At 43.8% G+C, this 115,343-nt stretch carries 88 protein-coding genes, 1 tRNA gene and 2 other RNA genes (2 of these 91 cut by a window edge); 28 read left to right on the top strand and 63 right to left on the bottom strand.

Features of this window, described 5'->3' with window-relative positions; genetic code table 11:
• The 10 genes from RH96_RS13705 to coaD all read right to left on the bottom strand — a co-directional run.
• Positions 1–590 carry the 5' end (the start) of a polysaccharide biosynthesis/export family protein gene (locus tag RH96_RS13705; RefSeq protein WP_010201788.1) on the bottom strand. It extends 1,192 nt beyond the left edge of the window, so the window shows 590 of its 1,782 coding nt (coding positions 1–590); its start codon is at positions 588–590; its stop codon lies beyond the left edge, outside the window.
• Between the two features lie 70 nt (positions 591–660).
• Positions 661–1,776 carry a capsule polysaccharide export inner-membrane protein gene (locus RH96_RS13710; protein ID WP_010201789.1) on the bottom strand — a complete coding sequence of 372 codons (1,116 nt, stop codon included), beginning with the start codon at positions 1,774–1,776 and terminating at the stop codon, positions 661–663.
• The gene (locus RH96_RS13715) at positions 1,745–2,416 is read right to left on the bottom strand and encodes an ABC transporter ATP-binding protein (RefSeq protein WP_026037383.1); all 672 of its coding nucleotides are present in this window, start codon (positions 2,414–2,416) and stop codon (positions 1,745–1,747) included. Before RH96_RS13715 ends, RH96_RS13710 begins: the two co-directional genes overlap by 32 nt.
• Before the next feature lie 35 nt (positions 2,417–2,451).
• Positions 2,452–3,264, bottom strand: a complete 813-nt coding sequence (locus RH96_RS13720; protein WP_010201791.1) for an ABC transporter permease — start codon at positions 3,262–3,264, stop codon at positions 2,452–2,454.
• A gap of 237 nt (positions 3,265–3,501) precedes the next feature.
• Positions 3,502–3,578 (bottom strand) — tRNA-Met (locus RH96_RS13725).
• 144 nt (positions 3,579–3,722) lie between these two features.
• Positions 3,723–4,105: RNase P RNA component class A (gene rnpB, locus RH96_RS14665), an RNA gene on the bottom strand.
• Positions 4,106–4,190: 85 nt separating this feature from the next.
• Positions 4,191–4,931, bottom strand: a complete 741-nt coding sequence (gene bioD / locus RH96_RS13730) for a dethiobiotin synthase (protein ID WP_010201792.1) — start codon at positions 4,929–4,931, stop codon at positions 4,191–4,193.
• A complete protein-coding gene (bioA, locus tag RH96_RS13735) occupies positions 4,928–6,253 on the bottom strand; it encodes an adenosylmethionine--8-amino-7-oxononanoate transaminase (protein WP_010201793.1) in 1,326 nt (441 codons plus the stop codon). The genes bioD and bioA overlap by 4 nt, the downstream gene beginning before the upstream one ends.
• Before the next feature lie 55 nt (positions 6,254–6,308).
• Positions 6,309–6,557 (bottom strand): YfhL family 4Fe-4S dicluster ferredoxin, encoded by a 249-nt coding sequence (locus RH96_RS13740; protein WP_010201794.1) that lies wholly within the window; start codon positions 6,555–6,557, stop codon positions 6,309–6,311.
• Positions 6,558–6,617: 60 nt separating this feature from the next.
• A complete protein-coding gene (gene coaD / locus RH96_RS13745) occupies positions 6,618–7,142 on the bottom strand; it encodes a pantetheine-phosphate adenylyltransferase (RefSeq protein ID WP_010201795.1) in 525 nt (174 codons plus the stop codon).
• 252 nt (positions 7,143–7,394) lie between these two features.
• Here coaD and smpB point away from each other — a divergent pair, with 252 nt between their 5' ends.
• Complete coding sequence (smpB, locus tag RH96_RS13750; protein WP_010201796.1) at positions 7,395–7,871, top strand: SsrA-binding protein SmpB; 477 nt, start codon at positions 7,395–7,397, stop codon at positions 7,869–7,871.
• Positions 7,872–7,981: 110 nt separating this feature from the next.
• Here the strand turns inward: smpB and rarD are convergent, their stop codons facing one another.
• Positions 7,982–8,995 (bottom strand): EamA family transporter RarD, encoded by a 1,014-nt coding sequence (gene rarD, locus RH96_RS13755; protein WP_010201797.1) that lies wholly within the window; start codon positions 8,993–8,995, stop codon positions 7,982–7,984.
• 299 nt (positions 8,996–9,294) lie between these two features.
• Here rarD and RH96_RS13760 point away from each other — a divergent pair, with 299 nt between their 5' ends.
• Positions 9,295–9,753, top strand: coding sequence for an Lrp/AsnC family transcriptional regulator (locus tag RH96_RS13760; RefSeq protein WP_037033766.1), 459 nt, complete (start codon positions 9,295–9,297; stop codon positions 9,751–9,753).
• A 117-nt stretch (positions 9,754–9,870) separates the two neighbouring features.
• Here RH96_RS13760 and RH96_RS13765 read toward each other — a convergent pair whose 3' ends face one another.
• Together RH96_RS13765 and RH96_RS13770 are read right to left on the bottom strand one after the other, a co-directional pair.
• Positions 9,871–10,494 (bottom strand): hypothetical protein, encoded by a 624-nt coding sequence (locus tag RH96_RS13765; RefSeq protein ID WP_010201799.1) that lies wholly within the window; start codon positions 10,492–10,494, stop codon positions 9,871–9,873.
• A 10-nt stretch (positions 10,495–10,504) separates the two neighbouring features.
• Positions 10,505–11,812: an ammonium transporter gene (locus tag RH96_RS13770; protein ID WP_010201800.1), complete on the bottom strand. Its 1,308-nt coding sequence runs from the start codon at positions 11,810–11,812 to the stop codon at positions 10,505–10,507.
• Between the two features lie 653 nt (positions 11,813–12,465).
• On the opposite strand from RH96_RS13770, the gene RH96_RS13775 reads away from it, so the two are divergent.
• From RH96_RS13775 to RH96_RS13790, 4 genes are all read left to right on the top strand, one after another.
• Positions 12,466–13,224 carry a hypothetical protein gene (locus RH96_RS13775; RefSeq protein ID WP_010201801.1) on the top strand — a complete coding sequence of 253 codons (759 nt, stop codon included), beginning with the start codon at positions 12,466–12,468 and terminating at the stop codon, positions 13,222–13,224.
• 273 nt (positions 13,225–13,497) lie between these two features.
• Entirely contained in the window at positions 13,498–15,927 is a 2,430-nt protein-coding gene (locus RH96_RS13780) for a YgiQ family radical SAM protein (RefSeq protein ID WP_010201802.1), read from the top strand.
• A 483-nt stretch (positions 15,928–16,410) separates the two neighbouring features.
• Positions 16,411–16,821, top strand: coding sequence for a hypothetical protein (locus RH96_RS13785; RefSeq protein WP_026037386.1), 411 nt, complete (start codon positions 16,411–16,413; stop codon positions 16,819–16,821).
• 235 nt (positions 16,822–17,056) lie between these two features.
• The gene (locus RH96_RS13790; protein ID WP_010201805.1) at positions 17,057–17,593 is read left to right on the top strand and encodes a hypothetical protein; all 537 of its coding nucleotides are present in this window, start codon (positions 17,057–17,059) and stop codon (positions 17,591–17,593) included.
• Positions 17,594–17,643: 50 nt separating this feature from the next.
• Here the strand turns inward: RH96_RS13790 and RH96_RS13795 are convergent, their stop codons facing one another.
• From RH96_RS13795 to RH96_RS13820, 6 genes are all read right to left on the bottom strand, one after another.
• Positions 17,644–19,074 carry a DUF2971 domain-containing protein gene (locus tag RH96_RS13795; protein WP_010201806.1) on the bottom strand — a complete coding sequence of 477 codons (1,431 nt, stop codon included), beginning with the start codon at positions 19,072–19,074 and terminating at the stop codon, positions 17,644–17,646.
• Positions 19,075–19,077: 3 nt separating this feature from the next.
• Positions 19,078–21,156: an NAD-dependent DNA ligase LigA gene (gene ligA, locus RH96_RS13800; protein WP_010201807.1), complete on the bottom strand. Its 2,079-nt coding sequence runs from the start codon at positions 21,154–21,156 to the stop codon at positions 19,078–19,080.
• A gap of 281 nt (positions 21,157–21,437) precedes the next feature.
• The gene (locus tag RH96_RS13805) at positions 21,438–22,454 is read right to left on the bottom strand and encodes a cell division protein ZipA C-terminal FtsZ-binding domain-containing protein (RefSeq protein WP_010201808.1); all 1,017 of its coding nucleotides are present in this window, start codon (positions 22,452–22,454) and stop codon (positions 21,438–21,440) included.
• 215 nt (positions 22,455–22,669) lie between these two features.
• On the bottom strand, positions 22,670–26,665 hold the full coding sequence (locus RH96_RS13810; protein WP_010201810.1) for an AAA family ATPase: 3,996 nt from the start codon (positions 26,663–26,665) through the stop codon (positions 22,670–22,672).
• Between the two features lie 206 nt (positions 26,666–26,871).
• Complete coding sequence (locus tag RH96_RS13815; protein WP_010201811.1) at positions 26,872–28,824, bottom strand: alkaline phosphatase D family protein; 1,953 nt, start codon at positions 28,822–28,824, stop codon at positions 26,872–26,874.
• 372 nt (positions 28,825–29,196) lie between these two features.
• Positions 29,197–30,000, bottom strand: a complete 804-nt coding sequence (locus RH96_RS13820) for a sulfite exporter TauE/SafE family protein (RefSeq protein ID WP_026037389.1) — start codon at positions 29,998–30,000, stop codon at positions 29,197–29,199.
• A gap of 195 nt (positions 30,001–30,195) precedes the next feature.
• Here RH96_RS13820 and RH96_RS13825 point away from each other — a divergent pair, with 195 nt between their 5' ends.
• Positions 30,196–31,191 (top strand): biotin--[acetyl-CoA-carboxylase] ligase, encoded by a 996-nt coding sequence (locus RH96_RS13825; protein ID WP_010201814.1) that lies wholly within the window; start codon positions 30,196–30,198, stop codon positions 31,189–31,191.
• Between the two features lie 81 nt (positions 31,192–31,272).
• Positions 31,273–31,995, top strand: coding sequence for a pantothenate kinase (locus RH96_RS13830; RefSeq protein ID WP_026037390.1), 723 nt, complete (start codon positions 31,273–31,275; stop codon positions 31,993–31,995).
• Positions 31,996–32,028: 33 nt separating this feature from the next.
• Here the strand turns inward: RH96_RS13830 and RH96_RS13835 are convergent, their stop codons facing one another.
• From RH96_RS13835 to RH96_RS13895, 14 genes are all read right to left on the bottom strand, one after another.
• Positions 32,029–32,559, bottom strand: coding sequence for an energy transducer TonB (locus tag RH96_RS13835; protein WP_010201816.1), 531 nt, complete (start codon positions 32,557–32,559; stop codon positions 32,029–32,031).
• Positions 32,560–32,682: 123 nt separating this feature from the next.
• Complete coding sequence (locus tag RH96_RS13840) at positions 32,683–33,870, bottom strand: isovaleryl-CoA dehydrogenase (RefSeq protein WP_010201817.1); 1,188 nt, start codon at positions 33,868–33,870, stop codon at positions 32,683–32,685.
• 192 nt (positions 33,871–34,062) lie between these two features.
• Positions 34,063–34,998 (bottom strand): hydroxymethylglutaryl-CoA lyase, encoded by a 936-nt coding sequence (locus RH96_RS13845; protein ID WP_010201818.1) that lies wholly within the window; start codon positions 34,996–34,998, stop codon positions 34,063–34,065.
• A 45-nt stretch (positions 34,999–35,043) separates the two neighbouring features.
• A complete protein-coding gene (locus RH96_RS13850) occupies positions 35,044–37,161 on the bottom strand; it encodes an acetyl/propionyl/methylcrotonyl-CoA carboxylase subunit alpha (protein WP_010201819.1) in 2,118 nt (705 codons plus the stop codon).
• Between the two features lie 132 nt (positions 37,162–37,293).
• Positions 37,294–37,722, bottom strand: coding sequence for a GFA family protein (locus RH96_RS14875; protein WP_010201820.1), 429 nt, complete (start codon positions 37,720–37,722; stop codon positions 37,294–37,296).
• A gap of 123 nt (positions 37,723–37,845) precedes the next feature.
• On the bottom strand, positions 37,846–38,658 hold the full coding sequence (locus RH96_RS13855) for an enoyl-CoA hydratase/isomerase family protein (protein WP_010201822.1): 813 nt from the start codon (positions 38,656–38,658) through the stop codon (positions 37,846–37,848).
• A 174-nt stretch (positions 38,659–38,832) separates the two neighbouring features.
• Positions 38,833–40,443: a carboxyl transferase domain-containing protein gene (locus tag RH96_RS13860; protein WP_010201824.1), complete on the bottom strand. Its 1,611-nt coding sequence runs from the start codon at positions 40,441–40,443 to the stop codon at positions 38,833–38,835.
• A gap of 114 nt (positions 40,444–40,557) precedes the next feature.
• A complete protein-coding gene (locus RH96_RS13865) occupies positions 40,558–42,333 on the bottom strand; it encodes an AMP-binding protein (protein ID WP_010201827.1) in 1,776 nt (591 codons plus the stop codon).
• Positions 42,334–42,714: 381 nt separating this feature from the next.
• A complete protein-coding gene (locus RH96_RS13870; RefSeq protein WP_010201829.1) occupies positions 42,715–43,947 on the bottom strand; it encodes an FAD-dependent oxidoreductase in 1,233 nt (410 codons plus the stop codon).
• Between the two features lie 99 nt (positions 43,948–44,046).
• On the bottom strand, positions 44,047–44,646 hold the full coding sequence (locus RH96_RS13875; RefSeq protein ID WP_037033744.1) for a DJ-1/PfpI family protein: 600 nt from the start codon (positions 44,644–44,646) through the stop codon (positions 44,047–44,049).
• Positions 44,647–45,005: 359 nt separating this feature from the next.
• A complete protein-coding gene (locus RH96_RS13880; RefSeq protein WP_037033768.1) occupies positions 45,006–45,737 on the bottom strand; it encodes an amino acid ABC transporter ATP-binding protein in 732 nt (243 codons plus the stop codon).
• Between the two features lie 330 nt (positions 45,738–46,067).
• The gene (locus RH96_RS13885; RefSeq protein WP_010201838.1) at positions 46,068–46,739 is read right to left on the bottom strand and encodes an ABC transporter permease subunit; all 672 of its coding nucleotides are present in this window, start codon (positions 46,737–46,739) and stop codon (positions 46,068–46,070) included.
• Positions 46,736–47,482 (bottom strand): amino acid ABC transporter permease, encoded by a 747-nt coding sequence (locus RH96_RS13890; protein ID WP_010201841.1) that lies wholly within the window; start codon positions 47,480–47,482, stop codon positions 46,736–46,738. Before RH96_RS13890 ends, RH96_RS13885 begins: the two co-directional genes overlap by 4 nt.
• 95 nt (positions 47,483–47,577) lie before the next feature.
• A complete protein-coding gene (locus RH96_RS13895; protein WP_010201843.1) occupies positions 47,578–48,549 on the bottom strand; it encodes a glutamate/aspartate ABC transporter substrate-binding protein in 972 nt (323 codons plus the stop codon).
• A gap of 376 nt (positions 48,550–48,925) precedes the next feature.
• Here RH96_RS13895 and RH96_RS13900 point away from each other — a divergent pair, with 376 nt between their 5' ends.
• Positions 48,926–49,906: an Hsp33 family molecular chaperone HslO gene (locus RH96_RS13900; RefSeq protein ID WP_010201844.1), complete on the top strand. Its 981-nt coding sequence runs from the start codon at positions 48,926–48,928 to the stop codon at positions 49,904–49,906.
• Positions 49,907–50,063: 157 nt separating this feature from the next.
• Positions 50,064–50,933, top strand: coding sequence for a hypothetical protein (locus tag RH96_RS13905; protein WP_010201846.1), 870 nt, complete (start codon positions 50,064–50,066; stop codon positions 50,931–50,933).
• A 47-nt stretch (positions 50,934–50,980) separates the two neighbouring features.
• Here RH96_RS13905 and RH96_RS13910 read toward each other — a convergent pair whose 3' ends face one another.
• The 10 genes from RH96_RS13910 to RH96_RS13955 form a co-directional block, all read right to left on the bottom strand.
• Positions 50,981–52,465, bottom strand: coding sequence for an esterase/lipase family protein (locus RH96_RS13910; RefSeq protein ID WP_010201849.1), 1,485 nt, complete (start codon positions 52,463–52,465; stop codon positions 50,981–50,983).
• A 235-nt stretch (positions 52,466–52,700) separates the two neighbouring features.
• The gene (locus RH96_RS13915) at positions 52,701–54,905 is read right to left on the bottom strand and encodes a PhoX family protein (protein ID WP_010201850.1); all 2,205 of its coding nucleotides are present in this window, start codon (positions 54,903–54,905) and stop codon (positions 52,701–52,703) included.
• Between the two features lie 268 nt (positions 54,906–55,173).
• Entirely contained in the window at positions 55,174–55,890 is a 717-nt protein-coding gene (locus tag RH96_RS13920) for a fumarylacetoacetate hydrolase family protein (protein WP_010201851.1), read from the bottom strand.
• 277 nt (positions 55,891–56,167) lie between these two features.
• Positions 56,168–56,893 carry an ABC transporter permease gene (locus RH96_RS13925; protein WP_010201852.1) on the bottom strand — a complete coding sequence of 242 codons (726 nt, stop codon included), beginning with the start codon at positions 56,891–56,893 and terminating at the stop codon, positions 56,168–56,170.
• 12 nt (positions 56,894–56,905) lie between these two features.
• Positions 56,906–57,640, bottom strand: a complete 735-nt coding sequence (locus tag RH96_RS13930; protein WP_010201853.1) for an ABC transporter permease — start codon at positions 57,638–57,640, stop codon at positions 56,906–56,908.
• Positions 57,641–58,102: 462 nt separating this feature from the next.
• A complete protein-coding gene (locus RH96_RS13935; protein WP_010201854.1) occupies positions 58,103–59,035 on the bottom strand; it encodes an ABC transporter substrate-binding protein in 933 nt (310 codons plus the stop codon).
• Between the two features lie 73 nt (positions 59,036–59,108).
• Positions 59,109–60,047, bottom strand: coding sequence for a transporter substrate-binding domain-containing protein (locus RH96_RS13940; protein ID WP_010201857.1), 939 nt, complete (start codon positions 60,045–60,047; stop codon positions 59,109–59,111).
• Between the two features lie 103 nt (positions 60,048–60,150).
• Positions 60,151–60,951 carry a transporter substrate-binding domain-containing protein gene (locus RH96_RS13945; protein ID WP_192811760.1) on the bottom strand — a complete coding sequence of 267 codons (801 nt, stop codon included), beginning with the start codon at positions 60,949–60,951 and terminating at the stop codon, positions 60,151–60,153.
• 273 nt (positions 60,952–61,224) lie between these two features.
• Positions 61,225–62,025: an ABC transporter ATP-binding protein gene (locus RH96_RS13950; protein WP_010201862.1), complete on the bottom strand. Its 801-nt coding sequence runs from the start codon at positions 62,023–62,025 to the stop codon at positions 61,225–61,227.
• A gap of 363 nt (positions 62,026–62,388) precedes the next feature.
• Positions 62,389–62,685: a hypothetical protein gene (locus RH96_RS13955; protein WP_010201863.1), complete on the bottom strand. Its 297-nt coding sequence runs from the start codon at positions 62,683–62,685 to the stop codon at positions 62,389–62,391.
• Positions 62,686–63,076: 391 nt separating this feature from the next.
• On the opposite strand from RH96_RS13955, the gene RH96_RS13960 reads away from it, so the two are divergent.
• From RH96_RS13960 to gltS, 4 genes are all read left to right on the top strand, one after another.
• Entirely contained in the window at positions 63,077–64,378 is a 1,302-nt protein-coding gene (locus RH96_RS13960) for a glutamate-5-semialdehyde dehydrogenase (RefSeq protein ID WP_010201865.1), read from the top strand.
• A gap of 156 nt (positions 64,379–64,534) precedes the next feature.
• Positions 64,535–65,293 (top strand): ribonuclease domain-containing protein, encoded by a 759-nt coding sequence (locus RH96_RS15325; protein WP_010201866.1) that lies wholly within the window; start codon positions 64,535–64,537, stop codon positions 65,291–65,293.
• 1 nt (position 65,294) lies between these two features.
• Positions 65,295–65,654: a barstar family protein gene (locus tag RH96_RS13970; RefSeq protein ID WP_010201876.1), complete on the top strand. Its 360-nt coding sequence runs from the start codon at positions 65,295–65,297 to the stop codon at positions 65,652–65,654.
• A gap of 118 nt (positions 65,655–65,772) precedes the next feature.
• Entirely contained in the window at positions 65,773–67,047 is a 1,275-nt protein-coding gene (gene gltS / locus RH96_RS13975) for a sodium/glutamate symporter (RefSeq protein WP_010201877.1), read from the top strand.
• Between the two features lie 145 nt (positions 67,048–67,192).
• On the opposite strand, the gene RH96_RS13980 is transcribed toward gltS, so the two are convergent.
• From RH96_RS13980 to RH96_RS14005, 6 genes are all read right to left on the bottom strand, one after another.
• On the bottom strand, positions 67,193–68,731 hold the full coding sequence (locus RH96_RS13980) for an alanine/glycine:cation symporter family protein (protein ID WP_010201879.1): 1,539 nt from the start codon (positions 68,729–68,731) through the stop codon (positions 67,193–67,195).
• 597 nt (positions 68,732–69,328) lie between these two features.
• On the bottom strand, positions 69,329–70,075 hold the full coding sequence (locus RH96_RS13985; RefSeq protein ID WP_010201883.1) for a type 1 glutamine amidotransferase: 747 nt from the start codon (positions 70,073–70,075) through the stop codon (positions 69,329–69,331).
• Positions 70,076–70,154: 79 nt separating this feature from the next.
• Positions 70,155–71,411: a serine hydroxymethyltransferase gene (gene glyA, locus RH96_RS13990; protein ID WP_010201884.1), complete on the bottom strand. Its 1,257-nt coding sequence runs from the start codon at positions 71,409–71,411 to the stop codon at positions 70,155–70,157.
• 592 nt (positions 71,412–72,003) lie between these two features.
• Complete coding sequence (locus RH96_RS13995) at positions 72,004–72,462, bottom strand: SH3 domain-containing protein (protein WP_010201886.1); 459 nt, start codon at positions 72,460–72,462, stop codon at positions 72,004–72,006.
• Between the two features lie 117 nt (positions 72,463–72,579).
• Positions 72,580–73,083 (bottom strand): chorismate--pyruvate lyase family protein, encoded by a 504-nt coding sequence (locus RH96_RS14000; protein ID WP_010201888.1) that lies wholly within the window; start codon positions 73,081–73,083, stop codon positions 72,580–72,582.
• A 103-nt stretch (positions 73,084–73,186) separates the two neighbouring features.
• On the bottom strand, positions 73,187–74,539 hold the full coding sequence (locus RH96_RS14005; protein WP_010201889.1) for a GNAT family N-acetyltransferase: 1,353 nt from the start codon (positions 74,537–74,539) through the stop codon (positions 73,187–73,189).
• Between the two features lie 670 nt (positions 74,540–75,209).
• On the opposite strand from RH96_RS14005, the gene RH96_RS14010 reads away from it, so the two are divergent.
• Positions 75,210–77,429, top strand: a complete 2,220-nt coding sequence (locus tag RH96_RS14010; protein ID WP_010201890.1) for an NADP-dependent isocitrate dehydrogenase — start codon at positions 75,210–75,212, stop codon at positions 77,427–77,429.
• 617 nt (positions 77,430–78,046) lie between these two features.
• Here the strand turns inward: RH96_RS14010 and icd are convergent.
• The gene (gene icd, locus RH96_RS14015; protein ID WP_010201891.1) at positions 78,047–79,306 is read right to left on the bottom strand and encodes an NADP-dependent isocitrate dehydrogenase; all 1,260 of its coding nucleotides are present in this window, start codon (positions 79,304–79,306) and stop codon (positions 78,047–78,049) included.
• A gap of 676 nt (positions 79,307–79,982) precedes the next feature.
• Here icd and RH96_RS14020 point away from each other — a divergent pair.
• Complete coding sequence (locus RH96_RS14020; protein WP_010201894.1) at positions 79,983–80,597, top strand: pseudouridine synthase; 615 nt, start codon at positions 79,983–79,985, stop codon at positions 80,595–80,597.
• 357 nt (positions 80,598–80,954) lie between these two features.
• Positions 80,955–81,806 carry a DUF305 domain-containing protein gene (locus tag RH96_RS14025; protein ID WP_010201896.1) on the top strand — a complete coding sequence of 284 codons (852 nt, stop codon included), beginning with the start codon at positions 80,955–80,957 and terminating at the stop codon, positions 81,804–81,806.
• Between the two features lie 124 nt (positions 81,807–81,930).
• Here the strand turns inward: RH96_RS14025 and RH96_RS14030 are convergent, their stop codons facing one another.
• Positions 81,931–83,970: a M61 family metallopeptidase gene (locus tag RH96_RS14030; protein ID WP_010201897.1), complete on the bottom strand. Its 2,040-nt coding sequence runs from the start codon at positions 83,968–83,970 to the stop codon at positions 81,931–81,933.
• 326 nt (positions 83,971–84,296) lie between these two features.
• Here RH96_RS14030 and RH96_RS14035 point away from each other — a divergent pair, with 326 nt between their 5' ends.
• Entirely contained in the window at positions 84,297–84,782 is a 486-nt protein-coding gene (locus tag RH96_RS14035) for an FKBP-type peptidyl-prolyl cis-trans isomerase (protein WP_010201899.1), read from the top strand.
• Positions 84,783–85,264: 482 nt separating this feature from the next.
• Here RH96_RS14035 and RH96_RS14040 read toward each other — a convergent pair whose 3' ends face one another.
• Entirely contained in the window at positions 85,265–87,475 is a 2,211-nt protein-coding gene (locus tag RH96_RS14040) for a carboxy terminal-processing peptidase (RefSeq protein ID WP_010201902.1), read from the bottom strand.
• A gap of 553 nt (positions 87,476–88,028) precedes the next feature.
• On the opposite strand from RH96_RS14040, the gene nagZ reads away from it, so the two are divergent.
• Complete coding sequence (gene nagZ / locus RH96_RS14045; RefSeq protein WP_010201903.1) at positions 88,029–89,111, top strand: beta-N-acetylhexosaminidase; 1,083 nt, start codon at positions 88,029–88,031, stop codon at positions 89,109–89,111.
• A gap of 112 nt (positions 89,112–89,223) precedes the next feature.
• On the opposite strand, the gene RH96_RS14050 is transcribed toward nagZ, so the two are convergent.
• Entirely contained in the window at positions 89,224–90,822 is a 1,599-nt protein-coding gene (locus RH96_RS14050; RefSeq protein ID WP_010201904.1) for an OmpA family protein, read from the bottom strand.
• A gap of 647 nt (positions 90,823–91,469) precedes the next feature.
• Entirely contained in the window at positions 91,470–93,122 is a 1,653-nt protein-coding gene (locus tag RH96_RS14055; RefSeq protein ID WP_010201908.1) for a hypothetical protein, read from the bottom strand.
• 696 nt (positions 93,123–93,818) lie between these two features.
• Between RH96_RS14055 and RH96_RS14060 the strand changes: the two genes are divergently transcribed.
• The 3 genes from RH96_RS14060 (at position 93,819) to purE (ending at position 96,222) form a co-directional block, all read left to right on the top strand.
• Positions 93,819–94,427, top strand: coding sequence for a rhomboid family intramembrane serine protease (locus tag RH96_RS14060; protein WP_010201910.1), 609 nt, complete (start codon positions 93,819–93,821; stop codon positions 94,425–94,427).
• Positions 94,428–94,596: 169 nt separating this feature from the next.
• A complete protein-coding gene (locus tag RH96_RS14065) occupies positions 94,597–95,562 on the top strand; it encodes a metallophosphoesterase (protein WP_010201916.1) in 966 nt (321 codons plus the stop codon).
• 99 nt (positions 95,563–95,661) lie between these two features.
• A complete protein-coding gene (gene purE, locus RH96_RS14070) occupies positions 95,662–96,222 on the top strand; it encodes a 5-(carboxyamino)imidazole ribonucleotide mutase (RefSeq protein WP_010201919.1) in 561 nt (186 codons plus the stop codon).
• A 468-nt stretch (positions 96,223–96,690) separates the two neighbouring features.
• Here purE and RH96_RS14075 read toward each other — a convergent pair whose 3' ends face one another.
• The 6 genes from RH96_RS14075 to ffs all read right to left on the bottom strand — a co-directional run bounded on the left by RH96_RS14075 (position 96,691) and on the right by ffs (position 104,853).
• A complete protein-coding gene (locus tag RH96_RS14075) occupies positions 96,691–98,523 on the bottom strand; it encodes an extracellular solute-binding protein (protein WP_010201922.1) in 1,833 nt (610 codons plus the stop codon).
• A gap of 271 nt (positions 98,524–98,794) precedes the next feature.
• Positions 98,795–99,904 carry a 3-phosphoserine/phosphohydroxythreonine transaminase gene (serC, locus tag RH96_RS14080; RefSeq protein ID WP_010201924.1) on the bottom strand — a complete coding sequence of 370 codons (1,110 nt, stop codon included), beginning with the start codon at positions 99,902–99,904 and terminating at the stop codon, positions 98,795–98,797.
• Positions 99,905–100,067: 163 nt separating this feature from the next.
• Positions 100,068–100,934 (bottom strand): hypothetical protein, encoded by an 867-nt coding sequence (locus tag RH96_RS14085; protein WP_010201925.1) that lies wholly within the window; start codon positions 100,932–100,934, stop codon positions 100,068–100,070.
• Between the two features lie 132 nt (positions 100,935–101,066).
• The gene (locus RH96_RS14090) at positions 101,067–103,898 is read right to left on the bottom strand and encodes a M48 family metalloprotease (RefSeq protein ID WP_010201927.1); all 2,832 of its coding nucleotides are present in this window, start codon (positions 103,896–103,898) and stop codon (positions 101,067–101,069) included.
• 40 nt (positions 103,899–103,938) lie between these two features.
• Complete coding sequence (locus tag RH96_RS14095) at positions 103,939–104,535, bottom strand: LemA family protein (RefSeq protein ID WP_010201928.1); 597 nt, start codon at positions 104,533–104,535, stop codon at positions 103,939–103,941.
• A 221-nt stretch (positions 104,536–104,756) separates the two neighbouring features.
• Positions 104,757–104,853, bottom strand: an RNA gene (gene ffs, locus RH96_RS14880) — signal recognition particle sRNA small type.
• Positions 104,854–105,147: 294 nt separating this feature from the next.
• Between ffs and RH96_RS14100 the strand changes: the two genes are divergently transcribed.
• Positions 105,148–105,864 carry an SIMPL domain-containing protein gene (locus tag RH96_RS14100; RefSeq protein ID WP_010201930.1) on the top strand — a complete coding sequence of 239 codons (717 nt, stop codon included), beginning with the start codon at positions 105,148–105,150 and terminating at the stop codon, positions 105,862–105,864.
• Positions 105,865–105,995: 131 nt separating this feature from the next.
• Here the strand turns inward: RH96_RS14100 and RH96_RS14105 are convergent, their stop codons facing one another.
• Complete coding sequence (locus tag RH96_RS14105; RefSeq protein WP_010201932.1) at positions 105,996–106,760, bottom strand: DUF4124 domain-containing protein; 765 nt, start codon at positions 106,758–106,760, stop codon at positions 105,996–105,998.
• 203 nt (positions 106,761–106,963) lie between these two features.
• Positions 106,964–108,373, bottom strand: coding sequence for a type I glutamate--ammonia ligase (gene glnA / locus RH96_RS14110; RefSeq protein ID WP_010201934.1), 1,410 nt, complete (start codon positions 108,371–108,373; stop codon positions 106,964–106,966).
• A 798-nt stretch (positions 108,374–109,171) separates the two neighbouring features.
• On the opposite strand from glnA, the gene RH96_RS14115 reads away from it, so the two are divergent.
• The 5 genes from RH96_RS14115 (at position 109,172) to RH96_RS14135 (ending at position 113,690) form a co-directional block, all read left to right on the top strand.
• A complete protein-coding gene (locus RH96_RS14115; protein WP_026037396.1) occupies positions 109,172–109,795 on the top strand; it encodes an anthranilate synthase component II in 624 nt (207 codons plus the stop codon).
• A gap of 83 nt (positions 109,796–109,878) precedes the next feature.
• The gene (trpD, locus tag RH96_RS14120; RefSeq protein WP_010201937.1) at positions 109,879–111,000 is read left to right on the top strand and encodes an anthranilate phosphoribosyltransferase; all 1,122 of its coding nucleotides are present in this window, start codon (positions 109,879–109,881) and stop codon (positions 110,998–111,000) included.
• Between the two features lie 72 nt (positions 111,001–111,072).
• The gene (trpC, locus tag RH96_RS14125) at positions 111,073–111,948 is read left to right on the top strand and encodes an indole-3-glycerol phosphate synthase TrpC (RefSeq protein ID WP_010201939.1); all 876 of its coding nucleotides are present in this window, start codon (positions 111,073–111,075) and stop codon (positions 111,946–111,948) included.
• Positions 111,949–112,056: 108 nt separating this feature from the next.
• The gene (locus RH96_RS14130; RefSeq protein WP_010201940.1) at positions 112,057–112,788 is read left to right on the top strand and encodes a Smr/MutS family protein; all 732 of its coding nucleotides are present in this window, start codon (positions 112,057–112,059) and stop codon (positions 112,786–112,788) included.
• Between the two features lie 269 nt (positions 112,789–113,057).
• Entirely contained in the window at positions 113,058–113,690 is a 633-nt protein-coding gene (locus RH96_RS14135) for a DNA-3-methyladenine glycosylase family protein (RefSeq protein ID WP_010201945.1), read from the top strand.
• Positions 113,691–113,745: 55 nt separating this feature from the next.
• Here RH96_RS14135 and RH96_RS14140 read toward each other — a convergent pair whose 3' ends face one another.
• Positions 113,746–115,343, bottom strand: the 3' portion of a protein-coding gene (locus RH96_RS14140; RefSeq protein WP_413540234.1) for a mechanosensitive ion channel family protein. It continues 295 nt past the right edge of the window; only the last 1,598 of its 1,893 coding nucleotides appear in the window; its start codon lies off the right edge, out of view; its stop codon occupies positions 113,746–113,748.

Here is a 115,343-nt window from a genome sequence, read left to right on the forward strand (position 1 = left end):
TCTAAAGATGCATAAACACCAACGTTCGAGCGGTAAATACGACTGACTGCACTCTTGACGACGTTTTGTAGACTGCCATTTTGCACACCAGAAATACGGACTGGACCCACATTTGGCAAAAAGATATTGCCTTGCGGATCAACAGTTGTCGTTGCCGCATATTGATACGCACCCCACATCCGCACCTGTACATTATCGCCAGGGTTGATCACATAGCTATCGTTAAAAGTAGAGCCAGAAGTCGTCGAGAACGCACCACGAAATAACTGTTCGCCAAACATCAAATCTTGGGTATTGATGTCTTGATAAGGTCGTGTGGTGTTAATAACCGACTGACTCGGTAAACTTGCTGCATCGACTGCTTCTTGAGTCGTTGCTTGAGCTGGCACACCGCCAGCAAAAGCTTGCGTTGAGACATTGATATTGCTGCGGTTTTGGTCTTGACTCATGCTATTGCTACTAGTGCCAAAGCTAGATCCTGATATTTGATCCGCATAACTGGTCGCTGCGAGTGCTGAGATGCTGGTCGCAGCCATCGTCAAGCTCATTACCTTAATCATCGTCACGATAGGACGTGGTTTCATGTTCATGCGTTGTCTTCCTTTGCAGATCTGTCGATCATTACTGGTATCTGGTTTTTCAAAACTGCCTTGATCAAATCTAGCTACGATGGTCACGAACCACTGCCATCACTAAACGTACGAAGCCATAAAGCATCAAAAGCAATGCAAGCGATGTCCAAATGATATAAATGTGACGTGGATATGAGGCTTCTTCAGCTTCATAAGGGGTGGAAATCACAATCAAGTTTTTCATCTTTTTAAAGGCTTCTAAACGTGCCTTTTCAAGCGATGATAGTGACAACTTATATAGTTCAGTGGCAAACTCAACGTCGGCTTTAATCGTCTCAAATTGTACCGCTTGACGGTTCAATTTGGTGGTGTTTGGTGACGTCAATTTGGTTTGCTCTTGATTGATTTGTTCTTCAACCGCTTTTATCTGACTTCTTAACGACACCACTTGCGGGGCATCTGGATTGAGATAGCTGAGCAGTTGTCGCTCTTCTGTGCGCAATGAGCTAAGCTGCGCTTGTAAGCTACCAATCAGCTGATTAACAATTTGCGCATTGGCTTGCGGATCATAAATTTCGTTTTCATTTTGATAGTTGAGTAGCTGTTCTTTGGCATCATTCAAGCGATCTTGTGATTCATCTAATTGTGTCTCTGCAAACACTAGCTGATCACGCGCGACCTCTTGTGAAATACGGTTTACAAACTGCTCAGACTCACTCAAAATCGCTTTATTAAGCTCAAAAGCATAGTCCGAATCAAAGGCTTCTGTCGATACCGAAAGCACATAGCTTTGCTCGTCAAGATTAATATGGACACGACTTTTGAAATATTCGAGTAAATCTTCTTGCGAGGCGTCAGGATCAATTTCATTGAGCGGATCTGAGCCATCGACATGGTAAGCTTCTCGGAACTTGAACTTGTTATCGAGGCGCTTCACCATATCGTTAGACAAGATATATTCAGTCAGATAGGTTGCATCTTCTTTACTGGTGCTATTGACACCCAGTAAGGCCGATAAACCGCCACCAGATGGCACGCTAGATTCGCTCACTTGTTTTACGACCACATCAGCCGTCGAAATAAACCGGGGATGTGCAAGGGTCATGACATAAAATATCACTAGCACCCAAGGAATGATTACTAAGCCGATAAATAACGAGATGTTAACTATCTTACTTTTTTGCTTTGTGGATATGCTTTTCATAAACCTCAATCGCTTCTGTTGTATCGTCAAACACGTGTGCTGTCTGATCCATTAAAACAATGCCAATATCGCAATTACGTTTAATATCACCAATATTGTGTGACACTATTAAAAACCCTGCTTGTGCGCGTCGCGCTGCCAAAATCTCTTCACTACGCTTACGAAAAGCCGCATCACCAACCGCACCTGCCTCATCGAGCATATAGTAATCAAAATCAAACGCTAAGCTTAAGCCGAACGTTAGGCGTGACTTCATTCCTGACGAATAACTCTTAACTGGCATATCAAAATAGCTGCCAATATCAGCAAACTCTTCTACGAAACGAATTTTTTCGTCAATATAGGGACCGCTTGAATAAAGACGACAAACGAAACGGACGTTTTGACGACCCGTCAAACTACCTTGAAAACCGCCGGCGACCCCTACTGGCCAAGAGATCGTCGAATCGGTAATAATCTCTCCATGATCTGGCTCATCAAGTCCACATATAATACGCAGCAAAGTCGATTTACCCGCACCGTTGCGACCGAGCAATCCGACATTCTGTTTATCACCAATAGTCAGGGTCAAATCTTTAAATAGATAATGCCGACCTTGCTTGGTCATAAATGACTTGGAAACATTCTTAATTTCAATCACTTATTTACCTTTTCTTCTGTCTTACATAGCCATATTTAACGCGAACGAATCATGTCACGCTCAGCATACTTATAGAGCAACAATCCTAAAAAATTCACCGCAAACATCCATTTCAAAAAATACCCTATATCAATATGATCTGCTGGATAATTAGGCGCGAATGCATGTCTTATTAGCTCAATGTTATGAATAAAGGGATTATAGAGCAGATAGCTAAAATATGGCTCTGGAATAATATGAATGGGATAAATAATACCAGAAGTAAAATATAGTATCGTAAAAAATATAGTTATTACCTTGCTAATTTCGCCGCCGTAGAACCCAACAACCATCATGATTAAAGCAACACCAAAGCTAAATATAAACAGCGTAATCCAGCAAAATAGTACAATATGTAAATTTTCTAAACTGGCATAAATGTCAAAGAAAGCTAAGCCAAGCAATAATAATATTGACGTAAAAAAATAAATAACCAACTCTAAAAATGAGCGCGCAATAATCACATCGACGTGCTTGATTGAACGATACATCAACAAGCCTTTATTGGCCTCAACAGCCCCTAATGCTCTCGTCGCTATTTTCTGAAACATGCGAAAGGGAACCATCCCAGCTATTAAGAACAAGGAGAAATCCATTCCAGGCACTAAACGCTCACGAATAGCACCAAAAATTACTAAAAATATCAGTACTTGAAATAGAACTTCAAGCGGTGCCCACAGATAACCCAAACGATAGCCGCCAAAGCGTGTTTGCAGCTCACGCATGAGTAATGCATGAAACGCGGCACCCATGACTTTAAGGCCACTGCGATGCTTAATTGGACGATAAGGAGGTAATTGTACAGACATGGCGTTACAGGACTTTACTGAAAACAGCCCCTATGATAAGTAAGCGCGACATAAGTTACAAGAATTAATCTGTGTCTAGACAGATAAACCTATGATTTAGCAAGAAAACAGTAAGTAAATATAATTAAGCATTCTATTTACATTCGTGCAAATTACCGTTTTCACTGATTTATTTTAGGCAAAAAAAAACCAATCACAAAGGATTGGCTTTTTTAATGTTACTAGTCTTGCTATAAATGGTGGCGATGAAGAGACTTGAACTCTTGACCTCACGATTATGAGTCATGCGCTCTAACCAGCTGAGCTACATCGCCATTTTAGGCTCGGTATTATGCCCAAGTTGACTAACCTCGTCAACCCCAAAAAGGCATTTTTTCGAAAAAACATGGCGTTTTCTGCAAATAAATACTCACCAACACACAGTAAGCATTTTATAAATACAATTTCAGCCATTAAAAAGGTTTGGTAAACCGATAAGCCGGGTTCTGTCGTGGACAATCATTCCTCTAGGCGTACAATCGCTCGTACGCTCAAGCAACCTACCCGCATCGAACGCGGGCCGCGCCATGCCGATGCCTATTTGGTCTTGCTACGCGTGGAGTTTACCATGCCGTGAACTGTTGCCAGCCACGCGGTGCGCTCTTACCGCACCCTTTCACCCTTACCGATGACATGAATATCTTGCGATACCCATATAAGCCAAAGGCGGTCTACTCTCTGCTGCACTGGTCGTCAAGTTACCCTGCCCAGCCGTTAGCTGGCACGCTGCCCTATGTAGCCCGGACTTTCCTCCCCTGCTCATCTGTTGCCAGTGTGCAGCGGCGATTGCCTAGTCTACCAAGCGCGCTAGTATAGCAAATCTAATCGCCGTCTAGGAATATCTTTTACGCTTATTTGCATTCACAAGAATATTATTCATAAACCACTCAAATAAAGTCCTTTGGCAAAGACCATGTCTGATGCTTAAACGCTGTTTTAGTATCAGACATTGCATGGTTTTCTAATTGGGGTAACTGTAGCCAGTGTGTCGTTGGATAATGTTGCTGTAGATGGTTCTGTAAAAACTCAATCGTGCTATCAGCTATCTCGACGTCAGTATTATCGGTATCGTCATGGATATGATTATAGACAACACTATGAACCTGTAAGCCTCGCTGGGTAATAGCTTCGAGACTAAGCAAGGTATGATTAATGCTACCCAAGCGACCCGAAGTAACTAAAATAATCGGATAGCCTTGAGTAGCAATGTAGTCTAAAACGAATAACTGCTCAGTAATGGGCACTAGTAGCCCGCCTGCGCCTTCTAATAGCACTACTTCATAATCAGCTTGCAAGCTTTTTGTAGCGCTCGTAATAACCTCAGGATCGAGTGTTTGTTTGGATAGTCGACTCGCAAGATGCGGTGAAGCAGGCTTTTGATAACGATAAGGACACGTAGTAAAATTCAAATCACACGGCTGTAGCGGTATGTCCATTAACGCGCGGTGCGTGATAATATCATCAGCAATACCCATTTTACCGGTCATTGGATTGACACTAACGCCCGTTTGGACTAACTTTTGAGTGATAACGTTTGTGCCTTGCTGCATTAAGGCTTTTGCAAGCATACCTGTGGCATAGGTTTTGCCAATATCGGTATCGATACCAGAGATGAATAGCACGCTCATAGCAGAACTCTATCGGTCGTAGAAATTTGACCCAAGTAAGAAGTGACAACGGTTAGTAATGACTGGCATAACGTTACTAGCTCATCATCAGTGATGATGTAAGGCGGCATAATATAGACCAACTTACCAAAGGGTCTGACCCAAATACCATTTTCAATCAGCAATGTTTGAAAGGTCGGCATATCAACGGCTTCTTGCAGCTCAATCACTGCTACCGCACCCAAACAACGCACCTCAGCAACACCATTTAAACTCGCAGCTGGTGCAAGTTGCTGCTCCATGACAGATTGCATATTGGCTGTACGCGCTTCAATATCATAGGACAGTATTAAATCAATTGAGGCACAAGCAACAGCACATGCCAACGGATTACCCATAAAGGTTGGGCCATGCATCAGAGCTGGATAATCGCTTTGGCTAATGGTATCAGCAATATGGCGCGTACATAAAGTCGCGGCAAAGGTCATATAGCCGCCAGTCAATGCCTTACCAATCGTCATGATATCAGGACTAATATAAGCATGCTCGCAAGCAAACAGCTTGCCACTACGCCCAAAACCAGTGGCGATTTCATCAGCAATCAGCAGCACCTCATGCTCATCACATAGCTGACGTAATAGTTGCAGATATTCAGGGCTATAAAAACGCATACCGCCAGCGCCTTGGATAATCGGCTCGATAATAAAGCCTGCCAGCTTATCGCTATGCTCATCAAAAAACGTTGTCAGTGAAGTGCGTTCTTCTTCCACTAAAACACGCTCAAACCCTAATGGCGGGGCAGGAACGAAATGCTGCATCGGTAACTGTTTACCATACAAGCTGTGCATACCATTGATAGGGTCGCAAACACTCATCGCGTGCCACGTGTCGCCATAATAACCAGAGTGCGTTGAAGCAAACTGGCATTTTTGTGGACGCTTGGCGGCAATCTGGTACTGCAATGCCATCTTAAGTGCAACTTCTACCGCAATACTGCCACTGTCCGCATAAAAAATAGCCTCTAAACCAGTAGGCACAATATCGAGCAGCTTTTTGCCTAAATCTATCGCTGGCTGGTGGGTCAAACCACCAAACATGACATGCGCCATTTTGCCTAACTGCTCAATCATCGCCGCATTCAGTTTGGGATGATTATAGCCATGTGCACTCGCCCACCACGACGACATGCCATCGATCAGGCGCGTACCATCTTGGGTAATGATATAAATGCCCTCAGCACGATCAATAACGATGTTGGGATAAGTCGGTGGTAGGCTGGCATACGGGTGCCAAAGGTGCTGCTGGTCAAAATCGCTCATTATCTGGCTTGCATTTATCGTCATTACATTGTCCCTAAAGCGCTTTAAATCCAGATGTTATCAATAGTATATGAGTCACTTATTGACCAGTAATGCGTTTGTATTTAGACATCAAATCACTTTCAGTTTCGACATAGTTAGGATCATGAGGAATACAGTCAACCGGACAAATAACCACGCATTGCGGCTCATCGAAATGACCGACGCATTCCGTGCATAAATCAGGATCGATAACATAAATATCATCGCCTTCTGAGATGGCTTCGTTTGGGCAGGCAGGCTCGCACACATCACAATTGATGCATTCATCAGTAATTAATAGCGCCATAAACTGCTCCTTATTGTTTATTCTTAGCCTATATGCTGTAGCTATGAGCTTATTAAAGGGCTAGCTGTCTTTAATAGCCAGTTTTTTTGTAAAAGCCTGTGCCACACATGGAGGGACGAATTTATTGACATCGCCGCCAAGTCTGGCAATTTCGCGAATCATCGTCGACGAGATAAATGAATAGTTCTGAGAAGGGGTCAAAAACACCGCTTCAAAGTTTTCATCGAGCTCGCGATTCATATTAGCGAGCTGAAACTCATATTCAAAATCCGACATCGCCCGTAGACCACGCAATACCGCAGTGGCGTTTTTTTCACGCATAAAATCTACTAGCAAGCCTTCGAAACCAATGACCGAGACTTGCGGTAAATCTTCAAACACGGTCTCTACTAAAGTGACGCGTTCTTCGAAATTAAATAACGGTTTTTTATGATGTCCTGATGCAACGGCGATGACGACCTCATCAAACAGCTTGGTTGCGCGCTTGACCAAGTCCACATGACCATTGGTAATCGGGTCAAAGGTGCCAGGATATAAAATTTTGGTGTGCAGCTTTGAAGAATTGGAAGTAATAGAGTGGCTCATAACATGGCTAATATAGTCGGTAATATTACGCCATATGCTAGCAAATTTTGCCCGAACTTAATACTTATCTGCTACATTTGTCCTAACAGCTGACTTACATTTTTGTGAGGTGCTTTGCTACAATAGGCGGTTCGACTCATCCGTCTTATTATTCGAATGTAAGATAATCCAATTAAACGGGTTAGGGTGAGGAATTAGTAGGACTGGTCAGATAAGAACACGATATTTTTAAGTGATTCTTATGGAGAAATTATGTCAAAAAAATCAAAAAAACCGGAAAATCAAATTTGTGCGAACAAAAAAGCTCGACACGAGTACTTCATTGAAGAAACGTTTGAGGCAGGATTGTCGTTACAAGGTTGGGAAGTAAAAGCCATTCGCGCGGGCAAAATGACCATTACCGAAGCTTATATCATCTTCCGTAATAACGAGGCTTTCATATTTGGCGCGCATATTCAGCCGCTACTATCCAGCTCGACGCATGTCAGCCCTGATAGTATCCGTACCCGTAAACTGCTGCTCAATCGCCGCGAAATCGAAAAATTGATGGGTGCAGTCAACCAAAAAGGCTATGCCTGCGTGCCATTATCCTGCTATTGGAAAAACTCGCTGGTGAAATGTCAAATTGGCTTGGCACTGGGTAAAAAGCAGCACGACAAACGCAAAACGCTGAAAGATCGTGATTGGGAACGTGATAAACAACGTGGTTTTAAACAGCATTTAGATTAATGGACGAATGAAATGATTCACTTTAATCTAACGTAAAAAGGACGGCTCGATTAATTGAGCCGTCCCTTTTTATCGCTTATCCATATTGTCAATCGTAGCTCCTACGCAACTTATTTTTTGACCGAAGATGATAAGTTTTTGTGAGCGCGGCGCAGTTGGCGAATGCCATGAGTGACCAAACAAGCAATACCGAGCCAAATTAAACCATAGCTATAAATCATCGCTGATTCAAATGGATTACCCAAGACGGTGATTGCCAATATGAATAATAATGCAGGCTCCAAATAACTCATCATACCGTAGACATTTACCGGCAGCATTTGGCTGGCATCCACGTTGGTTTTCATGGCTAACACACTCATGACACCCAGTCCCGCCAGCATCATGATAAAAAACCCAGAGCCGCTAACAAGCATTAAACTACTAGGTGCTATCAAAAACAAATAAGCCAAAGCAAATGGCGCGAATATCGTTAAATCAACCAATAATCCAGTCACAGCACCGATTCCTTGCAGACGACGCAAGATATAATAAATAGGATACGTACCGCAGACCCAAAGCGTTGCCCAAGAGATACTTTGCGTACGGATAATTTCACTGCCGACCCCTAATGCGGCAAAGCCAACCGCCAACCATTGCAAACGGCTCAACTTTTCGCCAAAAAAGACACAGCCAAATATAACCATCATTAGTGGGAATAAGAAATAACCCATCGCGGTTTGTACACCTTGCCCATTCACGGGTGCCCACATAAATAACCAAAACTGGCTTAAGAATATCGGCGTTGGTAATAACAACCAAACCCACTGCTTTGCTGTGCGCAACGCTTTTAATTTATCCATGTGCAAACCCAAGCGCCCACTAATCAGCAAATATCCTATCAGTGCCGCCCACATCGCTAGCATACGCCAGATAAAGACTTGTGTACCTGACAATGGCGCTAAAAAGCTGCTGTAAGCATAAAGTACACCAAATAACAAATTCGACAGCACGGCTAACGCTACGCCTAACATTAATGTGCGCTGCTGTGCGCTACCTGCTGTCCAAATAGTAGGCAGTGGTAAGCGCGAAACAGTCGTTGCGAGCGTATTTGCAAAGACAGTAGAAAGGATTGAAGTAGACATAAAAGCACCGTACATTTAAATAGATATTAGGAAACCAACTATTAGCTTTGACTTGTCATGACTAAGCTTTTTTGACCTCTAGGCTCTGATTGCTGAGCTTTGATTATTGACCTTGATTGACAGCATCTATTTTACGAAGTAACGATGAGATATTATTGCTATAATAACCCATTTATAAATAAATTTATCTTCTTTACCACTTAAAACTGAATATTTTCTTATATTTTAATTTATAGTGATAATAATGATAAAAACAGATAATGAAAGCATTTCATAGAAGGGAGAACATAGTGAGCCAAATGTTAGATGATATCGATAAAGCGATTTTAAATTTGCTACAGGACGATGCGACCTTGCCATTAAAAACGGTGGCAGAACAAGTGCATGTGTCTATCGCTACTGCCCAGCGCCGTATCCAAGCATTAATCAGCAACGGCGTGATTACTAAGCAGGTCGCTATTGTAGACCCAAATAAAGTGGGCTACGGACTGACTGCCGTGGTGATGATAGAGATGGCGCGCTCAAATACTTCAATGCAACATCGATTTGAGCGCTTAATGAATACACAGCCACAGGTCATGAGCTGCTATGAAGTATCAGGTGACGCGGATTTTATGTTGATGGTCAATGCCAAAAATATGAGTGATTACCATCGATTCACGACAGGTTTGCTCACTTATGAGAATAATGTACGTAATTTTAAGAGTCAGTTTGTGATGAATTTCACTAAAAGTGGTACAAAGATTTTATTGGATTGACGCTAGCATGATGATTTGTTTGCGATGAATAGAACTTTTATGAAACCTTAGAATTGAACGTTAGAGCGTGTCATGAACTAGCATAGGAACTCCTTCATAACGCGCCCCAGCACTAGATCAAAACAGCTTTTCGACCACTGCTTTTGGATGACGTTGTTTGGCAATCTCTGCCACCTGAAATAAGATGTCATCGGCCTCAACGGGCCCTGCAATATCGCACAGGCAGACGTAAGCCAGTTGAACTACATTGTTTAAAATATACATGTCATCGGGTACTACAGGACGACCACCATCTAAAAACTGACTAATGTTAAGCGTATGCCCTTTGAAGGTGCGTTCTTTCGAAACAGTTTGGTGCAAGGTTTGAAACAGACTGCGATTATCTGGTGCGGTCAATTGATTGCTAAACGCTTCCATTACCGTATAAAATACTTGAACCGCTTCGGATTCAGACTTTTGTCCATTAACCGTCTTAGCCTCAGTAGCTGCCTCAGTCGATTGCTGACTGTCTGCTTGCATCGTATCCCAAAAACCTTTACGGATATCAGACTTATAGGCTTTTAGCTCAGGATAGCGTCTCGTTGCCTCCAAAACGCACTGCTGCATCATTTTTACGGAAACCGTAGGATACTGTCGCCATTGAGCCGTGAGAAGCAAGACTTCCTCAGGATTTAAATATTTTGCCAGTACTATCGCCATCGCGGACACGGTTCGTTCTACTGATTGAGTTTTAATAGTCATCAGTTTTCTCCTATAAATGCCGCTCTGTTAAACTTTTAGAATCAAACATCTGCTTTTGAAACTCGGGATAGCCTATCTCTGCATGCTCGGTATAGTCAAGACCACGTTGCTCGTGGAGGCGACTGGCTTTTAAGCCGAAAGTCATATCAATGAGTTTATACATAACCAAACCTAAGCCCAAGGCCCAAACGAGCGCCACACCCACACCTAGGGCTTGCACACCCAAGCGTGATAAGTTGAACAAATCCCCTGAATAGAACAATCCGGCCGCCAGTGTGCCCCATGCCCCGCCAAAGCCATGAACCGCAACTGCTGATACCACATCGTCGATTTTTAGCTTCAATAAAGCTTGGGTCGCTAGGATATAGACCACTGAGGCGATCGCACCAATGATAATGGCAAACACAGGCGTCGTCGTTGCACACCCTGCAGTAATGGATACTAGACCGATTAAACTGGCGTTGACACTATCGCTGAGCAAGATAGCTTTGTTTAGAGCCCTCGATATGATCATATAGCTCACCACAGCACTGACAGCTGCGACGAAAGTATTGACTGCTATCAACCCAATATTGCCAGTAATTGATAATGTCGAACCGGCATTGAACCCGAACCAACCGAACCACAATATAAAGCCGCCAAGAGCCAGTAACGTCATGTTATGTCCTGCTATCAATCTAGGCGTGCCATCAGGTGCAAAACGTCCCAATCTCGGGCCAATGACCAAAATACCAGCCAGCGCCAACCAACCGCCAATAGAATGCACAACGGTAGAACCCGCAAAATCAATAAAACCAAGCTCGGTAAGCCAGCCTGTACCACCAAAATAACCACCCCAAACCCAACTGGCGAACACCGGATAGATAAGTAGGCAAATAAGACAGGCGGCTACCGCGTACCCAATAAATGACACGCGCTCCGCCATAGCGCCACTAGCAATCGTAACGGCTGTCGCTGCAAACATCATCTGAAAGAACATCAGCGCCCAATCAAGGTTAGACAGCTCTACTGGCATAAAATGATCAGTACCAAAAAACCCAGAGTCATTGGTGCCCATCATTAGCCCAAAACCTACCAGATAAAACGCCAGACCACCGATGCACATATCGGTGTAGTTTTTCATCATCACATTCACAGCATTCTTCGCCCGTACTGAGCCACTCTCTAGCAAGGCAAATCCTGCCTGCATAAAGAACACCAATACTCCGCCCCATATAATCCAAGCAATGTTTTGATATTCGAGCAATTGCGTCACCGTTAATGTGGCCTCCTCAGCAGCATTGGCACTATTGGTTGCCCCAGCCAGTAAACCGATCATCAACAGGATCTTGAATAATAACAACTTAAATAAAACAGATATTGCATCCAGCCTAAAAGATAATTTCCTCACACACTTCTCTCCAAACAATTATTCAGCAAATCAACATCTATTAATGCTCTACTCTTGCTAATCCATATAGACAAGTAGGCTCTAATAAAGAGAGAGCAAAACGTATGCCAAAATGCACTTTTTTCGTGAGGGAAATCACACTGCAATACCAAAATAGAAGCCCCCAGTATAAAGACCGTCTTTAGACCTACCGTCACCCCTAATACTAAATCTGGATTAGAATTAATCAACTATCCCATTTTGAATCATATTTATGAGAATAATGTGCGCAACTTTAAAAGCCAATTTGTGATGAATTTCACTAAAAGTGGTACAAAGATTTTATTGGACTAGCAATCTCGACAAGCATTGGTTTATTGAGTTAATTAAAAGTAGCTAAGTCGCGCTCAAACAAGGTACGATACCAACGAAAGTTTGGCAAAAAACAATAGATACCAAATCAATAGTCCGTCGGTATAGTCGATTCAATTTAAAAGTAGTACAAGGCAACCGAGTGTAGATGTATATGTGATACTTCAAGCGAGGTTAACGCTGTAATACTTTTATAGTGGAATGACTATAGTAGACAAGGAAGCCTTAGCATGACTAAAAATACCCGTGCCATTAAAAAAGAAGAAAGTAATAATCCAGCATTAAAAGCATTAAGCTTCAAAACAGTGATAACAGGGGCGTCACTTGCGGCATTGCTCGCCAGCTCAGGCTGTGCCACCAGTTCATTGTTAGAAAGCAACAAACATGTCAGCACTATAACGACTAAGAGTGTGTTGTCTGAAGATCAAATTGTGGCTTTTGGTCGTCCTGCACAGGCATTACCAAAAACGCCAAATGCGACAATGGTAATCGTCGGTGAAAAGAACAGCTATGTGCTGACCCAAGGCGGGACGGAAATGGTCAATTTACTCACCAATCTGACGCCAAAGAACATTCAAGTCGACAACGATATGAGCTTTTCTGTGCCCAATAATGACGGCTACTTTCAGGGAGAAATGAAGCTTTCTTACGCCAAACTAAAAGACGAGTTTAAACGTTCTGATTACCAGTTCTTTTTACAAAACAATGGTCGCGAATGCACCTCCGCCAGTGATCAGCGTATCCAAGCTCAGCGCTTTTGCTTTAGCGTTCCTGTCAAAGGTGCTATCTATCCGCAGGTCAGTAATTTAAGCCTGATACAGTCGAACTATCGCGCCTTGACCAAGCCTTATATGGTTAGCTTTCATACAAAGACACAGCAAGATCAAATCACTCGTAGTGGCGCAAATACGGCGCAAAAACTGGTATTACTACCCTTTGCCCTAGCTTTTGATGTTGTGACTTTCCCATTGCAGTTGTTAGACAATTAAAGAACTTTTCAGCCAATGCATTGATCACTTTCTGACTCATACTGACTCATAATCTAAAGCAAGAATGGTTCTGCATTTCCCAAAACCATTCTTGTTGATAGGCTGATAGATTGTCTTACACTATCAATAACTTATCGCCAATCGCCCCTCATAGAATAGGTCGCATAGTGAAGGCAATTCATGTTAAAATGAGCGCTTTTAAATTCGCCTTTATTATCAGTGAGTAATAAGGGGCGTATTTTTAGTGCCATTTTCTAATTAACAGGTCCGCCCATGTCTGCCGATACCATTGCCCGCACTGCCTTTAAGCAAGGCACCAAGCCACTTTATGATTATGACAAACATTGGGCGAGCTGCTACGAGCCTGCGCCTTATCTGCCGATGAGCCGTAAAGAGATGGACGATCTGGGCTGGGATGCTTGTGATGTCATCATCATCTCAGGTGATGCGTATGTCGATCATCCAAGCTTTGGCATGGCGATCATCGGTCGCTTGCTTGAGTCGCAAGGTTTTCGTGTTGGTATCATCGCTCAGCCAGATTGGAAGAGCAAAGACGCCTTTATGGAACTGGGCAAACCTGTTTATGCTTATGGCGTGACGGCGGGCAACATGGATAGCATGATCAACCGCTATACCGCTGATCGCAAGATTCGTAGCGATGACGCTTACTCACCAGGTAATGTCGCTAATAAACGTCCCGACCGTGCTGCTATCGTTTATAGCCAGCGCTGCCGCGAAGCTTATCCTGATGTGCCGATTATTCTAGGCGGTATTGAAGGCAGCTTACGCCGTATCGCGCATTATGACTATTGGTCAGACAAAGTCCGTCGTAGTATTTTGCTGGATGCCCGTGCTGACGTCTTATTGTATGGTAATGCTGAACGCGCTATCGTCGATGTGGTGCATGGCTTATCAAAAGGCTATAGTTTTGAGCAAATGAGTAAATTGCGTGGTACGTCATATCTATTGACGCCAACACGCCGCCATTGGCAAGCTGGCATGACCGAAGTTGCCAGTAATGATGTCGATACCGTCGGCCGTGTCGATCCTATTATTAATCCATATGTGATGACTGAAGATATCGATAGCTGCTCAATCGAGCAAGACAAACCAAGCGACTCACCCGTTGGTCAAGCCATGACTGGAATGTCTGCTCAGTATCAAGGCTTTGTCGCAGAACCTGTCACCAATAAAGTCATCAACGCTGAACAAGTCGATGAAGAAACGCAAGTGGTACAAATGCGTGGCTTTAATAAGCCCATGACGGCGCGTAAACATAAACTCAAAATGCCACCGCGTGAGCAAACGGTGATTCGACTGCCTGATTATGAGCACGTCAAATCTGACCCTGTGCTTTATGCCCATGCCAGCCGTATTTTGCATCTGGAAACCAATCCAGGGAACGCTCGTGCGCTGGTACAGCGTCATAGTAGCGGTGCTGGTAACTCGCATACCTCGATTGACGTTTGGCTGAATCCACCACCGATTCCACTCTCAACCGAAGAGATGGATTACGTGTTTGATTTGCCGTATGCCCGCCTGCCACATCCAAGCTATGGCGATGCGCGTATCCCTGCTTATGACATGATTAAGTTTTCGGTCAATATCATGCGCGGCTGTTTTGGTGGTTGTACATTCTGCTCGATCACTGAGCACGAAGGCCGCATTATTCAAAGCCGCTCAGAAGACTCTATCTTGCGCGAAGTGGAAGCGATTCGTGATACTGCACCCAACTTTACTGGCGTGATATCTGATCTTGGTGGCCCAACGGCTAATATGTATCGTCTCAGCTGTAAAGATGAAACGATTGAAAAGAACTGCCGCAAGCCTTCTTGCGTCTATCCTGATGTCTGCGAAAACTTGATTACCGATCACAGTAATTTAACCAAGCTATATCGCAAAGCGCGTGATATCAAAGGCGTGAAAAAAATCCTTATTGCCTCAGGTCTGCGTTATGACTTGGCAGTAAAAGACCCTGAATACGTTAAAGAATTGGTCAGCCATCATGTCGGTGGTTATCTAAAAATTGCCCCTGAGCACTCTGAAGAAGGTGTGCTATCGAAGATGATGAAGCCGGGCATGGGCAGCTATGACAAATTCAAAGCCATGTTTGAGCAGTACAGTCAAGAAGCGGGTAAAGAGCAATATCTGATTCCTTACTTTATTGCCGCGCATCCGGGCACGAAAGATGAAGATATGATGAACCTTGCGCTTTGGCTAAAAAGTCATGGCTACCGTGCTGACCAAGTGCAAGCATTTTATCCAAGCCCGATGGCGACAGCGACCACCATGTATCACACCCATAAAGATCCGCTACATAAGGTCAGTCGTGATGAAGGTGACATGGATATCGTTAAGTCTGGCAAGCAGCGTAAATTGCACAAAGCCTTTTTGCGCTTCCATGACCCAAAAAACTGGGTGATGTTGCGTAAAGCATTGCAAGATATGGGTCGTAGCGATTTGATTGGTAAAAATCGTGGTTGCTTAATCCCACCATTTAACGCCAGTTTAGAAGGTCGCGATGCCGCACAAGACAGTTACCAATCGGCGCGCAAAAAGAACAGCCGCTTAGGTAATGATTCGGTGAAGCGCAGCAATGGCTCAACCAATAACAATGTCGTTAGTAAGAATACCAAAAAGAAAGTAAGCAAAGGTAATTTCCAGACACAGCATACGGGTCTGCCACCACGCAAAACTAAGTAACTAATTCCGCTGACCAAACTTATAAAGTGAGCTTGGTCAGCGACAGCTTAGGTATCCTTATCAATAAAAATCGCCCATCGGCTCTCAAGCTGATGGGCGATTTTTATTTGCCTAGCCAACTGTGAGTATCTATATTCAGTGAAAAAGTCAGTGAAAAGTAATATCGATACATGACGCACTGGTGATATCAATTTTTCTTGCTTGCTGTACCTGTGCAGACAGAGGCTAAAAAAAATTAGTGTCAGCAGTATAGTCGCGTTTTTGGGGTATTTTTACTATGGGGCGTCCCCTAAATGAATTATTACCCGAATAAAGTCCCACTTAAATTAGAAATTACATTAGTCATCGGTTAAGTAAGAAAGCTAATAGGTAACAAACAATTTCTAACATCGCTCTGACTATATTTTCGCTACTATGGCGCCATATGCTTAACGCATTATTAAGAACAGTTAAATGAATCAAGTTAATACTTTGGAGAAAACGATGGAAACGATAACTAAAATTGTCACTGCCCTACCAGCCCTTGCCCTACTGAGTGCTTGCGCCACTACCGCACCGACTACCCCAGATGCCACTGATACACCTGTTCCAGAAAAAGTGACAGCCGCTTATGATCGTATGGCATCAGCGCCTTATACGTGTACTGACGACAGCAAAATCATGGCAAAGCAATCTATCAATAAAGAACAAGTGATGCTAAACGCGACATTGCCTAAAGTAAATTGGGCAGAGCAAGCACTCATCTTAAATGGTAAAGTACAAGGCGATGTAGCAAGTTACGTCAACGAATCAAACCCAGAAGCTGTCTATGCATGGCACATGAAAGGCGACAAAGGTATTTTTGCCATCAAATGGGCAAATGGTAAAGAATACCAAGTAAACTGCCAAATATAATCAGTAGCCACGAGCAAAATTTATCATAAATAGTGAACAAAAAAACAGTCATCCTATGGTGGCTGTTTTTTTGTGCGCATTTTTTAAAAATATGCCGATTACTTCGGTATTTTCATATTCAATATTTTTACAACAGGCGCTTGTTTCCTCCATTTCGCTAGAGAACCGTAAAGAAAGCTGTCAAACTAGCAGGTAGAGTACATTAATCATGACCAATAATAAAAAGGATAACTCGATGGCTAAGCGTCTGATAAGTATGATGGTAATTGCAACGGCAAGTATGTGGGCGCTGACAGGCTGCGATAACGCTACCGATTCTGTCGATGCCACTGAGCAAACTGCGGAGACAGCAGAAGATCCATCTGCACCAGCAGCCGACACCATCGACTGGTCATTGGTAGACAGTGGTGAAAAGCCTGCTGACCCCACCAACTATCAGTATCCGTTTGCACTCGATAGTCAAAACGTCCGTGATTATGCGGATTATTTCAAGGTGGACGCTGCGACCGCACAGCACAATCTAACCATCAGCATGGCCAGTAACGAGGCACTATCGAAAGCCTTGGATCAGTTGAGTGAGACCTATGTATCACATGAGGTAACCGATGGCAATGAAATGACGCTTATCATTCATACCACGCCCGATGTCGCTGCCAGCAGCTACGATTATGTGCTGTCTGATGACTTTGCTAAAGGATTGGTATTACCTATCGTGATACAGCCAGATGGTAAGAAAGGTGATGCGAAGGCGCATAGTGAGATGGTGGAGTAGAAGTTAATAGCGTGTGTTTTTATTTATATGACACACGCTATTAAAGAAGATTAAGTCTGACGATATGGATTGTTTGAGAGTTCAATTTTTATATTGGTATCGCATAACAGCTTTGCTAAATAAGGTTGATACTGAGTAGCTGCTGGGGCAATATAGATTTTATCAAGATGTAACTTTACATCTGCTTCATATTCAACGTATAGAAACCTACCAAACTCCATTTTAACTTCAGGTCTATCAAGTGAAGTAATATAAATCATTCGACACTCTTGCTCCTCCTGAAAAGCTATATGCTTAATTAAATACTTTATTGGTAGTAATATCCTATCTAGTAAAATATTTATTTCTGAAGTTTTCGATTGATCTAGCTTACTTACAATGTCCATAGCTTTCTGATACGTACCTTTCAAACACTCAAACCATATCAAAAACTCATTTGTCTTTTTATCAATATACTTTTTATACTTTATCCATTTTATATCAGCTTCAACACGGTCACTAAATTCTCTATAAAAAGTAATCTGATTGCGTTGTGCTAAATGTATAAATTGAGAACTAGGATCTATATAAACACAACGTATTACTGGCTGTTGACTAATTTTTTCCTTAGATACTTCTTCATCCAAGCTTCTTTCAGTTGCGATAAATGACACTTGATCAGGGTGATCATTTTCTTTAAAGAAATCTTTATTGAATATCAAACTAACACCAGAAGCTTCCTTATAGTCTTGCTTACCATAAAGTCTGAACTGGTTTAAACTATCATGATTAAAAGTAAAGCATCCAATAAATGTCTGATATTCACCATCAAACCTTACTCCACTATCTCCATCTTTACTCTCGTTCTTTAGATAACCCTCAAGTAACTTACCTTCACTAGGGTCATTAACATTATGAATAGTGTTTAGTCGAAAAGAATTAGTATTTGGATTATGTAGTAAAATGTTGGCCACTTCAGTTGAAGTATAATGTGCAAGCTTACGCTCTGCATGCAACTGTTTCTTTCCTATACTATTGATATCAATCTTTAATATAGATAATATCTTATATACAAGATTAGATATTTCAAAGATATTTCTACCCAGTTCCTCAAAACTTCTATCTAAAATTAAATTGCATATATCTATTTTATTTTTTGCTTCGTAAGGGAACTTGTTTTTTACGAAGACGAAACTGCTCTTAGCATGTTCTATATCTACTAAGCTATCACTTTCTAAAAGTATATCTCCTATAAAGAACTGAGCATTCTCATAAATACTTTTATTCTCTTCAAGTCTGATACTATTGAACACCTCTAGTGCTTCTTCCTTGTAATTTTTATTCAACAAAATAGTAGCTATGAGAAATTTCGCATTCGCTATACTTATTTTATTTCCATCACCGCTTATTATTATTCTTGCTAATTTCTTAATTATTCCACGAGTATATTCATCTGGAATTTCTTTTAACTTATCAATGATTTTTCTATCACTTTCAGTCATACCCTACTCCCCAACCATCGCCAAAAACTCTTCCTCACCCACGATTTTCACATCCAGTTTCTCTGCTTTGGTCAGTTTAGAGCCAGCCTTATCCCCTGCTAGTAGCGCAGTCGTTTTTGCCGAGATGCTGCCTGATACCTTCGCGCCTAACGCTTGCAGTTTAGCCTTGGCTTCATCACGTGCCATTTTTTCAAGTGCACCCGTAATCACCCACGTCTGCCCATCAAGTGGCAAGTCTTCAGCAGCTTTTTGCTCAACCTTATCCCAATGCACACCCGCTTCAAGCAGCGAATTGATCACTTCGATATTGTGTGGCGCACGGAAGAACTCGTAAGCCAGCTCGGCAGTGATGGTACCAACGTCAGGGGTTTTAATCAGAGTTTCGATACTGGCTGCCATCAGGCTATCGAGGTCACCAAATTGCTGTGCAAAGTTTTGCGCCGTGCCCTCACCCACACCGCGAATACCAAGTGCATAAATGAATCGTGCTAGCGTGGTATGTTTGCTGGCTTCGATAGCACTGATGATATTTTGTACCGATTTTTCACCCAATTTTTCTAGCGTAATTAGCTCGTCTTGATGATTGTGCAATTGGTAAATGTCTGCCACTGTCTTAACCAAACCATGCTCAAAGAAGCTAATGAGCCAACTCGCGCCAAGTCCATCGATATCCATTGCACGACGCGAGACAAAGTGAATCAACGCTTCTTGCTGCTGTGCGGGACAAAAGAGGCCGCCCGTACAGCGTGCCAAAGCCTCATCCTTTGGCAGGACGACAGGAGAGTCGCAGACAGGACAGGTAGACGGCAGCGTCACTGGTTTTGAGTCTGCTGAGCGCTGGTCATGCCACACGCGAGTGACTTTGGGGATGACATCCCCTGCACGGTGGACGCTGACCATATCGCCTGCACGCACGTCTAAACGCTGAATCTCACCAAAGTTATGTAGAGTGACATTACTGACGGTGACGCCGCCGACTTTGACAGGTTCAAGCTTACCCACTGGGGTAATCGCGCCGGTGCGTCCGACTTGCCATTCGATATCGTTTAGACGCGTCATCACAGTCTCGGCAGGGAATTTATAAGCGGTAGCCCAGCGTGGCTCACGTGATAGAAACCCAAGCTGCTGCTGCAATGACAGGTTATTTACCTTAATCACCATGCCATCGATTTCAAACGGCAAACTGGCACGGCTCTCAATCACAGACTCATAGTAAGTCTGTGCCGCGCGTGGATTTGCGACCACTTCTACTGCACTGACAGTAAAGCCAATGGTTTTTAGCCACGCCAAGCCTGCTGACTGCGTTTCGATGGTCTCAGGCAATCCCTGATTGATAGAATAAGCATAGAATGCGAGTGGACGACTGGCTGCTATAGCTGGATCCAACTGACGTAAGCTACCCGCAGCAGCATTACGTGGATTGGCAAAGGTTTTATTTTCACTCTCTTCTGCTAGGCGATTGAGACGATCAAAACCTGCCTTGGGCATCAGCACTTCACCGCGCACTTCTAGCAACTCGATATCAGCAGCATCGGCAAGCCAAAGTGGCAAGTTACGAATGGTCTTGGTGTTTTGCGTAATATCCTCGCCCGTTTGCCCATCACCGCGCGTGACGGCTTGGACAAATTTGCCATGCTCATATTTTAACGACACAGCCAATCCATCAAGCTTTAGCTCCATTTCATACTCAGGATTTTTCTGTGCGTCATTTAGACGGTCATTGACGCGGCGCATAAAGGCATGTAATTCGTCATAGTCAAAAACATTGCCCAGTGACAGCATGGGGATGTCATGAGTGACTTGAGTAAAAGCTGATAGCGGCATGTCACCGACTTGATTGATTGGACTATCAGGCTGCACCAAATCTGGATATTCTTCTTCAAGCTCCAATAAAGAGCGGCGCAATTGGTCGTATTCGCTGTCTTCTAAGATGGGATTGTCGAGCACATAATAGGCATAATTGTGCTGCTTAAGGGCATCGATAAACGTGCGCATTTGGATGACGATATTATCGCCAGTATCATGAGCCGCATTTTTATTGGTTTCAGTTTGAGCAGCGCTCGGTAAGATAGGGTCAGTCATAGTCGGCGTCTTTTATTTGCAATTCAAGATGTCGATATAATAACAAGTTTGCAGGATACTCGGTATAGCCAATCCTATATAAATCAGATACTGTGTCAGGCTCGCTCAGTCTACTATGTGTAGTACTTTCACTCACCTTCCTTGTATCTAAATTATCTTGAAGCGACTCTAGCATTTTGCAGAAACTAAAGCCCATTAAAAAAGGCAAATAACGTTAATCGCTATTTGCCTTTTTTAATGCTACTCATTTAATGCTACTCACTCATTGTATAAAATGGCGTTTAGCCCTCATAATCGCGGACTTGGTTGCGTAGTTGCTGCTTGTATTCAGAGGTGATTGGTTCGTTCTCTTCATCCAGCATAATGGCATCCAAATCGCTTGCCATCATATAAGCAATGCTCATCATACTATCGAAGCTGCGCAATGCTTGTGGGTGTGGCAACGATAAAAACACCACCACACCAGTATAGGTATTGGTCGCGACACTATGCGGGTCAAATGGTGCGATACCACTATCGGTGATACCCATCATGCTAAACCACAGCATGCCAGTGCCATCTTTTTGCTCGTAGCGATGGAACATATTCATCGCGCCATAGCGCAGACCATATTTATCAATCAGCGCCAATAAATCACGGCCACGGATAGTCGCCGTTGGACGGTCACGATATTGGTGCGGCAAGATGGTGATATTGATATTGTCTTTGGCATTGATCAATGGACCGTTTTGCGCATCATCGCCTGACTCTGATAGATGCTGATCCAGTATCGGGCTGTTGTCATCGAAGCTAGGCTCTTCTGCCGTGTCGATCGATGGCATCAGATTATCCGTTGCCGACATGAGGCTTGAAAACGCATCAGGCTCTTGTTCGATATGCATCTGATCAGCGGCTTCTACAAATTCAGCACTATCGGCACGGCGTTGCTCATCTTGCCAGCGCGCATAGTCAGCTTCATCGATGACGTCATGGTCGTCAGTTACGGTACTGCTATGCTCGGCTGTTAGCTGGGCGTCAACGTTGGTATGTGTCTGCGTCAAAGGCTCTTCTTCAACGACGGCATCCAAGTAGCTACGATCTGGACCGATGCTCGTCTCGCCAGCGACCGTATCATCAAGGTCTGGCTGATCGACGATATTACGCTCGTGACGCGGTATGATGGGAATACCATTTTTGTCATAATTGACCGCAGCAGCTTCGGTAGCAGCGCGGCGCTTAAAGCTACGAATGACCATAAACAGCCCTGCGAGCACGATAAACGCGGCAATGGCAATCAATATAAACTGAATAACGGTCATGATAAATACATCCTAGTATATATAACAAAAGGGAATACACAAACGAGCATAAATGGCAATATTCTAGCATGGCTGACCTATGTCGTCACCACATTGTGTACTTTATAACCAGTAAGCTTGGCTGAGGTCAAGCTTATTTGCATTTATGCCAATTGATTGATTATATTTGCATCTCGCTGATTCTCATAGCACTTTTAGTATCAGATTCTTAAGTCTTAGCTCTCTACATAACGCGCGGCTTCATCTAGCGAGACGCTGACTAATGTAGAAACACCTGCGCTTGGCATAGTAATGCCTTTTAGCTCGTCAGCAATCTGCATCGTCAGTTTGTTATGACTGATAAAAATAAACTGTAAATCATCGGCCAGCTCATGAATCAAACTGGTAAAGCGTTCGACGTTGGCATCATCAAGTGGCGCATCGACTTCATCAAGCACACAGAACGGTGCGGGATGCTGCTTAAATATCGCAAAAATCAAGCTCAGCGCGGTGAGGGTTTTTTCGCCACCCGACAGCACAGCTAGGCGACTATTACGCTTGCCCTTTGGCTGTGCCATTAAAGTAAGCCCTGCTCGCCACTGCTCTGACTTGTATTTGTCAGCGGGGATGTTGGCTGGCATATCGTCTGTGTTCAATGTCAAACTGGCTTGACCACCACCGAAGACTTTGGCAAATAAATTGGCAAGCTCAGTATTGACGGCATCTAGCGTTTGCATAAACAACGTCTTAGTGGTCTCATCAATAGACTCAATCGCTGCCGTCAACGTCTGCATACTAGCCGCAATATCTGCTGTCTGCTGCGCCAATGGCTCTAGGCGCTCATTGACCTCAGCCAACTCTGCCACTGCGGCGAGATTGACTGGACCGATTTTACCAAGCTGCTGCTCAAGCGTGGCACGTTCAGACTCTAATTCAGCGATTTTATCTGGACGCACACGGCGATCATGCGCGATAAAATCCGCGAGCAAGTTTGAGACACTCATCATTTGTTGCTGCGGGTGCTGTGTTGAATGCGATTCCGATTTATATTTGTGGCTTACCTTATAATACGCTTCTAAGGCATCATGAGTATGAGTGCTCGCATCGTCCAAACGTGCCATGCTTAGTGCCAACTCGGTGGCATGATTCGCAAGCTTACCCTGCTGAACTTGTAACGTATTTTGCACGCTATCCAACGCTGTCTGCTGCTGAGCATAGTCTTGCTTTAGCGCAGCCAATGCGGTATCACGTTCGGTCAATAGCACCTGCTGCTTATCTCGTGCTGTCTGCGCCATTTGTAATGCTGCTTGCAAGTCTGGTAACTTATTCTGCTGCTTCTGATGACTTGCTTTTAGCTGCTGCTCGCTCTGTAGCGATTGGTCATATTGCACAGTCGCCCGAGTTAGGCTGCTAACGCTATGCTCTAGGCGCATCTCGCTCTGTTGAATGCGTAGTTGCAATGCTTGCCATGCATCATCATCGGCTTGGCGTGTGCGATTTAGCTCACTGCGCTCAGCCTGTAACTGCTGACTGGTCGCACGGGCATCGGATATTTGCGGTGTTAACGCTACTATCTGGCTTTGAATATCTTGCTGCTCATGAGTGAGCACTTGTCCCTCTTGAGCTAACTCTTGTTGCTCTTGCTCAAGGGCAGATTTGTCCGCCATGAGACGCTGGCTGTCTGCTTGCAGGCGCTCAGCATTGGCACGCTGAGTCGTTAGCTGCTGCTGATATTTATGTTTATCACGGGTGAGCTGATCCGCTTGTCCGCGAGTTTCTTCTAGATTAATCGTTAATGCATCATAATCACGTTGGTTCTTTGCAATGGTGTTTTGCGTCTCTTGTATTTTGGTTTCAAACTCATCTAGCAAATCTTCTAGTGCTTGCAAACGGCTACGCTGCTGCAAACGCTGTGTTAAAAACTGGCTGTTGCTCTCACCTTGACTATCTTGCTCACCTGTAAGCTTACTCAGATTAATCGTTCCCTGACGACTGATGAGCCAACCGTCTGCGGTTAACAAAATAGCTGACGATGGCAACGCTTTTAAGATATTGGCAACGTCTTCAAGAGTCTGCTGATTGCTCGCTTCTGATTGCGCAATATATACATAGCACTGCTGCCAGAGCGCCAATGCAGGCTGCTTAATCAGTTGTGATAATGGCAAGACTGTATCAGCTAAGCTATCTGGTAAATGGTTGATGAGTGGCTTTGTAGCTCCTTGATTCTTAGTAGGTAACCACAAGCTATGACCACTCTCTATTGAAGGTTTTCCTTCTGCATTAGCCTGCTCATTTTGTGCTGTCTGATAAGTAACGATATCCGTTAGATCATGCTCAAGCACATGCCATAAGCTGTTCGCTTCCTCAATATCACTGCTCACATCATCAACGTTTAATTGATTAGATTGGTTAGAGATTAGTACATGACTATCTAGCCATAACGCCAAGACGCTATCGAGTAGCACGGCGTGCTGTTGCCCTTTTTCACTCAGCTCAATCTGCTCACGCAAAGTAGTAATGGCCAATTCGTTATAGCGATTGACGACATTGCTTTCCGAGCTATCATCTAGATTATCCGCTGTAGAGACAGAGGCTTGCTGTTGATTTTGCGGTGTAGGTTTTGGATGCAATATCTGATGCAGGGTATCATACTCACTGGCCAATACCGCGTGACGCTTCTCATGCTCACTCAACTCACGCTGCTGCGTATTCAAGCGCTGCTGTAAATCATGCGCTTGCGGTTGTAGTTCCGACAGACGCTCATCGATGCTGTCTTGTTGACGCTCAATCTGCTGCAACTGTTTATTCAGCTCTGCAACTTGCGTCTCTAACGTCTGCTGTAGGTTTTGTCCATCCGTTGGCGCTTGTTCATCAGAGCCCTTATCAGAGTCCTTATCAAAGCCCTTATTATTGCTAGAGGCTGATAGCGACTGTTGTAATTGCTGCCATAGATTTTGCCAGTTTTGCTGGCGGCGCTGCCATTTGTCATGGTTCTGCTGATGGCGTTTTTGCGCTTGGCTATTAATGGCTTGCTGCTGCTCAAGCATGCGCGCATTATCTTGTAGACGTGAAAGCTGGTTTTGCGCGTCATGCCATGCGCGCTGCAATGGTTGCTCGTTGCGTTTATGCGTGTCACGTTTACTCATCAACTCACTGAGCTGTGGACGCAAATCTGCCAAGATAGCCTGCTGCTCGGCTTGCTCGGCTTTTAATCGATCAATCTCATCCACTGCTTGCGCGCGCTGCTGATTCAAGCTTGCGAGTTGCTGCTCTATCACGGTCAATTGTGACTTGGCATCGCTCAGCGCGTGCTCAGCTTGTTGATAGCCTAGCTGCTGCTGATAGTGAGCGCTTTGGGCATCGTCCTTGAGCCATTGCTCTTGATTGATATGCGTGGCGAGCTTGTCTTGCTGCGCTTTTAGCGTCTCATAGTCGGCTTGTAATGTAGCGACTTCGGCAGTGCTGCGCTCATGGGCGATCTTTTGCTGCTGCTGCGTATACTTGGCTTGATACAGCTGTTGAATGGCCAGTTGCTGCTTGATATCAGCAAGGGTCAAGGCCAGCTCTTCGTAACGCTGTGCACTGGCGGCTTGCTTAGACAAGCGTTTTTGTTGGCTGACCAGCTCGCTTTGCATGTCATGCAGACGTGCTAGGTTCTCTTGTGTTTTCTCCAGCTTTTTTTGCGTTTCTTCGCGGCGTGCTTGATAACGAGACACCCCTGCAGCCTCTTCGATAAACTCACGCAGCTGCATGGGGCTAGATTCGACAATACGCCCAATCATACCCTGCTCAATCACCGCATAACTGCGTGCACCAAGTCCCGTACCCAAAAACACATCGACCACATCACGGCGACGACAACGTGTGCCATTGATGAAGTAATCTGAGCGCCCTTCTTTATTTACCTGACGACGAACGGACAGCTCTTGATACAGATTAAACTCATGGCGAATGCCCGTATGCTCATCTTGCGTATGCTCAAATGTCAGCTCGACACTGGCAACACTTTTGGCAGCCTTATCTTGCGTACCAGCAAAGATAACATCGCTCATCGCGCCGCCACGCAACTGCTTGGCAGAGGTCTCACCCAGCACCCAGCGAATGGCATCAATCACATTGGATTTGCCACAGCCGTTCGGCCCGACAATGGCGGTGATGCCATGACGGAAGGTAAAAGTCGTTGGATTGGCAAAGGATTTGAAGCCTGCCAGCTTTAGAGATTTTAGACGCATGAATAGTCAGTAGATATGGTGAAAACAGGCGGCTATTCTACCTGAAATAGTGCTGGATTTTTAGCATTTATAACTTCATATTTATAAATGTCAGGCCCAATGTTAGCGATCAGCAACGCCATACCCAAGGGTCTAGGGTTTGTCCTTACCTTCAAAATGAGGACAGACCCTAGTATTAAATTGGCTTGACTTTATTTACGTAGTCCTTAGCTGCTCAGTTTATTTTCGCCAGCGATGACTTTTAGTGTTTTTCCTACTTCGCTACTATAAGTCTGTTTGAGTATACCACTGACAAACACCCACTCTGACTGACAAGACTCAGGTGTTACCGTGACCGCCATATAGCCACGTTGATTAGCATTCATATATTGCAAATCAGTCACTAGCCCTGTCAATACAGCTTGCAAGGTTGATGGTGGAATATCAGGGACGTACTCTTCAAAGCCTGGTGAGCTGACAGAGCTGGTCGCAAACTCAACACCGACTGACACACCATCTTCATTGGTCAGATTACTTGCCCATGCATTATGCGTGTCGCCTGCGAGTACCACCAAATTTTTATTTAAGCTGCTGACTGCCTTTAACAGTCTCTCACGCGATGACCCATAACCATCCCAAGCATCGAGATTATAAGGAAGATAAGGCTGCGCTAAAATACTTTTTTCTTCAACGGTCAACATGCTTGGATTGGTCTGCGCTTTATTTACTAAGCCCAGATAATCAATAATACTTAACCCAAGATTTGGATTGCTCAGATTCAGAATGACTGGCGCAGGTATCAGCATACGAGCCATCAATATTTGCTGACCGAACACTTGCCATTTGGCGGTCGATTGTTGCAACTGACTGACCAGCCAATTGTTCTGCCTCAGCCCCAGTAGTTGTCTTTCAGGGTCATTGGTGGCTAATGTAAATGCCTCTGTATCAATATATGGAGATCCATTACTATCTACTTTAGTAAAATTGGTATAATTGAGCTGCTCATCACGCCCAATGACTCGAGTGTCTAGCATATATAGGCTCAACAACTCACCAAAATCAAAGCGGCGATAAATCTCACTTTGTACCTCATTGCGTATTGGCATCCACTCATGATACGCGGTCACAGCAGCCAGTTTTCGATCATCCCAACCTCCTTCAGTGGCAGATTGATGGTTTTCGGCGCCGTCACTATAGGTATCATTTGAAAGCTCATGATCATCCCAAACCGCAATCATGGGCAGCGCCGCATGCAATGCTTGCAGGTCTAAATCGGTTCTATATTGAGCATAACGCGCGCGATACTCATTGATATTGACGATTTCTTTATTTGGCATGACTTCACGGGCAATGGACGAGGCGTTTGCCGAAGCATACGCGGGTACTGTATTGCCTTGAGCATCGGTATTGGTACGACCATATTCGTAAATATAATCCCCTAAATGTACGAAAACATCCAAATCATTACGTTTGGCAGCATCAGCATACACATGAAAAAAACCTGCGGGATAATTGGCACAACTAAAAACCGCCATTTTTACTTGATTTACGTTGCCAACAGGTAAGGTTTTCGTTTTGCCCACACGGCTAGACTGATCACCCACCATAAACTGGTAATAGTAAACGGTATTGGGCGTTAGCGAATCGACATCGACCTTAACGGTATAGTCTTTTATGGCGTTCGTCGTTACTTGACCTTGTGCAATCACATCGCTCATTTGCTCATCACGAGCCACAATCCACTGTACAGCAAATGTATGAGAGCCGGTGTTTTGCGGTGCGACTCGCGTCCACAATATCACTCGATCAGATAACGGGTCGCCACTGGCAACACCGTGATCAAAACTAATGGTTTTATCTGTGTCTATACGATCGTCATCATCGTCAGAGTCACAGCCTACCAAGCCCAAACTGGTCGCACCTACCGCCGTCATGCCTATCGTGGTTCCAAACCCTTGGATGAAACGACGTCTATTAAAGCCTGAGGTATTTTGGGTATCGTTATTGGGTCGTTGCTTGGACAAATGGGTATCAATAGCAGGTTTTGAGAGAGGAGAATTGCGCGGTTTTTTTACGCCATCCACAAAGACATTATGGATAATTTCTTTTTGCGGATTTTCATTGATAGCGCTTGCTTTGTTGATACTCGTTTCTGCGGTATTGTCATCTTGCTTGCTCATGGTCAGTGCTTCCCTATACTGTATAGTAATTTATCACCGTCAATAATTATCTTTATTTAGTTTGTGAATCTTCCTGACTTCTCTAAATAAAGATAAACAAAATTCTATGATGAGTATATCGCTATAAATACAGCGCTTCCTACCATTAAAGGCGACCGTCAGGTTAGATTTTTATTTTTTTATTCATCAAACCTTCACTAGAACGTGCCTCATTTTGACAATGGTAATAAAAATGAGATAGACAGCCGCCAAGCAAGGAAAGTCGTACAAATAATATCGAGATATTAGCAAGCTACTTGACGCAGTTTGGCAAAATTTGGCCATTTTTAGCCCATTTACCGTTTAGGGTTCAGATTGAGGACACGCTTTAAACTACAGTACCCCAATCCCACTTAATAATAACTGTCCACCAGCAAACACTAACAACACGCCAAACGCGCGTTTAAGCATCAGCGCAGGCAATACATGGGCGAGCTTGGCACCAACTTTTGCCATGGTAAAACTGACCACTGAAATACATAAAAATCCCGTGATATGCACAAACCCTATCGTACCCTCAGGTAGGTTGACCACGTCTTGACCGAACCATGCAAACCCTGCTGCGCCCGCCAGCGCAATCGGTAGACCGCAAGCCGCTGACGTACCGACCGATTGTTTCATCGGTAGCCCCGCCCAGTTTAAAAACGGTACGGTCAAACTACCACCGCCGATACCAAAAATAGACGACGCCATACCAATACCCGTACCAGCACCAAACTGGATGCCAGCAGAGGGTAATGGCTTCCCCAACTGTTCTTTATTAGAGAAAAACAGCATCTTTATCGCAACCAAAAGCGCGCCCACACCAATAATGGCTTGTAGTACCTTGCCGTCAATCATGTCCGCAACACCTGCGCCCACCAGACTACCAACGACCAAACCCAATGCCATTTTTCGCCATACTTCCCAGCGCACACCGCCGCGCTTATTATGAGCAGTGAGTGAGCTAATCGATGTCACAACGATGGTCGCCAGTGACGTGCCAATGGCCAAATGAGTCACTACTTCTGGTGAAAAATCATAGGCGGTAAAAATCCAGACCAGTGCGGGTACGATAATCATGCCGCCGCCAACGCCAAACAAGCCAGCGCTGACACCGGCAAAAGCTCCTGCAATCACAAACCACACATATAACATCATCGAATTAGCCTTTTATCTTGCTTGTATTTTGAACGGTATTTTTATCTTACTGATTTGCCTGTTTATGCCCTTAGTGACATCTTCTTAATTGCATTTGCCAAATCACACCCCAATCTTTATGCTGTCTGTTCGCGAAAACCGTCCAGTATATCAAAGATTATCCCAGCGACATTACTCAAGTAGAATAAACTTATGCCGATATTTACCCAATCATTTCACTCTGTGCCTGAGTCATTAACACTTGAGCATTTACCTGAGCTGAATCATCGCCATCTTACCAGTAGCGCGTCTACGAATAGCGAGCTAATAGCGGATGTACAGAATGGCACATTGAATGCGACCGAGATGCACCTGCTAACTGCTGAAACCCAAAGCGCTGGTCGCGGACAACACGGGCGCTCATGGCAATCACCGCGTGGCAATGTCTACCTGTCTCTCTATCATCCTGTTCACATACCGGTTAGTGGCTTACTGTCACTAATCATCGGTGTAGAGCTGGCAAAAATTCCCGTTATCCAAATGCTAAATGAGCAATTACAAATGCAAGGACTAACACCAATCGGCGTGAAGTGGGCAAATGATTTGGGGTTTTACCAAAGCCAGAATCAGCCTCAAAGCCAATCTGCCTTAGATAGCGCTGATGTGCATAATACGGAATTAAATCATCAGACACTGCCGTTTAATAAGCTTGCTGGGATTCTGATTGAACCCGTATCGCAAGCAGGCAAACTGGTTGGTTTGGTGATAGGTGTGGGTCTCAATGTCCAAGCCACACCAAAGCTAACTGCGCAAACCTCTGAAGGCATGAGTTATCAAGCGATTAGCTTACAAGATATTGCTGAGACACTACAGCCAAAAGCGCAGGCTGCCAGTCTACCGAGCTTACGTGTGCTCTATCAGCAAATGAGTAAAGCGCTAATGGCTGCGATGACGCGCTTTGAGCACCTAAGTATAGAAAAGCCAACGGAACATAGTTATTATCTGAATAGCTTTTTGAAGCAGTTTGACTCGATGGATGCACTGAACGAACTGCGATTACGTGTGACCCAAGAGCATAACGGTCAAACGAATATACTCACAGGCCACGCTTGTGGTATCGATACACATGGATGTTTGCAATTGCGCCAAGATAACGGTAAGATTTCTGCTCTTTTTACCGGACGCATCGACGTTATTCAAACGACTTAATCGTTTAATCAACGAGCACTAAAGTGCAGTAGCTATCAGGATATGATGTTGATAATTGCTGCGCTATATAAAGGGAATTTTATGCTCTGGCTTGATCTTGGAAATACCCGCCTGAAATACTGGCTCACCGATGATATCGGTCAGATAGTCACACATGATGCCAAACAGCATTTGCAAGCACCAGCCGAATTACTAATGGGTCTGACGGATCGCTTTGAGCGCTTTGCTCCTGACTTTATTGGCATCTCGTCCGTACTGGGTGACGAGCTGAATGCCAAGGTATCAGAGACCTTAAGCCGTCTTAATATTCCGTTTGAATTCGTCCATGTCGATGCCGCTCACACACTCATGAAGAGTCAATATAATGATGAGCAGCTCGGCTGTGATCGTTGGCTACAGATGCTCGGCGCGGTGGATAAGAAGAAGCGTCAATGTGTGATTGGTTGCGGTACAGCAGTGACCATTGATTTGATCGATCACGCTGAGCATTTGGGCGGTTATATCTTTCCCAGCATCTACCTGCAACGTGAGTCTTTGTTTTCTGGTACTAAGCAAATCACTATCTCTAACGGGACTTTCGACAGTGTCGGCCAAGGTGTCACCACACAAGATGCGGTACATCGCGGCATACTATTATCAATCGTCGGTGCTATCAATGAAATTCGCCATCGTCATCCCAACTTTGAAGTCATCATGACGGGCGGCGATGCAGCTATTATTTCTCAGCATGTTAATCGTCCTGTACGTCTGCGTGATGATTTATTATTAAATGGTCTGGCACGGTATTTTGATCATAGTAAATAATCGACGTGTGTTGTCGTATTTTAAATACGATGGTTATGATGCTGTAAATACAATCGGTATATCAATATTTCCCTCTACTGCCCTTCCTTTTCTCAAAAAAGGCTTGAAACGAGCCTTCTTAAGCTCTCTAGAAAAAGCATCGTCTATCTTTTTTATACCACTACTCTCAATCACTTTTACATTTCTGATACTACCTTGCTTATCAACGCGCAATGAAAAAAACATTTTTAAGTCCCTTCTATCACAAGGTCTAATAATATTCCCATCTTGGTCGTACGAACAATGAGTGAGATATTTATTCAGATAGGCTGGTATATTTTCAAATTTTGGCGGTCTTCGCCAGCTAGCATCTTGGGTAGAGAGCTGAATAACAGGTTCAGGATTCGATAAATCAACCAGCTCTGCTTGTGCAGGCGTTATACTCGCTGTTATCGTAAGCAATGCAAACAAAGTGGTTAACAGACCATAAGCACCGATAGATTTTATGTTGGTGAGAAAATGAGAAGCTGTCTTGTTGGAAGCTATGTGATTAAGAGCGAACTTGGTATTTCGTTTACGAATCATTATAAAAGTCTTTTATTTAAGTCATTAAAAAGTGCCACGCTATGAGACATATAACGTAGCACATTTTTAGATTTTAAAATAAAATTATTCGATAAAAGTTAACTTTTAAACAATTATTACGCTTTATTTGGTCTCGTTAAATAGCTCACGACCAACTAGCATACGGCGGATTTCACTGGTACCTGCTCCAATTTCATATAACTTAGCATCACGCCAGTAGCGACCAAGTGGATACTCATTGGTATAGCCATTACCACCAAATATTTGAATGCCTTCGCCTGCCATCCAAGTGGCTTTTTCGGCACACCATAGAATCACACTGGCACAATCTTTACGTACTTCTCGACTATGACCGGCACCGCGCGCGTCCAACATATCGAGATTTTTGCCGACGGTGTACAAAAAGCTGCGACCTGCTTGCAGTATCGTATACATGTCTGCAACTTTACCTTGAATAAGCTGAAACTCACCGATGGCTTGACCGAACTGCTTACGATCATGAATATAAGGCACGACATTGTCCATCACTGCTTGCATGATACCGATAGGGCCTGCAGCCAATACGGCGCGCTCATAATCTAGGCCACTCATCAGTACCTTAACGCCTTCATTGAGCCCGCCCAAGATATTTTCGCTTGGCACGGTCAAATTGTTGAAGGTCATCTCACCAGTGTGGCTACCACGCATGCCTAATTTATCGAGCTTTTGCGCTGTGCCGAAACCTTCCATGCCTTTTTCCACGATAAAGGCCGTCATGCCTTTGCCGCCTAGCTCTGGATTGGTCTTCGCATAGACCACCATCACATCAGCATCAGGACCATTGGTGATCCACATTTTAGTGCCGTTCAACACGTAGCTGCCGTCTTTCTCTTCGGCTCTGAGCTTCATACTGACCACATCTGAGCCAGCGCCCGTCTCACTCATTGCCAATGCACCGATGAACTCACCGCTGATCAACTTAGGTAGATATTTTTGCTTTTGTGCTTCACTACCATTACGTTTGATTTGGTTGATACATAGGTTCGAGTGTGCGCCATAGCTCAACGCGACCGATGCCGAAGCACGGCTAATCTCTTCCATCGCGACCATGTGTGCGACGTAGCCCATATTAGAACCGCCGTACTCTTCAGGAACAGTAATACCGTGTAGGCCGATATCACCCATCTTTTGCCACAGATCCATAGGGAACTCATCGCTGCTATCAATCTCGGCAGCACGTGGGGCGATTTCATTGGCCGCAAACTGCTGTACCATATCACGTAGCGCATCAATATCTTCGCCAAGCTGAAAATTCAATCCAGGTAAACTCATAACTATTCCTTGTGTTTTGATGCTTTTAAATTTCGGATTTTAATCTGTTTTTTAAAGCCACTGTAACTATATTTTTGAGGTCATAGTCAATTCAATGTGAAAGTATGACAAGGCAACCGAGTGTCAATGTATATTGAATACTTCAAACGAGGTTAACGCTATCATACTTTTATAGTGGATTGACTACTCTAATTAAGACTGACGTTTATTGATTAAAGCACGTGCCACGTTCGAGCCATTTGGACGCTTTAAGAACTCACTAATATGTTCACCTGCCACGACCAATTTATCCAAATCGATGCCTGTACTGATACCCATACCATGCAGCATATATACCACATCTTCGGTCGCCACGTTACCTGTTGCGCCTTTGGCATAAGGACAGCCACCCAGTCCAGCCACTGAGGTATCAAATTCACTGACACCCATTTGTAGTGCGGCTAAGGTATTGCTCAATGCTTGGCCATAAGTGTCATGAAAGTGACCTGATAGCATAGAGATATCAGCATATTCTAATGCAGCTTGTATCGCGCGCTGCACTTTGATCGGCGTACCAACACCGATGGTATCGGCAATGCCAATTTGCTCTGAGCCAATCTCAACCAAACGCTTGGTCACATACGCTACTTGGCTTGGGTCAATGTCGCCTTCATAAGGACAGCCAACCGTACAAGAGATAACGCCACGGACTTTGATGCCCTGCGCTTTTGCAGCGGCAGCCACTGGCGCAAAACGCTCAATACTCTCGTCAATACTACAATTGATATTTTTTTGGCTAAAGGTTTCACTTGCTGAGCCGAAAATAACGATTTCGTCAGGACGGCACAAAATGGCATTTTCAAAGCCGCGCATATTGGGCACTAGCACTGAATAGCAAACCTCCGTCTGCCGCGTAGACGCTAGCGCGTCAAGCAGCGCGCTGTTATCACCCATTTGTGGCACCCACTTTGGCGAGACAAAGCTTGTTGCTTCTAGCTTTCTAACACCGGCCGCAATCAAATCGTTGATAAGCGTTTGCTTAACCTCAGTCGGCACCGTCGTTGATTCGTTTTGTAGTCCATCACGCGGACTGACATCAACGATTCTGACGTGCTCTGGATATGAATGGCTTGGATACGAATGGCTCATGCTTTTCGTCCTTATTGTTACTTACCTATTATTAAGCTCTGTCAGCTATTCGCTTTCCGTATCAATACGTAATAACTCGTCACCATCAGCGACTAAATCACCTGCTACAAATAGCAATTCTGCTACCACACCGTCTGTCGGTGCAGTAATTGTATGCTCAATTTTCATGGCTTCAATGACTGCTAACGGCTCGCCTTTTTTCACGGTATCACCAACTGCTACTTTAAAGGCCACTACTTGTCCTGGCATCGGTGATTTTAAACTACCGACTGCTGCAGACTCCTCGCCTACATTCGCCATGATATCAACAAGCGTAATCTCATCACGACCACTGTCTGTGAACACATAAACGGTCTCATTATGCACCCAGCTTTGCGCGCTAGTACGTGCACCATCCAACCATAACGTATGATTGTGTTCGTCACTGCTGGCATAGCTCACTTGGCCTTCATAAACTGTTTCGGTCTGAGCAGCTACGTTAATATTGCTATTACCCTGCGTGTTAGCGATTTCTTTTTCAATAACGAGCGTAAAGCTGCTTGAATGGTCACTGCCTTTTTTGCTGTCTGAACAACTTGCATTGTGCCAGTTGCTCATGCGGGCAGTATAAGCACTCTCATCATAAACCAAGCTGAATGAGCGAGTGTAATCATTATAAGCACGGAAGCCAGTAGGTTTACTAAATGGATCGATATCTGACTCTTGCGTTGCCATCTCGCTCGCAAGCTGCTGAGTAATGGCAGTTACAGCAAGCGTCGACAATCCAAGAGGGTGCTGATCAAACAGCTTATCCTGCTCACGCTCTATCAATGCGGTATCGAGATTGGCTTTGCTAAAAGATGCTGTATTTAAAATATAGCGTAAAAATGCCGCGTTATTCGGCAAACCGACGATACGCGTTTGGGCAAGTGCTCGATCGAGCTTGGCTAACGCTTGCTCTCGAGTCGGCGCATGAACGATAAGCTTGGCAATCATAGAGTCATAAAATTGGCTAATCACATCGCCTTCGCGCACGCCATCATCGATACGCACGCCAGTACCATTTTTATCAATCATAAAGGTGCTGTGTTCAGGTTTTTGATACGTAAACAACGTACCTGTCGCTGGCAAGAAGCTATTGTCAGGATTTTCGGCACAGATGCGTGCTTCAATTGCATGGCCGTTGATTGTCAGATCGTCTTGGTTTTTTGGCAATGGCTGACCTGCCGCGACCAACAGCTGCCACTCGACCAAATCGACACCAGTAATGGCTTCACTGACTGGATGCTCAACCTGCAACCGCGTATTCATCTCCATGAAATAAAAATTCATAGAATCTTCGCGCTGCTCAACGATAAACTCGACCGTGCCTGCGCCGACATAATCGACCGCACGAGCCGCTTCAATAGCAGCGGTTCCCATCGCTTCACGCATCGCAATATCAACACCCGGTGCAGGTGCTTCTTCTAATACTTTTTGATGACGACGCTGTACGGAACAATCACGCTCGAATAAATGCACATAGTTGCCATGCGTATCACCAAATACTTGGATTTCGATATGGCGCGGTTTTAAGGCGTATTTTTCAATCAACACTTTATCATCACCAAAGCTAGTAATGGCTTCACGGCGACATGAGTCTAACAAGTCAATAAAATCGCTGCTTTGCTCCACGATACGCATGCCTTTACCGCCGCCACCTGCACTGGCTTTAATCAAGACAGGATAGCCAATGCTATCGGCTTGCTGCTGCAAAAATTCTGCATCTTGATTGTCACCGTGATAGCCCGGTATTAATGGCACGCCAGCTGTTTCCATCAAACGCTTGGATTCAGACTTGCCGCCCATGGCACGGATAGCATCAGCCGATGGACCGATAAAGACCAAGCCAGCATCTTGACAGGCTTGCGCAAAGTCAGCATTTTCACTTAAAAATCCATAACCCGGATGAATCGCTTGTGCGCCAGTCTCAAGCGCTATCGCAATAATCGCATCACCTTTTAGATAGCTGTCTTTTGGTGCTGAACCACCCAAATAGATTGCTTCATCACAGACAGCGACATGCTTAGCACTACGATCCGCATCAGAATAAACAGCGACGGTGCTGACACCCAGACGCTTGGCAGTCGCGGCTACTCGACAGGCAATTTCACCACGGTTGGCAATTAGAATTTTAGAAAACATGACTATCCTTATCGTTTAAGCTATAACTTGCAAAATTGTAGAAAGTTAATAATGACGTTATTATTTTTTTAACTCTTTAGATATCATTTGGAATATTTAAGTTTTAAGCTTTGCTAGAAAAAATTTTAGTATTTAGGATAAAAATTGCAATATGGCTTTAAAGTCAGGTAACGTATCGAAATTATTAGACTCTGTATCAATGCTATGCCAACTAGACTTTGAACTTAAGCAGAAATTGGCAACGACTTCTACAGCAACCAAATTCCTATCAAACTCTAATAAGCCCACGGGTATCCAGTAGTATTTATCTGCAAATGAATTGGGAACAGGGCATCCACAGTTGGTGCAAAAGTGCGAGCTAAATCCTGTATTTTTTTGCCAATTTTTTATAGTATCGTGCTTTAACCATCTGAAATGGCTTGCTTCGATAATAGTTGCTGAATTAGAACTTGAACCTGACTGTTTTTTGCATAATGAACAATGACATTGATAAATCTTAAAAGGGTCGGTTCGTATCTCGCTAGAAAACTGAACATCACCACACAAACATTTTCCTAACATTATATTGTCACCTTTTCGGACATCGCTTAACTCTTAAAAAGCTTATGATTATCTAAACGACTTTTTCTTGTTGTAAAAGCTGCTAGTATTAATTGAATGTGGCTTATAACGCGTTTTGGCATACTACAGCGACCAATCAGGTTTACGTTTTTGCAAAAAGGCTTGTACCCCTTCTTTGCCTTGCTTTGATGAGCGGATATCAGCGATACCTTTGACCGTGTCGGCAATCAGTTCATCTGTAATAGGCGCACCAGCGACATCGTGTAATAGCTGCTTGCAGGTTTTGACTGCATCAGGGCTGTTTTTAACGACTTTGCTACAGAACGCCGCCACTTCATCGCCCAACCACTCTTCACTAACACGCTCATGGATAAAGCCAAGCTGACGTGCTTTTTTGGCATCAAATACTTCAGCACTTAAGAAGTAACGCTGCGAGGCTCTAGTACCCAGTGCTCTGATGACATAAGGGCTAATCGTTGCAGGGGCTAAGCCTAAACGCACTTCGCTTAGGCAGAAATTTGCAATCTTAACGGCAATAGCCACATCACAAACAGCGACCAGACCCATGCCACCGGCATAGACATCACCTTGAATAGCCGCAACTGTTGGCTTTGGGCATTCGTAAATAGTTTTGAGCATTTGCGCTAATTTGTCGGCGTCCGCTAGGTTTTCTTCATAACTATAATCTGCCATGGCACGCATCCAATTCAAATCAGCACCTGCACAAAAGGCCTTGCCAGCAGCGGCTAGCACAATGACACGTACCTCATCATCAGCACCAAGCGTACTGAATGCATCAGTCAGCTCAGCAATCATTTCATCGTTGAAAGCATTACGTATCTCAGGACGATTCAATGTCACCGTCGCCACATGCTGCTCAACGCTGACCAACAGGCTTTTATAATTATTAGTATTTTTTAATTTCGCTTCTTTCATAGCTTTCTCTGTGTTCCTATTTGTAAATGTTTATGTAAATATTTAGCCCAACGTTTGGGCCATTCATAATAACGCCCATATAAGAAAGTAAGATGTCAAAACCCGATGCCGCGATATAATCACATTAAAAAAATTGTCGCACCACCATCTTATTACGAGCAGACCTTGGAGCGCTTACATTCTAAAAACCCCAAATGTCGTCTCTTCAATCGGCGCGTTATATGCAGCGCTTAGTCCTAATGCCAATACATGACGGGTATCAGCAGGATCAATCACGCCATCGTCCCATAGACGTGCGGTGGCATAATATGGGTGACCTTGCTTTTCATACATATCGAGAATCGGTGCTTTAAATGCCGCCTCATCATCATCACTCCACGCCTCGCCTTTACGATCAAAATTGTCACGCTTGACCGTTGCCAATACTGATGCTGCTTGCTCGCCGCCCATCACCGAGATGCGCGCATTTGGCCACATCCATAAAAAGCGCGGACTATAAGCACGACCACACATGCCGTAGTTACCAGCACCGAATGAGCCACCGACGATGACCGTGAATTTCGGTACTTTCGCATTGGCGACTGCCATCACCATTTTGGCACCATGACGCGCAATGCCTTCGTTTTCATATTTGCGACCGACCATAAAGCCAGTGATGTTTTGCAAAAATACTAATGGGATTTTGCGTTTACAGCATAGCTCAATAAAGTGCGTGCCTTTCTGCGCTGACTCACTAAATAAGATGCCATTGTTGGCGATGATACCGATTGGCAGCCCTTCAATATGAGCGAATCCACAGACTAGTGTCGTACCAAAGCGTGATTTAAATTCATCAAAAGCACTGTCATCGACGATACGAGCAATGATTTCTTTGATATCAAATGGCTTACGCTTATCGGTTGGAATGACGCCATATAGCTCTTTGGCATCATAGCGTGGTGGACGCGGCTTGATTTGATTGGGCACTTGCTTCGCAGGACGATTTAGATGGCTAACAATATTGCGCGCAATTGACAGCGCATGGGTATCGCTCTGTGCTAAGTGATCGACGACCCCTGACAGACGGGTATGCACATCGCCGCCGCCCAAGTCTTCAGCAGTGACTTCTTCGCCTGTCGCCGCTTTGACCAGTGGTGGACCACCCAAAAAGATGGTGCCTTGGTCTTTGACAATAATAGACTCATCACTCATCGCTGGCACATAAGCCCCGCCAGCCGTACAGCTGCCCATGACCACAGCAATCTGAGGAATACCTGCCGCACTCATATTGGCCTGATTAAAGAAGATGCGACCAAAGTGCTCTTTGTCAGGAAACACGTCATCTTGATTGGGTAAGTTAGCACCGCCTGAATCCACCAAATAGACACAAGGCAAGTTATTTTCTTGCGCGATTTCTTGCGCGCGTAGATGTTTTTTGACCGTCATTGGATAGTAAGTACCACCCTTTACCGTGGCATCATTACAAACAATCATACACTCGGTGCCATTAATACGACCGATACCCGCAATCACGCCCGCCGCTGGAATCTCTTCGCCATACATATCGTGCGCTGCCATCGGTGCCACTTCTAAAAATGGCGTACCCACATCGAGCAAACGCTCAACACGCTCACGAGGCAAGAGTTTGCCACGGGCTAAATGCTTGGCACGGGCACGCTCTGAACCGCCTTGCACGACTTTACGCAAGTGACCATATAAGTCATCGACCACCGCTTGCATGGCGGCACTGTTTTGCTGAAAATCGCTTGAGTTTGGACTCAGTTTACTGGTTATGATAGCGCTCATGACATCCCTTTTTCTTTAATGCGTAAATGCGAGTGGCTTTTTTATTTTATGCTTTATTTTAGCTTTTACTCATATATCTTATTCATAAAATAACAGATAAGAATGGTTAAATTTCTACAAACCCAGCTCTTCTTTCATCTGCTCAATAATTTTATATTTCTGAATCTTTCCAGTGATGGTCATCGGATATTCAGTGACAAAGCGATAATAAGTCGGCACCTTATAATGGGCAATATGCTCGCTACAGAACTCGCGAACTTCCTCTTCCGTCAAGCTGTCTGCTTCTTTAGGGATAATCCAAGCCGCGAGTACTTCACCATACTTTTTGTCGGGAATTCCGACGATTTGCACATCACGAATCTTTGGATGACGATAGAGATAGTTTTCGATTTCTACTGGATAGATATTCTCTCCGCCGCGAATGACCATGTCTTTACTACGACCAACAATTTTTACGTAGCCATCTTCATCCATCGTTGCCAAATCACCTGTATGCATCCAACCATCTTGAATAGCAGCGCGGGTTTTGAAGCGACTGCCCCAATAGCCTTTCATCACTGAATAACCACGTGTAAACAGTTCGCCTGTCTCGCCCAAGGCTACAGTCTCACCCGTTTCCGTATTGACGACTTTGACCTCAAGCGCAGGCTGTACTAAACCAACAGTCGATACTTGCTTATCAAGCGGCGTGTGTTCATTGGTCTGGCAAGATACGGGACTGGTCTCTGTCATACCGTAAGCGATGGTGACTTCGCTCATGTGCATCTTATCAATGACGCGGCGCATGACTTCAATCGGACAGCTAGAGCCTGCCATAATGCCTGTACGTAAGGTCGATAAATCAAAGTTTTCAAACTCAGGATGGTCAAGCTCTGCGATAAACATTGTTGGCACGCCATGCAGACCCGTACATTTCTCTTCTTCGACTGCTTGCAAGACTGTTAATGGCTCAAAGCCATCGTTTGGATAAACGATACAACCGCCATGCGTGAGAATCGCTAAGTTACCAAGCACCATACCAAAGCAATGATACAACGGCACTGGAATGCACAGTCTATCCTCTTCAGTGAGATTCATGGCCTCACCAATGAAGTAACCGTTATTTAGGATGTTACGATGGCTTAAGGTAGCGCCTTTTGGTGTGCCTGTAGTACCACTGGTGAACTGCACATTAATGGCATCGGTATTTTTGAGTTGGGCTTGACGCTCTGCAACACGCGGATCGTTGGCATCGCCTTCTGCCATCCATGCGGAGAATTTCTGCATAAAACCAAACTCTTCATCAGATGCTGGCTCATCAATCCAAATGATACGCTCAATCGTCGGTATCTCGACCAAATCAAGCTGGGTATAGTCTTTATGATAAATCTCAGGACATAGCTCACGAATCAGACTGGCGTAATCACTGCTTTTGAAGTGACGCATGAGCACAAGCGCTGAGCAGCCCAATTTATTCAAGGCATATTGCAGCTCAAAGGTACGGTAGGCAGGATTGATATTTACAAGGATAACACCGACTTTCGCCGTGGCCAATTGCATCAATAACCATTCAGCATTATTGTGTGACCAAATGCCGATACGATCGCCGATCTCAAGCCCCATCTCAATCATGCTACTGGCTAGCTGATTGACTTGCTGTTGTAGTTCACGATATGTCCAGCGGATGTTTTGATGGCGTACGACCAGTGCTTCGCGCTCAGGATATTTGGAGACAATGGCATCAAAAAAGTCGCCTATTGTCGCTTCGATCAGCGGTACATCAGGACCTTTGTCATAGCTTTGAGTAAGTGGTGCATTTGCTGAGCGTACACCCATGTTGATACTAGGAATATTATTTAAAATAGCATCGAAATCAACGTGAGTCGCATCCAAATTAGAATTCTGAGTCATAACGAGTCCTTTCGTTTTACTTTTTATAGTATTTATAGATAGTACTTATTTATAGCTTGCGAGCAAACCCTCTTCCTTGATCAGGCTTTACATAGCATTGAGCTACTATAACGCCATAAATGAAAGCCTGTCAACAATATCAATACAATACGTATCATTTAATTAGTCATGTAACATACTTGCTTAGAAAAAGATAACATAAAATCATGGCAAGTTTTTGACACAAAAAAGCCAGCCACGTAATACGTAATATGGCTGGCTTGGCGATCAAGATGGTCTTTAAAGAATCTTTGATAACAGTTTCTTAAAAAAAATTCTTATAGAACACCTTTTATAAAGTACATATTAATGCCTATTTCCTAAAAGACCGCATATCAATCGTTATGCCTTAGGAACTGCAGGCGCTTTGATCGTTACCGTTGCGCTAACGGCTTCATTATCATCGAGCAAATCCATGATGAGCTCATCATCACTTTCTGTCTTGACCTGCCAATTACCAGTCGCTTGTGGCACACCTGTCACCATGACGGAGATTGCTTTGTTTTTCAGGCGAATCATGGGCGGTTTATGATCGTAGCCATTATGATCTAGACCCAACACATCATCAGCAATGGTAGCAGCCTGAGCGCGTAATGGGGCGACATAGCGACACGGCACGCCATCGATAGACATACAGTCACCAATCGCATAAATATTGGCTGTACTGGTACGCAAGGTCGGCGCATCCACCACGATACCAGTGCGACGGTCAAAATCGACACCAGCTGCGGTAGGCAGTTTATCATCGACGGTCAGACCTGTACTGGCAATCACATGATCCACGATGAGCGGTTCGATTGGCTCAGCAGTACTGCTGTCTGTCGCTGATACTAGCGCCTCATAACTGACCTGCAGTTTTCCATCACTGATACGAGTAATAGCAGATACCTGATACCCTCCTAAAAAGTTAATCCCTTGCGACTTAACTGCTTGGGCAATACGAGCCGTTGCTTTTGGCGGTAGCATTTGTGATAGCGGCGCATCGTTTAAATCAATGAGCGTCACTTGATGACCTGCTTTTAGTAAGTCCTCTGCAATCTCCGTCCCAACCATGCCTGCACCGACGATGGCAACGTGCTGACTGCCCGTTGCTAAATTTTCTTGCAGCTGTCCAAAGCGCTCAATATGATTGACGTGCCAGACCAAATCCTCTGGCAAGCTTTTTGGGAAAATAGGATGCGCACCCATCGCCAGTACTAACTTACCATAACTGATCGTGGCATAATCCGTGTTGGCTGGATCTGAGCGCTGTGCAGAGACCAGTTGCAGCTGTTGAGTGGTCGTGTCAACATCCGTTACTTGCGTGTTGGCTAGTAGCTTAATATTTGCAGCTTCTGCGGCATCAACACCCGTTGCTCTTACCAAGTCTGCAGCACTTTTCCTTTGGCTAATCGCCATGGTCAGCATTGGCTTATGATAACGATCGCCGCTATCAGCCGTTACCAAAGTAATCGGAATATCTGTGTCTTTTGCACGAATGGCATCAATCACATGCCAGCCTGCCAAACCTGCACCAATAATGACAATACCTTTAGATGACGTAACAGGTGCTACTGATGGATTTTCTACACTCATATGAACTCCAATACGGTTTATGAATTATTTTAATTATCAAAAACATTGATCGCTATTGTATCAGTAAACAGCCATGCACTCACCTATCCAACAACTCACTTATTCAATATCGAACTCCATGCGATGTGCTGTTGCACGCATAGTGTCACTATCTATTAATTTTTTGACACAGTATAGACTTGCATGGATACCTGCACTTATCCCCGCTGATGTAATAATATTACATGTATCGTCACTGGCATCTACAAAACGAGTATCAGAGATAACATTAATGCTAGGATAAGATGCCAGATTGTCCAGATCCATCCAGTGCGTGGTGGCTGACCTACCAGCCAGCAAACCTGCCTTGGCCAATAGTAAAGCTCCTGTACACACTGAAAGTGTCAGCTCTGCCAAGTTTGCTTGAGTGATGATCCAGTCAATCACTACCTTATTATGTATTTCTATTTTTTCAGCACCATAACCACCAGGGATTATTAATACATCAATGTCTGGATGGTTGGTAAAATTATAATCAGGAATAACTTGTAGGCCATTCCTAGCAGATATTGGCGCTTGGTTCTCAGCTATAGTGATAACGTCAAAATACTTATTGTTAGCAGCATTTTCAGCTAACGAAAACACCTCAAAAGGTCCTGCAAAGTCTAATACCTCTACTTCATTGAACAGTAGTATGCCAACAGTTCGCTTTAACATCATAGTCAATCCTAATTAAGTTGATATCATTAAGTAAAATTAAATTTATTTGATTAATCAGATGTACCATTTCATCTGCCTTTGCCGTTTGCGATTTCTCTAATCCTGCGACTATTTCAGCGACTTTATAGCCTCAAAGTCTTCCTCTTTAAATGTTTTGGGGGTGAACATCATAGGCTCCAAGTCGTTTTTCAAATAGCTATACAAAAGAAACTGAATACAAAGCGCCCTATTAAAGATAGCGTTTAACTGTCTTTAATAAGGCGCTTTGTATAACCATTAGCAGTGGAAAGAAAAATAAGTTTTAGAACATGTCTTTATGTTAGAAACAACGCTATAGATAATCGTAAATCAGAATCTATTTAATGATTGAGAATCTTTGATAAGAACTGCTGTGCACGCTCACTTTTCGCGCCTTCAAAAAACTCATCCTTACTACAGTTTTCAACGATATGGCCTTCATCCATAAAGATAATACGATTGGCCACCTGACTGGCAAAGCCCATTTCGTGGGTCACACACATCATCGTCATACCATCACGAGTCAGCTCTACCATGACATCAAGCACTTCTTGAATCATCTCAGGATCAAGTGCTGAGGTTGGCTCATCGAACAACATCGCTATGGGATCCATCGCGAGCGCACGAGCAATTGCAACTCGCTGCTGTTGACCACCTGATAGTTCCGCAGGATATTTATTGGCTTGAACCGTTAGGCCGACGCGATCTAGATATGCCATCGCCTTTTTCTTGGCCTCGCTCTCTTTACGACCCAATACTTTAATTTGCGCGACCATTAAATTATCGATGATGGTCAAGTGAGGAAATAGCTCAAAATGCTGAAACACCATGCCGACACGGCTACGTAGCTTCGGTAAGTTGGTTTTTGGATCACCGACAGAGATGCCGTTGACCATGATATTGCCTTTTTGAAATGGCTCAAGTCCATTTACGGTCTTAATCAAGGTTGATTTACCGCTACCCGATGGACCACAGACCACAACGACATCGCCTTTGTGGACATGAGCGGTACAGTCAGTCAGTACCTGAAAGTCGCCGTACCACTTGCTAACGCTATCTATCTCAACGACCATCTCACTGCTAGCATGACCACTATTTGTGACCAGTCCACCAAAGTCATTTGTAAACGTTTTAGCATCATTCATCATTGGCTCCTAGCCTTATTCTTACTCTTGCCCAATTGCATTCAGTCAAAATATAGTCAATCCTCTATAAAAGAATGACAGCGTTAACCTCGCTTGAAGTATTACATATACATCTGCACTCGGTTGCCTTGTCTCTCTTTTAAATTGAATCAACTATACATTAATAACAAATGCCGTTAAATTTTGAAAGAATTAGAGCCAATCACATGCGATCAGACAATTATGCATTGCTCGACTCTTACTCTTAGAAAGCCTTTATTAAAACCTTAACCTTTTCTGTACGCGTTGTACGCCTACCGAAGCCGCCAAGCTCAAGACAAAATATACAGCGCCAGCGCCTAAGATATAAGGTGTTAATAGACCCATTAGCTCACCACGAACGTAGGCTGCGCGGAAAAAGTCTGTCAAACCAATAGCGAAAACCAACGTCGTATCTTGGAATAAGATAATACATTGCTGCAAAATCAATGGCAGCATCTTGCGGAAGGCTTGTGGCAAAATCACCAGACGCATCGTTTGTCCATAAGTCATGCCTAACGCTTTAGCAGCATTCACCTGACCACTACCGATAGACTGAATACCCGCACGGACGACTTCTGAGAAGTAAGCCGCTTCGAACATCATAAACGCGACAACACAAGAGGCAAAGGCAGCATCTAGTTGTAGATACTTACCCGCTGCCCAAAAATAAATCATCGGAACGGCAAAATAGAACCACAGTAGCACCAACAGTAATGGTACGGATCTAAAATAATTAACATATAGCTTGGCGGGAATCTCTAATGCTTTGATACCTGATAAGCGCATGAGCGCCAATACAGTACCTAAGCTGATACCACCGATAATAGCCAAAAACAGGACTTTTAGCGTGGTAATCATGCCACCCATTAAGCCTGGATACGCGGTCGCAAGTTCGGTCATCATACTCATTTCTGACTCCCTGCGATAAGCCCTGGTACTCTTAATTTACGCTCGATCAGACCCATAATAGCGATTAGCGAGAGATTAAAGACGAGGTAGATAATCGTCGCATAAGTATAAATCTCAAGGCTATTCTGTGTGTATTCGCTGATGGTTTTGGTTTGACTGATGAGCTCCATGACGCCGACTAATGAGGCGACAGAGGCATTCTTAAAACAGTTGGTCAGCTCAGAGCTAAGCGGCGGTAAGATAATACGGAACGCTTGTGGTAGCAGTACTTGCTTGTAAGCTTGTGGAATAGTGAAGCCTAGCGCATAAGCCGCGTTTATCTGTCCTTGTGGTAATGACTCAATACCGGTGCGCACTTGCTCGACAATACGAGCTGCTGTAAACAGTCCTAAACCAATACTGGCGGAGAGCATAGCGGATGTATTCGGTGATAGATCTCTAAACCACCATTCTTGTAGTGCTGGTGTCAACCAACCAGGAGCCACATAAAACCAAAAAAATAGCTGCACAAGCAGCGGAATATTACGAAAAAAGGTCACATAAGCGGTGCCAATGCGACGAGCTGTTTTGTTAGGTAAGGTACGCATAATACCGAAGACAGTACCGACGACCATCGCGATGGTCCAAGCAATACTACCAATCAGTAATAACCAGCCAAGACCAGTAATCATCCAGTGGATATACAGCTCGTTGCCAATACCCGTATGCTCAAAGAGCACACCCCAGTTCCAGCTATAATTCATGATTGTCTCTCCGAACAGCGATTGAAAAACTTACGTGTCAGATGGACGATGAGTCCGATCTGAACACGTAAGCAAGCTAGATTGAAGGACAAATACTACTGTGCAACTGCTACTTTAGGCTGATCGCTATCATGTGGATTGGCGATAAGTGCTTTTAGGTTGTCTGACATCTCAAAGTTCAAGTTGACGTTCTTTGGTGGAATTGGGTTTAGGAACCACTTGTCATAGATGCTATTGATTTCGCCTGAGCTAAAGGTTTTGTTCAGCGCGTCGTTTACGACTGTTTTGAATTCAGGATCATCCTTACGCATCATGCAACCATAAATCTCAAAAGATTGCGGCGTACCAACGATGACCCATTCATCAGGATTCTTAGCTTTGGCTTTTTCGCCTGCTAGCAATACATCATCCATCATAAAAGCATCAGCACGGCCACTCTCTAGCATCAAGAAACCTTCGCCATGATCTTTAGCAGAGATGATATCGGTATCCATCTTTTTCTCGTCATTGTACTGACGAATATAACGCTCTGAAGTCGTACCAGCAGTAGTCACCAGTCGCTTACCTTTTAGGTCTTCAAAGTCATTGATACCAGAATCTGCTTTGGTCAATAGACGTGTGCCAATCTCAAAGAAACCATTAGAGAAAGCCACTTGCTCTTGACGCTCGACGTTATTGGTTGTTGAACCACACTCGAAGTCGACCGTGCCGTTTTGAACCAAAGGAATACGAGTTTGTGAGGTGATCAGGTTATAACGAACTTCTAGATCTGGCATGTTGAGTTTTTCTTTAATACCCTCAACCACTTTCATCTCTAGATCATGTGCATAGCCCATAGGTTGGTTAGGATCATCGGCAACATATGAAAAAGGAATAGAAGAGTCACGATAGCCGACCACGATAGTGCCAGAATCTTTAATTTTTTGTAGCGTACCGTTCATAGTCTCTGAAGTCGCTGCATCATCTGCTGGCGCGTCAGTGCTGGTTTGGCTGCTGTTATTACAGCCTGTTAGGCCCAATGCCATTAACACAGCTAAAGTCAACGGTTTGGAAAATGAGTAGGTCATGAAATACATCCTTTTATCACAAGATTAAATGAGTGCTTGGACGACATAGGTCTGGCTGACCTGACTGCCCCGCATCCGTACGGTTGTTGCTATTGTTTAACACAATGCAACTTAATGTTACTGTACAACAAATTCACGGTAGAGGGTGATTTTTTTTTGAGGGAAGTGTTATTTTGAAATCTATTTATTTTTTGGTTGAAACTCGATGGCTCACAGCTATTACAGCACCACAGAGGTTCACAGATATCTGACGAACCTATAAGGGCACTTATCGATCACTATTACCCATAAGTGATAAAACAGTATGGTAACTATGATTGATAAATCAGCAGTAATCCCCATAAAGCTAACAACTTCTTAATACTATAAATGACTTATGACACAAGATACTCAAGTCCCAAATACGGACAGCCAAACTGCTGGCAATCATAATGACAACGACGTACGCCAACGTTTTTTTATTGAAGATTCGCCTGTACGCGGTGATGTGGTACGCCTATCACGCAGCTATGCGAGCACGATTGCCCAAAAGCCCTATCCTGAAGCCATTAAACGCCTATTGGGCGAGATGTTGACGGCAGCGAGTTTGCTGATCAGTACGGTCAAAATCAATGGTCGCCTCTCTATTCAGTTGCAATCATCAGACAGCGATAGCTTGCTGAATTGGGCGATGGCAGAATGCGATCAAGACGGTATCATCCGTGCGCTTGCCAGCTGGAAGGGCGAGACTGATGAGCAAGTGCAAGCTTGGGATGATATGACCCATGCCAAAGAAGCGTTTGCTGAGCTGGGCGCGACTGGACAAGGCGTGTTGTTTATCAACATTCAGCCTGAGGGCGGCGAGCCATATCAAGGTATCGTCGAGCGTAGCCATGACAATTTGGCAGACTGCTTGGCACATTATCAGAAGCAATCTGCACAGATTCCGACGTTGATTAACCTCGCATCTGACGGCTTGCAAGCGGGCGGTATATTGGTACAAATGCTACCGCGTACGGCTGAAGAAACGGCTGAAGTCGAGCAAAATGAAGATGCTGGTATTGATGATGATTTATGGACGCGTCTGAGCGTTTTGACACGAACAGTCAAGCCAGAAGAGCTGACGACGCTGGATGCCAACGAGATTCTTTATCGCTTGTATCACGAAGAAAACATCGTAGCACCCGACCCTGCTCCCCTAGCATTTGGTTGCACCTGCTCGCGCGAAAAATGCGAGATGGCAATCGAACAAATCGGTGAAGCAGAGGCTTTAGACATCGTCGAAGAGCAAAACGGTACGTTTGAAATGGATTGCGGATTTTGCGGTGAAGTCTATAAGTTCAATAAAGATGATGTAGCAGCGATATTCGCTGAGTAAGTTTTCTTACTTACTATAAATCAGTGTTTATAAAAAACCCTCAAGTATCATGCTTGAGGGTTTTTGTTTTTAAATGAAAGCTTTATTAAACCAGATTATTTTCTAGTTTCATTGCTATAATCAATTATAGATAACTTGATTAAGATGAGCTAGAACAATGAACTATAAGAAGATAGATTGGGCAGTAATTTGTACCGTTATATGGATAATTTTTTGGCTAGCTCTTCTAATGAAAGGTTTTGATAGTGTTGAAGGATTTGGCGGATTAGGTGCCTTCTTATCAGGAATTTTTGCGCCGCTTGCTCTGCTGTGGTTTTATAAAAGCTATCAAATACAAAGCAACGAATTAAAATTGCAGCGAGAAGAGCTAACTTTACAACGTAAAGCATTAGAGCAATCAGTGTTAGCTCAAGAAGGCTCAGAGACAGCTTTAAAGGAACAATCTGAAGCTATGAAAGCTCAACTATCTATTATTGAAAAACAGCTAGAAATTACTGAATATCAGTTCAAAACAGCAATTGAAGAAAAAAATATTAATAGACCCAAATTTTTTGTAGAAGTAACTGATATACAGCTTGGTCAGATATGTGACAGCAATCTTAATCGTAAGAATATTCAAATCACCATAGAATATTTAAATAAAAGGGGAAAGGCCGACATTAGAGATATCGAATGTATGGTCTTAAGACAAAACCATATCAACTCCCCAATTGCTAAATTTTTAGAACAACAAATTTTCATAGTTACATGGAATGCAAATAACCTTACAATCAACTCTAACTTTTCATTACATGATTTGGCACATGAACAAATTATGTTAGGAAACTATGTCCAAGAGAGTAAAGACACAGGCAAACTTGTATATGTAATGAGAAAAATACTAATGGATATATTAATACTTTGCCAGCTTTCAATTTACTACGATTCAATACGTACAGGTATGGGAGTTGAAAAATATAACTTTTATGTTTTTAATCAGGCAATAATTCTTTCAAAGAGTAGCACTCAGACTATATCAATGCCGTAATTATTGGATGAAAATTATAAGGCAGAATAGTTTTAAAAAAATAGAACCTACACTGCCACATCTAAACTTCTAGGGTAAGAATATATGCGCGTTCTACCAGCATAGTCACTTCGTCCATTATCGAGCAACCATTCAACGACTTGCTCGCGCACCCTTCTACTATGAATTAGGTTCATATGATTGACGCCATAAAATATTGCTTTGTGACCGTCTGGTACAAATAGCGCATGCTCGGCATCATCCTCGCCCAGCGCTGATGCGACCGACACTAGACTATCCCCTAGCAAATCTGTCACTTTAGACTCGTAATGCGTCTCGATCAAAGCACTGGCGACAAAATAGGTTTTGATACCACTTGGCAACCGTGCAGGGTGGCGAAAGTCTTGCGGCAGCACATTACGACCTTCTAGAGAATTCCAGTCAGCATCACGAATACTGCCGTGACGCAGATCAATGATACCGGCACTACGCATATCACCAAGCTTGGCAAGCGAGCCTGCAAATGGTAGCTTGGCGATGATGTCTTGCACATAATTACCAATACGCTCCAGCACGGCGCCATGATGCGGCGAGCCTAGCGTGATGAGATTGCCCACTCGTTTTATCCAGTCTAGGCGCTCTTGCTCGCCATAAAACAGCGCGCTACGAGAGACCAAGCCGCCCATACTATGACCGATCAAATCTATCTGACTGATATTGGGGTTATTGTCGACCAAATCTTGTAATAATTGACAGAATTTACGACCGCTGCGTGAGATACGTCTGCCTGTATTGTAGTCCAAGTACAACACTGTCGTATCAGGCTGACTGGTATGAATGGCCACGCCTAAGTCATTACTTTCTTGAGCTTGCCAGCTTAAGTGACTCATACATAGACCATGGCACAAAATAGCGACACGCCCTGATAGCGTTTCGCGTTGTAGATTGCCGTCTCTGTCGTATAACACCATCGGAACAGCAAGCGCATTGTCATTATTAACGAGGTGATCACCCATGACGCCATTGATGATATTGACCAATTTCTTTAAAGAATCTGGCAATGGTCGTGAGCTTTTTTGATCGATCGCCCTTTTATAGATGCGTAGTACTGATGCGAGATTATTACCAACCATCAGCATAATATGGCGTATCGTCCCATAAATGCGTCCAGTGATACCACGTTGCCAATTGTTAACATTGCCTTCGTTAAAACGCCCTAGAGGACGCAAAATAACCTCACGGTGGATGGCTTCTACGATGTCAGTGACTTCAACCACACCCATCGTCGCCAGCTGGGCTAAGCCCTCAAAAAAATCAGCCAGAGAGACAGGCTCACGCAGCGTCGTCACATTATTATCATCTGCCAACAATTTGACCAGCTCATCGACATCGATGGCTTCAAGTTGATCTATTTGCTCGTACAAATCACCGTGCAGCGGCGGCATGCTATCGTCTGAGACAAAATGCGCCTCAAGTTCATGACGGCTGCGGGCATTACTGTAAGCGCTATCAGGGATAACACTGTCAGCATAAGATAAATTTGGACGATTCATAATATTGAAACATTCAGCAAAGGGGATAGTTTTACATACTATCCTTTAAATGAGACAAATAGAAGGGAAATGATTTGACTTTCGGGTACGTTTCTTAGCAAATAACTTAATAATTTTATAGAGATAAGCCTTAGATGATGTCATTGATCTCATAAAATAAAAAAATCCCAAGCCATTACTTGGGATTTTTTAGACTGATTAATTTTTTATAAATCTGCTATATAGTGTTAATTATTTATATAAATGACTCGGCCAGTATGACATCGCCATCCTCGCGCGTAATCATAACTGTAGCTGAGCGCGGTGTCTTGCCGCCAGCGATAGCACCCCATGTATTACCAGGATGTTGAATATTAATAAATAACGTTTTGAAGTCTGGGGTCATGGTAATACCCGTCACTTCACAGCCTTCGGGACCAACGAAAAAACGTTTGATATTATCATCACTAGCAAGCATGCCGACTGACGTTTGTTGCCCAGCCGAAGTGGTGGTAAGCGCACCATCACTCACCTTGCCCGGTAGAGCCGCCAGTAACATGCAGTTCGTGGTATCGGTATACGCACCATCATCGGTCTGAATCCACAACACGCCACGTGGGTCAAAGTATAAGCCGTCTGGCGAGGACAAATCATTGCTGGCATTTAACTGCGATAAATTCTCTGCGGACAAACCACTAGGCGCAGCAAACAGATAAATATCCCATTCAAAGGTCGTTGCCGCATGATCGCCGCCCGCTTCTGCCCAGCGGATGATATGCCCATTATCATTGCCACGCGCTTTGCCACCTGCTTCATAGCTGCGCGGATTGGACGCTGAAACGGGCTGGTCGTCACGCTCGCCGCGATATTTATTATTGGTCAAGGTCACATATACCTCGCCAGTCATGGGGCTGACTGACACCCATTCAGGTCGATCCATCTTGGTTGCCCCTAGCGCGTCAGCAGCAGCACGGGCAAAGATTAAAACCTCATCTTGTCCATTGAAAGGCAGGTCGCGATTAGAAGCGTCCAGTCCATTTTGACCATGAATCAGTGCCTTCCATTCGCCTCGACCATTTTCATTAAAGGTCGCGACGTAGAGCGTGCCTTCATTCATATACTTGTCACCAGCTTTTAGGCCGCCACCGATATCCGAATTTGACCATGTGGCTTTGGATACAAACTTATAAATATATTCACCGCGAGCATCATCACCCATGTAAAAGACCACGGGCTTGCCTTGCTCAACAGGCGCATAGGCACAGTTTTCATGAGCAAAACGCCCCAGTGCGGTACGTTTCTGGGGTACAGATTTTGGGTCAAATGGGTCGATTTCTGTGATATAACCAAAGGTATTAAAACCATTTCGGTAATCATCGGCAGCGCTTGCCCCAACAGCGGTCATGTCCCAACGTGAGAATTCGTCAGGGATTTTGGCGTCTTTGGCCTCTGGTGTGTGCCACAGATACTCCCAACCCGGAAAATTCTCCATAGCCCCGTAGCGTTCGCGCCCGTAGTTGTACCCAGCGCTCAATTGACTGGCATCTTGTCCACGCGCAAAGACACCTAGGAAGTTCTCTTCGGTGGTCAGATACGTGCCCCAAGGTGATAGTCCTGCACCGCAGTTATTATTGATACCACGCGTCTGAAAGCCTGTCGGATCAAATTTGGTCTTGACCAAATCAGAACCAGCGACAGGACCGGCTAACTGCGCGGTCGTACTGCTGGTAATACGGCGATTGTATTTTGAATCAGCCACCATCTCATAGCCCGCACCGTCAGCACGTCTACTCATCTCGACCACCGCAACACCATGGCAATTGACCTCTCGGCGCACATCGCTAGCAAGGCGACGATTTTGAAATATCGGGGCGGCAGTATCATCTTGGGTCACATAGTAGCCAAACGGACTCAATTCGTTACTATTCACGTATTCATGATTCATGACCAGCAGGCCATTGTCTGACGCTTTAGCATCATACGCGCCGCCTTTCTTACCAAAGAACCACATGCCATCATGGTTGTCACCCATGCGCCATTCGAACGACTCGGCAGACTGCTCACGATTGTCTTTCCACTCATCGATACCAGAAATCAGTGGTGTACCCAGTGGCAATATCATCTCCGCTTTGTAACCTTCAGCGACGCTCATCGTTTCGGCAGTGGAGTGTGCCACTGCGGTAAACTTCAAAGCTTCCGGACGCTTGAGATCACCCTGTGCAGGAATAGCAGCATTGTTGCCTGCGCTATTATTGACAGTATTACCGTCATCGTCGTCACTACAGCCGACCAACGGTAACGCGCCAAAAAAAGCGGCTGCCGTCAATCCTGTGCCACCTTTTAAAATACTGCGGCGGTTCAAGCGGCGGCTAATAATGGTTTGAAAGTCGATATTATCGCTAGGGTTAGAGTCCTCAACGACTTCGTGGGCAAGCAGTTGCTTATTATTCAATGCTGTCATTATCAGTCACCTTGCTGTTAGGCTGGATTGGCGTGAAAAGGCTCGTTGCGGCTGTATTTTGTCCGCCACAACAATACGAATTACGCTTAAGTCTACTGAGCATTTATGACAGTACGTTGAAAGCTAGATGACAATTTGATGACAAGCTTTCTGATGATAAAATTTTATGGCAACAGATAGAACAAAAAATCCCAAGCGTTAACTTGGGATATTTGATATTTGATATTTGATATTTGATATTTGACATTTGATAGTAATCTTAGCAAGCTTATTGCACTTGCGCCTGCCATTCATGCGCGCCCAATTTTAGCATGAGCTTATCGCCTGCGTGCAATATACCAACGCCACTTGGCGTACCAGTCATAATCACATCGCCTGCTTGTAAGCTAAACGCATGACTTATATTGGCCAATAATTCATAAACTGGAAACAACATCAAAGCGCTATCGCCGTCTTGCTTCAGCGTATCATTAATGGTCAACTGATAATGCACCTCAGTAAAATCACCGAACGCTTGCGGATCGAGCCAATCAGCGAGTACACAAGCACCGTCGAAACACTTGGCACGCTCCCATGGATGACCTTTTTCTTTTAGCTCAGTTTGCAAGTCACGCAAGGTCAAATCCAGTCCCAATGTCACACCGCCGATCGATTGCTGTGCTTGCTCAATCGTCGCGGCTGATAGGTCTGCCGATAGCTGAACACATAGTTCCGCTTCGTAATGCGTATCGCCAAACACTTCTGGATTTGGGCGGATAACACCTTGACGAATAGAAACCACCGCAGAGGCTGGCTTCATAAATAGCATGGGCGCGGCTGGCACTTCGTTGCCCAATTCGTGAGCATGAGCGGCGTAGTTACGACCAACGCAGACGACCTTTCCGATGGGCGCGCGTAAGCTCTGATTGGCATTCTCAGCGCTGTCATCATCATTGACACTTGCGGCAATGGCATTGACTAAAGACATATGTGGTGATTGGCTCATAATAGGGCGGTTCCTCAATTCAAGTGATTGTATCTAAATGGGCTAAAAATGGCTAAATTTTGTCAAACATCGTCAAATAGCTGATTAATATCACGATATTATTTGCGCTATTTTCCTCGTTTGACTGCAATTTATCTCATTTTTACGACCATTTTTAAAATGAGGACACGCCCCAGGCTCTCACAGCAAAATTATCAGATATTATTAGCAAATTCAGCACTATCTAGCATAACGTTGACGATAAATCGTTTCAATAATAAGCCATCTGGACAAATAACTAAGGAATCGTATTGGTCATCACATCTGGTGGCACATAGCTGGCATGACGGTTCATTCTTTTTTCAAACAGTCTAAAGCTAAATAAGATCACCCATGACAATAACAAGTAGACGATACCAGCCGCAAAGAACAACTCCATTAAGGTATAAGTACGCGCACTAATCGTACGAGCAACACCCGTGATATCCATCAAGGCAATGGTGGATGCCAACGCACTACCCTTTAGCATAAAGATAACTTCGTTACTGTAGGCTGGAATCACAATACCAAAAGCACGCGGCAAGGTAACACGTGTCAGTTTTTGCCATTTTGACATGCCAATCGCATCGGCAGCTTCTAGCTCACCAATAGGAATGTTTTGAATCGCACCGCGAATGATTTCTGCCAAATAGGCACTGGTGTTGAGCGTAAAGGCGATAATAGCGCACCAATAGGCTTTGCTCAGTACCGGCTCCCATAAGAACGAATCACGTACCGCTTCGAACTGACCAAGACCATAATAAATCAAAAATATCTGCACCAGCAGCGGTGTGCCACGGAAAAAGAAAATGTACAGAAAAGGAATTATCTGTACCGCCCAGCTTTTAGACAGTCTTAACAAAGCTAAAACCAAACCAAAGAGCAGCCCGACAACACCTGATATTATCACTAGTTGGACGGTCAAAACCGCGCCGCCTAGTAAGTCAGGGATATGCTCAAAAATAACCTGCCAATTCCAATCCATAGTATCTCTCCTCTACCCTATGGTCGATTGACGTTGAACGGATTGACGGCTCAGCTTTTTGGCATAGCGCGCCGCTGGATTGGCACGCCATTCAAGCCACATCATAAAGCCCGTAATCAGCATGGTCAGACCCAAATAGATAATCGCCGCCGCCATATAAAAAGTAAACGGCTGCTGTGTTGACTGCGCTGCGCGCGAGGACTGATACATGATATCTTTGAGACCAACCACCGATACCAATGCGGTGTCTTTAAGCAACACCAAAAATAGATTGCCCAATCCTGGCAAAGCAATTTGCCAGACTTGCGGCAAGGTAATGCGATAAAAAGTCTGAAAAGGACGCATGCCAATCGCTTGCGCCGCTTCACGTTGCCCTATCGGAATCTCTTGAATCGACATGCGAAAAATTTCAGTCGCATAAGCACCAAAAGCAATCGACAACGCCATGACACCGCCCCAAAACGCACTAATCTCGACATAGTCGTTATAGCCGAATTTTTTGAGAATGCTCATCAGCAGTATAGAACCGCCATAATAGATAAACAGCACCAAAAGTAGCTCAGGAATCCCGCGCATCGTGGCGGTATAGACAGTCGCAAGCTTACGTAGCAGCCAAATATTCGACAGCTTCGCTGTGGCACCGAGCAGACCAAAAAACATACCGATGACCAAACTGGTCATGGCAAGTTGTATGGTGACGGTAGCGCCGCTTAATAAAAGCGCACCAAATCCTTGTAAATCAAACACAATTATCCACTCAGTCTCTTTATATTAGCAATGTTAGCAAAATATGAGTTAAAAGGATCAGCATCAATAGCTGAGCGCGGCCTAAAACCGTATCTTATATCAAATTGATACGGACAACCTAGTTAATAGCACAAAAAAATATTTACACGATTATAGACGCGGTAATTGACACAGTAAAAATGAGCGCTGATTTTATCATACTCGCTGGACGCTATGTTAATACTGACACGTAAAAGCGCGCTCTAAATAGCTACTTATCCCTGCAAGAAGAAAAAAATAAGCGAGATTTGACCAAAGTTGACAGTCGATAACCATTTAAACAACAGGAGGTCTTAATAACACTCAAATAACGGTATAAAAAACATAAGGCACTTCGCCAGTAAATAAAAAAGGACATTGCCATGATGGCGATGTCCTCGTTATTCATACTGCAATAGCGAATAGCACCATGATAGCAAATGGTTATTGCGCTGTGCTATCTGCTGCTGGTTGCTCAGTGTTTTCTACTGTCGCTGCACTGGTGCTGGCGGTTGATACAGTAAAGTATTTTTGATTGATTTTGTCGTAAGTACCATTGGCTTTTAGATTGGCTAATGATTCATTGAACTTCGCTTGTAGCGGATCGCCTGGGCGTACGGCTATGGCAAAATTATCATTGATATCAATCTCTTCACCTTTTAGCACATAGTTACTGCCTGATGGTGAGCTGAGCCATTCTATGGCTGGCAGTTTGTCAGATATCATCGCATCGACGCGACCTGAACCCAAGTCTAAGAACGCATTACTCAAGGTATCATAGAGCTTCATATTGGCTTTTGGATAGGTATCCTCTAACCACTGTGATGAGATAGTCGAGCGCTGCGCGGCAATAGAGTGCGCATTGATATCATCGCTATTGCTTGGATTAAAGCTACTGTCTTTTTTAGCCAAAAAAACCAAGGCATTGCTAAAATAAGAATCCGTAAAACTCACTTGCTGCTCGCGTTCAGGTGTCACCGACATCGCCGCGACGATGGCATCATATTTACCAGCCTTGAGGCCAGGAATAATACCATCCCAATCTTGAGCGACAATCTCGCAAGTGACTTTCATATCGTCGCAGATAGCATTTGCTATATCTACATCGAAACCACCCAGTGTGCCATCTGCATTGGTATAGTTAAAAGGGGCATACGCGCCTTCAGTACCAATACGTAATACTTCTTTTGTATCAGCAGCGGTGGCCTCGGTAGCTTCTGAATTGCTATCATCAGCACTATCTTGACTATTGCTACAACCCGCTAACATAAAGACCGATACCATGCCCAGTAGCGACATTGACCAGCGGCTGGTCGTTACCAGTTTTTTGACTGAGGCATAAGTCGTACTGCTGGCTGGAACAAGATAGTTGCTCATGATCATCCTTGATTTTTATATTAGAGAAACAACTTCGTAAAACAATGCTTGCCTGATACAGGCAAGCCTCGTATTAGTTGGTCGCGGCTTCTGTTTGCTCTTCTTCAGCAATCATCGCATTGGCATCGACATTGCCTTCGTCAACAACGACTACTTGCTCAACACTGCCAGTAGCAGTCGCTTTTTGCGCGGCAGCCGTAGTGCTGGTGCCAAAATAACTGCCAGTGATTTGATCATAGGTGCCATTGGCTTTTAGCTCGGCCAACGCTGCGTTAAACTTGGCGACTAATGGATCGCCTTTACGGAAGGCAATACCCATGGCATCATCGTTGGTGCTGATTTCTTGGCCTTTGACTTCGTAGTCTTTACCTGCTTCAGTTTTCAACCAGTCGATACCCGTTACTTTATCCGACATCATCGCGCGCACACGACCTGAGGTCAGATCCAGATAGGCATTGTCTTGAGTATCATAAAGCTTGATATCAGCATTGTCATGTTCATCTTGTAGATATTGCGAGGCAACCGTTGAACGCTGTGAAGCGATTGGCTGACCTTCGAGACCTTCTACGCTGATATCATCACCTTTTTTACCGATTAAGATAATGCCACTATGAAAATAAGGGTCGCTAAACTCTACAACTTCTTTGCGTTCAGGGGTGATTGACATACCAGCGATGGTTGCATCAAACTTCTGTGCGTTCAGTCCTGGAATCAGACCATCCCAATCTTGCGAGATAACTTCACATTCTGCTTTCATTTGTGCACATAATGCATCAACCAACTCAATCTCATAGCCAATCAGTTTGCCATCGGCATCTGTATAGCTAAAAGGCTTATAGCTTGATTCGGTCGCGATTTTGATATTCAAAGGCGTATCGCTCGCTGCATCCGCTTCGGCACTGTCTGCTGGTGCTGAGCTATTATTACACCCCGCCAGCATTAGCATTGCTGCGCTTAGCGGCGCAAGCCACAAAGCTTTCTTAGTCATTGATGATGTCATTGAAATTGTCATACCTATTGTTCCTTAATATAGTTACCAGCCGTGTATTAACCCACTACTCGTTGATCGATACTGATTGATCAACGCACTCTGTTACAAGCTCATTTATCAACGCTTACTGACCGAAGTTGATTTGCTCAAGACGTGCCAGCTCACCGTTACTACGGATTTCGCTAAGCGCTTTGTTGAAGTCGTCTCTGAGTGGGTCGTCCTTACGGACGGCAATGGCAATATTATCGTCATTGTCAATTTCGTCACCAACAACACCGAAACCTTCTGGATTGTCTGCTAACCATGATTTGGCTGAGACTTTCTCAGCCAATACTGCGTCACTACGTCCAGATTTTAGATCCAAATAGGCATTGTCATAATTATCATAAAGCTTAACGGTGTTGCCATCTTTGCCTTCATAATTATCTTGTAGATATGCACCAGGCGTCGTTGAACGTTGACCGCCCAGCGTTAGGCTTTTGATCGAAGTAGGATCAAAGCTGCCTTTGGTATCGGTCAGCCATACCATGGTATTGGCGAAGTAAGGCTCACTGAAATCAACTTTTTCTTGACGCTCAGTAGTGATAGACATACCAGCGACCACAGCATCATATTTTTGTGCCAATAGCCCCGGAATAATACCGTCCCAATCTTGGGCAACGATTTCGCATTTGGCCTGCATTTGGTCACATAAGGCATTAGCAACGTCGATATCAAAACCTGCCAACGTGCCATCGGCATTGGTATAGTTAAAAGGAGGGTAAGCGCCTTCAGTTGCGATACGAATGGTCTTGCCAGCCGTTTCTGCCGCTGGTGCATCAGCGTTGGCACCAGCCGTTTCATCAGCAGGCTGACTACAAGCACTCAGCATTAATGCTGCAGTGACGGTCATCGATGACCATAATAGGCGAGAATTAGACATCATACATTCCTTAAATTCTAATGGGTTTTAATGTAGGGCTCTGATATTTTGTTCTCTGACTTCCCTGCCAGACAAGAAATATAGATAGCAGAAGATACAAGCAGCCGTCATTATTGACCGCCTGTAAGCCTTTTGATAATACCTGAGTAAAATATCAAAAACAAACGTTTTGCATACCGACTGTTATTATTGGGTAATAAATAGCTACGAAGATTACCAATCAGAAAGTTGAGTGGCTTAAGCTATATGTCATAAAAGATAGTCCACAATCAGCGGCTAACTGTTTTGACGATGCGATGCCATAAAGTCTTTGACACGCTCAGAGGTAGGATTGTCAAAGATTTGTTCGGGCGTGCCCATCTCCTCAACGACTCCTTGATGTAAAAATACGACTTGGCTAGACACTTCGCGGGCAAAACGCATCTCATGAGTGACGATCAGCATCGTGCGCCCTTCTTCTGCCAACTCACGCATGACTGCCAGCACTTCATTCACCAGCTCAGGGTCTAAGGCGGACGTTGGCTCATCAAATAACAATACCCGTGGCTGCATAGCAAGGGCACGGGCAATGGCAACACGTTGACGCTGACCACCAGATAGATTGGCAGGGTAAGCATCTTTTTTATCAAGCAAACCCACTTTATCAAGCAGCTGCTCGGCATCACTGATCGCTTGATCTTTTTTAATCTTTAAAACTTGCGTTGGCCCTTCGATGATGTTTTGCAAAATCGTTTTGTGCGGCCACAAGTTGAAATTCTGAAAGACGAAGCCCACACGCGCACGCAAACTCTCCAGTTGCTTGATATCTGAGGCTTGTAGCTCACCTGATTTGCCAGGCTTTAACATCAGCTCTTCATTACCGATGATAATACGACCTTGATTGGGCTTTTCAAGCAAATTAATACAGCGCAATAAGGTGGATTTTCCAGAGCCAGAAGAGCCCAAAATAGAGATCACATCACCATCATAGGCAGTGAGCGATACCCCTTTTAGCACTGCCAATGAGCCATAGCTTTTATGGACGTCTTGTAGATCTAAGGCGATAGGACGAGTCGGGTTTTTTGCAGTATCAAGCATGGTTCAGCAGGCTTCCAATATATATGAGTGAGAACGAAAATAAAAAACAGCATCGTATAGAGTATAAAGCAATGCCTTACATACCACCTTAATAGGATAGCGCGATGGCTAAGACACCATAAGAGAGGTATTGTCTCCTATAATGCAGAGAAAACGCAAACTTTGCGCAGCATTAGCTCATGAATCATCCAATGGACTGCTGGCACAAAAAAAGCCCAGACCGCATTTAGGTGCTGAGCTTTATTTTATCACTTTAGTGTACTAGGCGTTGTTTTATCTGATGGTAACATCACGTCTTAAATAGTGTCTATTGATAGTGTCTATTGATAGTGTCTATTGATAGTGTTTATTGATAGCCTGCGATTAGTACGTTGAAACATGCTCTGAGCTTTCAGTACCATCCAACACTTCTGCATCATCTGCGGTTGCTACTGCCACATCATCATTTGCACCAACAGCCATGCCATCATCGGCACTTGCAATGGCAATATCATCAGAGCTACTTGCAGTCGCACTCTCCTCTACTGCTGTTTGTGCATCTACTGCCGGTTCAGTCTCCATTGGTGACTCATCTTTTTTGCCACAAGCACTCAACGCCAGTGCCCCTGCGACCAGCCCAACTGTCAGCCAGTTTTTATATGCATATTGTTTAGTAGCCATGTCAATTCTCCATTACTATGGTCTTTTGATTCAACACTATCTATCGATAGCGTTACTGTCTTAGTGCTTACTATACTGACGATACATCACGGCTACCTTAGTATTTACAGCGCAGTTCTGTTAAGGACACGTAAAGATAGAGTGGTGTATTGATAACAGTTATCCAATAAGAAACGCAGAATAAGACAAACAAAACAGCACCAGATAAGTCCTTATAAGCGCTTTGTAAAGCGGGCTCTGTTCACAAAATCATCTTTACTATCGCCTCAATCTCCTCTATGTTAAATAGCATAATGCCATATGGGCATCCAAAGCTGCTTTTTTTGCTAAATTTTCGCCTCTTTAGGCGCTTTTATTTATTTAGAACATGTATCACCATAAGGAAAAATTTATGAGTCAATCAAACATTACAGACGTTACCACCTATATGCAATCTGTTGGTAAGCAAGCACGCGCGGCATCACGTGCCCTCGCAGCAGCCAATACGAGCGACAAAAACACCGCCCTTATGTCAATCTATGACGTATTGCTAGAGGCGAAAAAAGATATTTTGTCTGCCAATAAAATCGATATGGATAACGGTCGAAAGAACGACTTAGACGCCGCCCTACTTGATCGTCTAGAGCTAAACGATGCGCGCTTCGATGGTATGCTACAAGGTCTAAAAGACGTATCGGCGCTACCCGACCCTATCGGCGAAGTCACCGACATGACTTACCAACCATCGGGGATTCATTTGGGCAAAATGCGAGTACCACTCGGCGTGGTCGGTATGATTTATGAGTCGCGTCCTAACGTAACACTAGAAGCCGCCTCTTTAGCCTTAAAATCAGGCAATGCGATTATCTTACGCGGTGGCTCTGAGGCATTCGAATCCAACCAAGCGATTGCCAAATGTATCTTAGAAGGTCTAAAAAAAGTTGGACTGTCTGAGCACAGTGTGCAAGTATTACAAACGACCGATCGCGCTGCTGTCGGCGAGCTGATTACGATGACAGAATATGTCGATGTCATCGTCCCACGCGGCGGTAAAGGTTTGATTGAGCGTATCAGCCGTGATGCCAAAGTCCCTGTGATTAAGCATTTAGACGGTAACTGCCACACCTTTATTGACAGTGATGCCGATCCTGAGATTGCTATCAAAGTCAGCGTCAATGCTAAGACCCATCGCTATGGCACTTGTAATACCATGGAGACACTATTGGTCGATGAATCAGTCGCGGGTGAGCTATTACCAAAAATTGCTGAAGCCATCGTTCAAGCCGATGATGCCATGCAACTGCGTCTCGATGACAAGTCGCAAGCCATCTTGAATGACAATGCTGCGCTCAAAGGCCATCTATCTGCCGCAACTGCTGAAGACTGGGATACCGAATATTTAGCCCCTATCTTGGCAGTAAAAGTCTTGTCAGGTATCGACGAAGCCATCGAACATATCAATACCCATGGCAGCCATCATACCGATGTCATCATTACTGATAACTATACCAAGTCGCAACGCTTCATCCGTGAAGTGGACTCGGCCAGCGTCATGATTAACGCCTCTAGCCGCTTTGCTGATGGATTCGAATACGGTCTCGGTGCTGAGATTGGTATCTCAACGGACAAAATCCATGCGCGTGGCCCTGTCGGTCTCGAAGGTCTGACTTCACAAAAATGGATCGTTTATGGTCATGGTGAGACACGCGCTTAGCTTATTGCGTCCCACCCTATCATCTACCGTTTAACTTAACGTATAATCAAAAAAAACGTCAGCTTAATTGCTGGCGTTTTTTTATGAATGACAATATGTTATATATGCTGCATACCCGTTATTTTGTATACAAATAATTTATAGGAAAGCTGACCCATGCAAAGTGGCAAGATTAAGCACTGGAACCAAGATAAAGGCTATGGTTTCATCGATGTGGACGATCAAAATGAGGATGTGTTTTTTCATGTCAGTAAAGTTCGATTGTCACAGCCGATAACCGTCGGCCAAAGCGTCTATTTCAATAGTGTACGTAATGATAAGAACCAATTACGAGCCACTGAAGTCACATCATCTTCACTGAGCATTGAACCAGACACTGACAATGACACTGCGTCATCTGTGCCCAAGCACAGGCCTAATAATGCCAAACGAAATAGCCAGCACAGTAGTCGTAACTCAAATCGCAGCAGTCAAAGCGGTAATCAAAATAAGAGAAGCTTAGGCTCTACCCTATTTAGCCTCATCGCTATTATCGCCGTCGCGTTTTATTTCTTTGGTGACTTAAAATCTACTTTCTTTGCTGATGGTGTTGAGTCGACGACGATATCGGCATCTAAAAGCTCAAGCCCAGCAACCAACTCTGGCATAACGGGTGATGCTCAGATAGATAGGACGGTAGCACTCATTCAGCAAGGTGGGCCTTTTCCTTATCCAAATAAAGATGGCACGACGTTTTATAATCGTGAGGGCAGATTACCCGCGCAGTCGCAAGGCTATTACCGTGAATACACCGTACCTACCCCTAATGTGTCACATCGCGGCGCGCGGCGTATCGTTACCGGAGGCTATCCACCTACCGTTTATTACTTGACGGTCGACCATTATGATAGCTTTAGAAAATTGGAGGTGAATTAAAATGAGTGAAGCCATCCACTATGTTAATCAAAACCACATTAACCAAAACGGTACAGCACTACATGCGGTCATTCCTATTGAGGCTGTTACCATACCCGTGGGTGACGCACTGGATAAAACCACGCTATTGACGAGTCTAGCCCGCGCCTGTGACTTCCCCAGTTATTTTTCGCACAACTGGGACAGCGTGTGGGACTGCTTGACAGATAGCGAGGTGGTGCATTTAATGCTTGATTTGACGGTGATAAAAAGGATAAATACCGAAGATTTCAATGTCTTTAAGAGCATCATTGAGGATGCCTATAGAGAATTTGGCAAACCACAACTGTGGCTCATTGTGCCGTCTGAGGACGAAGTCTAATCACTGAGCGTAGCTGATAGTCACCGATAATTAGTCGTAATCATAGAAACCTGAATTCGAGATAAAGCCATATTTATCCCGAATTCAGGTTAATTTATTTTATAGAAAGGATTAACCTATGGAGATTACCTTAAACGGTTATTACACATTGATATTAGCCACCTTGGTGCTGCTACTTGGTCGATTTTTGGTGAAGAGAGTCAGGTTTTTAGAAGATTTTAATATTCCCGAACCGGTTGCCGGTGGTTTGGTCGCTGCTATTATCGTCTATATCCTCAATATGGTTTGGGGGTATAGTTTTAATTTTCACCAAGGATTACAAACGGCGACCATGCTGATGTTCTTTGCATCTATTGGCTTAAGTGCTGATTTTGGCAGGCTAAAAGCCGGTGGTACACCCTTATTAATTTTCACTGTCGTAGTCTCCGTCTTCATTATTTTACAAGATATCGTGGGCGTGGCGATGGCAAGTGCCTTGGGGCTTGATCCTCTGCTCGGTCTAGTGACCGGCTCTATCGCCTTGACTGGTGGGCATGGTACGGCAGGTGCTTGGGGCATTACTTTGGAAGAAGACTACGGCGTGGTCGGCGCCACAACACTTGGTATTGCTGTTGCTACTTATGGTTTGGTCGCAGGTGGTATCGTCGGTGGCCCTGTTGCCCGTCGTTTAATTAATCGACTTGGACTAAAGCCCGCACCTGCCAACCCACACCCTAGTGATATTGAAAAAGTCGCGGGCGCACAGTCGTTATATAGTACCAAGCATGACGAAGATAACGCGCACAGTGATAAAGAAATCTTTGAGAGGCCAGATAGCATGCGCTTTATCACTGCGTCTTCTACTATCGAAACATTAGCGCTCTTTGCTGCGGCATTGGCTTTTGCAGAAGTGATGACACTGGTAGCAGAGGGCACATGGTTTGAGTTGCCCACTTTCGTATGGGCATTGGCAGGCGGTGTCATCATTCGAAATGTGCTAACGATGGTTTTCAATTTTGATATGTTTGACCGTTCGATTGACGTATTCGGTAACGCCTCTTTGAGTCTATTTTTGGCGATGGCGCTGCTGTCTTTGAAGCTCTGGCAATTGACTGATCTAGCCGGCCCTGTATTGATTATCTTGTTGGTGCAGACAGTCATCATGATTATTTATGTCTATTTTATTACCTTTAAAGTCATGGGTAAAAACTATGATGCGGCTGTTTTGTCAGCGGGACATTGCGGTTTTGGTATGGGTGCAACACCCACAGCAATTGCCAATATGCAAGCAGTAACTGACCGCTATCTGCCTTCACCTAAAGCATTTCTAATCGTGCCAATGGTTGGTGCTTTCTTCGTTGATATCGTTAATGCGACGGTATTGCAGATATTTACGAAGTTACCGTTTATGTAGGCTAATGCTGTCGTAGCACAAAGCTTGGTTCAATGAAAAATAAAAAAATCGCCTAGCAAATGCCAGACATCGAAAAGCCCGCCAAGACTAATCTTAGCGGGCTTTTTTAATTATCAAGTTATAATAGAGTGTTCAATCGAACCCATTATTTATACTTTTTAATTTCACCACTTTTCACACGAGCTATGAAAGAATTAACCTCTCTTTTCACAATTGGCATCAAGAAGTATAGACCGATGATGTTAAAGATCGCCATAGCGAACAGAGCCGCATCTGAGAAGTCGATAACGAAGCTAAACTGTACGATGGTACCGATAACAACGAAGACTAAGAAGATAAGTTTGTATATCATCTCGCCGCCTTTACCTTCACCAAAGAGGTAAGTCCAAGCTTTTAGACCATAATACGACCATGAAATCATCGTTGAGAAAGCAAACAATAATACCGCGACAGCTAGGAAATACTGGAAGATAGGCGCCGTTTCCATAAAGGCAGCACGGGTTAGATCCACACCAGTGAGCGCTTGTGTTTGCAAGTTTGCAACAGTGTTCACCCCAGAGATCGTAATAACGAGCGCCGTCATAGTACAGATAACAACCGTATCAATGAAAGGCTCTAACAGCGCTACTAAACCTTCAGTAGCAGGCTCTTTGGTTTTTACCGCTGAGTGAGCAATAGCAGCTGAACCAACACCCGCCTCGTTAGAGAAAGTCGCACGTTTTAAACCTTGAATTAACGCGCCAATAAAGCCACCAGCCACGCCAGCACCAGTGAAGGCACCCGTGAAAATCTCGCCAAATGCGGCGCCGATATGATTAAAGTTTGCAACCAGTACAATGACACTCATTGTGATATACAATAAAGCCATAAAAGGTACAACTTTTTCGGTAACGGTTGCAATGCGTGGCATACCACCAATGATAACCATACCGACTAAAAACGCTAAGCCAATACCAAAGAATATACTGTAATCCGTTGGAATGCTAAAAGTAGAGCTCATAACTGCAAAGGCTTGGTTACCCTGAAACATGTTACCAGCACCAAAAGTAGCCAATATACACATAAGGGCAAAACCGACGGCTAACACCTTGCCAAATCCACCCATACCACGTTCAGCCATACCGCGGCTCAAGTAGTACATAGGTCCACCTGATACGGCACCAGAAGGCAGGATCGTACGGTATTTGACACCTAACGTACACTCTACAAACTTGGTCGCCATACCGAACAGACCAACCATAATCATCCAAAAGGTAGCACCAGGTCCACCAATAGCGAGTGCTGCACCGACACCTGCAATATTACCGAGACCAACCGTACCTGACAAAGCAGTAGCTAGTGCTTGAAAATGGCTAACCTCGCCTTCTTCTTTGACAGCAGGGTTTGGGTCAGTATATTTGCCTCTGACAATATCTAAAGACAAGCCTATATGACGAAACTGAATAAAGCCAAAATAAAAGGTAAAGACTAATGCGGCAACTAACAACCAACCTACAATTAGCGGAAAGCTTACTTCGCCAAGAGGTACTGAAAAGAAAATAAGATCGACGAACCAGCCAAATATACTGGCCATAAAGCCATCGAGACCTGCTCCAAATGCTGCTAGACCTGATTGTTGTTCTGCTGCTTGCGCAAGAGTAGTGCTAAGTAACAGCATCGTTGCGACTAAAGATTGTTTTTTCATAAAAATCCCTTTAATAAGAATAAGTATCACTTCCTTGTGACTGTATAAAAATTGCATATCTGTCAATACTGAGTAGGTAATTATAGACCAATATTTGTACTGTTTTTGCTAAACTGCCAATGTTGACTATATACTAATATTTTTATCTAAACAAAAACTTTTACATATTTTTCTAAATTAACCTTCAGCTTAGTTTTTGAAAAATAATAGCCAAACTCACAGAAATTATCGATAAATGTCAGTAGTATTTTTAGTATAAATAACAGACTTAAATATAATCAAACGGGCGAAATAACAATATCAATACAGGTTTTCGTTAAATGATCTAATACTTATAGAGGCTAATATAGCCATTCCACTATAAAAACATGACAGCGTTAACCTCGTTTAAATTATCACATACACATCTACACTCGGTTGCCTTGTACTACTTTTAAATTGAATCGACTATAGCAAAAAAACCGCTAAGCAAAAGCTTAGCGGTTTTTTTATTCAGCTCGATGCAGTGGTACAACTGGTAAATGAAAAGCTAAATGATCTACTTTTCTGAAATTTTAGTCCTTTCATTTATACCGGACTTCTATCGTCTACAAACCATTAACCATACTTCACTAGATTATCTAGCATTGTAGAAAGCCATGCATTGTTATCTTTAATATGCACGTCCCCTAGCCCGATGATTTCATCACCCGCTTGAACTGTGTGAGGATAGTCAGTCATGGCGTCTTGTATATAATCCTGCCCATGCATCACCATATCCACCATACTCTTTTTAGTCACTTCAAAATGACATTGCCAACCAAGCACCCACGTACCTAACTCTTTATGTTTTGGCGTTTGATAGATAAAACCTTGATTGTCCCAAGCTTTTGACTTTGCAATTGCAGTCGCACCTTGAGGACACTCAAAACCATCGCCATGCCAATGAAAAACCGTAAATTCATCCTTTGGTAAATCTTTCAGTAACGGATGCTCTAACCCTTGTTTGGTTAATTGAATTGGCATCCAACCAATCTCTTTTATACCTGATGGAGCAACTTTTGCACCCAAACTATCCGCTATCAACTGCGCACCCAAGCAAACACCAACTACCGTTTTTCCTTCTTCAATACTCTGCTGAATGAAAGCTTTCTCATCAGCTAGCCATTCAAAGTCAGCTTCATCATGAATGCTCATTGGCCCACCCATAATGATCAACCAATCGAAACTATCCTGCGCTGGCAAGGGTTCATTTTTATAAAAACGAGTGACAGCAATGCTATGACCTTGTCTGTCTGCCCACTGTTTAATATAGCTGAGTTCTTCAAAATCAACATGGTACAAAGCATGAATTCGTAGAGCCATCAAATTATCCTTTTATTAGAAATAATAAAAACCGCTAAGCAAAAGCTTAGCGGTTTTTTTGTTTTTGCCATTCTAAAGTTTACTGATTTTTAGCATAGACTGGCAATTCTGCACAGATCGCTTCTACTTTACCACGTACTTCAGTCGCTACAGCTTCATCACCACGGCTGTCTAATACATCGCAAATCCAACCTGCCAAGTCACCCGCTTGTGCTTCGTTGAAGCCGCGAGTAGTGATGGCTGGCGTACCGATACGAATACCAGACGTCACGAATGGTGATTTTGGATCGTTTGGTACCGCGTTTTTGTTGACAGTGATGTGAGCGTCGCCAAGCCATTTATCGGCTTCTTTACCCGTCATTTCTTGCTTAACCAAGCTGATCAGCATGAGATGGTTTTCAGTACCACCAGAGATGATTTCATAGCCACGCTCTTGGATGACTTTTGCCATTGCTTGTGCGTTTTTCACTACTTGCTGCTGATAAGTTTTGAAGTTGTCTTCTAACGCTTCTTTAAAGCAAACTGCTTTTGCCGCGATGACATGCATCAACGGGCCACCTTGGTTACCTGGGAATACGGCAGAATTGAGCTTTTTAGCAAGTACTTCATCACGCGCCAAAATCATGCCTGAACGTGGGCCACGTAGGGTTTTGTGCGTGGTGGTCGTCACGACATCAGCGAACGGTACTGGGCTTGGGTAAACGCCACCAGCGATAAGACCCGCCACGTGCGCCATATCAACCAATAAGTAAGCGCCTACTTCATCAGCGATTTCGCGGAAACGTGCCCAATCGACTACTTGTGAGTATGCCGAAAAACCAGCAATAATCATTTTAGGCTTGTGCTCACGCGCCAAGCTCTCTACTTGGTCATAATCAATAAGACCAGTACCATCTACCAATCCATACTGTACAGCGTTGTAGTTAAGACCTGAAAAGTTGATGTGTGCGCCATGCGTCAAGTGACCACCAGCGTCTAGGCTCATGCCCAGTACCGTATCATTTGCTTCTAGCAACGCCAAAAATACCGCAGAGTTTGCTTGGCTACCAGAATGCGGCTGAACGTTGACGTACTCAGCACCGAACAACTCTTTTGCACGGTCAATGGCCAATTGTTCAACGACATCCACATGCTCACAGCCGCCGTAGTAACGCTTGCCAGGATAGCCCTCTGCGTACTTGTTAGTAAGGTCAGTACCTTGCGCTTCCATCACTGCTTGTGAGCAGTAGTTTTCAGAAGCGATAAGCTCGATATGGTTTTCTTGACGAACGCTTTCTGCAGCCATCGCTTCAGCAAGTACTGGATCAAACTCTTTGATAGAAATATCTTTAAACATAGTGATGTCCTAGGTAGTGACTGTCGTTAAAAGACGTTATTAAAAAACGTCATTGAAAAGAAGCTGATAGCCTGCCCACAATAAAACAACTACTGCGTCAACGTCGCTCGAGATATGTTTAATACCTCTGCACTCTGTTTTTCTACAATCTGTTTTATGGTATGACCATTATTGTGAATGGCGTCTATTAGCAAAGAGTAAAATAAGAACAAACACAGGCGAGTGGCCTGCTATTAACTTGACTGATTCGTCAATAAAACCGATATACATTTACATCGATATTACTGCGAAAGATTAAGTGTAACATGAAAAATTGTGCTGCGAACGCAAAAAAACCTCACCTTAAGATGAGTGAATTAAATGGCCATATAACACAGATAAATAGCCAATAGAATAGGGTCTGTTGAACATTCAAATATTAGGACTGCTGATCACTAAAATCGCCCCAGACTAGGCGTAAACCGACGATAATGTCGAGACCTTAGCTAGGTTTACAACAACGTTTGAGGTGATTTTAGTAGCAGCCTTTCAGGGCAAATCTGTTTTTTAATCTACAGCCATATGCATTTAATTAAAACATGATGCTAATGAACTATTGGATGCTGACCAATGGCTTAGAAACCCAACCTTCACCTTTATCACTTTGTACATGATAGTAGCCATTTTGCTCAGTGCCCATGTAAATCATTATGTCTTGTTGAGATAAGATAGCGATAGGGTTCGAAGCTTTATTGGCCTGTGAATGCAATTTGGTACTTTGTAATTTACCAGACAATATAGAACCAGAAACCAGCTTTCCCGTATTGCTCTGAGTGTTTTGAGCCACTGTTTCTGTAAAGCCTACTTCTTCACCTAAGTCAGACACTGCTTGTTTGCTACCTCTGATGGTATCGGCCGTTCTACCAATTGAGCTGATGGTGTTTTGCACCTCATAAATACTATCCAACAAACCAGCGTTTGCGTTAACAGATAAAGCAAATAATGACGTGCTGACCGCTAGCAAGACCATGGATTTTGACGATACAGATAGCAACGGCTTTAATAAACTCATAGGAAGTTCCTGATGTTAAGAAAAGTATAAAAATGTTACCCAAATGTATTTATACCATATTCTTAAATTACCGAACAACTGTTAATTCAACAATAGTGCCAATTTGTCTTTTATTTATCATGCGTCATTGGCTAAGAATGCTGGCAAAAACGTTTCGCTAATCATTAGCGTGCGGCCATACCAGTCATAACGCGTTTGTCGTTGCCAGCCTTCAGCGCTATGACTTATAAAACGTTCGTTTGGCAAGGTGCGACGACGCTTGAATAACACATAGCCAATCGGTGTACTTTTGAGTTGCTGAAGACGACGCGCACTTCCTTGCAAACTCGATAAAGGAAAGATACTTTGCGCTTCTACCCACGGCTGCTCATCATTACCATATAACTGTACTTCACGTATCCACGCCAGTAATGGACGATTCAGCATTGAGCCTTGCAGCCCTAGTTGTCTTTTTTGTTGCAACGTTAAGGGTCGAAAGCCCTCAAAACTGCGTTCTACGCGTAATGGCTGCCCCGCTCTTTTTTCTAATACGGCAGTGAGAGAGCCTTCGGCATTGAGCCAAGGCAGTAGCTCAGAGGGCGGGATAAAAGTGGCAGGACAAGCAAGAGAGTTACTGGGCATAAGAGTTACTGTACATAGTTAACGGCTAATAGTGAGAATTTAAAAAGTAAACGAACCGTTGCGAGCGACTATTGAATGAAAATAAAAATGGATAACAGCGGGATTAATGACAGTTATCAAAGTCTGGCATATTATCGGCGTTAAATGGTAATGCCTCAAATGCCTGCTGACGATATTGCGCCATATGCTCACGGTCTTTGACACAAAAATCACCAATCGCAGGTACAAAGCGTGGATCATAGATGCGGTGGATAGAGTGTGTGGTCGTTGGGATAAAACCACGAACCAGCTTATGCTCCCCTTGCGTGCCCGGATCAAAATACCTCAAGCCTTGCTCAATGGCAAACTCAAGCCCTTGATAATAACACAGCTCAAAGTGCAAGCTATCATACTCACCAAGCGCGCCCCAATAGCGGCCATATAAGGTAGCATTATTATCAACATCACCATCAGCCTTGTCGCTGTCGGCTTTATCGTATAAAAATAAGCTACTCGCGATAATTTCACCGTCAGCATCCATGGCTTGCGCCAACATAATATGCTCAGGCAATCTATCGGCTAACGCCATAAAAAAATCGAGCGTCAAATAAGGCTTTTGCCCGCGTATCGCATAAGTCATCACATAACAATGATAGAACGCTTGCCAGTCTTCATCCGTGATGTCATTACCACACTTGCGCTGACAGCTAATGCCTTGCTCGGCGACCTTACGACGTTCAGCGCGGATGGTTTTGCGTTTTTTGGCTCTTAGTGTCGCCAAGAATCCGTCAAAATCAGCAAATGGCTGACTGTCTTGGCTGAGGTTTTGATTTTGCCATAAAAACTGACAGCCTTGACGCTCAAGTATCGGCATCTCAATAGGAGCGGACTCTACACCACTTTCTTGGACAGCTATCGCAAGCTCTATATCGATTTCAGTGGGCATAGACGTGGTGGCAATAGATGCCAACTCAGGCGTGACAAACAGACCATGCCAGCTTGAGGCGCCTACTTGCTGAGCGACATCATCAACACCAGCAATGGCTGTTTTGAGAATATCGTCATTCAAATGCTCACCAGCTGCCAACCAAAAACGCTGACCTGTAATCGGTGTATAGGGCACGCTGGTGACCAGCCGAGGATAGTAATCGATACCATAGCGCGCATAAGCCTCTGCCCATGAGTGATCAAACACAAACTCACCGCGATGATGACCCTTTATGAATACTGGCATGACTGCGACAGGTTGCAGGGCTGTGTCTGCCACACTCTCTGTTACGCTATCGGTGCTATCAGCGTAATCGGCGACACGATGTACCAGAATAAATATCGGTAGCCATCCTGCCTGCTCACCAATCGCTCCCGTGTCAGTCAGTATTTGCCAAAAAGCAAATGACATAAAAGGGGTGTCTGGCGTTTGCCACTGTGCTTGGCTCTGCCAGCTGGTATCATTGAGTAGCGCATATTGTAAAGTCATAGTACCTACACTGTTTTTTCGTAATGGTCTAGCCTACCAAATGTGAGTGCTTTTGCTGTCACAATTTGCAAAAATAACAATATTTCTTGAAATATTATGCAGCATGCCTAACTATCAAAATAGCATAAAAAAAGCCAGCCACACGAATGTAGATGACTTTACTAAACTAGGGCATGTCCTCAATTTGAACGAAAACGCCTAAATGGGTTAAAAATAAGGACACGCCTTAACTGCCCTAACCGTTCTATTTTTATAAATAATGTGGCAAACCGTTTGTCTGTTAATCGCCTTGATATTATGACTGTCTGTATCCGCTTTAACACTTCAAAAAAACGGGTTTAAAAAACGGTAATTGTACAGAAAAGATGATATCAAAGCCCATGACTGGTAGAATAAGGCTATTATTAGCTTAATATAATTTGTATACATGAGATATGAATAAAAATAGTACAATTGGTTCATTATGCGAGATTGACATCGCATAGGATCTATAGCGGGTTAATGATAACCAGCCTGCTATTTTCTGGCAGTTTTGCACAGAGAGTCTCAAAGAGGCGACTCATGATACATTTGATTCAATCACGATTCACTATCGCATAGAGTCTTTATAGAAATACCCATTTGTTTAAGCGTTAATATTAACTACAGCCTAAAGGGATACACTACTATAATGTCAAAAATTATTTATACAAAAACTGATGAAGCCCCAGCGCTAGCAACCTTGTCCTTCTTACCTATTGTCAAAGCATTTACCCAGACTGCAGGAGTTGAGGTTGAAACCACTGATATCTCTGTTGCTGCGCGTGTGTTGGCTGAATTTCCAGAATATTTAAATGAAGATCAGCGCGTTCCTGATAATCTAGCCGAGCTTGGTCGACTGACGCAAGATCCTGATACCAACATTATTAAACTGCCAAATATCAGCGCCTCTGTTCAGCAGCTAAAAGCCTGTATCAAAGAACTACAAAGCAAAGGCTACGGCATCCCTAACTTTCCAGAAGACCCAAAAACCGACGAAGAAAAAGACATCCGTCAGCGCTATGGTAAGAGTCTAGGCAGTTCGGTTAACCCTGTATTGCGCGAAGGCAACTCAGATCGCCGTGCACCAAAAGCTGTTAAGAACTTTGCGCGCAAGCATCCGCATTCTATGGGCGAGTGGAAGCAATGGTCAAGTACTCACGTATCGCATATGCACAGCGGTGACTTTTACGATGGCGAACAGTCGATGACTTTGGATAAAGCCCGTAACGTGCGTATGGAGCTGTTACTTGATGATGGTACGACGAAAGTATTGAAGCCAAAAATTGCTTTGCTTGATAAAGAAGTCATTGACCTGATGGTCATGAGCAAAAAATCGCTGCTAGAGTTTTATGAGCAAGAAATGGAAGATTGCCGCGAAGCTGGTATCTTGTTCTCGTTGCACGTAAAAGCCACCATGATGAAGGTTTCGCACCCTATCGTGTTTGGACATGCGGTTAGAATTTATTATAAAGATGCCTTTGACAAGCACGGTGCTTTTTTTGACGAGCTAGGCATTAACGTCAACAATGGTATGGCTGATCTGTACGACAAAATATCTGCCCTGCCATCATCTAAACGTGAAGAGATCGAGCAAGACTTGCATGCCTGCCAAGAGCATCGCCCACGTCTAGCGATGGTTGATTCTTCAAAAGGTATTACCAACTTCCATTCACCAAGCGACATTATTGTCGATGCGTCAATGCCTGCCATGATCCGTAATGGTGGTAAAATGTGGGGCGCTGATGGCAAACTATATGATTGCAAAGCTGTCATGCCAGAGTCTACCTTCGCCCGTATTTATCAAGAAATGATCAATTTCTGCAAATGGCATGGTAACTTTGATCCAACCACCATGGGTACGGTTCCTAACGTAGGCCTCATGGCACAAAAAGCAGAAGAATATGGCTCACACGACAAAACCTTTGAGTCTAGTGCTACCGGTATTGCCCGTATTGTAGATATTGATACCGATGAAGTATTGCTTGAAAAGGATGTGGAAAAAGGTGATATCTGGCGCATGTGTCAAGTTAAAGACGATCCTATCCAAGACTGGGTGAAGCTTGCCGTCCGCCGTGCACGTGATTCAGATACGCCTGTCATCTTTTGGTTAGACCCATATCGTCCACATGAGAATGAGCTGATCAAAAAAGTTAACATGTATTTGAAAGATCATGATACTGACGGTCTACACATTGAAATCATGTCACAAGTTCGCGCCATGCGTTATACCTTAGAGCGTGTCGCTCGCGGTCTAGATACTATCTCTGCCACGGGTAACATCTTACGCGATTACCTAACAGACTTGTTCCCTATCCTAGAGCTAGGAACGAGCGCTAAGATGCTATCAGTCGTACCACTAATGAAAGGTGGCGGTTTATTTGAAACCGGTGCTGGTGGTTCTGCACCCAAGCACGTTGAGCAGCTGGTAGAAGAAAACCATCTACGTTGGGATTCATTGGGTGAGTTTTTAGCTTTGACTGAGTCGTTGGAGCATTTGGCCAAAAACGATGACAATGCTAAAGCGCAAATCTTAGCAGATACCCTCGATAGAGCTACTGAAACACTGCTGCTAAATGACAAGTCACCGTCACGTAAAACAGGTGAGTTAGATAACCGTGGCAGTCACTTCTATCTGGCGATGTACTGGGCTGAAGAGCTTGCTGAGCAAGACCAAGATGCAGACCTTAAAGCGCAATTCGCCCCACTTGCGCAAAAGCTTAAGAGCAATACAGACGCCATTATTAAACAGTTCAATGAGGCTCAAGGCAAAGCGGTAGACATCAAAGGCTACTACTTCGCGGATGAAGCGTTGGCTGAAAAAGTCATGCGTCCAAGCACCTTATTCAATGAAGCGTTAGCATCGTTGTAATAGACTTAACTGGCTGGTCTCAAGTAACGTTACTTTTTCATACTTTTGCAGCTAGCGTCAGTTAAAAACAATAAAACACCCCACCGCTCTATAGAGTTGTGGGGTGTTTTTTATTATCCGTAGATAAAGAGATATTAGTGCTTATATAGTCAGTGAAAAGTAATATCGATACATCGCGCATTGCTGATATCAATTTTTCTTGCTTGCTGTGCCTGTGCAGACAGAGGCTACAAAAAACTGATATCAGCAGTATCGTATAGTCGATACTGAATAAAGTAGATACACGATATTATCGTATGAGGCTGGTACAAATTTTTCTTGCTTGCTGTGCCTGTGCAAACAGAGGCTACAAAGAATTAATATCAGCAGTATCGTAGCGATTCTAAAATTCCTTGACCATATTTATAACATCAGCATAGAAAAATTTACCATAAAAAAGCCACCTACATGATTGTAGATGGCTTTTTTAATATAGTTGATTCAATTTAAAAGTAGTACAAGGCAACCGAGTGTAGATGTATATTTGATACTTCAAGCGAGGTTAACGCTGTCATACTTTTATAGTGGAATGACTATAGCTTATTTTAAATTGCTTTTAGCTCATGATAAAGCGATGACTACGCATCCATATGCTTAATAATCGCCTTACCAAACTCAGAAGTACTGAGCAAGATAGCATCAGGCATCAAACGCTCAAAGTCATAAGTGACCGTTTTATTAGCGATAGCGCCTTGAATACCGTTAATAATAAGATCGGCTGCTTCGACCCAGCCCATATCACGTAACATCATCTCAGCCGATAAAATCAACGAGCCGGGGTTTACTTTGTTCTGACCAGCATATTTAGGAGCAGTACCATGAGTTGCCTCATAGACAGCGATTGCACCACCTTTGTTAGCACCCGGTGCGATACCGATACCGCCCACTTCAGCTGCTAGGGCATCAGAGATATAATCACCATTTAGGTTAAGCGTGGCGACGACGGAATAATCGGCAGGACGCATCAGAATTTGCTGCAAGAATGCATCAGCGATCACGTCTTTGATGATAATATCATTACCCGTTTTTGGATTTTTCATCGTCATCCAAGGGCCGCCATCTAACAACGCTGCATCGAAACGCTCTGCGGCTAATTCATAGCCCCAGTCTTTAAATGCGCCTTCGGTGAACTTCATGATGTTGCCTTTGTGCACCAAAGTCACACTCGGCAAATCGTTATCGATAGCGTGTTGAATGGCTTTACGTACTAAGCGCTGCGAGCCTTCTTTTGAGACGGGTTTGATGCCAATGCCGCAATCTTCAGGGAAGCGAATGCTGGTCACACCCATCTCATCTCTTAAGAAATTGATAACTTTTTTGGCATCATCGCTGCCCGCTTTCCACTCGATACCTGTGTAGATATCTTCTGTATTTTCACGGAAGATAACCATATCCGTCAGCTCAGGATGCTGCACGGGGCTTGGCACGCCTTCAAACCAGCGCACTGGACGCTGACAAACATACAGATCAAGGTTTTGGCGTACAGCCACATTTAACGAACTAAAGCCACCGCCTACTGGCGTAGTTAATGGCCCTTTGATACTGATCACGTAATCTTTTAAAATCTCTAGCGTCTCATTTGGTAAGTAATCACCATCGTAAATTTTCGCTGCTTTTTCACCTAAATACGCTTCCATCCAAATGATGGATTTTTTGCCGTGGTAAGCTTTATCAACTGCTGCATCAACCACCTTAACCATAACTGGAGTGATATCCACCCCAATCCCATCGCCTTCAACGAAGGGAATAATTGGATGATTGGGGACATTCAACGATAAATCAGCGTTGACGGTTATTTTTTCGCCGTCTCTTGGTACGATAACTTTATCATAGGACATGGATCAAACTCCTTGGTTGTATGTTGGACGTCGCAGGTATACTGGGCACTCTGTTATGCTCTCGCCATTCTATTATAGGTATGCGTGGTTAACGCCTGTTAGCTGAGCAAGCATAAGTGGCGCACTTACGATCTTATGTTTAATAGCCTTGTATCTAACCGTTTTACACTCAAAGCTTCGAAATAAAAATTGGCAAAATAGTACAATTAATAAGAAGATAAAAACCCCTCTCACAAAAGCACCTGAAAATATAATGCCATGGACATAAAAAAAGAGAAACGACAAAAAAGCTGAGATAAAATTAATAAATATCAATGCTCTGTAAGCTTGAGTACGCAATAAATGTCACATGTTATCCTAGCCATTGTACTAAGCTAAAGGTCTGAGCAATGATTTTTCTTGTGCATAGCTCATGTACAAATATCAATTTTATAAATACCACTATAATAACATGGTTTTATATTGAATATAAATTTTCATATCTATAGCCTACTTATGACAAGTTAATACATTATTTTTTATGTGTTTCTTTTTCATTAAAATGCCGTTAATTAAGTCATCAACCGTCTTATAATTGATCTGCAATTATAAGACGGTTGAACCCCTTTTATTTTGACTACTACTTTTCATATTTCACAATGATTCATCAATACCTTTATTTAGGAAATGCTACTTTATGTCGACCACCAGTCTCGTTCTGTTTAATAAGCCTTACGGTGTGCAAAGTCAGTTCCGTGATGACAGCAACAACGACCACACCACCCTATCAGAGTATTTCACGGACAAGTCTTTGCGCGTGGCTGGTAGGCTGGATGCGACGTCTGAAGGCTTACTGATTCTGACGAGTGATGGCAGAGTTAACAAAGCCATTACCCATCCACCAAAGGCCAATGCTGGACGTAAGCAAGGTAAGACTTACTTAGTGCAAGTTGAAGGCATGCCTACTACTGAGCAACTTGATAAGCTTGGACAGGGCGTCATTCTAAAAGATGGCAAAACCCTACCTGCCGACATCAAACAGCTTAGTGAAGAGGATTTGCCTATGCCACTCTGGCAACGTGATCCACCTATCCGTGAGCGTAAAAGCATACCGACATCATGGTTGATGCTGACGATTTATGAAGGAAAGAATCGCCAAGTTAGACGCATGACGGCTCATGTTGGATTGCCTTGTCTGCGGCTTATTCGTTGGTCAGTCGCAGGCTTCGAATTGGGGGAACTGGCAGTTGGTGAGTTTGTGCGTATTCATTTAGATAGTGCGAAACTGAGGGAATTGGGTGTCAGTAATTAACTTGCTCTGTCATCAGGCGTATTGACTGATGATAATTTACATAAGACCATAGACACATCGAACAACGTCTAGGGTCTGTTGAACATTCAAATGTGGTACTGGCAATGGCTACAAAAAAATTATACCAGTCACGCTGTATCTCTTTTATATTGACCTGACTATGCCTGTTTTATGTAGATTAGTGGTTTTATATAGATTAGTAATAAAATCTAGCAAATATATTACGACTTTTTAAACATAGCGTCTCGAATGGGTAAGGTTTATCTGTTAAGATTCAGCACTTTACTGCCTTACTGTCATATTAATGCCGTATTTCGCGTTTATTTACTGTTTAGCTTGTCTCTATAAGGATATGTCATGATTGCTTCTCGTCGTTTTGCCTTGTTCGCCACCAGCATTTCTGCTGCTTTTATTCTGAGCGCCTGTCAGCCAGCAACAGAGAGTAGTGAGGTGATGCCCGCAGAAGAAGTAGCGGCACCAGCAACTGAGATGACGGCTGATCATGAGAATATGGATGGTCATGAGAATATGGATGGTCATAATATGGCAGGTGGCGATGCAATGGCAGATGAACAACAAATGACAGACATTCTCAAAGACTACACTAAGTCGATGACAGGAATGCATGATGAGATGATGGTCGGTATGGCATATAACGATCCCGATACCGCCTTTGCGAAAGGCATGCTGGGGCATCATCGTGGCGCCATCGACATGGCAAAAATCGAGCTGAAGTATGGTACTGACGCAGCCATGCGAGAACTTGCGCAAAAAATTATGGTAGCGCAGCAAGCTGAGATAGATATTCTGAATAAATGGCTTGCCGGCCATCCTGATGCTGCCAAACCTAAACCTAATACTCAAGCCATGCAGCAAGCCTATGCCAAGAGCATGGACGGGATGCATGGTGACATGATGCTCGCTATTACCGATCCTCTACCTGATATGGCTTTTGCACGCGGTATGTTGCCACATCATATTGGCGCTGTAGACATGGCAAAGATACAGCTCAAATATGGTACGGATGAAGAGATGCGCAAGTTGGCTCAAGATATCATCGACGCCCAGCAGCCTGAGATTCAAGTGATGAAAAATTGGATTGCCGCTAACAAAATCGACAAGCTCAGTAATGAAACTATTAGCAATGACGCAACTAGTAATGACGCAACTGTCAAAAACGAAGTAGATGCTAAAGAATCTGCTGAGTAGCCCACTACCTAGATACGGTCAATCAATATCAATAAGTGTACAACCCATAACGTCAAACCCCTGCTAATCATAAATGGTTAGCAGGGGTTTTTATCGAATTGATACCGCTATACTTTTGATATATCTATACTTGCTGACGCTCCATAACATTAAGCCATGTCTGCCAGCCTGCCTGTAGTGGTGAATGGTCACCATTATCGTCGGGCACTGGATCTGTCTTTGCCAAGTGTAAACTTACTTTGTGCGGAAAGGTTTTCTCAGTCATGCCTTGCTGCTGTCCACTACTAAGCGCTACTTTAGGTAATACGCTGACGCACATCAGCTCGTCCCGACGAAACAGATAACATTCCACATCATGCTCTGCCGTACTAAGCGATGCTAACTGCTTAGTGTCTGCCTTGATACCATCAATGGCGACAATAACATCATGCGCCGAAATACCAGCTTTGGCAGCCACACTGTCACGTGTCACGCGATTTACCTTGAGTCCAGCTGGTGTCTCATGACAGCGCATGCCCCAAGGCACATACTTGTCAGCAGTTTCCTTGGTATTAGTACGCATTTTTATACCATTTGCAGTCAATAGTGCTTCAATCGGTAATTCATCAACGCCATTGACATAGCGGCGCTCAAACTCTTGCCAATCGGCAAGCGACATAAACTGCCCGACAACCTTACCCATATCGGCACTGCTGATACCAATCCGTCGGTTGTCACTCTGCGTTGCTTGGCTATAAAAAGCCTTAACCACATCAAATAAACGATAACGACCGTTGCTCTTTTCGAGCAAGGTTAAGTCCAAACAAAGCGCCACCAATGCGCCTTTATTGTAGTAACTGATCCCAGCATTACCTGTGTTTTCATCACTGCGATATAACTTAATCCACGCATCAAAACTCGACTCAGCGATACTTTGATAGGCGCGTCCAGGCGTTTGATAATAGCGATTGACTTGCTCAGCCAGTAGCTTGAGATAGCTTGGCTTATCGATCACGCCTGATGCTTGCAACATAAAGTCATCGATATAAGACGTAAAACCTTCAAATACCCAAAGCAGCGGTGTAAAGGCTTCGCGGCGCAAATCTACATCCAACATGACATCGGGGCGTACGGTTTTGACCCACCACGCATGAAAATACTCATGACTACATAAGCCTAAAAAACGCTGATAATCGCTGCTGGGTACTTTTGGTTCGTCAATACTCGGCAAGTCGCGACGCGGCGTAATCAGGCTGGTCGAATTGATGTGTTCAAGACCACCATAATCTTGTCCACTGGCAAAAGTCATAAAAGTATAATCATTAAAGGGTGCCTCACCCAGCCAATCTAGATACGTCTGACAAATTTGGGTGACGTCTTGCTGTAGCCTGCCCATATTGGCATTATGCTTACCCGACAGATAAAAACGGTGAGGTAAGGTCTGATGCGCGTGGTCTTGGACGATAAAATCAAATATATCCTGCTCAGCGATTTCAAAAGGATAATCAATCAGCTCGTGATAGCTGTTTGCTTGTAGCTCGTAACTGTATTGACCATCCTCTTTCTGCTCATCCGCTTGCTGTCCATCAAGGCGCAGGTGCGTAGCGTCTAAACCACAGGCTAAAAGCACATGGCTTTCTTGTTTATCCACCAAAAATGCGGCTGGCACTATTAAGCTGACGTGTACAGGCGTCTGCTCCTGCCCATTGACTGCTAATGCTAAAGAGGTAAAATTCCCGTATAGGCGCTGCTGATCGACATAAGCGGTGCGCACGGATAAATCATAGCAGTAAACTTCATAATGGACATTTACTGTCTGAGCCGCCTTGACTTGTGGCAACTGCCAAGTGTGTTTGTCTGTCTTTATCGCGCGGTGCATCTCAGCGCTTTTATTATCGTCGTCCATAATTTGATAATGCACCGCAGTAATGTTTCGGGCAAATTCGCGCATCAAGTAGCTACCTGGTATCCATGCTGGCAACCAAAGATTTGGAGCGTCTACGTTTGTAGTAAAGGTGAGCGACACATCAACCAAATGCTCAAAAAAACGCTCAAAATCGAATCGATAGCTAATATTAGGCACAGGTCGAGCAGCCTTACTGATTGAGGCAGTTTCTGTTGACTCATTATTAGCAGTGTTGGCGTTAGAAGTAGGCACGTTAGCCTTATTGGTCAATGAATTCATCGTCTTTCTCATCCTTATTTTTATTGTTATGGTAGAAGTCCTTAGCCGAAAATGCAACTGGCAGACCCTTTACAAGCAACCCGCTGTACGGTAAAGCATAGAAAATAGCGCTTATTTTCATAAATTATGACATTAATTGGCATTTTTTATGATTTTTCCCTTGAAAGTTATGTGGGCCATCGCAATTAAAGATGCTAACTGCTAAAGTTACTTTAATAAACTGATGATAACTGACTAATGACGTGGCTATCTGGCTTGCCGATTGGCTTTTTTAGGTTTATTGCAACCGTATTTAATTTTTTACACAGATATATTTAGGATAATTTATGACTACTATCGCAAAAGACACTGCCGTCAAATTCAATTACACGCTAAAAGACGACGAAGGCAACGTGCTTGACCAATCACCAGAAGGTCAACCACTTGCTTATCTACATGGTCACAGCAACATCATCCCAGGCCTAGAACAACAACTAGAAGGCAAATCTGCTGGCGAAAAAGTTAACGCTGTCGTTGAGCCTGCTGATGGTTATGGCGAATATCAAGAACAAGCCGTACAACATGTACCACGCGATAACTTCCAAGGCGTTGATGACATCCAGCCTGGCATGCAGTTTCAGTCAGAAGCCGGTGGCCAAGTAATGTTGGTTACGGTTACTGAAGTGAATGATGACGAAGTAGTTGTTGATGCTAACCATCCATTAGCTGGTAAGCGTTTGACTTTTGATGTTGAAATCCAAGAAGTACGTGCAGCGACTGAAGACGAACTAAGCCACGGCCATGTACATGGCGCAGGTGGCGTTGAACACTAATCTCTATTAGAGCATTAGTAAAACGCTTAAACGACAAGCAAGTAAGATGAAGCTTGTCGTTTATTCTAAAAGGTCAGTAGATACGTCTACTGACCTTTTTTTGTGTTTTATGGCTTATGAATTTTTATGGCTTATTGATAGAAACACGTTCTTCCAAACGTAACAAAGCCGCGTAACGACGAGCGCTATGCGGCTTTTATTACCAACCATCCATGTTAACGCTATATGATACTTAATCCCGGAGTATCTTATAACTAGCAGGCATCCAGCCTTATTATCCTTAATCAGCAAACCATCTATCCCTGACGCGATTTTAAGATACCAATCCCTAGTATCAATGAACCGTTTCGTTCAATCGTGCCGTACAGTTATAATCGCAGATTGATGATAAGTTAGTAAGAGGTCTAAGCGTCAATCCGTGTAAGCCTATGCTTACACGGATTATTATTTGACCGCTTTTCTAGCTCACAGTGATACGCTTGCTAGAGACTGTCTTCAGGGCTGATCATTTTTTTTGAGTCCGCGCTGAGCATAATATAAGCCGCTTCATTGATGAAAGTTTCATCTTCAGGTAGCTCTGGGCGTTCATTGGCTTTCATTTGACTACGCTCTTCAAACTTCGCATCCATCGCGGCTTGATAGGTATTCCAATTGGCATACGGACGCTCACCTGTGGCGATGAGCCGTTTATTCTCCGCCTCTAATGAACGCTTTTCGATCAGCTGCATCTTGGCGCGTCGGCTATTGATATCGAGCTTGACAGGTTTTTTCTCATCATCCATATTACGAATATCGTTCAACGTTGATAAGTAAGTAAACTGTGGGTCTTTTTGCTGACGGATTGTAGACTGCTGATTCAGCGTCGCTAACGTATCGTTGGTAAATTTGCCTTCAGGCTTATAAGGTGCGGTTTTGATGGTATCCCAAGGCAGTGCTTTTTTCTGTGCGCGCTCACCAAAGGTCGCATCATCATAGATATTGACCAATTCGACATCGGGAACAACGCCTTTATTTTGCGTACTACCACCGGTGATGCGATAGAACTTGCGCTGAGTTAAAGTCGCAGAACCTAGCGCTAAATTGTCCAGTTGAATCTGAGCAGAGCCTTTACCCGTAGTGGTACTACCGACCACCAAGCCACGACCATAATCTTGAATAGCAGCAGCAAAAATTTCACTAGCGGAGGCAGATGCTAGGTTAGTAATAACGACCACCTTGCCATCATAAAGTTGTTCGCCACCATCATCATCACGGTACACTTGGATATTACCGCGATTGTCACGAATTTGCACCAGTGGTCCGCTCTTGATAAAGAAGCCGAGCATTTTGGCCACTTCGTCTAACGAGCCACCAGGGTTATTACGCAGATCGACCACAAGACCATCGATATTTTCTTTATTTAATTCTTTGAGTGCTTTTTCGGTATCGATACTGACGCTACGATAATCTTCCCCGTTACGGCGCGCTCGATAGTTCAAATAAAAGCTTGGTATCTCAAGGACACCAATACGTTTTGGCGTTTTATCGATATTAGGACGCTGTACTTCTACAACGCGCTGGGTCACGCCTGACTCTTCTTGCTGAATGATATCCCGAACCACAGTGACGGTACGAGCGCTGGCTTCTGGGGCACTAGCCTGACGTAACTTGAGCGTGACCGAAGTGCCGCGCTTACCGCGAATAAGACTGACAATCTCACGTGTCGACCAACCGACCACGTCGATCATGTTTTTGCCGTCTTTGGCGATCCCGACAATCAAATCATTGGGTTTAATCTGACCAGATTTGGCTGCTGGACCACCATCCACCAGAGTCACAATACGCGTGTAGTCTGGGTTTTTACGATCAGGACGGATAGAGACGCCAATACCTTCTAACTGTAGACTCGATTGGATTTGTAATTCGTTTGCTTGAACCGGTGCATAATAGTTACTATGCGGATCATAGGTCAGCATGGCAGTGTTCAAGATTGTCTCCATGATTTCATCATCTTTGAGACGCTTAAACTGCTCTTGTTGACGTGACAAACGATTGAGTAAAATCTCACTGGGCGTACGCTCGTCATTACGTACTAAATCCTGTCCACGAGTGATGTCTGGATTATTCAAGAATACTTGCTCTTTGGCTTTTTCGTCTTCTTGACCTAACGTGATACTCATCAACTGAAACTTCAACTGACGCGCCCAGTAATCACGCTGCTCTTTTTTGGTCTTGAAGTGACCGAGCTTTTCACGATCAAGTACGATAGTCTCATTGCTGGTTAAATCCAGATCAGTCTTTAGCATTTTGCTTGCCATGGCAAAATATTCGTTTGAGCGTTTACGATAGCGCTCAAACACCTCTACCCCTGCAGACAAATCACCACGTTTGAGGCGATCACCGAACTCGGCGGCATATTTTTTCTTTAGCTCATCGACATCAGACTGCAAAAACAAGGTATGGTTTGGATCAAGGCTATCAATATACATAGACAGAATCTCGCTGCCTGTTTTGCTATCAAGCGGCTGATTGAGATAATGGCTGCGATCCAGCAAGGCGGCTACTTGACGAGTGGTGACTTTTTGTTCAGGTGTTTGGACGAAACCTTCGGTGTTAGTATCTGCCACTGCAGTGCCGTAGCTTTGGGTGAGAATAAGACCGGCGATGCCCACTGACGCTGCACTGAGTAACCACTGTGCTGGTTGTTTTTTCATCATATATACCTAGTTATTTTAAGTTGAAAGTATTATCAATTGTCATCGAAAGTATTTGCTTGGTGAATCCCTATCCATCAAATTTATACCAAACCAAAAAAGTACGATTAGCGGTGTCAAACTCGTTTAGTCTACAATGCGTAGCACTTACACTCGTTTTCCTTGCTACTCTAATTTTTGTGAATGGTATTAGTTATTTTTTTACGGCGCAGCCTTTTCACTATTTGGATTTTTAACGATATTAATTATTGGAAAAATACGACTCGCGTCTTGCGAAAAATCACTCAATACTAGCATGACCATAAATGCGTCATTGTCTCAATCTGTATAAGCAATATTACACTTTACCGCGGTACATACCAAACTTTCTATCACATTTATTGCTCGTGGCTACTGATCGCTATTTAACAGTTAATAGCCATTATTTTTGGCCGATTTGACCAGCAGATTATACTCAATTCATAATAGCTGTCATAATGTAACACTGAACAGTCGGTTGTATTTGAATCTGATATAAATGCAACTGCTGATATAACATAATAAGGATTACGCGATGTACGGCGTCTTAATGATTGATATCGATAGTACCGCACTGACTGCTGAAGATGTGAGTTTAATCAAGCAAGCCCAAGTTGGCGGGGTCATCTTGTTTGGGCGAAATGTCAAAGATGCCGCACAAGTACGCGCACTGTGTGACGATATACGCTATCACAATGCTGATATATTGATCGGTGTTGATCAAGAGGGTGGACGCGTCGCAAGGTTACGTGATGGGTTTAGCCCATTGCCAGCTATGGGGCGACTGGGTGACTTATTCAATCAAGATCCCAGCCATGCGCTTAGCTGTGCCTACGATTGCGGCTATTTAATGGCAGCAGAAGTGCTGGCCGTGGGCATTGATCTGAGCTTTGCCCCTGTACTCGACAGAGGTGGTATCAGCCAAGTCATTGGTGATCGTAGCTTCCATCAAAACCCGCAAGCCATTACCGCTTTGGCATCCCAGTTTATGCACGGTATGAAAGCGGCTGGTATGGCAACCACTGGGAAGCATTTCCCCGGTCACGGCGCCATCGCTCCTGATTCCCATGTATCAGAAGCCATCGATAGCCGTAGTTTAGATGAGATTATGAACAGCGATATGCAGCCGTTTGCCCAAACGCTGCCATGGCTTGATGCGCTGATGCCAGCGCACGTGATTTTTTCACAAGTGGATAATAAGCCAGCGGGATTCTCTAAAATTTGGCTCAAAGACATTATCCGTGATGCGCTTAAATTTGATGGGGTTTTATTCTCTGACGATTTATCTATGGCAGGCGCGCAAGCAGCTGGGGATATTAGTGCGCGCGTCAAAGCAGCAATTGAAGCTGGTTGCGACATTGCCTTGGTATGTAATGATAGAATTGCCGCCCATGAAGCAGCTAAAGCAGCGCAAAATCTGCCCTACCCCAATCAAAAACGCATCAAAACCATGTGTGGCAATATTCCCGTTTGGCAAGGTGACCTTAACGCTACTTGTCAGCAGTTTGACTACTGGCAGCAAGCAAAGAAAAACGTGATTCAGACCTTTTTTAATACGTCAACAGAGAGTACATCTGAGTCTAATAATGAGCTAAAAGATCCTACTGCCTATAAATAACAGTCGCTCATTTTTTGGCAAATAAAAAACCGCACCTTTGAAGATGCGGTTTTTTGGTATTAATGATTTTTGAATATCAATAATTTTCTTACTATCAATACCTGTCTAAAAACTACTGAGTATTCATTTGTGGATCTACTGCTGTACCACGACTTGCATCATCACTATCTGGCAATAGGTCATCATTGTTGCTGTCTAATGGATTCAAGTCAGGATCAAGCGCATCGTTGCTCATAATCATACCATCATTTGCACTGGTGGTCTCATCATTGACCACGAACTCAATACGGCGGTTGCGAAAGCGACCTTGTTCTGTCGAGTTATCAGCGATAGGATCTGTTTCACCCATGCCTTTAGTGCTTAGTTTACTTGCATCAATACCTTGAGATACTAAGTATTCTTTTACAGATTCGGCACGATCGCGAGACAGTTTCATGTTGTAAGCGTCATCTGCTTGGCTATCAGTATGACCGATAATCATCAAATTCATATTCGGTACTTCAGTGATTATCTTAGAGGCACGGTCAAGGAATGATTTGTTGGCATCAGGAATAGACGCTGCATCTACTTCGAAGTTAATAACCTGCAAGCTCAAGGCACGCGCCACATCACGTGGATCAGGGTTTTCACCAAGGTTGCTCATCGCGGTGTCGGCAGCAGTTAAGCTGTTGTCAATCTCACTTTGTGCGTCTAATGCACCTTCGGCTTTTACTGTCATCGCAGGCGCTGCTGCTTGCAAATCAGCAACCAGCTTGTCTAAAGTTGTCGCATCAGGTGCATTGACCGTGATGGTATCAACTTTTATGAGCATACTGGCATTCGGTACGTTTTTGACGATAGGCAAGATAGCAGCCAGCTGGGCGGCGGCAGGCATATCTATCGCAAAACTATCATCGACATCGGCACGGCAGTTATTGGCTTCATCACCAAACGCACTGGTCAAGGCGTTCATGATATTGGTCTGTAGCGTCTCGTTACCAACGTTCATACGGCAAGCATATAATTCACCGTTCTCACCTGTGGCGATACGCAATGACGCAGGCTCAACATCAGCGGCAACCGCTGTTGCATTACCTTCGGCAGCTTGCTCTTGGGTGACAGCTGGTGTGGCAACGGGCTCAGGATTTTCTTGGCAGCCTCTAAGCAATGCCCAGGCCAAAGCGCCTAAAATAATCAGACCAATGATGGGCAGCAGCGCTTTCATAAAACTGCCTTCTGTTTCTTCTTCGCGCTGAAGCGGTGCGGTGCTGACCGTATCAGATATTCGTGCACCTGCAGGCACAGCGGCAATCATACCTGCTGGCAAAACTGTACTCGCCCAAGCAGGAATATGATGTTGGTAACTAGCCGAGTTATCGTTTAAAAACTGCGGCACAGGTGTCGTCCCTGCCAAGCTCTTTATTTCATGGTACGCAAGTGGTGCCGCCATCGCGATTAAACCGCGAGAAGCAGTGACATCGACATTGTGTTTGCCAGCAAGCTCACGAGCTATTTGGTCACGGTGTGTGCTATCCGTCCATACGCGCTCATAAAACGCCTGATCATCACGAGCGATATTCTCGTTAGAAAAGCGATCATGAGTATCTTTGTCTGCCAAGCGAGCGGCAAAAATAGCATAAAATTGCTCAAGCAAGTTTTTCTTAGCTGGGCTATGGTCATCTCCCAATACTGCGGGGCTTACCGTTCGCGTCAAATGGCTGATAACATCCATAATATAACTCTCCTATTAATACTTATTGGTATCAATCTATATAATTAAAATACTCAAAAACTTTGCTAAGAGATAAGAGCCGTAACCGTTAAAATCATCTTGGCAATATTCAATTTCTATTATTATAAAAGTATTAAGTAAGTGTTAACAATCAACACGTTGTTGTGCAAATGATACGTTAGGTAATGTTTCAGTTGTTACGCGTAACTAGAAAGACGACAAAGTACAAATCCCTAACATATCGATAGTGCTTTCGGTAGAAACAGAACGGCTCATTGAACAATGAAATTAATATAGTAGATTCACTTTGAAACAACTACAGTGTGACTGGAACGAATTTTTCGTAGCCTCTGTGATAGCAGCAAGCAAGGAAAATTTATACCAGTCGCACCTATAGTCAGAGCACTTTTAAACCGATACGGTGTTACCCATCCTAGATGTACTCAGTGTACTATCTGCGGTCGGTCACCTTGTAGCGATTCTAAAATTCGTTGGCTATAACTGGCAATGTATTGATTTTATTTTGAACTGGTATAGCAGTAAAACAACTTCATCTGATTGCTTATAACCATCACCTTTAGCCATCACTTTTTATAAAAGTATTGAGATGTAATATGACTCATACTACATCTCAAGGGTCGGTCTAATCAGTTTCTTACTTGCGCGGGCTCAGCCACAATAACATTGCTGGCCATATTATCTACTTCAGACAAGGAGATAGGGCCTGATGGTCTACTGTTTGTATTGTTTGTAGGCGCACGGCTATTGGAGTTATTCGGTAAATTGCTAGGCACATTAGTAAGATTGCCGTTATTGCTACGCACTGGTGTATTGCGGGCTGGTGCGGGCATCATACTATCACCGGTATCGTCATCTGTTGCTTGATACTCTCCAGCACCATTATTGTTTGCATTGTCGGCAAAATTATTACCATTAACATTATTGTTATAAGCATTGTTTGCAGCGCTGGCATCGGACTCAAACTGAGGATTCTGACCATTCATAGCCGTCATATCACCTACTCCGTTACTATTATTGGGCAACGGTAATGGTGCTACACTGTCGATCATCAGCGCTGGCGCTAACGTACGTATGTCAGTGACCAAGCGTTGTAGGAGCATATTGTCTGGCGCTTCCAAGGTCACTCGCTCATTTTGTAAATGCAGTCGAGCAAATGGTGTTGATCTCAACATAGTCAAGATATTGGGCAGCACCTCTGCTGGTGTACTATTCATACTACTGGCCACGCCTACCTGTATGGTTAACTCGCAAATACTTGCCTGCTCACCGAAACTTGTATTGAGTGCCTGTTGTAGTATGCTTTGCAACGCTTCATCCCCGACCGTTGCGCTACAAGTATATAGACTACCACTGTCATCTACCCCAACGATTAGCTCAACTGGCGTCAAAACCTGTGCTGCTGGTTCAATGGTAGACGGAACAACGACTGGAGCGGTTACCACAGGTTCTACTGTTGTCGCACCATTAGGCTTAATTAACAGCGCCCATGCCGCGAAGCCTATCGCTACCACTGCCAGTATCAATAAAAACACCCGTACCAATAAATCATTGCGTTGATTACGGCTACGGACTTTCTCTCGCTTCATGCTGCCATTTTCTGCCAAATGATGGTCAGCAGGACTGGTATGCATAACATCAGTAAGATTATTTGAATTGCTATTGCTATGCTTACTTAAATTCACACTAGTATTTGGATGAACACTGCTATTCTCTATGGTAGCTGCTGTCGACGGCGTTATCGCGGTTGTATCAGAGGCACTGACTTTGTCCTTTGGCATATCTGGCACGGCTGCTATAGTATCATCTGCTCTGGCACTCGGTGCACCAGATGGTTGATGAATATTTTGGGAGGCCGTGATAAAAGGTGCTGACCATGTGGGTAAATACTGGCGCAAGGCAGATTGTTCTCTTTGCAAAAACGCAGGTAAAAACTGTCCATTCGCCAGTACTTTTAGCTCACGGTAGGCCAGTGGCGCAGCATTTATAAGTAACTGCACGGTAGCAAGCTCATCGATATGATGTGTGGCGGCAAGTTCCTCCACTAGAGCTTGCCGTATATTTGGGGCTTGCCATAGTTGCTCAAAGAGAGGGGTTTCTGGCACGCTATCAGCAACCACGACTTGATCCGACCTTAGCAACTGCGAATAAACTTCTGGCAAAGCCAAGCGGGCTACCAAAATCGCATAAAACTGCTCAAGGAGGCAGATATGGGCGACGCTGCTATTATCACCCAACACAGCTGGCGTGACATGTTGTTCTAGTTGCTCAATAATACTCATAACTGACGGCCTCTACCGGCTTTAATGTTTAAATATATAAATGAAGTAAATCGTTTTTTATTCGCTTTGCTTAATGCCTATACTTTAAATGTCTGTACTTTAAATGTCTGTACTTTAAATGTCTGTACTTTAAATGCCTATACTTTATGAGTCGTGCCTTATGAAACGGCTGTGCTGGCGGTAGGTGTTGCTATGCGTCGCTCATATGAACGATTTCATCTTATCTTAAATATATATGTAGACTTAAGTTTATTTTTAAGGCGCTGTAGACTGCTTGCTACAAATGCATTTAGCATTAACGTTACGGTCAGTATACGAAGCATTACTTACTCTCTTTTATACACTGTTATATTAGGGTCTGTTGAACATTAAAATGTGGCACTGGCGGTGGCTATTTTTTAGACAATACGCAGTGAAATTTTTGACGCCTAGTCATTCTAGGTTAGACAATTTCGCCATGTATTGGCAAAAAATAGCCACCGCCCCTGCTTGTATACTTGGGGCTGATGCTAAAATCAGCAGTCCTAATATTTGAATGGTCAACAGGCCCTATTAATAATAAATGATTATTAAAGCACAGTTCTCTACATAATGGGTTTTTGACTTACCCAATGGTTATTTAGCCATCGCATTTAGGCGGTTTACCCTGTTGTATATACCACAATCACACACTAGGCTCGGCCTAAGGATTACCCTTTGCTTAACCACACGACCCTTATCATTATTATCACTGTTATTGTCAGCTTGTTGGCTTGGCAAAACAAGACACTATTCAATCGACTCATTTTTTATCCACCCGCGGTAAATAATGGTCAATGGGATCGTTTTGTGACCCATGGCTTTATTCATGCTGACAGTATGCACTTACTGTTTAATATGTTTACTTTGTATTTTTTCGGTCGTGCTATCGAAGGGTTATATCAATCATTTTTATTCGGTTATGGTTTCGTGGTGTTTTATGTGTTGGCTATCATTATCGCGATGATTCCAAGTTATATTAAAAATAAAAACAATGCCAGCTATCTCAGCCTTGGCGCATCAGGCGGTGTATCAGCGGTATTATTTGCCTTTATCTTGCTGGCACCTTGGGAAAAAATCTATTTATTTGCAGTCGTTCCTATCCCAGCGATATTATTTGCTGTCGCTTACGTGGCTTATAGCATCTACGCGGATAAACGCGGTGGCTCGAACATCAATCACATGGCGCATCTGTGGGGCGGCGCGTTTGGCATAATCGCCACTATTATTCTGGAGCCACAAGTGCTCCCGCATTTTTTAAACGCGTTATTATCGCCAAGCCTTTAAAGTATGATTTTTAGAAGTCTGTTTTAAGAAAGAGGCGTCACTTGGTTAAACCACTTAAGTAAGTGACGCTTAAATATCAGTCAGTTAAAAAAAATTTAACTCCTTTTTAATTTCGTCGCGTTGCTCGTTATGTCGAGCACTTTTATACTCTAAGATTAGACAGTGACTTATGATTATAGATATTATCGGTGATATTCACGGTTATGCAGACAAGCTAGTGGGTCTGCTTACCCAGCTAGGCTATCGCCATAACGGACAATACTTCGTGCCGCCAGCAGGTCATCGGGCATTATTTATCGGTGATTTGATCGACCGTGGGTCGCAGCAATTGACCACGTTAGAAATCGTTTTTGCCATGCTGGATGCGGATGTTGCCGATGCAGTGATGGGCAATCATGAATACAATGCTTTAGCCTTTGCAACGCTCGACCCTAACAATCCTCAGGAATACTTACGCTCACACAATGAGACACATACGCACCAACACGAGGCTTTTCTCGCAGAAGTGCCCTTTGGCTCAGAAAGTCATCGCTATTGGCTTGAGCGGTTATATGAAATTCCCTTATGGCTGGAAACTGACTATGCTTGCTTTGTGCACGCCTGTTGGGATGTGGACAGCATGGCGGTATTAGCACCCTTATTGACTGCTGACAACTGCTTAACGCCTAAAGGACTTATCGTAACTGCCCAAGAGCATAGCGAGAATTTTGAAGCGTTAGAGAGAGTATTAAAAGGCGTAGAGACACCGCTACCTGATGGCATGGTGATGGTTGATAAAGAAGGTACTAAGCGCACACGAGTGCGGGTACGTTGGTGGCTTGAAGGTCTTAACGAGCGTACGCTATATGAAGTTGCACGTGCCCCCTCCTCCGCATTGGCACAAATTCCAGTAGATGCCTTAGCAGAAAATATCAATTTTGCGCTCAAAACCGATAAACCAGTATTCGTCGGCCATTATTGGCTAACTGGGACACCTGAACCATTGAGTCCACAAGTTGCTTGTACTGATTATTCGGCAGCGGTAGATAGCGGTTATCTAACAGGCTATCAGCTCGATACCGAGCAGCCTTTGCCACTCAAAGCCAGCAATTTTGTGCAATATCGCCATGACGAAGACCCAGTGATACAGTCATAATTGAAATACCATTTCACTCGCTTTAGCATTAATCGGTAAACTTGGCTTTACGAAGGCGGCAAAACTTTTGTATGATGGTCGTTTTGAGGATATCAAAGCATGAGTACCCAATCAGCTAGTGTTAACTCTGTTGAGCAAAACAGTCCAATCGCCTCTCCTGCTGGTCAGCCAAAAGTTGGCATTATCATGGGCTCGCAGTCTGATTGGGCAACCATGAGTGCCGCTGCGCAATTGCTTGCAGACTTTGATATCGCTTTTGATTGTGAAGTGGTATCAGCACACCGTACGCCTGACCGATTATTTGACTATGCCAAAAATGCTAAAGGTAATGGCTTACAAGTTATTATCGCTGGGGCTGGTGGTGCTGCTCACTTGCCGGGTATGTGTGCTAGTCAAACGCCGCTACCGGTCTTTGGTGTCCCTGTAAAATCCTCGATGCTCAGTGGTTGGGACAGCTTATTGTCTATCGTACAGATGCCAAAAGGTGTTGCAGTCGGTACTTTAGCAATTGGGGCGGCAGGTGCTTATAATGCAGCATTACTGGCGATTCAAGTCTTGGCCTTGCATGACGACGCAATCGCCACTAAGCTAGATACTCTACGCCAAACACAAACCGAAACCATCCTTGCCAGCCCAACACCGGGCATTATCAACAGTTAAAAAATACAACTGAGTTGATGATAGTTTCTAAAAAAACACGAAGACCCATTATCTGATTATAAATGTTCTAAACTTGATATTTATGCTTAGATGAGTTCTACTAAATACAAGGTGCATACAGTGCACCTTTTCCTATTTTAATAGATTAGATTTCAGATCTAAATAGGGTCTGTTGAACATTCAAATGTGGTACTGGCAGTGGCTATTTTTTAGACAATACGCAGTGAAATTTTGGACGCCTAGTCATTCTAGGTTAGACAATTTCGCCATGTATTGGCAAAAAATAGCCCTGCCCCTGCTTGTATACTTGGGGCTGATGCTAAAACCACCCCAAATGTTGTTGTAAACCTAGCTAAGGTCTCGACATTATCGTCGGTTTACGCCTGATTTGATAAAACGTTTGATGCGATTTTAGCGATCAGCAGTCCTAATATTTGAATGTTCAACAGACCCTAAGCGTCATATCATTTATTGTTTTAAGTACTGATTGACGCGTGCTTCTGCTTCTTTATCAACCCACCAGTAGTCAATACCGACGGCATTGGTTGGCAGTTTTTTAGTATGGCGATATTGATCCCAATAGGCGACATTGGTCGCTGATTTGCCGTATAAGGGCACTAAATAATGACCAGCGCGTAGAAGGCGATCTAAGACATGGGTATATAATACAGTATCGTCGCGAATTTTAGCATTGCTTAGCTGCTCTATCACCGTGTCAATCGCTGGGTTTTTAATACCAATAGTATTTCTATTACCCGATTGATCGGCCGCTGAGCTACCCCAAAAGCCAACTTGTTCCGCACCAGGAGATAAACTCTGAGCAAATTTATCCACTATCATATCGTAGTCAAAACGTCGCACACGCTCATAATATTGTGGCCCATCGACTTGGCGCAAAGTCGCATCAAACCCCAGACGTTTTAGATTACGAATATAAGGCAGCAGCACGCGCCCCATGGTATCACCTGTCATCAAAATCTCAATCTGAGCAAGCGATCCATTAGGCAGATATAACTTCATATCGTTATAGTAAAACCCAGCATCTAACAAAAGCTGCCGCGCTTTTAGTAACCCTTCACGGTTAAAGCCGTTACCATCACTGGTGGGCAACTGCCATTCTGCTAATACGGCTTTACGTTGAATCGGCTCAAGCTTAGACAATAAAGGCGTTAATACCTGCATTTCTTCATTAGACGGCGTGCCCGTTGCCGCCAGCTCTGAGCCATGAAAAAAGCTCTGCAAGCGCTCATACTGCCCATGAAATAAGGTCTTATTCATCCATTCAAAGTCATAAGCGGCTGTCAGTGCTTGACGGACTCTAATGTCCTGAAAGATTGGTCGGCGCATATTCATGACCAAGGCTTGCATCGGTACTGGGTTTTGACTGGATATTGCTTCTTTTTTGATAAGACCTGCTTTTACCGCTGGAAAATTATACCCAGTTACCCAATTCGATGCTTTATTTTCGGGGCGAAAACGGTATTGACCAGACTTGAAACCTTCAAAGGAAATTTCATCACTTTGATAATAGACAAACTTAATCATATCAAAGTTATAACGACCACGGTTGACCATCAGATCACGTCCCCAATAATTGGGATCACGTACATAGCTCACAGAGCGCCCTGCATCAACACGCCCTAGCTTATAAGGCCCACTACCCATCAACGGCGTTAAGCTTATCTTTTCAAAATCAGCATCGATAGACGACTTAGCAAAGATAGGAAACTGTCCAACCGTCAGTAAGATTTCTTTGTTCTCAGTAGAAGCAAAGACAAATTTGACTTGCTGATCATCAATGACTTGAATGTCTTTGATATCACTTAGATAACTGCGAATATACATCGGGCCTTTATTCAATATCGCCTCATAAGTCGCTTTGACATCGCGACTGGTCACTGGCGACCCATCCCAAAAGCGGGCAGCAGGATTGAGATGATACACAATCCAACTGGTGTCATCAGGATCATAGGTTACCTTGCTTGCCAGCTGCGGATACATCGTAAAAGCTTCATTTAGTGAGCCCGTCATTAAAGTATCATATAGATAATCGGTACCAATCATCGCCACACCCGTGGTCATCCATTTATTGGCAGCATTAAAGGTGCCACGCGCATCGAGCGAGAGCGTACCCCCTGTCGGCGCGTTTGGATTGGCATAGGGCATATAAGGCGCGTTGACATATTCAGCAGTGCTGTTATGTGCAAGCGCAGTAATGGTAATTGGTGTCGCCATACTGGCTGGTATCCAACTCGCCATTGCCACTAATAAGACAGTTTTTAGCATAGTATTTTTTATCATAATAAAGTTATAACAAACCCTTCTGCTAAACCAAATGGATGTATAGAGAATTTACCTAATGACTGAAAGCTCATCGCAGCTTAAATAAGAAGCAAACAAAAAAATAAGCTATCACAACAGCTGAAAATTTTATCATAACAAACTTAGGTTTTTTAACCTAATAGTTTGCAGTGTTAGGTATAGCGCATCATCTGTCCTAAAACAATAATAATTCTCATAAAAAAAGACGCAGCTCATAAAGTTGCGTCTTTTTTCTCAAACCCGTACTGACTTAGGCGTGTTTTTTTTCAAATGCAATCATAAAGTCGACCAGTTGCTGTACCCACTCAAGCGGTACAGCATTGTAGATACTGGCACGCATACCGCCGACATCACGATGACCTTTTAGATGCAGCAAGCCTGCTTTTTCTGACTCTTCTAAGAATACTTTATCAAGGCTACTGTCTGCTAAAGTAAACGGCACATTCATGATAGAGCGATACTTAGGCGCAACTGGGTTGTTATAAAAACTGCTGTCATCAATCGTTTTGTAGAGCAGGTATGCTTTTTGCTGATTGATTTTACCGATAGCAGCAACGCCACCCTGCTCTTCCAACCACTCAAACACCAATCCCGCCAAGTACCAAGAGTACGTCGCTGGCGTGTTTGACATAGACTCTTTCTCAGCTTGATGCTCATAGTTCATTAGCAGCGGACACCACTCGCTTGCCTGCCCTAATAAATCCTCACGAATAATCACAATGACAAGTCCTGCTGGACCGATATTTTTTTGCGCACCCGCGTAAATCATCCCAAATTTTGAGACGTCAATTGGCTGTGACAAAATGCAAGAAGACATATCAACGATGATTGGTGCATCAACGGTTGGTGGCTCAAATATCTGCAAGCCATGAATCGTTTCATTGGCGCAGTAATGGAAGTAAGCTGCGTCTTCACTCAGATTCCAATCACTTTGATCAGGTACATCGGTAAAGTTGCTTTCTTTGCCTGTTGCAACCACATTAGTCTCGCCAAGACCTAGTTTGGCATAGCGCGCTGCTTCTTTGACTGCTTTACCTGACCAAGCACCTGTCGTTAGATAATCTGCGCGCCCACCGTTTAATAGGTTTAGTGGAATCGCTGAAAACTGTAAGCTAGCGCCGCCTTGTAAAAATAGCACCTTATAATTATCTGGAATGTCCATCAACGAACGCAATTTAGACTCAGCTTTTTCAGTAATCGCCAGATACTCTTTACTGCGATGGCTTACTTCCATGACCGACAGTCCACGTCCTTGCCAATCCAGCAACTCTTCTTGAGCGCGTGATAATACGGCAGTTGGTATCGTAGCAGGTCCCGCTGAAAAATTAGGTACACGGTTAGGAGCAGCTTGGGTAGTCATAATCATTATCCTAAATATGATGAAATCATCGTTGTTTGTTGGAGCGTAAAAGTTGCCTATCAAAATTATTTTAAAAGTAATTTTAGTTGTCTTTATTTGCTAATGGTTATTTTATTTATACAAATAATTTACCGGCATACCAATAGGCAATTGGGCAGATAGCTTAACCAGACAATCTCTCCCAAAGCTGCCGCTTTAAGCTGCTATCAGCGAGCAGTTCCTCTAACGTGGGCACAGTCGTAAAGTGAGGATGATCAAGCCCTTCAGGCAAGGCGGTTAATGCTGCTACTTTTATCTCCTCGCTACGACCAATCTTAAAGACATATCCAGCAAGACTGGCATTGGCAAGCTCGGCAGTGTCCATACCTTCACAGATAGGAAATGATGTCGTCTCACAAGTGATTGATAGCGCTTGAGTGATATTTTTCCATAGCTTTTGACTGTCATTATTAAGTGCTTGAATATCAACCAAAATCACCCAATCGCCATAGCGACCACCTTGCAAATCAAATGGGGTGACTTTTTTAAAGCTATCATCACTATTTATATGAGCAAGAGGACTTTGCCCTATAGCGGCAGTAGTTTGCTGAGTTATCTCGTTTACGAGAGACTTAACAGGTACGTCACCTACAGCTTTGACACTAGTATCAAAACTATAGGTGACAGGGCTTTGTGCGTCGGGTTGTGCTAATCCTATATCATTAGCATCATGATAATAGTGACTAATAGGCTCATCATTGACGAGCGCTGATACAGAATCAGCAAACGCTATGTTCGACATATCAACGTTCGCAGCAGCATTACCTTGCTGTTCTATACTTGGTTGTTCGATGTTTATATCAGACGACACAGCCTGAGTGCTAGTATTATCTTGAGTGCTAGGATCAGGAATAATAGGCGCAGAGATATCTGCCATATTAATAGTAGCTGAGCTTGGCTGTACCCATTGATTGATACCCATCATTGCTAAAATTTGACGCTGCTGCATACGATGTTGCAATACAATTAGCGGGTCTTGGACATCACTCATTCGACTCTACTATCCTACTTATCTTAAATGGGTTTACAGATTTTTAATCCTGAAAATAACGTTAAAAAAGAGTTTCAAACATCTCGCTCTTTGTCAGCCAAATAGGCATAGCACTTCAATCAATTCAATTTATTAGAAAAGCTGCCGAACGCCTAGCCAATGCTCTGCTAGTAGCATCAAGCAATCGTGCTCATCTTGACTGACTATCGTATCGTGTAACATCACCGTATGCAATGTACTCAGCCATTGCCGATATTCATTATAATCTATTTGACTGCTATCCTGTTGCTTCTCTCGATAATTATCCTCAATCTGAGTATCTATGATGGACACCCTAGAGGTGAATTTTTGAAAGCTAGGTACAGCGTCAATGATAGCTAGTAGCTGGACGCTATTCAAACCTTGTGCCGTCAATAATAGCCATTGCAAATTTGCATCACTGACTTCGTTCAGAGTGATGTCAATCAAGCGCGCATGTCGTCTCAAATCCACAATGTAGTGGGCAACACTGTCATTATTATAACCAAATAGCGAGCTATCTAGCCTCGATATCATTTGACCTTTGACATCTTTCGATAAGCGATGAGCCAATAAGGTAAGCATCGTTGTATCAGAAGCCCTAAGACCATCAAACACCTGACCTGACGGATCAAGCTGAGCAACGATATTGTCCGTGCCAGACTGCAATGTTTGCTGCCATGTAGTCTGTCTATCTGTACTTTTATCATTTAAAACTTTAGACAATATCGGCAAAAGTTTCTGTAAATGCAGCGCCTGCCATAGCGATAGAATCGATGGCACTTGAGACACTGCATTCTCTGAGTGAGTGAATTCTGATTTAGCTGTATCAGCAGAATCATTGACGATACTATCAGCAAAATTTTGGCTTAAATCAGCCGTCAAGCAGCCCTGAAATAACTCAAATATGCCCTGCTGATAGCGCAACAACATCGTACGGCACTTTTTTTTCTGGACATAATGCTGGTAACTTTGATTGCTATGGCTGCTCTCATGCTTCAGACGTAGCTCTGCAATCACGCTTTCTGATAGGTCGTGCTGACTCAAGTTCTTTATGGCAGTCGTGATTAGAACACTGTCCAATCGTCGATCAACACTCGCTACGGTTTCTATTAATTTATGGTCGATGGCATGCGGTAAAATTTGCGATTGGCAATTATTATCGGCTTTGTTAGTAGAAATCTCGTACCAAATGTCAACCAAGTCATAAGTACTTGTCGTTGCTAGAGCTTGACCCTGATGACATAGCATGACAGCTTCGATCAATGCTTGTGCGCCTAAAGGATGATGACTGTGATCAAGAATGTACTGTGGCAATGAGATTTTTTGCATATCATCAGTGCTAATGAGCGCTGCCAATGGCAAATCGCTATCAGGTTTTGCTTGCCAAGGTTTTAACAGTTGATGAGTGCCAGCATCTTGCGACTTTACCTGCAACCGTCCATTAATGATTACATCTTCTGCTACAACAAAATCTAGCCCTTTTTCTTCTTTCTTTACTCCACTATCCAACGCTTGAGTAGAGAGTGGTTCTGCGTGGAACGATTGTTTGTTAGCATTTTCCTTTTTATTAATGCTTAGGCTATTTGTTTTTACTTTCCCCACATCCCCGAGTCGACGCTGCTCATATATCTCTTTAATTTTTTGCTGATTTATCCGTTTGTCTTTAGCGACTTGTACCGAAAATTGATGATAGGCATCAGCATTAATAGCACCCATACGCTCAGTCAAGCTTGGGTGAGTGGCAAACCATGACACATCACCCAAATCCGCCCCACTACTGGCAAAGAAAAAATGACTGAGTCCATTGATATCAGCGATGCCAGATAGACGCGAGCCAAGTGAGTCTTGATGGATAGCTTTTAAGGTTTCTATAATCGCCGGCGAACGTGTCAATTGCACGCTAGTGGCATCAGCAAGTAGCTCACGCTGGCGGTTGAAGCTGTGCTTAATCAACTGAGCACTTGCCATACTAGAGAAGCTCAAGCCATGTAATAGCAATGTCCAAACACTACGCGGTGCTTGACGATCTATCACAGGTCTATTTTGCACCCATTTCGACTGACGCTTGGCTGAGGACTGCTTTTGTTGTGGTTGCTGCTGCCAGTAAGCGACCCACTCACTATGCGTGGTAAAACTGGCGGTTTGCGCCTCGGTACTGCGTGCAAAATTATCAACCTGTCTCTGTGATAGAGACTTTTGGGAGGTGCTATCACTATCAAAGTGACTATAATTAGAGAGACGATTAGAGATTGGATCACTCCAGTCGTATAGTATTTGCAAACCTGCCAATATCACCATCAGCTGTAGATTGAAGGTGGCATCACCATGCAGTATATGACCATATTCATGACCAATGAGACCATACAACGCCTCATCAGACAATTTATCTAGCGCGCCTTGGGTAACGACCAGCACCATATCTTGGCTATGACGACCAGCAACGAAGCCATTGATACCCTGCTCATCAGGCAGGACATACAAAATCGGCATCGTCAAACCTGATGCTATGGCCAACTGCTGGGCTATTTCATAATAACGACGATAGACTGGTGGAAAGTCACGCTCATCACGCACTGCTATATGGCGTGAGCTATAGCGAACTTTCTCCTTAGTTTCGTATTGATGCGCGACCCCGTGGCTGTGCTCCCATGCTTCTTGACTGTTATCGATGAACAGCCTAACCGCTCCTACTCGCTGAGCAATAGCGCGGCCACCTGCTCTCAGGCGTCGATACTCTAAGAAACTACCACCAATGAAACTACCTAATATCAAGATAATGACCAGAACCAATATCCAGTGAGATATACCGCCCGTAAATACAGTTAATAGTAGCCCCATGACAACGAGACCTACCGCCATATGAGCAAGTACAATCAGCAAAAAAAGCCCATAAAGGAATAGACTGCGCCGCGTACGTATCCGCTGTTCACCGAAAAAATCCATCAGTTTAAGCTGCCTAGAGTTCGCCAAATTTATCTAAACCTCAGCCCATATTAACAATAGGTGCTTGAGCAATCGCTTCTCTATCTTCGAACACTAAAGGACTGAGTGGACGAAAGCCAAAAGTCGTACTGACGAGGTTATTGGGGAATATTTCGCGGTCGTTATTATAAAACATCACGCTATCATTATAATGCTGACGAGCAAAACCGATGCGATTTTCCGTATTGGTTAACTCATCCATGAGCTCCTTAATCATACTATCGGCTTTTAGCTCAGGGTATGCTTCAACGACAGCAGAAAACTGACTCAACGCTTTAGACAACATACCTTCTGCTTTTGCAAATAGCGCCATATGATCAAGCGATTCTGGCTGATGCTTATTAGAGTCTTGTAGCTCTTGAGCATGATTACGCGCACTGATGACGCGAGTAAGTGTTTCTTGTTCATGACTCAAATAACGCTTGGCTGTTTCGACCAAATTAGGAATCAAATCATGACGACGTTTAAGCTGTACATCTATCTGTGCAAAACCATTCTTTGCTTGGTTACGTGCGCGTACCAGCTTATTAAATATCGTGATGCCAAAGACTACTGCCAACACCACAATAATAATGAATAGCCAAACAAACATCTTCATAATCGAACCCCAGAGTGTCTAGAATGTTAATAAAAGTTAATACATTGTATTTTAACCTATATTAATCAATGAAGCTTTTAAATTGAACAGAAAATTAAATAGGGTATCGAATGAAATTTTGGACAAAAAAAAGCCCTTTACAATGAAGGGCTTAATACATCATAAAAGCGTCTTTGATACTTCGTCAAAACTAATATCAAATTTTAGGCAAAAAAAAGCGACTCCAAAAGCACATCCTCGGCACACATCATAACTATTACCGTTGCTACCTTCCGGTCCTGGCGGGATTCATAGAACAATGTTGCGAGGCTACCAATGGAGCCACCAGGTGCAAATTATACAAGGATTTTTTAATTTTACAACCCCTATCTCAAAACTGTTTGTTTTAGACGGAAAATGATCCTGTAACTTAAGTCAGTAACTTAGGCAAGTAATTCAGCTCAGCAACTTAGCCCTGTAATTTAAGTCAGTAACTTAGGTCACAAAATTCTCACAGCAACTCACAGAAATTTTGCTATTTTAGTGAATGAAGTTGCACACATATCAATATTTAGAAAATAAGAGGTACAGCTTCTCATATAAAGACCATTAAAATGAACTTAGGAGATAATAATGAAAAATACTTTACTTAATAAAGCAGCACTAGCTTCTGGTACGGTTTGTCTCATGACCGCAATGATGGGTAGTGCCCATGCAGAGCCAACAGGCTATGACCAGCTAACGTTTCAAACAGAAGTAAAAGAAGAGATCCAAAACGATGAAGTAAGAGCCAGCTTGTACAAAAAAGCACAGGCAGCGGATTCTAAAACTCTAGCCACAACGCTCAATACATCCATTAATAACGCTATGAAAATTGCCAAGCGCTACCCTAGTGTCACTGTCAGCACCGGACAGCAGCGCACCTATCCACGCTATGACAAAAACGACAAAATCATTGGCTGGACAGGTCAGGCAAATATAGATCTGAAGAGTACTGACTTTGCAGCGACCAGCCAGCTCATTGCTGACTTGCAAGAAACCTTGGTCATGGACAATCTAAACTTTGGTGTCTCAGATACCAAAAAAGATGCTCTAGAGCAAAAGCTAATGACCGAAGCCTCTCGCGCTTTTCAACAGCAAGCCAAGAGCCTCACCCGTGCTTGGGACGCTCGTGGCTACCGCGTCATTAATGTTAACCTGAATACAGGTAGCAACTATCCACGTCCAATGTATAGCGCCATGAGTATGAAATCAGGAATGGCAGACGAGTCAGTGCCAAGCCAAAGCTTTGAATCTGGTAATAGTACTGTATCGGTCACTGCTAACGGTACCATTGAGCTGACTAAATAATTGAGCAAAGTTCGTCCAATGTAAGATGATTAAGCAAAAATAAAGGAGCATTCACTTATCACAGTGGCTGCTCCTTTTTTAAATTCTCAACAACAAAATAGCTTTATTAATATAATCAGCACCTATACAGATTATTTAGTAAAAGCATCATTGGTAATAGATTGATTGCTCTGTACTTTTTGTAGACTACCGTCCTGTTGGCGCAGTTTTAACATCACTTTTTGATGCCAAGGTAAATTCTGATAAGCCAAAAGCTGTTTTGCAATCTTCTTATTGTTTTGCAAAGTTGTATTGTTTTGAATCACATAAACCGTGCGCGAGGCTTGTTGCAGCGTTTGACCTTTCACGCTTTGAATGACCGCCGTTATCGTATGAGCGCCTGGCAACGCATCTATCGTAGCAATCGTCGCATTTAGACCTTGAGCGACTTCGTTGCCGTCAAAATAAATACGGACACTATCACCTGCTTGCAGCGCAGGCTTAATTTGTAGTGCTACATTAATACTTTGCGCTGGACGCCGATAAGCACGTTCTTCGCTGGGCTCAGTGATAGCCAGTTGATAGTTGATTGGTGCTTTGACCGTTGCATCGTTGGTAGCAGGTATAGAGGCGGTTTGCGTGGCATTCGTAGCAGTCTGATTATCTCTAGTGCTATTATTTGAGCCACTCGTTCCATTACCTGTCGTCACTGTCGTCTGACTGACTTGTTTACCCACCTGCTGCTCATAGCTTTGCGGGCGATCAGTGAAGGTCACCTGACCTGTTTGCTCGTCGACCACTTTATAAATGGGTGCAGCATTTGCTAAAGGCGCACAGAGACTGGCTATGGCAGTGATCGTCAATAGTCCTACCTTCGCATGGCCTTTCGAAACATTCAGTTTTGATGATGGAATCATAGTCAGTCAACCTAATTAGTGTCTACTATTAATATACTTTTATAATAACCATTATGCGATACTTTCAATTTGAAATCAGTAGTGATTTTGGAGAAATGTTATTCATTTATCTTGTGAGCTTTATCCGCAGACGTAAAAAAACCAGCTAAGAGTTACTTAACTGGTTTTTATAACTCAAAATAACTGAGTGCTTTAGCGACTAATTAGCAGCTGTAATACATGTCAAATTCAACAGGATGTACAGTCACATTCAGACGTTGTACTTCTTCTTCTTTCAAAGCGATGAAGGCTTCTAGCATATCTTCAGTGAATACATCGCCTTTTAATAAGAAGTCATGATCGTCACGCAATGCTTGTAGTGCAACGTCTAAGCTCTCTGCAACCGTTGGAATTTGTGCTTCTTCTTCTGGTGGCAAGTCATATAAGTTTTTGTCAGCGGCTTCACCTGGATGCATCTTGTTCTGGATACCGTCAAGGCCAGCCATCAACAATGCAGCAAACGCTAGGTATGGGTTAGCCGTTGGATCAGGGAAACGGGCTTCTACACGTACTGCTTTTGGACTGCTTACGTGTGGAATACGAATAGACGCTGAACGGTTAGACGCTGAATAAGCAAGCTTGATAGGTGCTTCATAATGCGGCACTAGGCGCTTATAGCTGTTAGTTGACGGGTTGGTAATGGCGTTCAATGCACGAGCATGCTTGATAATACCACCGATGAAGTACAATGCTGTTTCAGACAGACCAGCATACTCATCACCTGAGAATGTGTTTACGCCGTCTTTTGAGATAGACATATGTACGTGCATACCTGAACCGTTATCACCAACGATTGGCTTAGGCATAAAGGTAGCTGTTTTGCCAAACTGATGCGCAACGTTATGAACAACATATTTCAATTGCTGAACTTCATCTGCTTTACGAACCATGGTGTTGAATGCCACACCAATCTCAGACTGGCAAGAAGCAACTTCGTGATGATGCACTTCAACTGTGCCTTCGCCAACGATTTCTTCGATGCGTTCACACATGACAGCACGCATATCGTGTGAGCTATCGATTGGTGGTACTGGGAAATAGCCGCCTTTAACACGCGGACGATGCGCCATGTTGCCCCACTCGTAAGTCTCGCCAGTCGACCATGCTGCTTCTTCAGCAGTGATTTTATGACTAACGCCAGACATATCGATTGACCATTTAACGTCATCGAATACAAAGAACTCAGGCTCAGGACCGAAGTAAGCAGTATCACCAATACCAGTAGACTTCAAATACTCTTCAGCGCGGCGAGCAATAGAACGTGGGTCACGATCGTAGCCCTGTAGCGTTGATGGTTCGATGATGTCACAAGTGACCACAACAGTGACCGCATCAAAGAACGGGTCTAGAAAAGCCGTTTCTGGATCAGGACGCAAGATCATATCTGACGCTTCAATACCTTTCCAGCCAGCGATAGATGAGCCATCGAACATTTTGCCATCTTCCATCACATCTTCGTCAACGCTATGCGCTGGGAAGCTGATGTGCTGCTCTTTACCGCGTGTATCGGTGAAGCGAAAGTCAACCCATTTAGCATTAGAGGATTGGATAAGATCTAATAGTTTATTCGACATGAATAGTCTCCGTTGTGTTGATCACGTTATTGCGATTTAAAATTATGAGTGCAGTATTCTTGTTCAAGAATGTTAGATGTGCTTTTGAGACTGAAATAACGCATACGATATTCTGCTTATTATCAGCACTATTTTGCGTATTAGTCAAGATACTCATCTAAAGCGTTTTTTCAATCAGACCAACAGTCATCTCAATGGTCTAAAAATACGCCAAGTCAATTCTAACGTTATTCTAGCAATATATAACTCATAATGCTGAACTCTTCAGGCACTTGTTAATAATTATTTTTAGACCTGTCTCTTTGTGGTCATAAATAATCATAACAGTATAAGTGCAAGGGCTATGCCAACTCTCTAAGAACCGAATGGTATTGGTGGCTAAGGCAACAGCATTACTGATAGTAAATACAATGACTTATTATAAAATAACATACACATATGAAGACTATTATTCCGATGATTATCATTTTAGCACTTCTTATACAGAGCAATGAACCGCACTACTATTGCACCAAATTAGTGTGATTATTAATATAATAGCAATAAATAGCTCTATTTTGGTGCGATTTAATAGCTAGAGTTATGATTTAATATCTAGAATTATTTAGTAATCTCGTCATTATGCGCCATATTTGATAGAGCACGAAATAATGGTAAGATAATGGCATCCCACAGCAGCAGCTGTTACCCTTATAGCGGTATGGCATCAAGCATTGACAGTAACCCATAGCAGTGCAGGCAGCAGCGCAGACAAATTCAACTATAGAAACACCTAAAAATCAATAAGTTGAACACACAATGATTCTAATGATCGATAATTACGACAGCTTTACATACAATATTGTACAGTACTTCGGTGAGTTGCAGCAGGACATCACTGTGTGGCGTAACGATCAGATCACCATCGATCAAATTAAGGTCTTAGCTCCCGATGCCATTGTCATTGGTCCAGGACCGTGTGACCCATCCCGCGCTGGTATTTCGTTAGCCGTCATTGAGACTTTTAAAGGCATTATCCCTATACTGGGCATTTGCTTGGGACATCAAGCCATTGGGCAGGCATTTGGCGGACAGGTCGTCAAAGCAGGTGAAGTGATGCACGGACGTTTATCCGCCGTTTACCACAATGGCACAGGCGTATTTTTAGGCCTACCTAATCCCTCACAAGTCACGCGTTATCATTCACTCGTCATTGATAAAATCAGTTTACCCGAGTGTCTTGAGCTGACCGCATGGACACAAAATGTTGATGGCAGCATTGAGGAAATCATGGGTATCCGTCATAAAAAACTTGCTATAGAAGGTGTACAGTTCCATCCTGAGTCTATCTTGAGCGAAGCTGGTTATCAGCTACTCAACAACTTTTTGCAGACTCATAATCTGGCTGTACTAGCCTCAGACAAGCTACCGCAAGTCGGTTAGTTTTGACTAAAGTACTTGCTTTGATTACTCTATTCCAAATTCCTTATAGATCCATATAAAAAATAAAATTAAGCGAGACCATAATGAGTACGACGAAAATAGAAGAAACGCATACGCCAGATAGTATTGAGAGACTGTCCGATACAGAAACGCACAAGCTGCTGACGACCGCATTGGGTAGAATCTTTCAGCACATTGATTTGACCTTTGATGAGATGTATCAAGTGATGCTGATTATTATGCAAGGCAGATGTAGCGACGCTATGATGGGCGCTATTTTGACTGGTCTACGCATGAAAGGTGAATCCATCGATGAGATCACGGCATCGGCCAGCGCCATGCGTGCATTGGCGGCAAATATCGAACCAAGGAATTGTGACCATCTAGTCGATATCGTTGGTACTGGCGGTGATGGCGCGAATTTATTCAACGTCTCTACGGCATCGGCCTTTGTTGTGGCAGCTGCGGGAGCACAAGTCGCTAAACACGGAAATCGCGGGGTCTCTACTAGGTCTGGTAGCTCAGACTTACTTGAGCAGGCAGGTATCAGTCTGTCGCTCACCCCAGAGCAAGCAAAAGACTGTATCGAAAACCAAGGCATCGGCTTTTTGTTTGCGCCCAATCACCATAGCGCCATGCGTTATGCCAATCCTATACGCCGTGAGCTAAAATCGCGTACTATCTTTAATATTTTAGGGCCATTAACCAATCCTGCTGGCACACCCAATTTGGTCATTGGTGTCTTTACCGCTCAACTGTGTGAGCCTATCGCCAAAGTCATGAAAAACCTAGGCGCACGTCATGTCATGGTGGTTGGTGCCAAAGATGGCTTAGATGAAATTAGCCTTGCCACTTCTACCACTGTCGCTGAATTAAAAAACGGTGAGATATCCGTTTATGAGATGATGCCAGAAGATGCTGGCATCGAATCACAGACACTGATTGGGCTCGATGTAGACTCACCAGAGCAAAGCCTTGAGCTAATACGCGCCGCTTTATCAGGCGCAGAAACCAACGACCGCTCGGTACTCAAAGCCCGCGATATGATTGCGCTAAATGCAGGCGCAGCGATATACACCGCAGGGCTTGCCAGCAACTATCCTAATGGTGTTAGCCGTGCTCAACAAATCCTTCAAAATGGCGATGCGTTAATCAAGCTTGAGTCTTTAGCCAAATACACACAGCAGCTAGCGGCTCAGGATTAATTTGCAAGCACTAATATAGTGCATTTACTACTATCACTGTCTATTTTCATCTAACGATATTCGGATACCAGCATGACCACTACCCATTCAGACATACCTTCAGTGCTACAGCGCATTGTCGCTACTAAAATAGAAGAAGTAAAAAAGGCTCAAGAGGTACTATCTCTTGAAAATTTACAAGCAAAGGTCGCAGCTGATAATAAACCGCGTCGAGGTTTTGCTCAGGCATTGCGAGCTATCAGTACTGAAGAGAGCGGTATCGGTATCATTGCTGAAATTAAAAAAGCCTCTCCCTCTAAAGGCGTTATCAATCATAACTTCGCACCCGCGCTATTTGCTCAGCAGTACGAGCAAGCTGGTGCCAGTTGTTTGTCAGTACTAACTGATCGCGATTATTTTCAGGGCGATGATAGCTACCTTATTCAAGCAACTAATACCTCAAGCCTGCCGATACTGCGCAAAGATTTTATGATTGATGAGTATCAGATATATCAATCCTATCTAATGGGTGCAGATTGCATATTATTAATCATGGCTTGCCTCGACGATGAGCAAGTACAAAAGCTCCATGCCTTGAGTATCAAACTGGGCATGGACGTATTGATTGAGGTACATACTAAGGCCGAGCTTGAGCGCGCCTTACAATTGCCACGCTCTGATCATAATATCTATGGTATTAATAATCGTGATTTGAATACTTTTGACGTTGATCTACAAACCACGCTTGACCTAAAAAATATTTTGATCGAAGCATTAGCTACCGATGCTGATAGTACAGCACAGAAACCCCTTATCGTTACCGAGAGCGGCATTCATAGCAGCGATGACATCCGTTTGATGCTGGAGCAAGGCATTCAACACTTCTTGATCGGTGAACAATTTATGAAAACCGATCACCCTGGACAAGCGTTACAATCCTTACTTGCGGGCAGCGCAGCAGACGGGTAAAGTAACTCTATCATTCAAGCTTCAATAGACACTAGATCGCTTGAACAATGTGTGTGCTACACGGATTGTTCAACCCTTTATTCATCCATCAACGATACGTTAACTTTTATGTCAAATTCTCTATTTTCAAAAGAAATGCAAGACCAACTCAAAGAGTTAAAAGGACAGCTGAGCAAAGGCCGTGATACCGATTCACCTGAAGGTGAAGATCAAAAGCCTACAGAACCTGTCTCGTTACTCACCCAAAAGCAAGTCAAAAAGACTGTCAAACAGTTGGACAGTGAGCATATCGACGACGATAAAGTTCTGTTTATGCAAGCGATGCATGGCGTCAATCAGCTCGATGACAAAAACGTCCGCTCCCCTGCCAACGCCGCAAAAGCGCGTAAACCTGATGCCGCCACACTTTCGAAACGTGCTGCCGCGCAAGGTAGTGAGGCTAGTGATTTAGGCGCTGGCTTATCAGATATGCAGGCGCTACTCAATCCTGTGGCTGGCGAAGCTTATTTGTCTTACAAGCAGCCGACCCTACAAAATAAAATTTTTACCCAGCTCAAACAGGGCAAGCTGCGTTGGTATGATGCGGTAGACATCCATGGCTGCACCATTGATGAAGCACGCGCTGCCATGACTCAACTGTTGAGCCAAGCGAAGCAAAATAATGAAACCATGGTAAAAATAGTCCATGGTAAAGGTAGCGAAGCTATTTTAAAAACTTGCGTCAACGGTTGGCTACGTCAATTGCCAGAAGTACTGGCATTTTGCTCTGCCCCGCCGAAAGATGGTGGCAACGGCGCGGTATTAGTACTGCTTAAAAAGCCTAAAACTGATGGTGAATAAGCTGCATCGTTAAACATAAAAAGGACTGCTTATTGGCAGTCCTTTTTGTTATGCTCATTATCAAAAAAAACTATCTACATCATTGTTGGCGTCTATAGTCAAAACATCCTAAAAATGCGACGGTATTGCTGATATCAATTTCTTGTAGCCCCTGTCTGCGCAGGCACAGCAAGCAAGAAAAATGGATATCAGCAGTACGTGATGTATCGATATTACTTTTCACTCACTATAGCTTTAGCAGTATCTAAATTAATGAGGATAAGATGTTTATGAGTCTACAAACTATTGAAAACACTGAAGCACTAGAAGAGCATATCATCGCCTTGATTGCCATCGAACCAAGATTCGCTCTTGTTTATGAGCAAGTTGGTGTGCCCAGTCTTAGGCACAATGCAGGTGGGTTTGAACAATTAATGAGAGCGATGGTGGGTCAACAGCTATCAGTAGCAGCCGCGGCCAGTATTTGGAAAAAGCTGGTTGCGGCAGGTTTGACAACACCGTGTGCCATCCGTGAAGCGACAGATGAGACTTTAAAAACGCAAGGATTGTCTAAACAGAAAACTCGCTATGTGCGCTCCTTAGTCGATCATGATATAGACTTTTCGGCTTTAGGAGCCCTGCCAAATGAAGCGGCTATAAAGACACTCACAGCAGTCACTGGCATTGGACATTGGACGGCTGAGATGTATTTATTGTTTTCTCTAAAACGCGATGACATACTGGCAGTCGATGATTTAGCGATTAAAGTCGCAGCGATGACAGTATTAGGTCTGGCAGAACGCCCGACACCGAAACAGCTAAAGATATTGACTGAAAGCTGGTCACCACATCGTAGCGCCGCCAGCCTGCTTCTATGGTCATATTATGGCTTACTACGTGATAAAACTGCCGTACCTTTATAGTTACCTATAATAGCTCCCCATACAGAATATCTGCCCATATAGAAAAAACTCATTTTCAAGGCTGGTTCCATATAGAAAAACCAAATTTTCTTTTGGCGTGCTTAAATTTACTTTTTCTTAGCATACGACTTTTGTGTTTCAGTGCTTTGAGGGCACCTTCCCTACTTACTGTAGCCATCGAGGATTTCTGATTATCACCTCTCGCTTTGTCGCTGCTTTTATTAATATCAACATCGCCGTCGTTACTAGAGTGATCATGATTGTCTGGGCTTACATTCGTTTCACCATCATCCGCATTGCTACTGCTGTGTGATGTATCTTCTTCTACCGATTCAACTGTATTACTTTCCATATGATGTTCAAGTTCAGCTTGATTGACAATCAACTGCTGTGTTGGCAAAGCATGCTCAACCTTGTATTTTGCGACTTGGTTTAATACATCCACGAATACCACGTTTTGCTTGTCATAGAACTCCATGACGTCGTTGGCATTAATATAAGCTTGTAATTGAATCACATAGCAGTCTTGGCGCAGCTCTAAAATATTCACTTGATTCCATTCATTATTGGTCAAATAATGCTCATTCAAAAACTCATCCAAATCCTTGACCATCTTAAAGACTACGTCGATATCAGCGGTACGCTTAAGATACAACTGATGAAAAAAGCGGAACATATCGCGTGAGGTAAAGTTCTCAATTTGCATGGACGAGAAGTCGCCATTGGGTACGGTGACAATGGTGCGGGTCAATGTGCGGACGCGTGATGAGCGAATACCAATATCGATAACGGTGCCTTCATAAGTACCGAATTTACAATAATCACCGATACGTACTGGCGAATCCGCCACGACTACAACGCTACCAACAAGATTTTCAATGGTTTTTTGCGCACCCAGTGCCAATGCCAAACCACCCACACCCAATGCGGCAATACCAGTCGTTAAATCAAAACCCAAATTACCGAAGATAACAATCACGGCAAAGATCAGCAGCAACGCTTTGACGACTTTGCGTAGCAGCCCCAAGATAGAGACGCGTTCAGTATGGTTTTTCTTATAGCTTAAGTTGACAGCACGCGTGAATATCGCATCGATGACACGCAGTAATAACCACGTTGTCGCGAGCCATGATGCAACCTCGGTAAACCGATTGATAGGCTCACGTAATGTGACTGACACGCCTGCATAGACCATAACTTCGGATAATATCAATGCCATAACAACGACAGCAAGTGGCAATATTACCTTATCAGGTAATGGTAACGGTACACCGCGTATATGAGGATAAGTGATTCTCAATAAATGGTATAATAACCAAACCATAATATAAGTGAGGACAAAGCTGCTCACAATCATGGTTAGCGCTGCAACCAAGTCAGCCAATTGATAACCAAAAACCTTTTTGCCGTCCAGTGAATCAACCGTATAGCGAGATACCAAGGTCGGCTCAGTGTTTTCTATCACTTCTGGCACTGAGCTGAGCGTATCACTTGAGAATTGCCAGTACTGATCATTGTTATTAGACACCACTCTTTCTAATAACAACGGCACGCTTTTTTCACCGATATTGATGACACCGACGTTTTCTTGGCTGGGTGGCAGTTGATCGGCTAAATTGCCTTCGAGCGTATTATTGAGCTGCAAGTCAGGTA

It is taken from the genome of Psychrobacter sp. PAMC 21119, assembly GCF_000247495.1.
In the GTDB taxonomy this organism is placed as follows: Bacteria; Pseudomonadota; Gammaproteobacteria; order Pseudomonadales; family Moraxellaceae; genus Psychrobacter; species Psychrobacter glaciei.

What these genes read in the sequence shown, in the direction of transcription:
- RH96_RS13950 (WP_010201862.1), bottom strand. Translation starts at nt 62,025, where the DNA reads ATGCTTGATACTGCAAAAAACCCGACTCGTCCTATCGCCTTAGATCTA.
- RH96_RS14085 (WP_010201925.1), bottom strand. Translation starts at nt 100,934, where the DNA reads ATGAGTGATGTCCAAGACCCGCTAATTGTATTGCAACATCGTATGCAG.
- RH96_RS14095 (WP_010201928.1), bottom strand. Translation starts at nt 104,535, where the DNA reads ATGAAGATGTTTGTTTGGCTATTCATTATTATTGTGGTGTTGGCAGTA.
- RH96_RS13885 (WP_010201838.1), bottom strand. Translation starts at nt 46,739, where the DNA reads ATGAGTATGATGACCGAACTTGCGACCGCGTATCCAGGCTTAATGGGT.
- trpD (WP_010201937.1), top strand. Translation starts at nt 109,879, where the DNA reads ATGAGTACGACGAAAATAGAAGAAACGCATACGCCAGATAGTATTGAG.
- RH96_RS13710 (WP_010201789.1), bottom strand. Translation starts at nt 1,776, where the DNA reads ATGAAAAGCATATCCACAAAGCAAAAAAGTAAGATAGTTAACATCTCG.
- RH96_RS14030 (WP_010201897.1), bottom strand. Translation starts at nt 83,970, where the DNA reads ATGAATTCATTGACCAATAAGGCTAACGTGCCTACTTCTAACGCCAAC.
- RH96_RS13765 (WP_010201799.1), bottom strand. Translation starts at nt 10,494, where the DNA reads ATGACTATTAAAACTCAATCAGTAGAACGAACCGTGTCCGCGATGGCG.
- RH96_RS13775 (WP_010201801.1), top strand. Translation starts at nt 12,466, where the DNA reads ATGACTAAAAATACCCGTGCCATTAAAAAAGAAGAAAGTAATAATCCA.
- RH96_RS13820 (WP_026037389.1), bottom strand. Translation starts at nt 30,000, where the DNA reads ATGTTATATGTGTGGTTTGTGATTGCAGGAGCTTTTGCCGGTGTCAGC.
- RH96_RS13830 (WP_026037390.1), top strand. Translation starts at nt 31,273, where the DNA reads ATGCTCTGGCTTGATCTTGGAAATACCCGCCTGAAATACTGGCTCACC.
- RH96_RS14090 (WP_010201927.1), bottom strand. Translation starts at nt 103,898, where the DNA reads ATGGATTTTTTCGGTGAACAGCGGATACGTACGCGGCGCAGTCTATTC.
- RH96_RS13795 (WP_010201806.1), bottom strand. Translation starts at nt 19,074, where the DNA reads ATGACTGAAAGTGATAGAAAAATCATTGATAAGTTAAAAGAAATTCCA.
- RH96_RS15325 (WP_010201866.1), top strand. Translation starts at nt 64,535, where the DNA reads ATGCAAAGTGGCAAGATTAAGCACTGGAACCAAGATAAAGGCTATGGT.
- RH96_RS14040 (WP_010201902.1), bottom strand. Translation starts at nt 87,475, where the DNA reads ATGAAAAAACAACCAGCACAGTGGTTACTCAGTGCAGCGTCAGTGGGC.
- RH96_RS13835 (WP_010201816.1), bottom strand. Translation starts at nt 32,559, where the DNA reads ATGATTCGTAAACGAAATACCAAGTTCGCTCTTAATCACATAGCTTCC.
- RH96_RS13860 (WP_010201824.1), bottom strand. Translation starts at nt 40,443, where the DNA reads ATGAGCGCTATCATAACCAGTAAACTGAGTCCAAACTCAAGCGATTTT.
- RH96_RS13785 (WP_026037386.1), top strand. Translation starts at nt 16,411, where the DNA reads ATGGAAACGATAACTAAAATTGTCACTGCCCTACCAGCCCTTGCCCTA.
- RH96_RS14035 (WP_010201899.1), top strand. Translation starts at nt 84,297, where the DNA reads ATGACTACTATCGCAAAAGACACTGCCGTCAAATTCAATTACACGCTA.
- RH96_RS13740 (WP_010201794.1), bottom strand. Translation starts at nt 6,557, where the DNA reads ATGGCGCTATTAATTACTGATGAATGCATCAATTGTGATGTGTGCGAG.
- RH96_RS13870 (WP_010201829.1), bottom strand. Translation starts at nt 43,947, where the DNA reads ATGAGTGTAGAAAATCCATCAGTAGCACCTGTTACGTCATCTAAAGGT.
- RH96_RS13780 (WP_010201802.1), top strand. Translation starts at nt 13,498, where the DNA reads ATGTCTGCCGATACCATTGCCCGCACTGCCTTTAAGCAAGGCACCAAG.
- glnA (WP_010201934.1), bottom strand. Translation starts at nt 108,373, where the DNA reads ATGTCGAATAAACTATTAGATCTTATCCAATCCTCTAATGCTAAATGG.
- RH96_RS13920 (WP_010201851.1), bottom strand. Translation starts at nt 55,890, where the DNA reads ATGAGCCAATCACCACATATGTCTTTAGTCAATGCCATTGCCGCAAGT.
- RH96_RS13770 (WP_010201800.1), bottom strand. Translation starts at nt 11,812, where the DNA reads ATGATCGGTTTACTGGCTGGGGCAACCAATAGTGCCAATGCTGCTGAG.
- ligA (WP_010201807.1), bottom strand. Translation starts at nt 21,156, where the DNA reads ATGACTGACCCTATCTTACCGAGCGCTGCTCAAACTGAAACCAATAAA.
- RH96_RS13980 (WP_010201879.1), bottom strand. Translation starts at nt 68,731, where the DNA reads ATGAAAAAACAATCTTTAGTCGCAACGATGCTGTTACTTAGCACTACT.
- RH96_RS14135 (WP_010201945.1), top strand. Translation starts at nt 113,058, where the DNA reads ATGAGTCTACAAACTATTGAAAACACTGAAGCACTAGAAGAGCATATC.
- RH96_RS14055 (WP_010201908.1), bottom strand. Translation starts at nt 93,122, where the DNA reads ATGAGTATTATTGAGCAACTAGAACAACATGTCACGCCAGCTGTGTTG.
- bioA (WP_010201793.1), bottom strand. Translation starts at nt 6,253, where the DNA reads ATGACGATAAATGCAAGCCAGATAATGAGCGATTTTGACCAGCAGCAC.
- RH96_RS13935 (WP_010201854.1), bottom strand. Translation starts at nt 59,035, where the DNA reads ATGAGCAACTATCTTGTTCCAGCCAGCAGTACGACTTATGCCTCAGTC.
- RH96_RS14050 (WP_010201904.1), bottom strand. Translation starts at nt 90,822, where the DNA reads ATGGATGTTATCAGCCATTTGACGCGAACGGTAAGCCCCGCAGTATTG.
- RH96_RS13945 (WP_192811760.1), bottom strand. Translation starts at nt 60,951, where the DNA reads ATGATGTCTAATTCTCGCCTATTATGGTCATCGATGACCGTCACTGCA.
- RH96_RS13915 (WP_010201850.1), bottom strand. Translation starts at nt 54,905, where the DNA reads ATGACAGCATTGAATAATAAGCAACTGCTTGCCCACGAAGTCGTTGAG.
- RH96_RS14130 (WP_010201940.1), top strand. Translation starts at nt 112,057, where the DNA reads ATGTCAAATTCTCTATTTTCAAAAGAAATGCAAGACCAACTCAAAGAG.
- RH96_RS13875 (WP_037033744.1), bottom strand. Translation starts at nt 44,646, where the DNA reads ATGATGTTAAAGCGAACTGTTGGCATACTACTGTTCAATGAAGTAGAG.
- RH96_RS13805 (WP_010201808.1), bottom strand. Translation starts at nt 22,454, where the DNA reads ATGACCGTTATTCAGTTTATATTGATTGCCATTGCCGCGTTTATCGTG.
- RH96_RS13760 (WP_037033766.1), top strand. Translation starts at nt 9,295, where the DNA reads ATGTTAGATGATATCGATAAAGCGATTTTAAATTTGCTACAGGACGAT.
- RH96_RS13720 (WP_010201791.1), bottom strand. Translation starts at nt 3,264, where the DNA reads ATGTCTGTACAATTACCTCCTTATCGTCCAATTAAGCATCGCAGTGGC.
- RH96_RS14100 (WP_010201930.1), top strand. Translation starts at nt 105,148, where the DNA reads ATGAAAAATACTTTACTTAATAAAGCAGCACTAGCTTCTGGTACGGTT.
- RH96_RS13865 (WP_010201827.1), bottom strand. Translation starts at nt 42,333, where the DNA reads ATGACTCAGAATTCTAATTTGGATGCGACTCACGTTGATTTCGATGCT.
- RH96_RS13955 (WP_010201863.1), bottom strand. Translation starts at nt 62,685, where the DNA reads ATGGCTACTAAACAATATGCATATAAAAACTGGCTGACAGTTGGGCTG.
- RH96_RS14075 (WP_010201922.1), bottom strand. Translation starts at nt 98,523, where the DNA reads ATGATAAAAAATACTATGCTAAAAACTGTCTTATTAGTGGCAATGGCG.
- RH96_RS14065 (WP_010201916.1), top strand. Translation starts at nt 94,597, where the DNA reads ATGATTATAGATATTATCGGTGATATTCACGGTTATGCAGACAAGCTA.
- RH96_RS14105 (WP_010201932.1), bottom strand. Translation starts at nt 106,760, where the DNA reads ATGATTCCATCATCAAAACTGAATGTTTCGAAAGGCCATGCGAAGGTA.
- RH96_RS13960 (WP_010201865.1), top strand. Translation starts at nt 63,077, where the DNA reads ATGAGTCAATCAAACATTACAGACGTTACCACCTATATGCAATCTGTT.
- RH96_RS14875 (WP_010201820.1), bottom strand. Translation starts at nt 37,722, where the DNA reads ATGTTAGGAAAATGTTTGTGTGGTGATGTTCAGTTTTCTAGCGAGATA.
- RH96_RS13905 (WP_010201846.1), top strand. Translation starts at nt 50,064, where the DNA reads ATGAACTATAAGAAGATAGATTGGGCAGTAATTTGTACCGTTATATGG.
- nagZ (WP_010201903.1), top strand. Translation starts at nt 88,029, where the DNA reads ATGTACGGCGTCTTAATGATTGATATCGATAGTACCGCACTGACTGCT.
- RH96_RS13900 (WP_010201844.1), top strand. Translation starts at nt 48,926, where the DNA reads ATGACACAAGATACTCAAGTCCCAAATACGGACAGCCAAACTGCTGGC.
- RH96_RS13845 (WP_010201818.1), bottom strand. Translation starts at nt 34,998, where the DNA reads ATGAGCCATTCGTATCCAAGCCATTCATATCCAGAGCACGTCAGAATC.
- RH96_RS14115 (WP_026037396.1), top strand. Translation starts at nt 109,172, where the DNA reads ATGATTCTAATGATCGATAATTACGACAGCTTTACATACAATATTGTA.
- RH96_RS14000 (WP_010201888.1), bottom strand. Translation starts at nt 73,083, where the DNA reads ATGCCCAGTAACTCTCTTGCTTGTCCTGCCACTTTTATCCCGCCCTCT.
- RH96_RS13910 (WP_010201849.1), bottom strand. Translation starts at nt 52,465, where the DNA reads ATGAATCGTCCAAATTTATCTTATGCTGACAGTGTTATCCCTGATAGC.
- RH96_RS13855 (WP_010201822.1), bottom strand. Translation starts at nt 38,658, where the DNA reads ATGAAAGAAGCGAAATTAAAAAATACTAATAATTATAAAAGCCTGTTG.
- RH96_RS13815 (WP_010201811.1), bottom strand. Translation starts at nt 28,824, where the DNA reads ATGAGCAAGCAAGATGACAATACCGCAGAAACGAGTATCAACAAAGCA.
- icd (WP_010201891.1), bottom strand. Translation starts at nt 79,306, where the DNA reads ATGTCCTATGATAAAGTTATCGTACCAAGAGACGGCGAAAAAATAACC.
- RH96_RS13985 (WP_010201883.1), bottom strand. Translation starts at nt 70,075, where the DNA reads ATGGCTCTACGAATTCATGCTTTGTACCATGTTGATTTTGAAGAACTC.
- RH96_RS13940 (WP_010201857.1), bottom strand. Translation starts at nt 60,047, where the DNA reads ATGACAATTTCAATGACATCATCAATGACTAAGAAAGCTTTGTGGCTT.
- trpC (WP_010201939.1), top strand. Translation starts at nt 111,073, where the DNA reads ATGACCACTACCCATTCAGACATACCTTCAGTGCTACAGCGCATTGTC.
- rarD (WP_010201797.1), bottom strand. Translation starts at nt 8,995, where the DNA reads ATGTCTACTTCAATCCTTTCTACTGTCTTTGCAAATACGCTCGCAACG.
- RH96_RS13825 (WP_010201814.1), top strand. Translation starts at nt 30,196, where the DNA reads ATGCCGATATTTACCCAATCATTTCACTCTGTGCCTGAGTCATTAACA.
- RH96_RS13925 (WP_010201852.1), bottom strand. Translation starts at nt 56,893, where the DNA reads ATGGATTGGAATTGGCAGGTTATTTTTGAGCATATCCCTGACTTACTA.
- coaD (WP_010201795.1), bottom strand. Translation starts at nt 7,142, where the DNA reads ATGAGCCACTCTATTACTTCCAATTCTTCAAAGCTGCACACCAAAATT.
- RH96_RS13810 (WP_010201810.1), bottom strand. Translation starts at nt 26,665, where the DNA reads ATGCGTCTAAAATCTCTAAAGCTGGCAGGCTTCAAATCCTTTGCCAAT.
- RH96_RS14025 (WP_010201896.1), top strand. Translation starts at nt 80,955, where the DNA reads ATGATTGCTTCTCGTCGTTTTGCCTTGTTCGCCACCAGCATTTCTGCT.
- RH96_RS14005 (WP_010201889.1), bottom strand. Translation starts at nt 74,539, where the DNA reads ATGACTTTACAATATGCGCTACTCAATGATACCAGCTGGCAGAGCCAA.
- RH96_RS13890 (WP_010201841.1), bottom strand. Translation starts at nt 47,482, where the DNA reads ATGAATTATAGCTGGAACTGGGGTGTGCTCTTTGAGCATACGGGTATT.
- purE (WP_010201919.1), top strand. Translation starts at nt 95,662, where the DNA reads ATGAGTACCCAATCAGCTAGTGTTAACTCTGTTGAGCAAAACAGTCCA.
- RH96_RS13970 (WP_010201876.1), top strand. Translation starts at nt 65,295, where the DNA reads ATGAGTGAAGCCATCCACTATGTTAATCAAAACCACATTAACCAAAAC.
- RH96_RS13895 (WP_010201843.1), bottom strand. Translation starts at nt 48,549, where the DNA reads ATGACCTACTCATTTTCCAAACCGTTGACTTTAGCTGTGTTAATGGCA.
- bioD (WP_010201792.1), bottom strand. Translation starts at nt 4,931, where the DNA reads ATGAGCGTGCTATTCATCTCTGGTATCGATACCGATATTGGCAAAACC.
- RH96_RS14020 (WP_010201894.1), top strand. Translation starts at nt 79,983, where the DNA reads ATGTCGACCACCAGTCTCGTTCTGTTTAATAAGCCTTACGGTGTGCAA.
- serC (WP_010201924.1), bottom strand. Translation starts at nt 99,904, where the DNA reads ATGACTACCCAAGCTGCTCCTAACCGTGTACCTAATTTTTCAGCGGGA.
- RH96_RS13840 (WP_010201817.1), bottom strand. Translation starts at nt 33,870, where the DNA reads ATGAGTTTACCTGGATTGAATTTTCAGCTTGGCGAAGATATTGATGCG.
- RH96_RS13880 (WP_037033768.1), bottom strand. Translation starts at nt 45,737, where the DNA reads ATGGTCGTTGAGATAGATAGCGTTAGCAAGTGGTACGGCGACTTTCAG.
- RH96_RS13790 (WP_010201805.1), top strand. Translation starts at nt 17,057, where the DNA reads ATGGCTAAGCGTCTGATAAGTATGATGGTAATTGCAACGGCAAGTATG.
- gltS (WP_010201877.1), top strand. Translation starts at nt 65,773, where the DNA reads ATGGAGATTACCTTAAACGGTTATTACACATTGATATTAGCCACCTTG.
- RH96_RS13995 (WP_010201886.1), bottom strand. Translation starts at nt 72,462, where the DNA reads ATGAGTTTATTAAAGCCGTTGCTATCTGTATCGTCAAAATCCATGGTC.
- glyA (WP_010201884.1), bottom strand. Translation starts at nt 71,411, where the DNA reads ATGTTTAAAGATATTTCTATCAAAGAGTTTGATCCAGTACTTGCTGAA.
- RH96_RS13850 (WP_010201819.1), bottom strand. Translation starts at nt 37,161, where the DNA reads ATGTTTTCTAAAATTCTAATTGCCAACCGTGGTGAAATTGCCTGTCGA.
- smpB (WP_010201796.1), top strand. Translation starts at nt 7,395, where the DNA reads ATGTCAAAAAAATCAAAAAAACCGGAAAATCAAATTTGTGCGAACAAA.
- RH96_RS14010 (WP_010201890.1), top strand. Translation starts at nt 75,210, where the DNA reads ATGTCAAAAATTATTTATACAAAAACTGATGAAGCCCCAGCGCTAGCA.